The sequence below is a fragment of the Histidinibacterium aquaticum genome (assembly GCF_008710275.1).
Taxonomy (GTDB): domain Bacteria; phylum Pseudomonadota; class Alphaproteobacteria; order Rhodobacterales; family Rhodobacteraceae; genus Oceanicola; species Oceanicola aquaticus.
Window position 1 is genome coordinate 282591 of sequence record NZ_VYQE01000004.1, and the last position, 110648, is coordinate 393238.

General features: G+C 67.8%; 110 protein-coding genes (1 of these 110 only partly in view). 71 read left to right on the top strand and 39 right to left on the bottom strand.

Annotation, left to right across the window (positions count from 1 at the left end; translation table 11 throughout):
• Window positions 1–73 precede the first annotated feature (73 nt).
• Complete coding sequence (locus F3S47_RS14015) at window positions 74–1021, top strand: DMT family transporter (protein ID WP_223877831.1); 948 nt, start codon at window positions 74–76, stop codon at window positions 1019–1021.
• Window positions 1022–1076: 55 nt separating this feature from the next.
• On the opposite strand, the gene msrA is transcribed toward F3S47_RS14015, so the two are convergent.
• Entirely contained in the window at window positions 1077–1757 is a 681-nt protein-coding gene (msrA, locus tag F3S47_RS14020) for a peptide-methionine (S)-S-oxide reductase MsrA (RefSeq protein ID WP_150445903.1), read from the bottom strand.
• 123 nt (window positions 1758–1880) lie between these two features.
• Between msrA and F3S47_RS14025 the strand changes: the two genes are divergently transcribed.
• The 3 genes from F3S47_RS14025 (at window position 1881) to F3S47_RS14035 (ending at window position 3997) form a co-directional block, all read left to right on the top strand.
• The gene (locus F3S47_RS14025; protein ID WP_150445904.1) at window positions 1881–2777 is read left to right on the top strand and encodes a D-amino acid aminotransferase; all 897 of its coding nucleotides are present in this window, start codon (window positions 1881–1883) and stop codon (window positions 2775–2777) included.
• Complete coding sequence (locus F3S47_RS14030; protein ID WP_150445905.1) at window positions 2774–3472, top strand: sulfotransferase-like domain-containing protein; 699 nt, start codon at window positions 2774–2776, stop codon at window positions 3470–3472. The genes F3S47_RS14025 and F3S47_RS14030 overlap by 4 nt, the downstream gene beginning before the upstream one ends.
• A gap of 105 nt (window positions 3473–3577) precedes the next feature.
• Window positions 3578–3997, top strand: coding sequence for a DUF7282 domain-containing protein (locus tag F3S47_RS14035; protein ID WP_150445906.1), 420 nt, complete (start codon window positions 3578–3580; stop codon window positions 3995–3997).
• Window positions 3998–4153: 156 nt separating this feature from the next.
• Here F3S47_RS14035 and F3S47_RS14040 read toward each other — a convergent pair whose 3' ends face one another.
• Window positions 4154–5377 (bottom strand): argininosuccinate synthase, encoded by a 1224-nt coding sequence (locus F3S47_RS14040; protein ID WP_150445907.1) that lies wholly within the window; start codon window positions 5375–5377, stop codon window positions 4154–4156.
• Between the two features lie 121 nt (window positions 5378–5498).
• Between F3S47_RS14040 and F3S47_RS14045 the strand changes: the two genes are divergently transcribed.
• Window positions 5499–6305 (top strand): hypothetical protein, encoded by an 807-nt coding sequence (locus F3S47_RS14045; RefSeq protein ID WP_150445908.1) that lies wholly within the window; start codon window positions 5499–5501, stop codon window positions 6303–6305.
• Here F3S47_RS14045 and F3S47_RS14050 read toward each other — a convergent pair.
• A complete protein-coding gene (locus F3S47_RS14050) occupies window positions 6266–6733 on the bottom strand; it encodes an NUDIX hydrolase (protein ID WP_150445909.1) in 468 nt (155 codons plus the stop codon). The genes F3S47_RS14045 and F3S47_RS14050 overlap by 40 nt on opposite strands.
• A 70-nt stretch (window positions 6734–6803) precedes the next feature.
• On the opposite strand from F3S47_RS14050, the gene hslO reads away from it, so the two are divergent.
• From hslO to F3S47_RS14090, 8 genes are all read left to right on the top strand, one after another.
• Window positions 6804–7790: an Hsp33 family molecular chaperone HslO gene (gene hslO / locus F3S47_RS14055; protein ID WP_150445910.1), complete on the top strand. Its 987-nt coding sequence runs from the start codon at window positions 6804–6806 to the stop codon at window positions 7788–7790.
• Window positions 7787–8374: an NUDIX hydrolase gene (locus F3S47_RS14060; RefSeq protein WP_150445911.1), complete on the top strand. Its 588-nt coding sequence runs from the start codon at window positions 7787–7789 to the stop codon at window positions 8372–8374. Before hslO ends, F3S47_RS14060 begins: the two co-directional genes overlap by 4 nt.
• Window positions 8365–9507, top strand: a complete 1143-nt coding sequence (locus tag F3S47_RS14065) for a CCA tRNA nucleotidyltransferase (RefSeq protein ID WP_150445912.1) — start codon at window positions 8365–8367, stop codon at window positions 9505–9507. The genes F3S47_RS14060 and F3S47_RS14065 overlap by 10 nt, the downstream gene beginning before the upstream one ends.
• A complete protein-coding gene (locus F3S47_RS14070; protein ID WP_191090196.1) occupies window positions 9504–10076 on the top strand; it encodes a LysE family translocator in 573 nt (190 codons plus the stop codon). The genes F3S47_RS14065 and F3S47_RS14070 overlap by 4 nt, the downstream gene beginning before the upstream one ends.
• Before the next feature lie 66 nt (window positions 10077–10142).
• Window positions 10143–11993 carry an ABC transporter ATP-binding protein gene (locus F3S47_RS14075; protein WP_150445913.1) on the top strand — a complete coding sequence of 617 codons (1851 nt, stop codon included), beginning with the start codon at window positions 10143–10145 and terminating at the stop codon, window positions 11991–11993.
• Window positions 11990–13843 carry an ABC transporter ATP-binding protein gene (locus F3S47_RS14080; RefSeq protein WP_150445914.1) on the top strand — a complete coding sequence of 618 codons (1854 nt, stop codon included), beginning with the start codon at window positions 11990–11992 and terminating at the stop codon, window positions 13841–13843. The genes F3S47_RS14075 and F3S47_RS14080 overlap by 4 nt, the downstream gene beginning before the upstream one ends.
• The gene (locus F3S47_RS14085; protein ID WP_223877832.1) at window positions 13840–15039 is read left to right on the top strand and encodes a class I SAM-dependent RNA methyltransferase; all 1200 of its coding nucleotides are present in this window, start codon (window positions 13840–13842) and stop codon (window positions 15037–15039) included. The genes F3S47_RS14080 and F3S47_RS14085 overlap by 4 nt, the downstream gene beginning before the upstream one ends.
• A gap of 76 nt (window positions 15040–15115) precedes the next feature.
• Complete coding sequence (locus F3S47_RS14090) at window positions 15116–15610, top strand: L,D-transpeptidase family protein (RefSeq protein ID WP_150445915.1); 495 nt, start codon at window positions 15116–15118, stop codon at window positions 15608–15610.
• Here F3S47_RS14090 and F3S47_RS14095 read toward each other — a convergent pair.
• Window positions 15607–16203: a CAP domain-containing protein gene (locus tag F3S47_RS14095; RefSeq protein ID WP_150445916.1), complete on the bottom strand. Its 597-nt coding sequence runs from the start codon at window positions 16201–16203 to the stop codon at window positions 15607–15609. The genes F3S47_RS14090 and F3S47_RS14095 overlap by 4 nt on opposite strands.
• Window positions 16204–16367: 164 nt before the next feature.
• On the opposite strand from F3S47_RS14095, the gene F3S47_RS14100 reads away from it, so the two are divergent.
• Together F3S47_RS14100 and F3S47_RS14105 are read left to right on the top strand one after the other, a co-directional pair.
• Window positions 16368–16946, top strand: coding sequence for a L,D-transpeptidase (locus tag F3S47_RS14100; RefSeq protein ID WP_150445917.1), 579 nt, complete (start codon window positions 16368–16370; stop codon window positions 16944–16946).
• 45 nt (window positions 16947–16991) lie between these two features.
• On the top strand, window positions 16992–17234 hold the full coding sequence (locus F3S47_RS14105) for a hypothetical protein (protein WP_150445918.1): 243 nt from the start codon (window positions 16992–16994) through the stop codon (window positions 17232–17234).
• On the opposite strand, the gene hemH is transcribed toward F3S47_RS14105, so the two are convergent.
• Together hemH and F3S47_RS14115 are read right to left on the bottom strand one after the other, a co-directional pair.
• Complete coding sequence (hemH, locus tag F3S47_RS14110) at window positions 17235–18308, bottom strand: ferrochelatase (protein WP_150445919.1); 1074 nt, start codon at window positions 18306–18308, stop codon at window positions 17235–17237. It abuts the gene before it with no gap.
• A gap of 64 nt (window positions 18309–18372) precedes the next feature.
• A complete protein-coding gene (locus F3S47_RS14115; protein WP_150445920.1) occupies window positions 18373–19206 on the bottom strand; it encodes a methyltransferase domain-containing protein in 834 nt (277 codons plus the stop codon).
• Window positions 19207–19235: 29 nt separating this feature from the next.
• Between F3S47_RS14115 and F3S47_RS14120 the strand changes: the two genes are divergently transcribed.
• The 5 genes from F3S47_RS14120 (at window position 19236) to F3S47_RS14140 (ending at window position 22361) form a co-directional block, all read left to right on the top strand.
• Complete coding sequence (locus tag F3S47_RS14120; protein ID WP_150445921.1) at window positions 19236–19946, top strand: double zinc ribbon domain-containing protein; 711 nt, start codon at window positions 19236–19238, stop codon at window positions 19944–19946.
• Window positions 19947–19973: 27 nt separating this feature from the next.
• On the top strand, window positions 19974–20231 hold the full coding sequence (grxC, locus tag F3S47_RS14125) for a glutaredoxin 3 (RefSeq protein WP_150445922.1): 258 nt from the start codon (window positions 19974–19976) through the stop codon (window positions 20229–20231).
• Complete coding sequence (locus tag F3S47_RS14130) at window positions 20228–21058, top strand: carbon-nitrogen hydrolase family protein (RefSeq protein ID WP_150445923.1); 831 nt, start codon at window positions 20228–20230, stop codon at window positions 21056–21058. Before grxC ends, F3S47_RS14130 begins: the two co-directional genes overlap by 4 nt.
• Complete coding sequence (locus F3S47_RS14135; protein WP_150445924.1) at window positions 21055–21498, top strand: MarR family winged helix-turn-helix transcriptional regulator; 444 nt, start codon at window positions 21055–21057, stop codon at window positions 21496–21498. Before F3S47_RS14130 ends, F3S47_RS14135 begins: the two co-directional genes overlap by 4 nt.
• Window positions 21499–21560: 62 nt before the next feature.
• Entirely contained in the window at window positions 21561–22361 is an 801-nt protein-coding gene (locus tag F3S47_RS14140; RefSeq protein WP_150445925.1) for a GNAT family N-acetyltransferase, read from the top strand.
• A gap of 12 nt (window positions 22362–22373) precedes the next feature.
• Here the strand turns inward: F3S47_RS14140 and ubiG are convergent, their stop codons facing one another.
• A complete protein-coding gene (gene ubiG / locus F3S47_RS14145; RefSeq protein ID WP_150445926.1) occupies window positions 22374–23123 on the bottom strand; it encodes a bifunctional 2-polyprenyl-6-hydroxyphenol methylase/3-demethylubiquinol 3-O-methyltransferase UbiG in 750 nt (249 codons plus the stop codon).
• Between the two features lie 89 nt (window positions 23124–23212).
• Here ubiG and pip point away from each other — a divergent pair, with 89 nt between their 5' ends.
• The 6 genes from pip to infB all read left to right on the top strand — a co-directional run bounded on the left by pip (window position 23213) and on the right by infB (window position 30462).
• Window positions 23213–24199, top strand: coding sequence for a prolyl aminopeptidase (gene pip, locus F3S47_RS14150; RefSeq protein ID WP_150445927.1), 987 nt, complete (start codon window positions 23213–23215; stop codon window positions 24197–24199).
• Window positions 24199–24972: an ABC transporter substrate-binding protein gene (locus tag F3S47_RS14155; RefSeq protein ID WP_150445928.1), complete on the top strand. Its 774-nt coding sequence runs from the start codon at window positions 24199–24201 to the stop codon at window positions 24970–24972. The genes pip and F3S47_RS14155 overlap by 1 nt, the downstream gene beginning before the upstream one ends.
• A 136-nt stretch (window positions 24973–25108) precedes the next feature.
• Window positions 25109–25699, top strand: coding sequence for a ribosome maturation factor RimP (gene rimP, locus F3S47_RS14160; RefSeq protein ID WP_150445929.1), 591 nt, complete (start codon window positions 25109–25111; stop codon window positions 25697–25699).
• A gap of 2 nt (window positions 25700–25701) precedes the next feature.
• Entirely contained in the window at window positions 25702–27318 is a 1617-nt protein-coding gene (gene nusA / locus F3S47_RS14165) for a transcription termination factor NusA (RefSeq protein ID WP_150445930.1), read from the top strand.
• A 22-nt stretch (window positions 27319–27340) separates the two neighbouring features.
• Window positions 27341–27970, top strand: a complete 630-nt coding sequence (locus F3S47_RS14170) for an RNA-binding protein (RefSeq protein ID WP_150445931.1) — start codon at window positions 27341–27343, stop codon at window positions 27968–27970.
• Window positions 27967–30462 carry a translation initiation factor IF-2 gene (gene infB / locus F3S47_RS14175; protein ID WP_150445932.1) on the top strand — a complete coding sequence of 832 codons (2496 nt, stop codon included), beginning with the start codon at window positions 27967–27969 and terminating at the stop codon, window positions 30460–30462. Before F3S47_RS14170 ends, infB begins: the two co-directional genes overlap by 4 nt.
• Before the next feature lie 59 nt (window positions 30463–30521).
• Here the strand turns inward: infB and F3S47_RS19445 are convergent, their stop codons facing one another.
• The 4 genes from F3S47_RS19445 to F3S47_RS14190 form a co-directional block, all read right to left on the bottom strand.
• Complete coding sequence (locus tag F3S47_RS19445) at window positions 30522–30668, bottom strand: hypothetical protein (protein ID WP_191090197.1); 147 nt, start codon at window positions 30666–30668, stop codon at window positions 30522–30524.
• Between the two features lie 65 nt (window positions 30669–30733).
• Window positions 30734–31132, bottom strand: coding sequence for a (deoxy)nucleoside triphosphate pyrophosphohydrolase (locus F3S47_RS14180; protein ID WP_150445933.1), 399 nt, complete (start codon window positions 31130–31132; stop codon window positions 30734–30736).
• Between the two features lie 33 nt (window positions 31133–31165).
• A complete protein-coding gene (gene argJ, locus F3S47_RS14185; protein ID WP_150445934.1) occupies window positions 31166–32380 on the bottom strand; it encodes a bifunctional glutamate N-acetyltransferase/amino-acid acetyltransferase ArgJ in 1215 nt (404 codons plus the stop codon).
• Between the two features lie 4 nt (window positions 32381–32384).
• Window positions 32385–33224 carry a peptidylprolyl isomerase gene (locus F3S47_RS14190; protein WP_150445935.1) on the bottom strand — a complete coding sequence of 280 codons (840 nt, stop codon included), beginning with the start codon at window positions 33222–33224 and terminating at the stop codon, window positions 32385–32387.
• A gap of 185 nt (window positions 33225–33409) precedes the next feature.
• Here F3S47_RS14190 and secA point away from each other — a divergent pair, with 185 nt between their 5' ends.
• From secA to F3S47_RS14205, 3 genes are all read left to right on the top strand, one after another.
• Window positions 33410–36115 carry a preprotein translocase subunit SecA gene (secA, locus tag F3S47_RS14195; protein ID WP_396280057.1) on the top strand — a complete coding sequence of 902 codons (2706 nt, stop codon included), beginning with the start codon at window positions 33410–33412 and terminating at the stop codon, window positions 36113–36115.
• A 144-nt stretch (window positions 36116–36259) separates the two neighbouring features.
• Entirely contained in the window at window positions 36260–37486 is a 1227-nt protein-coding gene (locus F3S47_RS14200; protein ID WP_150445937.1) for a translocase, read from the top strand.
• A 50-nt stretch (window positions 37487–37536) separates the two neighbouring features.
• Window positions 37537–39072 carry a substrate-binding domain-containing protein gene (locus F3S47_RS14205; RefSeq protein ID WP_223877833.1) on the top strand — a complete coding sequence of 512 codons (1536 nt, stop codon included), beginning with the start codon at window positions 37537–37539 and terminating at the stop codon, window positions 39070–39072.
• On the opposite strand, the gene radC is transcribed toward F3S47_RS14205, so the two are convergent.
• From radC to dnaK, 3 genes are all read right to left on the bottom strand, one after another.
• Window positions 39069–39809, bottom strand: coding sequence for a RadC family protein (radC, locus tag F3S47_RS14210; protein ID WP_150445938.1), 741 nt, complete (start codon window positions 39807–39809; stop codon window positions 39069–39071). The genes F3S47_RS14205 and radC overlap by 4 nt on opposite strands.
• 71 nt (window positions 39810–39880) lie before the next feature.
• The gene (gene dnaJ, locus F3S47_RS14215) at window positions 39881–41029 is read right to left on the bottom strand and encodes a molecular chaperone DnaJ (protein WP_150445939.1); all 1149 of its coding nucleotides are present in this window, start codon (window positions 41027–41029) and stop codon (window positions 39881–39883) included.
• A 76-nt stretch (window positions 41030–41105) separates the two neighbouring features.
• The gene (gene dnaK, locus F3S47_RS14220; protein ID WP_150445940.1) at window positions 41106–43025 is read right to left on the bottom strand and encodes a molecular chaperone DnaK; all 1920 of its coding nucleotides are present in this window, start codon (window positions 43023–43025) and stop codon (window positions 41106–41108) included.
• Between the two features lie 187 nt (window positions 43026–43212).
• Between dnaK and F3S47_RS14225 the strand changes: the two genes are divergently transcribed.
• The gene (locus F3S47_RS14225) at window positions 43213–43830 is read left to right on the top strand and encodes an alpha-ketoglutarate-dependent dioxygenase AlkB family protein (RefSeq protein ID WP_150445941.1); all 618 of its coding nucleotides are present in this window, start codon (window positions 43213–43215) and stop codon (window positions 43828–43830) included.
• Here the strand turns inward: F3S47_RS14225 and F3S47_RS14230 are convergent.
• Both F3S47_RS14230 and F3S47_RS14235 read right to left on the bottom strand, forming a co-directional pair.
• Complete coding sequence (locus tag F3S47_RS14230; RefSeq protein ID WP_150445942.1) at window positions 43827–44444, bottom strand: SH3 domain-containing protein; 618 nt, start codon at window positions 44442–44444, stop codon at window positions 43827–43829. The genes F3S47_RS14225 and F3S47_RS14230 overlap by 4 nt on opposite strands.
• Window positions 44441–45262 (bottom strand): ABC transporter permease, encoded by an 822-nt coding sequence (locus tag F3S47_RS14235; protein ID WP_150445943.1) that lies wholly within the window; start codon window positions 45260–45262, stop codon window positions 44441–44443. The genes F3S47_RS14230 and F3S47_RS14235 overlap by 4 nt, the downstream gene beginning before the upstream one ends.
• 134 nt (window positions 45263–45396) lie before the next feature.
• Between F3S47_RS14235 and cysQ the strand changes: the two genes are divergently transcribed.
• From cysQ to F3S47_RS14280, 9 genes are all read left to right on the top strand, one after another.
• Window positions 45397–46194, top strand: a complete 798-nt coding sequence (cysQ, locus tag F3S47_RS14240; RefSeq protein WP_150445944.1) for a 3'(2'),5'-bisphosphate nucleotidase CysQ — start codon at window positions 45397–45399, stop codon at window positions 46192–46194.
• A 1-nt stretch (window position 46195) separates the two neighbouring features.
• Window positions 46196–46996 carry a 3-deoxy-manno-octulosonate cytidylyltransferase gene (locus tag F3S47_RS14245; protein ID WP_150445945.1) on the top strand — a complete coding sequence of 267 codons (801 nt, stop codon included), beginning with the start codon at window positions 46196–46198 and terminating at the stop codon, window positions 46994–46996.
• Complete coding sequence (locus F3S47_RS14250) at window positions 46993–48249, top strand: glycosyltransferase family 2 protein (RefSeq protein WP_191090198.1); 1257 nt, start codon at window positions 46993–46995, stop codon at window positions 48247–48249. Before F3S47_RS14245 ends, F3S47_RS14250 begins: the two co-directional genes overlap by 4 nt.
• Window positions 48250–48377: 128 nt before the next feature.
• Complete coding sequence (gene galU / locus F3S47_RS14255) at window positions 48378–49271, top strand: UTP--glucose-1-phosphate uridylyltransferase GalU (protein WP_150445947.1); 894 nt, start codon at window positions 48378–48380, stop codon at window positions 49269–49271.
• A 6-nt stretch (window positions 49272–49277) separates the two neighbouring features.
• Window positions 49278–50267, top strand: coding sequence for a UDP-glucose 4-epimerase GalE (gene galE, locus F3S47_RS14260; RefSeq protein ID WP_150445948.1), 990 nt, complete (start codon window positions 49278–49280; stop codon window positions 50265–50267).
• 328 nt (window positions 50268–50595) lie between these two features.
• Complete coding sequence (locus F3S47_RS19610; protein ID WP_396280061.1) at window positions 50596–51438, top strand: glycosyltransferase family 4 protein; 843 nt, start codon at window positions 50596–50598, stop codon at window positions 51436–51438.
• Between the two features lie 64 nt (window positions 51439–51502).
• Window positions 51503–52489, top strand: coding sequence for a glycosyltransferase family 2 protein (locus tag F3S47_RS14270; protein WP_191090211.1), 987 nt, complete (start codon window positions 51503–51505; stop codon window positions 52487–52489).
• On the top strand, window positions 52486–54186 hold the full coding sequence (locus tag F3S47_RS14275) for a DUF5927 domain-containing protein (RefSeq protein WP_150445950.1): 1701 nt from the start codon (window positions 52486–52488) through the stop codon (window positions 54184–54186). Before F3S47_RS14270 ends, F3S47_RS14275 begins: the two co-directional genes overlap by 4 nt.
• Window positions 54187–54189: 3 nt before the next feature.
• Complete coding sequence (locus F3S47_RS14280) at window positions 54190–55608, top strand: sulfotransferase family 2 domain-containing protein (protein ID WP_396280062.1); 1419 nt, start codon at window positions 54190–54192, stop codon at window positions 55606–55608.
• A 4-nt stretch (window positions 55609–55612) separates the two neighbouring features.
• Here the strand turns inward: F3S47_RS14280 and ptsN are convergent, their stop codons facing one another.
• The 9 genes from ptsN to F3S47_RS14325 all read right to left on the bottom strand — a co-directional run bounded on the left by ptsN (window position 55613) and on the right by F3S47_RS14325 (window position 62038).
• Window positions 55613–56077 carry a PTS IIA-like nitrogen regulatory protein PtsN gene (gene ptsN, locus F3S47_RS14285; RefSeq protein ID WP_150445952.1) on the bottom strand — a complete coding sequence of 155 codons (465 nt, stop codon included), beginning with the start codon at window positions 56075–56077 and terminating at the stop codon, window positions 55613–55615.
• Between the two features lie 35 nt (window positions 56078–56112).
• Window positions 56113–56691, bottom strand: coding sequence for a ribosome hibernation-promoting factor, HPF/YfiA family (hpf, locus tag F3S47_RS14290; RefSeq protein ID WP_150445953.1), 579 nt, complete (start codon window positions 56689–56691; stop codon window positions 56113–56115).
• Between the two features lie 218 nt (window positions 56692–56909).
• On the bottom strand, window positions 56910–57659 hold the full coding sequence (gene lptB / locus F3S47_RS14295) for an LPS export ABC transporter ATP-binding protein (RefSeq protein ID WP_150445954.1): 750 nt from the start codon (window positions 57657–57659) through the stop codon (window positions 56910–56912).
• Between the two features lies 1 nt (window position 57660).
• Window positions 57661–58137: a lipopolysaccharide transport periplasmic protein LptA gene (gene lptA, locus F3S47_RS14300; RefSeq protein WP_150445955.1), complete on the bottom strand. Its 477-nt coding sequence runs from the start codon at window positions 58135–58137 to the stop codon at window positions 57661–57663.
• Window positions 58134–58739, bottom strand: coding sequence for a hypothetical protein (locus tag F3S47_RS14305; protein ID WP_150445956.1), 606 nt, complete (start codon window positions 58737–58739; stop codon window positions 58134–58136). Before F3S47_RS14305 ends, lptA begins: the two co-directional genes overlap by 4 nt.
• Window positions 58740–58748: 9 nt before the next feature.
• Complete coding sequence (locus tag F3S47_RS14310; RefSeq protein ID WP_150445957.1) at window positions 58749–59720, bottom strand: KpsF/GutQ family sugar-phosphate isomerase; 972 nt, start codon at window positions 59718–59720, stop codon at window positions 58749–58751.
• The gene (locus tag F3S47_RS14315; RefSeq protein ID WP_150445958.1) at window positions 59717–60328 is read right to left on the bottom strand and encodes a ribonuclease D; all 612 of its coding nucleotides are present in this window, start codon (window positions 60326–60328) and stop codon (window positions 59717–59719) included. Before F3S47_RS14315 ends, F3S47_RS14310 begins: the two co-directional genes overlap by 4 nt.
• A 35-nt stretch (window positions 60329–60363) precedes the next feature.
• A complete protein-coding gene (locus F3S47_RS14320) occupies window positions 60364–61572 on the bottom strand; it encodes a sensor histidine kinase (RefSeq protein WP_223877844.1) in 1209 nt (402 codons plus the stop codon).
• Window positions 61505–62038, bottom strand: a complete 534-nt coding sequence (locus tag F3S47_RS14325; protein ID WP_223877835.1) for a methanogen output domain 1-containing protein — start codon at window positions 62036–62038, stop codon at window positions 61505–61507. Before F3S47_RS14325 ends, F3S47_RS14320 begins: the two co-directional genes overlap by 68 nt.
• 129 nt (window positions 62039–62167) lie before the next feature.
• Here F3S47_RS14325 and F3S47_RS14330 point away from each other — a divergent pair, with 129 nt between their 5' ends.
• From F3S47_RS14330 to F3S47_RS14390, 13 genes are all read left to right on the top strand, one after another.
• Window positions 62168–62554: a SpoIIAA family protein gene (locus F3S47_RS14330; RefSeq protein ID WP_191090200.1), complete on the top strand. Its 387-nt coding sequence runs from the start codon at window positions 62168–62170 to the stop codon at window positions 62552–62554.
• A gap of 11 nt (window positions 62555–62565) precedes the next feature.
• Entirely contained in the window at window positions 62566–63414 is an 849-nt protein-coding gene (locus tag F3S47_RS14335; RefSeq protein ID WP_150445961.1) for an SDR family oxidoreductase, read from the top strand.
• On the top strand, window positions 63404–64966 hold the full coding sequence (locus tag F3S47_RS14340) for an alpha-amylase family glycosyl hydrolase (protein ID WP_191090201.1): 1563 nt from the start codon (window positions 63404–63406) through the stop codon (window positions 64964–64966). Before F3S47_RS14335 ends, F3S47_RS14340 begins: the two co-directional genes overlap by 11 nt.
• A gap of 152 nt (window positions 64967–65118) precedes the next feature.
• A complete protein-coding gene (locus F3S47_RS14345) occupies window positions 65119–65862 on the top strand; it encodes a gluconate 2-dehydrogenase subunit 3 family protein (RefSeq protein WP_150445963.1) in 744 nt (247 codons plus the stop codon).
• 1 nt (window position 65863) lies between these two features.
• Window positions 65864–67645, top strand: coding sequence for a GMC family oxidoreductase (locus F3S47_RS14350; RefSeq protein ID WP_150445964.1), 1782 nt, complete (start codon window positions 65864–65866; stop codon window positions 67643–67645).
• Window positions 67646–67658: 13 nt separating this feature from the next.
• Window positions 67659–68513 (top strand): c-type cytochrome, encoded by an 855-nt coding sequence (locus tag F3S47_RS14355; RefSeq protein WP_150445965.1) that lies wholly within the window; start codon window positions 67659–67661, stop codon window positions 68511–68513.
• A gap of 6 nt (window positions 68514–68519) precedes the next feature.
• On the top strand, window positions 68520–69020 hold the full coding sequence (locus tag F3S47_RS14360; protein ID WP_150445966.1) for a c-type cytochrome: 501 nt from the start codon (window positions 68520–68522) through the stop codon (window positions 69018–69020).
• On the top strand, window positions 69017–69949 hold the full coding sequence (gene coxB / locus F3S47_RS14365; protein WP_150445967.1) for a cytochrome c oxidase subunit II: 933 nt from the start codon (window positions 69017–69019) through the stop codon (window positions 69947–69949). Before F3S47_RS14360 ends, coxB begins: the two co-directional genes overlap by 4 nt.
• On the top strand, window positions 69946–72465 hold the full coding sequence (gene ctaD, locus F3S47_RS14370; protein WP_150445968.1) for a cytochrome c oxidase subunit I: 2520 nt from the start codon (window positions 69946–69948) through the stop codon (window positions 72463–72465). The genes coxB and ctaD overlap by 4 nt, the downstream gene beginning before the upstream one ends.
• Window positions 72462–72776: a hypothetical protein gene (locus F3S47_RS14375; RefSeq protein WP_150445969.1), complete on the top strand. Its 315-nt coding sequence runs from the start codon at window positions 72462–72464 to the stop codon at window positions 72774–72776. Before ctaD ends, F3S47_RS14375 begins: the two co-directional genes overlap by 4 nt.
• Before the next feature lies 1 nt (window position 72777).
• A complete protein-coding gene (locus F3S47_RS14380) occupies window positions 72778–73482 on the top strand; it encodes a cytochrome c oxidase assembly protein (RefSeq protein ID WP_150445970.1) in 705 nt (234 codons plus the stop codon).
• 122 nt (window positions 73483–73604) lie between these two features.
• The gene (locus tag F3S47_RS14385) at window positions 73605–74303 is read left to right on the top strand and encodes a hypothetical protein (RefSeq protein WP_150445971.1); all 699 of its coding nucleotides are present in this window, start codon (window positions 73605–73607) and stop codon (window positions 74301–74303) included.
• Between the two features lie 70 nt (window positions 74304–74373).
• Complete coding sequence (locus tag F3S47_RS14390) at window positions 74374–75156, top strand: SDR family NAD(P)-dependent oxidoreductase (protein WP_150445972.1); 783 nt, start codon at window positions 74374–74376, stop codon at window positions 75154–75156.
• Here the strand turns inward: F3S47_RS14390 and F3S47_RS14395 are convergent.
• Together F3S47_RS14395 and F3S47_RS14400 are read right to left on the bottom strand one after the other, a co-directional pair.
• Complete coding sequence (locus F3S47_RS14395) at window positions 75147–76271, bottom strand: mechanosensitive ion channel family protein (protein ID WP_223877836.1); 1125 nt, start codon at window positions 76269–76271, stop codon at window positions 75147–75149. The genes F3S47_RS14390 and F3S47_RS14395 overlap by 10 nt on opposite strands.
• Before the next feature lie 3 nt (window positions 76272–76274).
• Window positions 76275–77879: a sodium:solute symporter gene (locus F3S47_RS14400; protein ID WP_150445973.1), complete on the bottom strand. Its 1605-nt coding sequence runs from the start codon at window positions 77877–77879 to the stop codon at window positions 76275–76277.
• A 216-nt stretch (window positions 77880–78095) separates the two neighbouring features.
• On the opposite strand from F3S47_RS14400, the gene F3S47_RS14405 reads away from it, so the two are divergent.
• Together F3S47_RS14405 and F3S47_RS19450 are read left to right on the top strand one after the other, a co-directional pair.
• Window positions 78096–79445 carry a TrkH family potassium uptake protein gene (locus F3S47_RS14405; RefSeq protein WP_150445974.1) on the top strand — a complete coding sequence of 450 codons (1350 nt, stop codon included), beginning with the start codon at window positions 78096–78098 and terminating at the stop codon, window positions 79443–79445.
• Between the two features lie 4 nt (window positions 79446–79449).
• On the top strand, window positions 79450–80121 hold the full coding sequence (locus F3S47_RS19450; RefSeq protein ID WP_191090202.1) for a potassium channel family protein: 672 nt from the start codon (window positions 79450–79452) through the stop codon (window positions 80119–80121).
• 86 nt (window positions 80122–80207) lie between these two features.
• Here F3S47_RS19450 and F3S47_RS14415 read toward each other — a convergent pair whose 3' ends face one another.
• Window positions 80208–81641, bottom strand: a complete 1434-nt coding sequence (locus F3S47_RS14415) for an alpha/beta hydrolase (RefSeq protein WP_150445975.1) — start codon at window positions 81639–81641, stop codon at window positions 80208–80210.
• A 116-nt stretch (window positions 81642–81757) separates the two neighbouring features.
• On the opposite strand from F3S47_RS14415, the gene glpD reads away from it, so the two are divergent.
• Window positions 81758–83326 carry a glycerol-3-phosphate dehydrogenase gene (gene glpD / locus F3S47_RS14420; protein ID WP_150445976.1) on the top strand — a complete coding sequence of 523 codons (1569 nt, stop codon included), beginning with the start codon at window positions 81758–81760 and terminating at the stop codon, window positions 83324–83326.
• Here the strand turns inward: glpD and trhO are convergent.
• Window positions 83323–84222 (bottom strand): oxygen-dependent tRNA uridine(34) hydroxylase TrhO, encoded by a 900-nt coding sequence (gene trhO / locus F3S47_RS14425; protein WP_150445977.1) that lies wholly within the window; start codon window positions 84220–84222, stop codon window positions 83323–83325. The genes glpD and trhO overlap by 4 nt on opposite strands.
• A 103-nt stretch (window positions 84223–84325) precedes the next feature.
• Here trhO and F3S47_RS14430 point away from each other — a divergent pair, with 103 nt between their 5' ends.
• Complete coding sequence (locus F3S47_RS14430) at window positions 84326–84508, top strand: hypothetical protein (RefSeq protein ID WP_150445978.1); 183 nt, start codon at window positions 84326–84328, stop codon at window positions 84506–84508.
• Here the strand turns inward: F3S47_RS14430 and F3S47_RS14435 are convergent.
• Complete coding sequence (locus F3S47_RS14435) at window positions 84505–85275, bottom strand: SDR family oxidoreductase (RefSeq protein ID WP_150445979.1); 771 nt, start codon at window positions 85273–85275, stop codon at window positions 84505–84507. The two genes, F3S47_RS14430 and F3S47_RS14435, sit on opposite strands and share 4 nt — an antisense overlap.
• A 96-nt stretch (window positions 85276–85371) precedes the next feature.
• On the opposite strand from F3S47_RS14435, the gene F3S47_RS14440 reads away from it, so the two are divergent.
• Window positions 85372–86625, top strand: coding sequence for a PAS domain-containing protein (locus F3S47_RS14440; protein WP_150445980.1), 1254 nt, complete (start codon window positions 85372–85374; stop codon window positions 86623–86625).
• Between the two features lie 55 nt (window positions 86626–86680).
• Here the strand turns inward: F3S47_RS14440 and F3S47_RS14445 are convergent, their stop codons facing one another.
• Window positions 86681–87550: a branched-chain amino acid aminotransferase gene (locus F3S47_RS14445; protein WP_150445981.1), complete on the bottom strand. Its 870-nt coding sequence runs from the start codon at window positions 87548–87550 to the stop codon at window positions 86681–86683.
• A 199-nt stretch (window positions 87551–87749) separates the two neighbouring features.
• Between F3S47_RS14445 and F3S47_RS14450 the strand changes: the two genes are divergently transcribed.
• The 7 genes from F3S47_RS14450 to pncB all read left to right on the top strand — a co-directional run bounded on the left by F3S47_RS14450 (window position 87750) and on the right by pncB (window position 94630).
• Window positions 87750–88262 carry a MarR family winged helix-turn-helix transcriptional regulator gene (locus tag F3S47_RS14450; protein WP_150445982.1) on the top strand — a complete coding sequence of 171 codons (513 nt, stop codon included), beginning with the start codon at window positions 87750–87752 and terminating at the stop codon, window positions 88260–88262.
• 2 nt (window positions 88263–88264) lie between these two features.
• The gene (locus F3S47_RS14455) at window positions 88265–88960 is read left to right on the top strand and encodes a response regulator (protein WP_150446178.1); all 696 of its coding nucleotides are present in this window, start codon (window positions 88265–88267) and stop codon (window positions 88958–88960) included.
• A gap of 279 nt (window positions 88961–89239) precedes the next feature.
• Window positions 89240–90166: a histone deacetylase family protein gene (locus F3S47_RS14460; RefSeq protein WP_150445983.1), complete on the top strand. Its 927-nt coding sequence runs from the start codon at window positions 89240–89242 to the stop codon at window positions 90164–90166.
• Window positions 90163–90402 (top strand): exodeoxyribonuclease VII small subunit, encoded by a 240-nt coding sequence (locus F3S47_RS14465; protein WP_150445984.1) that lies wholly within the window; start codon window positions 90163–90165, stop codon window positions 90400–90402. The genes F3S47_RS14460 and F3S47_RS14465 overlap by 4 nt, the downstream gene beginning before the upstream one ends.
• Window positions 90395–91288 (top strand): polyprenyl synthetase family protein, encoded by an 894-nt coding sequence (locus tag F3S47_RS14470; RefSeq protein ID WP_150445985.1) that lies wholly within the window; start codon window positions 90395–90397, stop codon window positions 91286–91288. Before F3S47_RS14465 ends, F3S47_RS14470 begins: the two co-directional genes overlap by 8 nt.
• A gap of 38 nt (window positions 91289–91326) precedes the next feature.
• The gene (gene dxs / locus F3S47_RS14475) at window positions 91327–93240 is read left to right on the top strand and encodes a 1-deoxy-D-xylulose-5-phosphate synthase (RefSeq protein ID WP_150445986.1); all 1914 of its coding nucleotides are present in this window, start codon (window positions 91327–91329) and stop codon (window positions 93238–93240) included.
• A 97-nt stretch (window positions 93241–93337) separates the two neighbouring features.
• The gene (gene pncB / locus F3S47_RS14480; RefSeq protein WP_150445987.1) at window positions 93338–94630 is read left to right on the top strand and encodes a nicotinate phosphoribosyltransferase; all 1293 of its coding nucleotides are present in this window, start codon (window positions 93338–93340) and stop codon (window positions 94628–94630) included.
• A 144-nt stretch (window positions 94631–94774) separates the two neighbouring features.
• Here the strand turns inward: pncB and F3S47_RS14485 are convergent, their stop codons facing one another.
• Entirely contained in the window at window positions 94775–94936 is a 162-nt protein-coding gene (locus F3S47_RS14485) for a nicotinate phosphoribosyltransferase (RefSeq protein WP_150445988.1), read from the bottom strand.
• A 98-nt stretch (window positions 94937–95034) separates the two neighbouring features.
• Between F3S47_RS14485 and F3S47_RS14490 the strand changes: the two genes are divergently transcribed.
• Window positions 95035–95469: a phosphate-starvation-inducible PsiE family protein gene (locus F3S47_RS14490; protein WP_150445989.1), complete on the top strand. Its 435-nt coding sequence runs from the start codon at window positions 95035–95037 to the stop codon at window positions 95467–95469.
• A 149-nt stretch (window positions 95470–95618) separates the two neighbouring features.
• Window positions 95619–96614 (top strand): serine hydrolase domain-containing protein, encoded by a 996-nt coding sequence (locus F3S47_RS14495; protein ID WP_150445990.1) that lies wholly within the window; start codon window positions 95619–95621, stop codon window positions 96612–96614.
• Here the strand turns inward: F3S47_RS14495 and F3S47_RS14500 are convergent.
• The 7 genes from F3S47_RS14500 to F3S47_RS14530 form a co-directional block, all read right to left on the bottom strand.
• Window positions 96611–97540, bottom strand: coding sequence for an L-lactate dehydrogenase (locus tag F3S47_RS14500; RefSeq protein ID WP_150445991.1), 930 nt, complete (start codon window positions 97538–97540; stop codon window positions 96611–96613). The two genes, F3S47_RS14495 and F3S47_RS14500, sit on opposite strands and share 4 nt — an antisense overlap.
• A gap of 40 nt (window positions 97541–97580) precedes the next feature.
• Complete coding sequence (gene arfB / locus F3S47_RS14505; protein ID WP_150445992.1) at window positions 97581–98000, bottom strand: alternative ribosome rescue aminoacyl-tRNA hydrolase ArfB; 420 nt, start codon at window positions 97998–98000, stop codon at window positions 97581–97583.
• A 396-nt stretch (window positions 98001–98396) separates the two neighbouring features.
• Window positions 98397–99023 carry a queuosine precursor transporter gene (locus F3S47_RS14510; RefSeq protein WP_150445993.1) on the bottom strand — a complete coding sequence of 209 codons (627 nt, stop codon included), beginning with the start codon at window positions 99021–99023 and terminating at the stop codon, window positions 98397–98399.
• Between the two features lie 93 nt (window positions 99024–99116).
• A complete protein-coding gene (locus F3S47_RS14515; RefSeq protein ID WP_150445994.1) occupies window positions 99117–99935 on the bottom strand; it encodes an esterase-like activity of phytase family protein in 819 nt (272 codons plus the stop codon).
• 4 nt (window positions 99936–99939) lie between these two features.
• Window positions 99940–100878 (bottom strand): penicillin-insensitive murein endopeptidase, encoded by a 939-nt coding sequence (mepA, locus tag F3S47_RS14520; protein ID WP_150445995.1) that lies wholly within the window; start codon window positions 100876–100878, stop codon window positions 99940–99942.
• Window positions 100848–102242, bottom strand: coding sequence for an MFS transporter (locus F3S47_RS14525; protein ID WP_150445996.1), 1395 nt, complete (start codon window positions 102240–102242; stop codon window positions 100848–100850). The genes mepA and F3S47_RS14525 overlap by 31 nt, the downstream gene beginning before the upstream one ends.
• A gap of 54 nt (window positions 102243–102296) precedes the next feature.
• On the bottom strand, window positions 102297–102854 hold the full coding sequence (locus tag F3S47_RS14530; RefSeq protein ID WP_150445997.1) for an acyl-CoA thioesterase: 558 nt from the start codon (window positions 102852–102854) through the stop codon (window positions 102297–102299).
• Window positions 102855–102988: 134 nt separating this feature from the next.
• Here F3S47_RS14530 and F3S47_RS14535 point away from each other — a divergent pair, with 134 nt between their 5' ends.
• The 5 genes from F3S47_RS14535 to F3S47_RS14555 all read left to right on the top strand — a co-directional run.
• Window positions 102989–103276, top strand: a complete 288-nt coding sequence (locus F3S47_RS14535; protein ID WP_150445998.1) for a YggT family protein — start codon at window positions 102989–102991, stop codon at window positions 103274–103276.
• A gap of 117 nt (window positions 103277–103393) precedes the next feature.
• Window positions 103394–105430 (top strand): DNA helicase RecQ, encoded by a 2037-nt coding sequence (recQ, locus tag F3S47_RS14540; protein WP_150445999.1) that lies wholly within the window; start codon window positions 103394–103396, stop codon window positions 105428–105430.
• Window positions 105431–105466: 36 nt separating this feature from the next.
• Window positions 105467–105700, top strand: a complete 234-nt coding sequence (locus tag F3S47_RS14545) for a DUF1413 domain-containing protein (RefSeq protein WP_150446000.1) — start codon at window positions 105467–105469, stop codon at window positions 105698–105700.
• Between the two features lie 51 nt (window positions 105701–105751).
• Entirely contained in the window at window positions 105752–106525 is a 774-nt protein-coding gene (gene yaaA, locus F3S47_RS14550; RefSeq protein WP_150446001.1) for a peroxide stress protein YaaA, read from the top strand.
• A gap of 205 nt (window positions 106526–106730) precedes the next feature.
• Window positions 106731–110648 carry the 5' portion of an alpha-2-macroglobulin family protein gene (locus tag F3S47_RS14555; protein WP_150446002.1) on the top strand. It continues 1509 nt past the right edge of the window, so 3918 of the gene's 5427 nt are visible here — the first part of the coding sequence; the start codon lies at window positions 106731–106733; the stop codon falls past the right edge of the window.

The window sequence follows — 110648 nt, forward strand, 5'->3', positions numbered from 1 at the left end:
TCGCCGCATTTCCGTCCTGCACGCCCGGACGCCCCCGCGACCGCGAGGGGACAGATCGTCACGAGGTGATGCCATGAGCCAGCCCACCGATACCCGCCCCGTTTCGGCGCTCGCCGCGAACGCGGGGCTGATCTGCATGATCGTCGCCATGCTGCTGCTGCCGGTGGGCGATACCTTCGCCAAGGCCCTCACCGGCGCCATCGGTCCGGTCGAGGTCACCATGTGGCGGTTGCTGGCCCAGGCGGTCTGCCTCGTCCTCGTAGGGCTTCTCCTGCGGCACCGGCTCCAGGGCCCGATGTTCTCGCCGGTGGTGGCCCTTTCGGGCGGGCTCATCATGATCACGCTCACCAGCCTGATCGGTGCCTTCGCGGTCATGCCCATCGCGACGGCCATCGCCATCTTCTTCGCCGAGCCGCTGATCCTTACGTTGCTCGCCGTGCCCCTGCTGGGCGAGCGGATCGGTCCGAGGAGGCTTGTCGCCGTCGGCGTCGGGCTCTTTGGCGCAATGGTGGTGATCCGGCCCGGCTTCTCGACCTACGGCTGGGCGACGCTGCTGCCCCTGCTGGCCGCGACGACCTATGCGCTGAACATGATCGTGCTGCGCTACGCCAGCCGCGAGCGGTCGGGCCTGACGATCCAGTGCGGCGCAACGCTCTACGCCGCGGGTGGCATGGTGGTCGTCGTGGCGGCCTGCGGCGCGCTGGGCCTGATCGAGGTCACGCCGCTGAACCGTCCCGCCTGGACCTGGGGCGCGATCGCCGGGGCCGGCGTCTTTGCCGCGGCGAGCTTCGTACTCATCGCCGAGGCCTTCCGCCGGGCCGAGGCCGGGCTGCTCGCGCCTTTCCAGTACCTGGAGATCCTCGGCGCGACGGCGCTTGGCTACTTCGTGTTCGGAGACTTTCCGGACCTGCTGACCTGGGTCGGTATCGCCATCATCCTGGCATCGGGGCTCTACGTCTTCCACCGCGAGCGGCAGCCGGGCGCAGATCGCCCCCCGCGCCGGCGACGCGGGGGGCGTTAACTCTTTTAGCGTTCCATTTCAGGGACATGACCCCACGTCCAAATTTGGACGGTCCTCACGCCTGCGAGGGCAGGAAGGGCGCGTCGTCGCCCCAGAGCTCCCGGATGCGCTCGTCGCGGCGGCAGGCCTCGCGGTAGAAATCATAGGCGTTGGCCTTCGACTTCGGGCCCCGCCGGGTGAGGATGATCTCGTCCTTCTTGTAGTAGTCCTGGTGGTACTCGTCGACGAGGTAGAAGGGCGCTTCGTCGTAGATCGGGGTGACGATCTCCTGGCCGAGTTCCTCCTCGGCCGCCGCCTTCGCCGCCTCGGCGATCTCGCGTTCCTCCGCGTCGTCGACCCAGATGCCGGTACGATAGCTCGGGCCGCGGTCGCAGAACTGGCCGCCGTCGTCGGTGGGGTCGATGGAGCGGAAGAACAGGTCGTAGAGCTGTCGGCGATCGACCACGTCGGGGTCGAACGGGATTTCGACCGCCTCGTAATGGCCGGTGCCTCCGCCGGTCACCTGCCGGTAGGTCGGGTTCTCCACGTCGCCGCCCGTGAAGCCGGAGACGACGTCGCCGACGCCCTCGACCTTCTCAAAATCGGCCTCGACGCACCAGAAACAGCCGCCCGCCACGGTGATCGTCGCCGGGTACTGCTCGTCCTGGGCGCGGGCCTTGTCCGCATTCAGCCAGCTGCCCGCCGCGATTCCCGCGATCAGAAGGCCGCTCTTCAGACAGGATTTCATCGTCGCCATGGGCTATCCTCCTTGCTTGCCGGAACGGTGTGCCCAAGACACGGGTCCGTCCAGTCACCCGGGCGTGACGTCACGGGCGTTTTACTCCTTGGAACAATCGGATCGCCCCCGTAGCGTTCCGCCATGACAGAGGTAAGCACCCACGCCAGCGTCGAGGATGTCCGGAACGAGCAGGTTCTCGTCTGGGTCAACGGCGTGCTGAAGCCGCGGCCCGAGGCGGTCGTCAACGTCTACGATTCCGGCTTCATGCTGGGCGACGGCATCTGGGAGGGGCTGCGCCTCTACGACGGGCGCTGGGCCTTCATGGACGACCACCTCGACCGCCTGTTCGAGGCGGCGAAGGCCATCGACCTCGAGTTGCCGCTCGACCGCGAGGGGATCGCCGACGCGCTGGAAGAGACCCGCGCCGCGAACGGGATGGAGACCGACGCCCATGCCCGCCTGATGGTAACGCGCGGGATCAAGCACCGGCCGTTCCAGCACCCGTCGCTATCGCGCCAGGGGCCGACGATGGTCATCATCATGGAGCATTCGACCCCGTCGATCCCGCGCCCTATCCGGCTGGCGACGGTGCCGCACCAGCGTGGCCTGCCGATGACGCAGGACCCGAAGCTCAACTCGCATTCCAAGCTGAACTGCATCCTCGCCTGCATCGCCGCCGAGAAGGCCGGGGCCGACGAAGCACTGATGCTCGACGTGCATGGCTTTGTGAACACCACCAACGCCTGCAATTTCTTCATCGTCCGCAAGGGCGAGGTTTGGACCTCTACCGGCGACTACTGCATGAACGGGATAACGCGGCGGAAGGTGATCGACCTCTGCCGTGCGAACGGCATCCCGGTCTTCGAGAGGAACTTCTCGCTGGTGGACACCTACTCTGCCGAGGAGGCCTTCCTCACCGGGACTTTCGGAGCGCAGACCCCGGTGGGCGAGATCGACGGGCGGCGTATCGGCGAGGGCCGCCTCGGCCCGGTGACGGAGCGGATCCGGGGACTCTACAAGGAGCTGATCGCGGCATGAAGATCGCCTGCTGGTCCGGCCCGCGGAACCTCTCGACCGCGATGATGTACGCCTTCGCGGCCCGCGGCGACTGCGCCGTCTGGGACGAGCCATTCTATGCGCCCTACCTCGTGCGGACGGGCCGCGCCGACCCGATGCGGGACGAGATCATCGCGAGCCACGAGACCGACCCGAACCTCGTCGGCGCAATGTGCGGCGGCTCGATCCCCGAGGGAAAAAGCCACTACTACATGAAGCATATGGCCCTCCACATGCTGCCGGACTTCCCGCTGGACTGGGCCGAGAGCTGCACGCATGTTCACCTCCTGCGCCACCCCGCGCGGGTGATCGCAAGCTACTCGGACAAGCGGGACGAGGTGACGGCCGACGACATCGGCTTCCACCAGCAGGCCGAGATCTTCGACAAGGTCGGAGGAGTCGTCGTCGACAGCGCCGACATTCGCGCCGATCCGGGCGCCACGCTGCGGCGGCTCTGCGAGGCGATCGGGCTGGACTACCGGCCGGAGATGCTGCGCTGGCCCGAGGGCGGTCACCGGTCCGACGGCGTCTGGGCGGCGCACTGGTACGAGGCGATCCACCGCAGCACCGGCTTTGCCGGCGCCGAGGGCGACCTGCCGGAGCTCACCGGACGCGACGCGGCCTTGGCCGAAGAGGCCATGCCGCACTACGAAAAACTGCTCTCCCTCAAGATCTGACGCTCGAAGAAAAAATGCTGCAGGCCCCGAAACTCTTCCGGGCTGCTCTCCGTGTCTTGAACCGACGCCTCGAAATCGGGGCGCGGTAACATGGAGATATGAACAATGCTTCGCACTTTTCTGACCGTCGGCCTCTATGCCACCTCCGCCACCATCGCGCTTGCCGCGGGACACGAGGAGATGGCTCCTGCCGTGACCGCCAGCGACCAGGACGTCTCGGGCGGCACCGTGACCGCCGAGTCGATCACCGCCGCTGAGAATGGCTGGCTGGTCGTGCACCGCACCGACGAGGAAATGGCCCCGGGCCCTGTCGTGGGTTACGCCCCGCTCAAGATGGGCGAGAACATGGACGTCAGCGCCATCCTTCAGGAAGACGTCGCCTCGGGCGATATGCTGATGCTCATGGTCCACTCCGAGGCCGGCGGCAACGAGACGGGTGTCTTCGAGTACACGCTCGGCGCGACCGAGGACGGCCCGATCCGCATCGAGGACGAACTGGTGATGACCACGATCACCGCCCAGTAAGTCAGGAATCCGGCTCGCGCGTCTGTCAGTTCCGCGCGGGTCGGTTCACGGGGAACCGGTCGCTGAATCCCTCGTCGGCCGGTTCTTCGCGACCGGGGCCATACCTGTCCCCGGTCACCCGCTCCCGGGCGGAGTCCATCGCCCGTACCGGGAGCGTCACTTGATCCGCTTGTTCCGCGCGGCGAGCAGCTTCAGCCGAAGGGCGTTCAGCTGGATGAAGCCGGCGGCGTCCTTCTGGTCGTATGCGCCGAGGTCGTCCTCGAAGGTGACGTGCGCCTCGGAATAGAGCGAGTTCTCCGACCAGCGGGCGACGGTGCGGGCCGACCCCTTGTACAGCTTCAGCCGGACGGTGCCCGAGACGGGCTCCTGGCTCTTGTCGATCGCCGCCTGGAGCATCTCGCGCTCGGGCGAGAACCAGAAGCCGTTGTAGATGAGCTCCGCGTAGCGGGGCATCAGCGAGTCCTTGAGGTGCCCCGAGCCGCTGTCGAGGGTGATCTGCTCGATCCCGCGGTGCGCCTCGATCAGGATCGTACCGCCGGGCGTCTCGTAGATGCCGCGGGACTTCATGCCGACGAAACGGTTCTCGACGAGGTCGAGCCGGCCGATGCCGTGCAGCTTGCCCAGTTCGTTGAGCTTGGTGAGGATCGTGGCCGGCGACATGGCCTCGCCGTCGATTGCGACGGCGTCGCCCTTCTCGAAGGTGATCTCGACCATCTCCGGCGTATCGGGCGCCGTCTCGGGGTCGTCGGTGCGCTGGTAGACGTAGTCGGGGGCCTCCTGGCCCGGGTCTTCCAGCACCTTGCCCTCGGACGAGGTGTGCAGGAGGTTCGCATCGACCGAGAAGGGCGCCTCGCCCCGCTTGTCCTTGGCGATCGGGATCTGGTTCTTTTCGGCAAACTCCAGGAGCTTCGTCCGCGAGGTCAGGTCCCACTCGCGCCAGGGCGCGATGACCTTGATCTCGGGGTCGAGCGCATAGGCGGCGAGTTCGAACCGGACCTGGTCGTTGCCCTTGCCGGTTGCGCCGTGGGAGACGGCGTCGGCGCCGGTCCCGGCCGCGATCTCGACCAGACGCTTGGAGATCAGCGGGCGCGCGATGGAGGTGCCCAGCAGGTACAGCCCCTCGTAGAGCGCATTCGCGCGGAACATCGGAAAGACGAAGTCGCGCACGAACTCCTCTCGGAGGTCCTCAATGTAGATGTTCTCGGGCTTGATACCGAGCATCTCCGCCTTCTTGCGGGCGGGATCGAGCTCTTCTCCCTGGCCGAGATCGGCGGTGAAGGTCACGACCTCGCAGCCGTATTCGGTCTGGAGCCACTTGAGGATGATCGAGGTGTCCAGGCCGCCGGAATAGGCGAGGACGACTTTCTTCGGCGCGGGCATGGGTTCTCCGTCTTCTGACGGAGGCAGGGGGTAGCGGGAAACGCCCCTGACGGCAAGCTGGCGCCTTGACCGCTGACGGGGCGCGGGCCACGGTCCCGGCGACCCGGACAAGGAGACGGCGATGGCGGTCCAGATCCTCAGGCACGCGATCCTGATGGTGCTCAACAACCTCGGCGACGCGCTGAAGGCCACGCTGGCGCCGCTGGTCGCTGGAGCGGTCGCCGTGATGCTGCTCTTCGCCGTACTGGGAATCGACGTCGAGGCGCTTTCCGCGCTCTCCGGTCCCGGGGGCGACCCCCTGGCGCAGGAAGACCTGCCGCCCGAGGCATTGCAGAACGTCGGGTCGCTGATGATCTTCCTGCTTCTGGCGGCGCTGATCTCGATCCTCTGTTTCAGCTGGGCCGCCGTGGTGTGGCATCGATTCATCCTGCTCGAGGAATATCCCCCCGCGCTTCCCAGCCCGTCCGGGAAACCGGTCGGCGCCTATCTATGGCGGTCGCTCCTGGTGGCGATCCTGCTCATTGTCGTGATGATCCCGGTTTCGCTGATCGGCGGGCTGCTGCTGGGGCCCCTGCTGGCCGGTTCGCCGGTTCTCGCCACCGCCGTCTTCAGCACCGTCTTCGGCGTGCTCGCGAGCTACCTCTGGCTGCGCTGGGCGATGGTCCTGCCGGCAGTGGCCGTCGGCCGGGGCCTGACGATCCGCGATAGCTGGAAGGCGACAGGGCGGCTCGGGTCGACGATCCTGGGCGTGAGCGTGCTCACGATCCTGCTGAACCTCGTCCTTGGGCTCCTTGCCGTACCCTTTGGCGCCTCGTTCGTGGCCCTGCTGGTCAACATCGTCGTCAGCTGGTTCACCGCGCTGGTGGGTCTGTCGATCCTCACGACCCTCTACGGCCACCTGATCGAAGATCGGCCCCTGGTCGAATAGAGGCGCTTCAGCGCCTCCCGCTCGCCGTCGTTGGCGACGGCTTCCAGTGCTTCCTCCGGCGTGAGCCAGAGCGCGGTATGTCCCGGTTCGGTCGGCGGCCCGAGACGGCGGACGGGGACGGCCACGTAAAGGTGGGCGATCTTCTCGGCCCACTTGTCGTATTCCGGCATGTAGGCGAAGCGGCGATAGGCTCCGATCCGGCGCGGCCGGGCGATCAGCCAGCCGGTCTCCTCGTAGACCTCCCGGTGCAACGCGCGGACAGGTCCTTCGCCCGGGTCGATCCCGCCGCCGGGGCACTGGAACTCGGGTTCCGGTTCGGCCTGGAAGGTGACCAGCAACTTGCCGCCGCGCGGCAGGATCGCGTAGGCCCCCGGGCGCGGGCGGTAGCGGATGCCGGGGCGGACCGGTTCGCCGTAGCGGGGGATCATGGGGTTTCACCTTGCGTTGCCGCGATTATATGGACGCGGTATGCCAAGCCCCGACAAGATGGGAAAGACCATGACCCTCGGCTCTCAGATCGCCTGGGACGACACCGTGCTGCCGTTCCAGCTCGACCGCTCGGACATCCGCGGCCGCGTGGCGCGGCTCGACGGTGTGCTGGACCGGGTGCTCGAGCAGCATGACTACCCTGCGCCGATCGAATCGCTGGTGGCGGAGATGGCTCTGCTGACCGCGATGATCGGCCAGACGATCAAGCTTCGCTGGAAGCTCTCGCTGCAGGTGCGAGGCGACGGCCCCGCGCGGTTGATCGCGACGGACTATTACGCGCCGCCCTCCGAAGGCGAGCCCGCGCATGTGCGTGCCTATGCTTCCTACGACGCGGACCGGCTGCACGAAAGCGCCGAGCCCTTCGGCCTGATCGGCAAGGGCTACTTCGCCATCCTCATCGACCAGGGCGAGGGGACGACACCGTACCAGGGGATCACGCCGATCGCCGGCGGGTCGCTCTCGGCCTGTGCGGAGACCTATTTCGCGCAGTCCGAGCAGCTGCCGACGCGCTTTGCCCTCAGCTACGGCCGCTCGTCCTCGCCCGGCACGGGCGAGACCTGGCGCGCAGGCGGCGTGATGCTGCAGGTGATGCCCGCCGCCTCTCCTTTTGCCGGTGGTGGTGGCTCGGGGGAAGAGGGGCTGATGGAGCCCTCGGACATTCTCGAAGGCGACGAGGAAGAGAACTGGGGCCGCGCGAACATGCTGCTCGACACGGTCGAGGAACTGGAGCTGATCGGACCCTCGGTGCAGCCGACGGAACTGCTCGTCCGGCTCTTCCACGAGGAGGGACCGCGCGTCTTCGACCCGCAGCCCGTGGCCTTCGGGTGTTCCTGTTCGCCCGAGAAGGTGCGGCAGACCCTGTCGATCTACTCGGCCAAGGACATCCGCCACATGACGACCGACGACGGCATCGTCACGGCGGACTGCCAGTTCTGCGGGGCGCACTACGAGTTCGATCCCGAAACGCTGGGATTCGAAGCGACGAAGGATCCGTGAGCGGGCTGCGCGAGCGTTTGACGGCGGCCCTTTCGGCCGCCGGTGAAGGGTCCTCCGACCACGACTTGAACGCCGACGTCCACCTGCCGCCGGGCCGCATCCTGCGTCCGGCGGCGGTCCTCGTCGGCGTGACCGAGGCGGGGCGGGTCGTCCTGACCCAAAGATCCTCGCTTCTGAAGCATCACCCGGGCCAGATCGCCTTTCCGGGAGGAAAGGTGGAAGATGACGAGACGCCGGAGCAGGCGGCTCTCCGCGAGGCGCGCGAGGAGATCGGGCTCGATCCGGCCTCCGTCGAGCTTCTCGGCACCCTGCCGCCGCACGAGACGGTGACGGGTTTCACGATCACGCCTTACATGGCCCTGATCCACGGAACATTCGACCCGGTGCCCGAGGCCGGGGAAGTCGCCGAGGTCTTCGAAGTGCCGCTCGGCCATGTCACCGACGCGGCCCGCTTCCGGATCGAGGGTCGGCTCTGGCAGGGCCGGGTCAGACACTATTACACCGTGCCGTGGGGCCCCTATTACATCTGGGGCGCGACGGCGCGGATCCTGCGCGGACTGGCGGGGCGGATGTCATGCGAATGATCGAGGCCGACTGGCTGCAGAACCCCCAGGCCCAGAAGGTCTGCGCGATGCTCACCGATGCCGGTCACCAGGCCTGGTTCGTCGGGGGCTGCGTGCGCAATGCGCTGATCGATATGCCGGCGACGGATCTCGACATTGCCACCGAGGCCCACCCCGAGCGCGTCATCGAGCTGGCCGAGGCCGCCGGGCTGAAGCCGGTTCCGACGGGGATCGACCACGGGACGGTGACGGTCGTCGCCGAGGGCCGGCCCTTCGAGGTCACGACCTTCCGCCGGGACGTGGAGACGGACGGTCGGCGCGCCGTGGTGGTCTTCGCCGACTCGCTGGAAGAGGACGCGCGGCGTCGGGACTTCACAATGAACGCGCTCTACGCGGCGCCGGACGGGCGGGTTACGGATCCGGTCGGGGGGCTGCCCGACCTCGAAGCGCGGCGGCTACGCTTCATCGGCGATCCGCATGACCGCATCCGCGAGGACTATCTTCGCATCCTCCGTTTCTTCCGATTCCACGCCTGGTACGGAGAGGACCTCGACGAGGAGGGGCTCGCCGCCTGCGCCTCCGAGGCGGATGGCATCGAAGGCCTCTCGCGGGAACGGATCGGCCACGAGATGCGCAAACTGCTTGCCGCGCCCGACCCGGCCCCCGCGACTGCGGCGATGGAGCAGGCCGGTGTGCTCTGGCGCGTCCTGCCCGGGACCTCGTCCGCCGGACTCGCGCCGCTCGTGCATCTCGAAGGGATGGTGGGCCTGGCGGCAAACTGGCCACGGCGACTGGCGGTCCTTGGCGGTGACGGGCAGGACGAGCTGTTGCGGCTTTCGAGAGCGGAGGCCCGGCAGGTGAGAGCCCTCCAGGAGGCGGCGAGCGGCAGCGCGCCTGCGGCCGAGCTCGGGTACCGGATGGGCGCGGACGCCGGGCTGGACGCGCTGCTCGTGCGAGGGGCGCTTCAGGGCGGCTTTTTCGACCCGAACCTCGCCGAGGACGTTCGGCGCGGGGCGCGCCAGAATTTCCCCATCAGCTCTGCTGACCTGGCCGAGCGATACCAGGGGCCGGCCCTTGGGAGGGCGCTCCGGGAGACCGAGCAGCGATGGATCGATAGCGATTTCCGCCTGAACAGAGACGAGTTGCTGAAGTGATCGGTCCGCTCGCGGGGTTCGTTTTCCTGGGCCTTTTCTCGCCCGGTCCCAACGTGATCTTGCTGACGGCCTCCGGCGCGAGGTTCGGATTCCGCCGGACGGTGCCGCACTTGCTGGGGGTCGCCCTCGGCGTCGGCGTCACCAGCTTCGTGACCGGGCTTGGTGTCGGGTCGCTGCTGCTGGCCCGGCCCGGGCTCACGCTCGCCCTCAAGATCGTTGCCTGTCTCTGGATCCTCTGGATGGCGGTGCAGCTCTGGCGCTCGGACCCGGTGCGCCGCGAGGCGGAGCGGCCCTTCACCCTGACCAAGGCAGTGCTGTTCCAGTGGGTGAACCCCAAGGTCTGGGCGGTGGCTCTGGCGGCGACGGCCTTCGTGGCCGAGCTCGGGCCCCTGGGTCAGGCGGCGACACTCGGGCTGACATTCTCGGTCATCAACCTGGGCGTCTGCCTGTTCTGGACCTCCGCCGGCAGCCTGCTCTCGCGCCTGCTCTCGGACCCAGCCAAATGGCGGCTCTTCATGCGGGGGATGGCGGTTGCCCTCGCGGCGTTCGCGGGGCTGGTTTTCCTCTGACGGAAGACGGTCTATATCCCGCAGGCACGCGGGTGGCCGGTGGCCGCCCGTCTCCCGAGAGGCCCGATGTTCCGATGGTTCGAAAGCCTCGTCGATCCCTATACCGCGTATCAGGAGACCGACGCCCCCCCGACCCGGTTGGTGCCGTACCTGCGGTCCTTCTCCGGGCCGTTTCGGCGTGTCTTCGCGGCGACGGCCTTCATCACGGCTCTCGTGGCGATCACCGAGGTCTGGATGATCTGGTACCTCGGCGAGCTGACCGACCTGCTGTCCGGCGGCGTGCCGGCGGAGATCTGGGCTGAGAACTGGCCAGAGTTCATCGCGGTCGCCGTCTTCATCCTTCTGATCCGGCCGGCGGTGCAGGTCCTGAACGAGCTGATCCTGAACCACGGCGTCGGCGTAAGTTGGGGGACCCTGATCCGCTGGCGCGTGCACCGGCACGTCATGCGCCAGTCGGTCGGCTGGTTCGAGAACGACTTTGCCGGGCGCGTCGCGAACCGGGTGATGCAGACGCCCTCCGCCGCGAACGAGGTCGCCTTCCAGGTCTTCGATGCGGTTGCCTACGCCGTGACCTACGCCATCGGCGCTGCGGTCCTGCTCTCCGGCGCCGATCCGCGGCTGCTCTTGCCCCTGCTGATCTGGCTCGCGCTCTACGCCGCGCTGATGGTCTGGGCGGTGCGCAACGTGGCGCCTCGGTCCAAGGCCTCGTCCGAGGCGCGGTCGCAGCTCAACGGGCGGCTGGTGGATGGGTATACGAACATCCACTCGGTGAAGATGTTCGCGCACCACGACCGGGAGATCGAGTACGGCCGCGAAGCGATCGAGGAGGTCCGCCGCACCTTCGGGCGCGAGATGCAGGTCTACTCGCTGATGAACGGGATGCTCGTGTTCCTGAACGGCGTCCTGATCGTCGGCGTCGTCGGCTGGGCGATGGGCCTGTTCTTCACCGGTCAGGCGAGTCTCGGGATCGTCGTCGCGGCCTCCGCGCTGGTGCTGCGTCTCAACGGGATGACCGGCTGGATCATGTGGGCTGTCACCAATCTGTTCCAGCAGCTCGGCATCGTCGCCGAGGGAATGCAGACGACGAGCGCGCCCGTGACGCTCAAGGATGCGCCTGGCGCGCAGGACCTCGAGGTCACCGAGGGCCGGATCGAAATCGAGCACCTCTCGCATCACTACGGCCGCGAGGTCGGCGGACTCGACGACGTCGACCTCACCGTCTCACCCGGTGAAAAGGTGGGTCTCGTCGGACCTTCGGGTGCGGGCAAATCGACCCTGGTGAAGCTGCTTCTCCGGTTTTATGACGCCGAGTCCGGGCAGATCCTCATCGATGGACAGGACATCTCCTCGGTCACGCAGGAGAGCCTCCGCCGCTCCATCGGCATGGTGCAGCAGGACAGCTCCCTCCTGCACCGGTCCGTGCGTGAGAACATCCTCTACGGTCGTCCCGAGGCAAGCGAGGACGAGGTGCTCGCCGCCGCGCGTCAGGCCGAGGCGAATGACTTCATCGTCGATCTCGAGGACCGGCACGGGAACCGCGGATACGATGCGCAGGTTGGCGAGCGCGGCGTGAAGCTCTCGGGCGGGCAGCGGCAACGGATCGCGCTGGCCCGGGTGATGCTGAAGGACGCGCCGATCCTTGTGCTGGACGAAGCGACGAGCGCGCTCGACAGCGAGGTCGAGGCGGCGATCCAGGAGACGCTCTATGGCCTGATGGAAGGCAAGACGGTGATCGCCATCGCGCACCGGCTGTCGACCATCGCGCGGATGGACCGGATCGTGGTGATGCAGGACGGACGCGTGATCGAGGACGGCCCGCACGAGGCGCTGCTTGCGCAGGGCGGGCTCTACGCCCGGCTCTGGGCGCGGCAGTCGGGCGGGTTCCTCGGCGAGACGGAGACGGAGGCGGCGGAATGATAAGACGACTATACGATCGCTGGATCCACTGGGCCGCGAACCTGATCCAGAGCGTTCAGCCCGCCGACGGACCGCCGCCGCGGACGCTCTGGCGCTTCATCGCCTGGTGCCTGAAGGGCGCCTGGCCGATCCTCGCGCTCGCGACCTTCATCTCGGCCTTCACCGGCGCCTCCGAGGTTCTGACCATGTGGCTGCTGGGCGAGGCGGTGGACGCCGCCGCCACCGGCTGGGCGCAGTTCTGGGCGGACTACTGGTGGCTCGTCGTTCTTTCGGCGGTGACCCTGCTGATCCTCCGTCCCCTTTTCTTCGGCGCCTCGGCGACGTTCCAGGCAGTCGTCATCAACCCTTCCGTCTTCACGCTCACGCTCTCGCGGCTGCATCGCTGGACGCTGGGCCACGCGGTGACGTTCTTTGACAACGATTTCGCCGGGCGCCTGGCACAGAAGCAGATGCAGGCGGCGCGGTCGCTGACAGAGGCCGTGGTCGAAACGGTCAACGCGATCCTCTTCGGGCTCGCCTCGGTGATCGGCGCGCTGATCCTCGTCGGGGCGGTCAACCTCTGGCTGATGCCCATCGTGATCGTCTGGTTCGCCGCCTACGCCTTCTTCCTGCGGGTTTTCCTGCCGCGCATCCGCGTGCGCTCCAAGGCGCGGGCCGCTGCACGGGCCATGGTGACGGGCCAGGTCGTGGACACGATCACCAACATCAAGACGGTGAAGCTCTTTGCCCGGGCGGATCACGAGGATGAGGCGGCCCTCGAGGAAATGGCGAACTTCGAGAAGCGCTCGGTCGAGTTCGGCCGGGTTTCGGCCCTGTTCCGGCTCGGTCTCGTCTTTCTCGCGGGCACCTTGCCGATCGCGCTCGTGGGGGCGGGCATCTGGATGGGTGAGGCCGGTGGCGTGACCCCGGGCGACATCGCCGCCATGGGCTCCGTCGCCATCCGGCTCGCGCAGATGACCGGTTGGATCAGCTTCACCCTACTCGCCATCTACGGCCACATCGGCGAGGTCGAGGACGGGATGCACACGCTGACCCCGCCTCACACGCTCGTCGACGCGCCCGACGCCACCGAACTGAAGGTGGATAAAGGCGAGATCGTCTTCGAGGACGTGACCTTCGGCTACGGCCGCGACGTGGGTGGCGTCGAGGGCATCCGCCTTACGGTGAAGCCCGGCGAGAAACTCGGGATCGTCGGTGCCTCCGGCGCGGGCAAGTCCACTCTGCTGTCGCTACTCCTGCGGCTCTACGACCCCGAGAAGGGACGGGTGACCATCGACGGGCAGGATATCTCGAAGGTCACGCAGGAGAGCCTTCGCGCGGCCATCGGGATGGTCACGCAGGAGACTGCCATGTTCAATCGGACCGCGCGGGACAACATCGTCTACGGCCGACCGGAGGCGACGGAGGACGAGCTGATCTCGGCGGCGGAAAAGGCCGAGGCGCACGAGTTCATTCTCGACATGGAGGATCACAAGGGTCGCCAGGGCTACGAGGCGCATCTCGGCGAGCGGGGCGTGAAGCTCTCCGGCGGTCAGCGGCAGCGCATCGCGCTCGCCCGGGCGATGATCAAGGATGCCCCGATCCTCGTGCTGGACGAGGCCACATCGGCGCTCGACTCCGAGGTCGAGGCGGCAATCCAGGAGGCGCTGGAGCGGGCGATGGAAGGCAAGACCGTCATCGCCATCGCGCACCGGCTTTCGACGATTTCCGACATGGACCGGATCATCGTTCTGGATCATGGCCGCATCGCCGAGGAAGGCACCCACGACGAGCTGATCGCCCGCGCCGGCCTCTATGCCCGGTTCTGGGATCGGCAGTCCGGAGGCTTCGCACGCGAGGCGGCGGAGTGACGGACACCGCGCTCGCCATCGAGGGGCTGGCACCCTCGGGCCTCGGCCGGGCCGAGGATGGCTCGCTGGTGCCCTTTGCCCTGCCCGGCGACGCCGTGACGGCGGGCGGCAAGGTAATCGAGCGCGCGGCGGAGCATGCCGCGCCGCCCTGTCCGCATTTCGCGCGTTGTGGGGGCTGCGTCATCCAGCATGCGAGCGATGCCTTCGTCGCCGATTGGAAGGCCGGGATGGTGCGCGACGCCCTGACCCGGAACGGTCTCTCAGCCGAGATCGCGGGCGTCGAGACTTCTCCGCCCGCCACGCGCCGCCGGGCCAAGATCGCCGGGCGCAGGACCAAGTCCGGGGCGCTCGTCGGTTTTCATGAACGGCGGACTCACCAGATCGTGCCGATCCCCTCGTGCAAGGTTCTCCGCCCCGCCCTGGTCGAGCTCTTGCCCGCGCTCGAGACCCTGACGCGTCGCATCGCGAGCCGGAAGGGCGAGGTGGCCTACACCGTCACCGAGACCGAGACGGGACCCGATCTGCTGATCTCGGGCGGCAAGGCGCTCGACGGGGCGCTGCGGATGGAGCTGGCGGCTTTCGCGCAGGAACAGTCCCTCTCGCGCCTCGTCTGGGAAGACGAGCCAATCGTCACGCGCACGCCACCCTTCCACCGGATGGGCCGCGCGGAGGTCGCTCCGCCTCCGGGCGCGTTCTTGCAGGCGACGCGGGAGGGCGAGCAGGCCCTCGTGTCGCGTGTCACCGAGGCCGTCGGAGACGCGAGGCGGGTGATCGACCTTTTCAGCGGTTGCGGGACCTTCTCGCTCCCACTGGCGGAGCGGGCGGAGGTCCATGCCGTCGAGGTCTTCGGACCGATGCTCAAGTCGCTCGACCACGGATGGCGGCATGCGAAGGGGCTGAAGCGGGTCACGACCGAGACCCGCGATCTTTTCCGGGAGCCGGTGCGCGCCGATGAGCTCTCGCGTTTCGAGGCCGCCGTTCTGGACCCGCCCCGGAAAGGCGCCCGCGCGCAGGTCGCGCAGGTTGCTGCCTCGTCGCTCGGACGGGTCGTGATGGTTTCCTGCAACCCGGCGACCTTCGCACAGGATGCCCGCGTTCTAGTCGAGGCCGGCTTCGAGATGGGACCGATCACCGTCGTGGACCAGTTTCGCTGGTCCGCGCATGTCGAGCTGGTTTCCGCCTTCACGCGTCTGTGACCGCCTGGGGAGCTACACCGGACGTAGCGTCTCGTGTAAACACTTCGAAAAAGCGCTTGGGCAGAGGGGCAGTTTCATGCGCGTTCGGATATTTGTACTGCTTGCGGTGCTCGTCGGCTTGGCTGCCTGCGCGCCGCCGTCGAAGTTCCTGACCTACAACGGCCCGGCCGTGACCCAGGTCCTGCTCTTCAAGGAGCAGCGCCGTCTCTACCTGATGCACCACGATCAGACGCTCGAGAGCTACGAGTTCGAACTCGGCTTCGCGCCCACAGGGCACAAGACCTTCGAGGGCGACGGGCGCACGCCCGAGGGCCACTACTTCATCGATCGGCGGAACCCGAACAGCGAATATCACCTCTCCGTCGGAATCTCCTATCCTGACGCCGAGGACGTGGCCCGCGCGCTCGAGATGGAGCTCGAGCCCGGCGGCGACATCTTCATCCATGGAACGCCCAGTCTCTTCGCGGACCGCGACGACTGGACCGCGGGCTGTATCGCCGTCTCGAACGAGGCCATCGAGAAGATCTACGCGATGGTCCCGAACGGAACGCCGATCACGATCTACCCCTAGGCGCCCGGCCGCAGCGGCGGGGCGACGGCGGGCTGAGCGGAGGCCTCGGGCGTCGGGGCGGGACGTGGTGCCTGGATCGCTTCTGTACCCATGACCAGAGTCCACCACAGCTTGCCCGCGGGCTCCTGGTACCAGGCGAAGCCCAGCTGTCGGGCGCGAGGGTCCATGATGACCTCCCGCGTGTCCGGCTGCTCCATCCAGGCGCCTAGCGTCTCGATCTCGGACTCGTAGCTCTCGGAGATCGTCTCTCCAAGGATCAAGCCGCCGTAGCCGACGCGTCGCGCGCGATCGAGCGGCGACGAGCCGTCCGACCCGAAGTGCCAGGGCCGGTTCTGCACGGCCATGTCGCGGGCGTGCGTCGCGGCGGCCGAGTTCAGGCGGGGATCGTAGCGGACCGGCGTAAGACCCTGGGCCTGCCGCAGGGTGTTCACGCTGTCGAGCAGGCGGATCTGCACGGCGTCCGCCTCTTCCGGTGCGATGCGGTAGATCTGGGGCAGGGGCAGGCCGTCCGGCCCGATGGCCACCTGCGGGCCGCGCCCGCCACATGCCGCAAGCGCCAGCAGGGCCGCGCCGAGTACCAGAGTCCGCTTCATCGCCTACCTCAGTGTGACGTTTCGGACGGCGGCTTACTCCCTCCGGCGTGGCCTTTCAAACCCAGATGGGCGGGAAGGTGCCGGTCGCACGGGCCCGTGAATTGCGGCGTCCCTCGCGTGAGCCTAAGCCATTCTCGTTCGAGCAGTTAACCGGAGGCAGGAACATGTCCCGACACCTCACGCGCCGCGGTTTCATCGCGACATCCGCGGCCGCCCTGGGCACCGGCGCGCTCGCGCAGGAGAACTCGACGGAGATCGAGGCCGACATCTCGCGCGCCACGCCCCGCAACGTATCGTCCTTCCGCTCCCTGGACTGGCGGCCCTATTTCGAGAGTCTCGCGGGCGGTGCGATCCTCTGTGACATCCGGTCCCGCGCGCTGCACTTCTGGTCGGAAGACCAGAGCATCTACAAGCTCTACCCGACCTCCGTCCCGCTGACCGAGGACCTGACCCGGCGCGGCCGGACCGAAGTGATCCGCAAGGTCGAGGGCCCGGACTGGCGCCCGACTCCCGAGATGCAGCAGCGGAATCCCGAGTGGCCAGACTACGTACCGCCGGGGCCGAACAACCCGCTCGGCACCCACGCGCTCTACCTGTCCTGGCAGTATTACCGCATCCACGGGACACACGACACGCGGAAGATCGGCCGGCGCAGCTCGAACGGCTGCATCGGGCTCTACAACGAGCACATCTCCGAACTCTTCAGCCTGACCGGTGTCGGGACCCAGGTGCTCTTGATCTGACGAAGCTGCCGGGCGAAGGTTCAGGAAGACCGACCGGAGGGCCCCATGACGCGCAAGATACTCGCCGCTACCCTCGCCGCCAGCCTGGCGGCGACGTCCCTCCACGCGGACCAGCACGAGCCCGCGCCGCAGCCGACGATGGAGGGCATCGAGCAGCGCACGATGGGCGGCTCGTTCCCCGTCGAGACGGTCGTCACCTTCGTGCTGCTTGGGATCATCGCGGCCGCGATCAGCGCCAACAACAGTAGCGGTGGTGGCGCATCGGTCGGCGCGGGGGCCGGTCGCTGATCAGTCGACCCAGCCGGAGAGGTTCTCGTCGATCACGTTGACCAGCGCATCGATGTGCGCCGGATCGTCGTTGAGGCAGGGGATGTAGGTGAATTCCTCTCCCCCGGCTTCCTCGAAGCTCTCGCGGATCTCCTCGTTGATCTCCTCGAGCGTCTCGATGCAATCGGCGGAGAATGCCGGTGCACAGACCGCGATCCGCTTCTTGCCGCGTTCGGCGAGGCGGGCGACCTCCTCAACGGTGTAGGGCTGCAGCCACTCCTCGGGACCGAAGCGCGACTGGAAGGTCGTCGTGATCTTGGTGTCGTCCCAACCGAGCCTCTCCTTCAACAGGCGCGTCGTCTTCTGGCACTGGCAGTGGTAGGGGTCGCCCTCTTCAAGGTAGCGCTTCGGCACGCCGTGGTAGGAGCAGACGAGGATGTCGGGACGGTTTTCCAGCTCGGCGTACTTGCGCTCGATCGACTGGGCGAGCGCCTCGATGTAATCGGGCCGGTCGTAATACGGATCGACGATCCGCGCCGTCGGCTGCCAGGTCTCCTTCATCAGCGCGCGGAAGAACTGGTCATTCGCCGTTGCCGAGGTCGCGCCGGCGTAGTGCGGATAGAGCGGGAAGAAGAGGATCTTTCGGCACCCGGCCTCGACCATTTCCCGCACCTTGGACTCGGTCGAGGGATTGCCGTAGCGCATGCAGAAATCGACGCGGACCTCGCTGCCGTGGCGCTTCTTCAACTCGGCGGCGATGGAAGCGGTCTGCGACTTGGTGATCGTCATCAAGGGGGACTCGTTCGCCTCCTCGTTCCAGATCGAGCGGTAGGCCGCGCCGCTGGAAAAGGGCCGCTTGCTCAGGATCACGAGCTGCAGGAGCGGCTGCCAGATCCAGGGGGAATAGTCGATCACCCGACGGTCAGAGAGGAACTCGCCCAGGTAACGCCGCATCGACCAGTAGTCGGTGGCATCGGGCGTGCCGAGATTGGCGAGAAGAATGCCGACCCGGGCCGGCTTGATGGCGGGATGATCCTCGGGAGCATGGGCCGGGCGCGCAGCAGTCGCGGATCCGTCCGATTTCACATCAAACATGGGCGTCGCCTCGTCCATCATCGTCCTGGGTCTTCCCGGCCAGATAAGACTCGCGCTGATAGCGTCAATCTGGTCCGGGGTCGAGTTTGCGCTCCTCGGTTCCCAGGGCGTCGGCCAGCCGCTGGGCGGCGGAGCCGGGGCGCATCGGCTTCTGCTGGCTCTCGTCCGGGGCCCAGCCCGTCAGCGTAACAATCTCGAAGGTGGCGGGGATCCGGCCGTCGGGTCCTGCGAAGCGCTCCTGGTAGAGCCGCATCGCCTCCATCATGACGGCGCGCCGCGTGGGGCGGCGGAGGCGAGAGGCGAGGGCATTCTGCTCGCCCATCGCGCGCAGGTCGCGCATGAGGTGCAGCGGGCTCTCGTAAGTGGCTGTCAGGCTGAAGGAATCCGCCACCGGGAGCCCAAAACCGGCGCGCCCGAGCAGGCCTCCCAGGTCCCGGATTTCACCCATCGGAACGACCCGGGGGGAGAGGCCTCCGGTCACCTGCGCCTCGGCCTCGGCAAGGCAGGCGCGCAGCTCGTGGAGGGTCTGCCCACCGAAGAGCGCTGCCAGCAGGAGCCCGTCGGCGCGAAGCGCCCTGCGGCACTGCACGAGCTGTCCGACCGGATCGTCGGCCCAATGCAGGGCGAGGGCATGGACCACGAGATCGAGCGAGCCCGGCTCCAGATCCAGCGTCTCAGTGTCGCAGGCGATGCGCGCCTCCGGCATCGCGGTGCGCCATGGCTCGGGCCAGCCGGTGACGACGGCGCGGTCGCTAAAGCTCCTGTTAATATCCGCGAGTCTATCCTGAGCCTCGTCGAGAACGGCCTCGTGCAGAAAGAGGGCCGGATCGGCGCGGCGGGCCCGGGCGCGGTGGTGCTCGAGGGCGGCGCGATCGGTCAGTTGGGGCGTGGATGTCATGCAGGCTCATCTAAGAGGATGAGCTCCCGATGCAAAGCGCACTTCGCCTGCTTTACCCCGCCCAGTGCCTGATGTGTGAGGAGCGCACGGCGATTGAGTTCGCCCTCTGCGGCACCTGCTGGGCCGAGACGCCTTTCATCACCGGCCTCTCCTGCGACCAGTGCGGTGCGGCTCTGCCGGGCGAGGCGGATGGCGCATCCGTCCTTTGCGACGATTGCCTGACCATCGCCCGTCCGTGGGAGCGGGGGCGGGCGGCGCTGTCCTACCGCGACTTGGGTCGGCGAATCGTTCTCGCTCTCAAGCACGGCGACCGGACCGACCTCGCGCGCCCGGCCGCGACCTGGATGGCCGGCGCGGCGGGCCCCCTGCTGAGGGAGGAATCTGTCATCGTCCCCGTCCCGCTGCATTGGACCCGCCTCGTGAAGCGGCGCTACAATCAGGCCGCTCTGCTCGCCAACGCGCTGGGCCGCGAGACGGGCCGCCGTGTCATCCCTGATCTCCTGGCCCGCCGGCTGCGGACCCAGCCGCTGGGCGGAAAGAGCCGGGACGCTCGTTTCGCTGCACTGGCCGAGGCCATCGTCCCACGGGGACGCGGCCGGTTGGACGGAGAACCGGTGCTTCTGGTCGACGACGTGATGACCTCCGGCGCCACGCTCGCGGCGGCGGCGGAGGCCGCAGGAACCGCCGGAGCCGGATCGATTGACGTGCTGACACTGGCCCGAGCGGAGAAAGACCCTTAGATCATGGTGAAACCGGAAGGGATCACCATGAAACCTGTCGAAATCTACACCACCCCGATCTGCGGCTTCTGCCATGCCGCCAAACGCCTTCTCACCCAGAAGGGCGTGAGCTTCACCGAGATCGACGTGCTCACCGACCCCTCTCGGAAGGGCGAGATGATCGAACGCGCGAACGGAAAGCGGACCGTGCCCCAGATCTTCGTGGGCGAGACGCATGTCGGCGGGTGCGACGAGCTCTACGCTCTCGACCGCGCGGGCAAGCTCGACCCGCTGCTCGCGGCGTGAGGGCCGCCCTCCTCCAGCTGACCAGTTCGGACGATCCCGGCGAGAACCGCGAGACCGTCCGCTCGCTGCTGCGCGAGGCGGCGGCAGAGGGGGCACAGATCGTCTGCACGCCCGAGGTAACCAACTGCGTCAGCCAGAGCCGCACCAGGCAGAAGGAGGTTCTCTCGCACGAGGACGACGACATCGTGCTCGCCATGGTGCGCGAGGAAGCGGCCAGGGCGGGGGTCTGGGTCTCCCTGGGCTCCATCGCGGTGAAGACGGGCGATGCCGACGGCAGGTTCGCCAACCGCTCGCTGCTTGTGACCCCGGACGGAGAGATCGCGGCGCGCTACGACAAGGCGCATATGTTCGACGTGGAGGTCTCCGAGACCGAGACATACCGGGAGAGTGCGGGCTACCGGCCGGGTACTCGGCTTGCTCTGGCGGAGACGCCGATCGGGCCGGTCGGCCTTTCGGTCTGTTACGACCTGCGGTTTCCCTATCTCTACCGGCGGCTCGCGCATGCGGGGGCGGAGGTTCTCCTCGTTCCTTCCGCCTTCTCGCCCGTCACGGGGGCGGCGCACTGGGAGCCGTTGCTCCGGGCACGGGCCATCGAGTGCGGCGCCTGGGTCCTGGCCGCGGCCCAGACCGGCGGGCACCGGGCCGAGCGGGGAAAGGCGCGCCGGACCTACGGGCACGCCATGGCTGTCTCGCCCTGGGGCGAGGTGGTGCTCGACATGGGGACCGAACCGGGCATCGGCTACGTCGAGATCGACCGGGGGGCCGTCGCGGAAGCGCGGCGGAAGGTACCGTCCCTGACCCATGACAAGGAGCTTTCGGGACCGTGAGCGATGCGACCGACAGTCTCGCGGTCTCGCTCTTTTCCGAGATCATCACGGTGGAGCAGCTCGCCCGGACCAGCGTCGCGCGGATTCTGCCCAAGGGGATGGAGCTGAGCCAGTTCGCGGTCCTCAACCACCTTGCCCATACCGGGCTGGAGCGGAGCCCGGCGCAGCTGGCGCGGAGCTTTCACCTGACCCGGGGGGCGATGACCAATACCCTGAGAAAGCTCGAATGGGCGGGATGGGTTCACGTCAGGCCCGACTGGGACGACGCTCGGCGCAAGATGGTCTCGATCTCGCCGGCCGGGCTGAAGGCTCGGAATGCCGCGCTGGAGGCGATCACGCCTCTGATCGCCGAGGTCACGCGAAAGGTGGGACCCGAGAAGGTCCGTGCGGCGTTGCCGGTGCTGAGAGAGCTCAGGCTGAGGCTTCTGGCCGACGACTGAGGCGTCCAAATTTGGACGCATGACTAAATTACTGTTCTGTAATCAAAAAAGGGTTAACGGGCGTGACGCTCACCTTTGGACTCAAGTCGCTCGGACTGGCGACCGACCTGCTCGCGATGACGGGCCTTTCTGATATCGAGAGCCTCGAGGACCGGATCGTCGTCCGGACACCCGGCGAACCGGACTACTGGTTCGGCAACACCGTGATTTTCCGGGACGACCGGATCGATCCGCGGCCGCAGGTCGAGATCTTCAACGAGCATTTCCCCGATGCCCGGCACATCGTCATCCAGTGGGATTCGCCCGGCCTGACCGCACCGCCCGAGCATCCCGATCTGGAGGCGCTGAAGCTGGAGCTAGAGTATTCCGATGTCCTGACACTCGATGGCGTTCCAGAGGACGCGGAGCCGCCGGAGGGGATCGACCTGAGACGTATCGGCACGGACGAGGAATGGGGCCAGGTCGTTACGCTCCAGAACGAGATGGGCCTGGAGGACGGCTACGATCCCAACGCGCACCCCGCCTATATCGAACAGCGCTTTGCCGCGGTTCGTCGGCAGATCGAGGGCGGTCTCGGCGCCTGGTTCGGGGCTTTCGACGGCGATCGGCTGGTCGGGGACATGGGCGTCCTGCACGACGACAAGGTCGCCCGGTTCCGCAGCGTGGAGACGGCCGCGAGCCACCGGCGGCGAGGCATCTGCTCGGCCCTGCTCTCCAAGACCGGGCGCTGGGTCCGGGAGCGAGCGCCGGAGGCCACGCTGGTGATCGTGGCCGATTCGGACGGCTCCGCCGGACGGCTCTACCAAGCGGCCGGTTTCCGGATGACCGAACGGATGATCGCGGCGGTGCGGCCTGGGTACTGAGCCGCTCGGTCGTCAGTCCGTCGGGGCAAGGGCCGCGGTGACGTAGTTCACCGACAGGTCGCGATCCGAGAGGCGCCAGCTCCAGGTCACCGGGTTGAAGACGAAGCCCTTGCGGTCCACCGGGTCGAGCCCGGCCTCGCGCATCAGGTCGAAGAGCTCGTCGGGCGTGATGAACTTGCGCCACTCGTGGGTGCCCTTCGGCAACCAGCGCATGACGTATTCGGCCCCGACGATGGCCATGGCGAAGCTCTTAGGATTGCGGTTGAGCGTGGAGCAGATGTGCAACCCGCCCGGCTTCAGGAGTTGCCGGCAGGCCGTGAGGTAGGCCAGCGGATCGGACACATGTTCGACCACTTCCATGTTGAGCACGACATCGAACGTCTCGCCGTTCTCGGCCAGCGCCTCGGCGGAGGTGTGACGGTAGTCGATCTCGAGGCCGGACTGCTCGGCGTGCAGGCGGGCGACGGGGATGTTGCGCTCCGCCGCGTCGGCGCCGACGACAGTCGCGCCGAGGCGCGCCATGGGCTCGCACAGAAGTCCGCCACCGCAGCCGATATCGAGGATACGCAGGTCCTTGAACGGGGCGTCGGCAGAGAGGTCGCGGCCGAACTCTCCGGCGATCTGCGCCGTGATGTAGTCCAGCCGGCAGGGGTTGAGCATGTGCAGCGGCTTGAACTTGCCCTCCGGGTCCCACCATTCCTCGGCCATGGCCTGGAACTTGGCGACCTCGGCGTCGTCGATGGTGCTGGCGCCGGTTTGCATGGGTCCCCTCCGTCGTGTCATTTCAGCAGGACGTGATCGCGGCCGCATTGGCGGATGCAATCCGTCATTCGCGCCTATATAGGTCAGGCATGGACAAGGTCTCCGGACAAAAGCGCGCGGCGGCGCACCTTTACCCGCCCATCGACCCCTTCGATCAGCGGATGATCGACGTGGGCGACCGGCACCGGATCTACGTGGAGCAGTGCGGCAACCCGAAGGGCATTCCGGTCGTCGTTCTGCACGGCGGGCCCGGCGGCGGCTGCTCGCCCGCGATGCGCCGCTACTTCGATCCCGACCTCTACCGGATCGTGCTGTTCGACCAGCGCGGCTGCGGACGGTCGCGGCCCCATGCCAGCGTCGAGAACAACACCACCTGGCACCTCGTCGACGATATCGAGCGGATCCGGCGCGAGCTGGGCATCGAGCGCTGGATCGTCTTCGGCGGGTCCTGGGGCGCGACCCTGGCGCTGGTCTACGCGCAGGAACATCCCGAGCGCGCCGCGGCCTTGGCGCTGCGCGGCGTGTTCCTGATGACGCCGCCCGAGCTCGACTGGTTCTACGGCGGCGGCGCCGGCCGATTCTTCCCGGAGCTCTGGGAGAAGTTCAGCGGACTGGTTCCCGAGGACGAGCGCGACAACCTGATCGCGGCCTACCATCGGCGGCTTTTCTGCGGCGACGTGATGACCGAGACCCGTTACGCGCGGGCCTGGGCCTCCTGGGAAAACGCTCTGGCCTCGATTCACAACGAGGGGATGGGCGGCGAATCGCCGGCCGATTACGCCCGTGCCTTCGCCCGGCTCGAGAACCACTACTTCACCCATGGCGGCTTTCTCGGGGAGAAGCGGATCCTCGACCGGGTCGACCGGCTCGAGAAGGTGCCGGGAGTCATCGTGCAGGGCCGCTACGACATGATCTGCCCGCCCTACTCGGCCTACCGGCTGTCGGAGGCCTGGCCCAAGTCTCGGCTGAAGATGATCGGGCGGGCGGGCCATGCGTTGTCCGAGCCCGGGATTTCGGCCGAGCTGGTGCGGGTCATGGACAACTTCGCCGCACGGCGCGAACGGCTGGAGGTGTGATGAGCGGACGGGCCGACCGGCGTGCTCTCCTGGCCTCGGGTCTCGCCGCGGCGGTCTTCGCCGCGTCGGGGATGCCCGTGCGCGCAGGGGCCGGACGCGGTGGCGTCCTGCGGGCCGCGGTTCCTCTCGCGGGCCTTTCGGATGCGCGCGACGGGCTGATCTACGAGACGCTGACCGAGCTGGCGCCCGACGGGACGCTGCGCGGGGCGCTGGCGACCGACTGGGAGCCAGTGGATGGTGCCCGTGCCTGGGCCCTGACCCTGCGGCCGGACGTGCGCTTTCACGACGGCCCCGCCTTCGGTGCCGACGATGTGGTCCGGACGCTCGAGGGTGCCGTCGTCGAGGGGCCGCTGCGGGTGCGGGTGACGCTGCCCGACGCCGATCCCGACTTTCCGCTCAAGCTCGCGGTCCCCGCGCTGGCGATTCGCCGGGGTGAGCTGGGGACGGGCGCCTACGCGACGGTCGCCGAGGGCGGCGCGCGGTTCACCGCGCGGCGGCTGGAAAGCCATTGGCGCGACGGCACGGCAGGGTGGTTCGACCGGGTCGAGCTGATCGGCCTGGACCCGGGCGAGGCGCGTCTCTCGGCATTGCGCACGGGACGGGTCGATGCGGCCAGCGGGCTCGGGCTCCACGCCGAGGGTCGGCTGCGTGCGGGCGGCGATCACGAGGTCGTGCCCGGAGCGGCGGATCTCGAGGCCGTGTCCCACCGGATCGGGCGGGGCGGTGTGCCAATGAGCCATCCGCGCTTCGCGCTTCATTGGTGGGCGGCCTGAGGCCCCTTGCAATTGCGAGCCGCGGGGCGTATCTGCCCTGACAACAGCGGAGCGCTGGGGTCCAAACCCGGTGCCCCACCGATGAAGTGATGCGGGCCGCTGGCCCGCTTTTTTGTTTCTGGGACCGAGAAGAGACATGTCCGACATGATCGCCAAGACGGCGATGGACCGCAGGATCGCCGAGATCGTCACCCCCGTCATCGAGGACATGGGGTACGAGCTGGTGCGCGTGCGTCTGATGAGCGGCAAGACCTCGACATTGCAGATCATGGCGCAGAAGCCCGATGGAACGATCGAGGTGGACGACTGCGCCGAGATCTCGACCGCCGTGAGCGCGGTGCTGGACGTGGAGGACCCGATCCTCGACGCCTACACGCTGGAGGTCTCCAGCCCGGGGATCGACCGGCCGCTGACGCGGCTGAAGGATTTCGACCCCTGGGAAGGCTACGTCGCCAAGCTGGAGACGGACGAGCTGATCGACGGACGTCGACGCTTCAAGGGCGTGCTCGGGGGCACCGAGGGCTCCGAGGTACTGATCGAGATCGAGGAACACGGGGAGCCGGTGACCATCGGCCTCCAGTTCGACTGGCTGAGCGATGCGAAGCTGGTCCTGACGGACGAACTGATCCGCGACGTTCTCAAGGGCCGCAAGGATGCGGGCCAGATCGACGAGACGGAATACGACGAGGTGGAGACCGTGCTGGACGGTCCGGATGAGGAGAGCTGAGCATGGCGATTACGTCTGCCAACCAGTTGGAACTGCTGCAGACCGCTGAAGCGGTCGCGCGTGAGAAGCTGATCGACCCCGCGCTGGTCGTCGAGGCGATGGAAGAGAGCCTCGCCCGGGCCGCGAAGAGCCGCTACGGCTCCGAGATGGACATCCGCGTGTCGATCGACCGCAAGACCGGCCGCGCGACCTTCACCCGCGTCCGCACGGTGGTGGATCCCGAAGAGCTCGAGAACTACCAGGCCGAAATGACGCCGGATCAGGCGAAGCAGTATCTCGAGAATCCGCAGATCGGCGACACCTACGTCGAGGAGATCCCGCCGGTGGAGATGGGCCGCATCGCCGCCCAGTCCGCCAAGCAGGTGATCCTGCAGAAGGTCCGCGAGGCCGAGCGCGAGAAGCAGTACGAGGAGTTCAAGGACCGTATCGGCACGATCCTGAACGTCCAAGTGAAGCGCGAGGAATACGGCAACGTCATCGTCGACCTGAACGCCGGCGAGGGCGTGCTGCGCCGGAACGAGAAGATCGGCCGCGAGAGCTATCGCCCGAACGACCGGATCCGCGTCTACATCAAGGACGTGCGCCGCGAGCCGCGCGGGCCGCAGGTCTTCCTGTCGCGCACCGCGCCGGAGTTCATGGCCGAGCTCTTCAAGATGGAAGTGCCCGAGATCTACGAGGGCATCATCGAGATCAAGGCCGTGGCCCGCGACCCCGGCTCGCGCGCCAAGATCGCGGTCATCTCCTATGATTCGAGCATCGACCCCGTCGGCGCCTGCGTCGGTATGCGCGGCAGCCGCGTGCAGGCCGTCGTGAACGAGCTGCAGGGCGAGAAGATCGACATCATTCCGTGGAACGAGGACCTGCCGACCTTCCTCGTGAACGCGCTGCAGCCCGCCGAGGTCAGCAAGGTGGTTCTCGACGAGGACGCCGAGCGGATCGAGGTGGTCGTGCCCGAGGAGCAGCTGAGCCTCGCCATCGGCCGCCGCGGCCAGAACGTGCGCCTGGCTTCGCAGCTGACCGGTCTCGATATCGACATCATGACCGAGGAAGAGGAATCGGCGCGTCGCCAGAAGGAATTCGAAGCGCGGACCAAGCTCTTCATGGACACGCTGGACCTGGACGAGTTCTTCGCCCAGCTGCTGGTCTCCGAGGGCTTCACCAACCTCGAAGAGGTCGCCTACGTCGAGCAGGACGAGCTGCTCGTGATCGACGGCGTGGACGAGGACACCGCGCAGGAGCTTCAGACCCGCGCCCGGGAATACCTCGACGCGCAGAACGCGAAGGCGCTCGAGCGCGCCCGCGAACTCGGTGTGGACGACAGCCTGATCAACTTCGAGGGCCTGTCGCCCGCGATGGTCCTGGCGCTCGCGCTCGACGACGTGAAGACGCTCGAGGACTTCGCCACCCTGGCCGACTGGGAAATCGCCGGCGGCTGGACCACCGTGGACGGCCAGCGCGTGAAGGACGATGGCATCCTCGAGAAGTTCGACGTCGGCCTCGAAGAGGCGCAGGACATGGTCATGACCGCCCGCGTCCTGCTGGGCTGGGTCGACCCGGACGATCTGATCGCCGAGACCGAAGAGGGCGAGGAAGCCACCGAAGAGGAGGCGGAGGCCTGATGGGCCTCCGGGGACCGGAGCGATGTCGCGAGGCGGCAAAACCAAGGATCGGAGCGTCTCGGAACGGCGCTGCATCGTCACTGGCGAGGTTCAGCCTCGCCAGGGCTTGATCCGTTTCGTTTCGTCCCCAGATAACCTCGTTGTGCCCGATGTGCTGGAAAAGCTCCCCGGGCGCGGCATGTGGGTTACGGCCGACCGCGCCGTGCTGGACAGCGCAAAGGATGGGCAGTTCAGCCGGGCCGCAAAGGCCAAGGTCCACGTTCCCGATGATCTGGCCGACGAAGTGGAACGCCAGGTCACCCGCAGGGTCATCGATCTCATCTCTCTCGCGCGGAAGGCCGGTCTGGCCGTCGCGGGCTTCGAGAAGGTAAAGTCGTGGCTCGCTGACAAGCCGGTTCGCGTGCTGCTCCAGGCGAGCGACGGGTCGGTTCGCGGAAAGGCCAAGCTCTGGACCCCGACCGGCGCCCGCTACTTCGATTGTCTCACGCAATCGGAACTCGGGATGGCCTACGGACGGGAAAGTGTGATACATGGCGCGCTCGCTACTGGCGGACTCAGCGACCGTGTTGTAGAGGAAGCCGCAAGACTTAAGGGCTTGCGCGACAGTGGCGGCGGCCAGGGGGCCGCCCGGAAGGAACAGACATCTCTATGAGTGATACCGACGGCAAGAAAACACTTGGTCTCCGTGGTTCCCGGTCGGGGAACGTGAAGCAGAGCTTCAGCCACGGGCGCACCAAGAACGTCGTGGTGGAAACCAAACGGAAGCGGGTGGTCTCGAAACCGGGCGCCGGAGCGGGCAAATCCGCTGCGCCGCAGGGTGGGGGCGATCCGTCCAAGCGGCCTGCCGGCATCTCCGAGGCCGAACTCGAGCGCCGGATGAAGGCGCTTGCCCTCGCCAAGGCGCGCGAGTCCGAGGACGCGGAGAAGCGCGCCGCCGAGGAGAAGGCCCGCGAGGAAGAGCGCCAGCGCCGCCGCGACGAGGCCGAGGCCAAGGAGCGCGAACAGCGCGAGGCCGAGGAGCGTGCGAAGGCGCGCGCCGAAGAGGAAGAGCGCAAGAAGCGCGAAGCCGAAGAGGCCAAGGCCCGCAAGGACGCTGAGAAGAATGCGCCCGCCGCAGATCCGGCCGCCGCACAAGCGGCCGAGGCCGCTGGTGCCGCACGTCCGGCCAAGAAGGACCGTGAGCGCGACAACAAGGGCGGCGCCGACCGCGCGCCCAAGAAGGGTCGCGCCGACGACGGCGGCAACCGCCGCTCCGGGAAGCTGACTCTGAACCAGGCGCTCGCCGGTGGCGAAGGCGGCCGGCAGAAGTCGATGGCCGCTATGAAGCGCAAGCAGGAGCGCGCCCGCCAGAAGGCGATGGGCGGTCCTGTCGAGCGCGAGAAGGTCACCCGCGAGGTCCAGCTGCCCGAGGCCATCATGGTCTCCGAGCTGGCCAACCGGATGTCCGAGCGTGTGGCAGATGTCGTCAAGGCGCTGATGCAGAACGGCATCATGGCGACCCAGACGCAGACGATCGACGCCGACACCGCCGAGCTCATCATCGAGGAATTCGGTCACAAGGTGCGCCGTGTGTCCGACGCCGACGTCGAGGATGTCATCCACATCGAGGACGACAAGCCCGAAGAGCTGAAGGCTCGCCCGCCGGTCATCACCGTCATGGGCCACGTCGACCACGGCAAGACCTCGATCCTCGACGCGATCCGCAAGGCGCGCGTCGTGCAGGGCGAGGCCGGTGGCATCACGCAGCACATCGGTGCCTACCAGGTTGAGACCGACAGCGGTTCGACGCTGACCTTCCTCGACACGCCGGGCCACGCGGCCTTCACCTCCATGCGGGCCCGTGGCGCGCAGGTGACGGACATCGTGGTGCTGGTCGTGGCCGCGGACGACGCGGTGATGCCGCAGACCATCGAGGCCATCAATCACGCGAAGGCCGCGAAGGTCCCGATGATCATCGCGATCAACAAGTGCGACAAGCCGGAAGCGAACCCGGACAAGGTCCGGACCGACCTTCTGCAGCACGAAGTCATCGTCGAGAAGCTCTCGGGCGACGTGCAGGACGTGGAAGTCTCCGCGACCACCGGCGCGGGCCTGGACGAGCTGCTCGAGGCGATCGCGCTGCAGTCCGAGGTCCTCGAGCTCAAGGCCAACCCCGACCGCTCCGCCGAGGGCGCCGTCATCGAGGCGCAGCTCGACGTGGGCCGTGGCCCCGTGGCGACCGTGCTCGTGCAGCGCGGCACGCTGAAGCAGGGCGACATCTTCGTCGTCGGCGAGCAGTGGGGCAAGGTTCGCGCCATGGAGAACGACCAGGGCAACCGGGTGAAGGAAGCCGGTCCGTCGGTGCCCGTCGAGGTCCTGGGTCTCAACGGCACGCCCGAGGCCGGCGACGTCCTGAACGTCGTCGAGACCGAGGCGCAGGCCCGCGAGATCGCCGAGTACCGCCAGAACGCCGCGAAGGAAAAGCGCGCGATGGCCGGGGCCGCGACGACTCTCGAGGCGATGATGGCCAAGGCCAAGGCCGACGAGAACGTCGAGGAACTGCCGATCCTGGTGAAGGCCGACGTGCAGGGTTCCGCCGAGGCGATCGTCCAGGCGATGGAGAAGATCGGCAACGAGGAGGTGCGCGTCCGCGTGCTGCACTCGGGCGTCGGCGCCATCACCGAGACGGACGTGGGTCTCGCGGAGGCTTCCGGAGCGCCGATCATGGGCTTCAACGTCCGGGCCAACGCGTCGGCCCGCAACACGGCGAACCAGAAGGGCGTGGAGATCCGGTACTACTCGGTGATCTACGACCTGGTGGACGACGTGAAGGCGGCCGCCTCCGGTCTCCTCAGTGCCGAGGTTCGCGAGAACTTCATCGGCTATGCCGAGATCAAGGAGGTCTTCAAGGTCTCCAACGTCGGCAAGGTTGCTGGCTGTCTCGTTACCGAGGGCATCGCTCGTCGCTCGGCCGGCGTCCGCCTGCTGCGCGACAACGTGGTGATCCACGAAGGCACGCTGAAGACGCTGAAGCGCTTCAAGGACGAGGTGGCGGAAGTGATCTCTGGCCAGGAATGCGGCATGGCCTTCCAGAACTACGAGGACATCCGTCCCGGCGACATCATCGAGATCTTCGAGCGCGAAGAGATCGAACGCTCGCTCTGAGCCACGGATAAACAAGCGAAAAAGGGGCGTGGCCGCATGGCCGCGCCCCTTTTTCCTTCTCATGCCTCGGGTTTTCGCCACCGCTCCACCAGCCGGCCGGTGAACCGTTTCGCGCCGATCCGGACGACGGCATGACCGTTGTCGAGCCTGCGTTCGAGCACGCCCTGAATGGATACGCCTGTTCCGATGAGGATGGTCTTGAGCATGGCAGCCTCCGCGCAAGAGCTGCCGCGCAGACTACCGTCCAGGTATTAACGCTTTGCTCGCGCGATCAGAGCCAGTCGCGGAGGATGGGAATCAGCGGAAGATCGGCCGGGGGCATGGGGTAGTCGCGCATGTCACGTGGGCGGACCCACTTGAGCGTCTGGCCCTCCTGCGCCTGCGGGATCCCCTCCCACTTGCGGCAGGCAAAGAGCGGCATGACGAGGTGAAAGTCCTCGTAGCCATGCGAGGCGAACGTGAGCGGCGCGAGGCAGCTCTCCCAGGTGTCGATCCCGAGCTCTTCGTGCAGTTCGCGGATCAGCGCGGACTCGGGCGACTCGCCCTTCTCCACCTTGCCGCCCGGGAATTCCCAGAGCCCGGCCATGGACTTGCCCTCGGGCCGCTGCGCGAGGAGCACGCGACCGTCCGGGTCGATCAGGGCGACGGCTGAGACGAGGACGACCTTCATGCGGGCTCCGGGGCAATGGGGTCGAAGCGCACCCTACGACCTGTAGTCGGCGTTGATGTCGATGTAGGCGTGGGTCAGGTCGCAGGTCCACATGGTCGCCATGCCACCGGCTAGGCCGAGGTCCACGGCGATCGTCAGGTCCTCGCCCCTCATGTAGCTGGCGCCCTGTTCCTCGGAGTATCCGGGAGAGACCCAGCCCTGTTCCGCGACGAGGATATCGCCGAAGCGGATCGACAGGCGGTCCCGGTCGGCCTCGGCGCCGGACTTGCCGACGGCCATGACGATGCGGCCCCAGTTCGGATCTTCCCCGGCGATGGCCGTCTTGACCAGCGGCGAATTGGCGATGGCGGAGGCCACACGCCGGGCGTCGGCATTGGTGCGCGCACCGGTGACCCGGACGGTCACGAACTTGGTCGCCCCCTCGCCGTCGCGAACGACCTGGTGCGCGAGATCGAGCATCACGCCGTGCAGGGCCTCGTTGAAAGTCACGCTGTCCGTGACATCGACGCCGGAGGCACCGGTCGCAGCCATCAGCAGTGTGTCGGAGGTCGAGGTGTCGCTGTCCACGGTGATGCAGTTGAAGGTGAGATCCGACTGGCATTTCACCAGCGTCTGCAGTGCTGGCTGGCCGATCAGGGCGTCCGTGAAGATATAGACGAGCATCGTCGCCATGTCGGGCGCGATCATGCCCGAGCCCTTGGCGATCCCGGCGATGCGCACCGGCTCTCCGCCGATCTCGACCTCGACGAATGCGCCCTTGGCGTAGGTGTCGGTGGTCATGATCGCGCGGGCGGCGGGCTCGATGCCGCCTTCGTCGAGACTGCTGGCCAATTCATCCAGCTTCGCCTCGATGCGGTCGTAGGGCAGGGGCTCGCCGATGACGCCGGTGGAGGAGGTGAAGACCCGATCCTTTGAGCAGCCGAGCTTTTCGGCCACGCGGGCGGTCAGGCTTTCCACCGCTTCGACACCGGCCTGGCCGGTGAAGGCATTGGAATTGCCCGAGTTTACCAGGATCGCGGCGGGCCCCGTGGAGGGGCCCGCGATCTTGGCCTGGCAATCGAGCACCGGGGCCGAGCGGGTGGCGGAGGTCGTGAAGACGCCCGCCATCACGGTGTCCGGCGCGAGCTCGGCCAGCATCACGTCGGTGCGGCCGGGATAGCGTACCCCGGCCGCTGAAGTCGAAAACCGCACGCCCGCGATGGGCGGAATGCTTGGAAACCCGGCCGGGGCGAGCGGCGAGACCTTCATGCGATCACTCTTCCAGGAGGGAGAGGTCGCCGAGGGTGGCCGGATCGATCTCGCCCTCTTCGGGGCGGCTGATCTCGGCGGCTTCCTCGAGACGGGTCAGCTCCTGCTCGACCGCGTCCTGCTGGATCTGCTGCGTGAGCTCACCGCGGACCTCGTCCAGGGACGGGGCTTCCTGCATGCGGGTCTCGTTCAGCTTGATGACGTGCCAGCCGAACTGGGTCTGGACCGGCTCGGAGATTTCACCGGCCTCCATCTCGGAGACGGCGTTCTGGAAGGGCTCGACCATGGAGCCGGGGCCGAACCAGCCGAGTTCACCGCCGGCCTCGGCGGAGGGGCCCGTCGAGTTCTCCTGCGCCAGCTGGGCGAAGTCGGCGCCTTCGGCGCGCGCCTGCTCGACGAGGGCCTGCGCCTCTTCCTCGGTCTCCACGAGGATGTGCGACGCGTTGTACTCGGTCGTCGGCTCGGCGTCGGCGAAGCGGGCCTCGTAGGCCTCCTGCAGGGCTTCGTCGGTGACGGCCTGCTGGCTGAGCGTGTTGACGTATTCGCCGGCGCGCAGGCTGCGCTCTTCGTTGGCGAGCGCGATGCCGATGCGGGCGGGCGCGTTCTCCAGCTCGTCGGACAACAGCTGCTGCTGGATGAGCTGCTGCAGCAGACCGTCGAAGACGACCTCGGGCGGCAGCTGCGAGTACTGCTGCGGCAGCTGGGTGCGGGCGATGATCATCTCGCCCAGGGTGATCTCCGTACCGTTCACGGTCGCGACCACGTCGGAGGCCTCCTGGGCCTGCGCTGCGCCGGCGCTCAGGGCGAGCGTCGAGGCGGCGAGAAGCGTCTTGATGCGGGTCATGAAGCGTCCTTGATCTGCCGCGGGGGCGCGGCGTTGACAGTGTGTTTGGGCACCCTTACCTACCCTTTCAGGCTCCGAGGGGGCCGGTTCTTGGCCTTCTTCTATGGGCCGTGCCCACGATGGGCAATGGGGGCCTCCTCTCACGAGATTGACAGCCTCGGCTGCCGCCAGGCGCAGGAGAGATGATGCTCGGATCTATCGCGAAGAAGGTGTTCGGGACGCCGAACGACCGCAAGGTTAAGGCCGTCCGGCCGCTGATCGAAAAGATCAACGCGCTGGAGCCCGAGTTCCAGAAGCTTCCGGACCAGGCGCTCAAGGACAAGACCGAAGAGCTCGCCAAGCGGGCGAGGGACGGCGAGAGCCTGGACGACCTTTTGCCCGAAGCCTTCGCCAACTGCCGAGAGGCGGCGCGGCGGGCGCTCGGTCTCCGGGCTTTCGATGTGCAGCTCATGGGCGGCATCTTCCTGCATCAGGGCAACATCTCCGAGATGAAGACCGGCGAGGGCAAGACGCTGGTCGCGACCTTCCCCGCGTATCTCAATGCGCTGACCGGCAAGGGGGTCCACATCGTCACGGTGAACGACTACCTCGCCCGCCGCGACGCCGAGTGGATGGGCAAGGTCTATGGTGCGCTGGGTCTGACGACCGGCGTGGTCGTGCCCCAGCAGCCCGACGCGGAGAAGCGCGCGGCCTACCAGTGCGACGTCATCTACGCGACGAACAACGAGCTCGGCTTCGATTACCTCCGCGACAACATGAAGTCCGAGCTGAGCCAGATGGCCCAGCGGGAGCACTACTACGCCATCGTCGACGAGGTGGACTCGATCCTGATCGACGAGGCGCGGACGCCGCTGATCATCTCTGGTCCCTCGCAGGACCGGTCGGAGCTCTACAAGACGATCGACACCCTGATCCCCGAACTCAAGGAAGAGCACTACGAGATCGACGAGAAGAGCCGCAACGTCACCTTCACCGACGAGGGCAACGAGTTCCTCGAGGAGAAGCTGCGCGCGGCCGAGCTGCTGCCCGAGGGGCAGACGCTCTACGACCCCGAGAGCACGACGGTGGTGCACCACGTCAACCAGGGGCTCCGGGCGCACAAGCTCTTCAATAAGGACAAGGACTACATCGTCCGCGACGGCAGCGTCGTCCTGATCGACGAGTTCACCGGCCGCATGATGACCGGCCGCCGCCTGTCCGACGGCTTGCACCAGGCGATCGAGGCGAAGGAGGGCTGCGACATCCAGCCCGAGAACGTGACCCTCGCGAGCGTCACCTTCCAGAACTACTTCCGCCTCTACGACAAGCTGGCCGGGATGACCGGTACCGCCTCGACCGAGGCAGAAGAATTCATGTCGATCTACGGGCTCGGCGTGGTCGAGGTGCCGACGAACAAGCCCATCGCGCGCCAGGACGAGGACGATCAGGTCTACCGGACCGCGACGGAGAAGTACCAGGGCATCGTCCGGTCGATCCGCGAGGCGCACGAGAAGGACCAGCCGATCCTCGTCGGTACGACCTCCATCGAGAAGTCCGAGCTTCTGTCGCAGCTGCTTCAGCAGGAGAACATCCCGCACAACGTCCTGAACGCGCGCCAGCACGAGAAGGAAGCCCAGATCGTGGCCGAGGCGGGTAAGCCCGGCGCGGTGACCATTGCCACGAACATGGCGGGCCGCGGCACCGACATCCAGCTGGGCGGCAACGTCGACATGAAGGTGATGGAGGCGCTGGACGCCGATCCCGAGGCCGACCCCGACGCGCTCCGCAAGAAGATCGAGTCGGAGCACGAGGAAGACAAGAAGCGCGTCCTCGAGGCCGGCGGTCTATTCGTGCTGGCGACCGAGCGGCACGAAAGCCGCCGGATCGACAACCAGCTGCGCGGCCGCTCCGGCCGCCAGGGCGACCCCGGCCGGTCGAGCTTCTTCCTGTCGCTCGAGGACGACCTCATGCGGATCTTCGGGTCCGAGCGCCTGGACAAGGTGCTGTCGTCGCTCGGCATGAAGGAAGGCGAGGCGATCGTGCACCCCTGGGTGAACAAGTCGCTCGAGCGCGCCCAGGCCAAGGTCGAGGGCCGCAACTTCGACATCCGCAAGCAGCTGCTCAAGTTCGACGACGTGATGAACGACCAGCGGAAGGTGATCTTCGGCCAGCGGCGCGAGATCATGGAAGCGCAGGACGTCAGCGAGATCACGCGTGATATGCGCCACCAGGTGATCGAGGACATCGTCGCCGAGCGGATGCCCGAGCGGTCCTACGCCGAGGACTGGGACACCGAAGGCCTGAACGACGACGTGAAGAAGTACCTCGGTCTTGAGCTGCCGGTCGTCGCCAAGGCGCAGGAAGACGGCGTCGACGACGACACCATGCGCGAGTGGCTCGAAGAGCAGTCCGACAAGTACATGGAGGACAAGACAGCCTCCTTCGGCGAAGAGACCATGCGCAACGTCGAGAAGCAGATCCTGCTTCAGACCATCGACGCCAAGTGGCGCGACCACCTTCTCACGTTGGAGCATCTCCGGTCCGTCGTCGGCTTCCGCGGCTACGCGCAGCGCGATCCGCTCAACGAGTACAAGACCGAGGCCTTCCAGCTCTTCGAGAGCCTGCTCGATTCCCTCCGCGCAGAGGTCACCGAGAAGCTCAGCCAGATTCGCCCGATGACCGACGAGGAGCAGAAGGCGATGATGGACCGGCTGATGGCCCAGCAGAAGAAGATGCAGGCGCCTGCCAAACAGCCGACCCCGGTCCCTGCTGGGGCCGACGACGTGGCCGCCGACGGCGCCTCTCCTGCATTCGACGAGAACGATCCGGCGACCTGGGGCAACCCAGGCCGGAACGATCCCTGCCCCTGCGGGTCCGGCGCCAAGTTCAAGCATTGCCACGGGCGTCTGTGACGCCAGACGCGGGCCGGTGACGGTCCGCGCCGGCTACATCTTTCCGCCCCATTTCCGTCCCCCTCTTTCCGCAGCCGGGCCCCGCTGAGGTCAAAGGACTTTCGTTAGGTCGCTCCGGGACCTTGCTGTGGGACGGAGACCTTCATGTCCAAGCTTCGGAAGATCGCGATCGCGGGCGGCACCTTCGGCGTCGCTCTCTCCATCGGATTCGTGATGCAGAACGAGGACGTGATGGCGGCGCGGTTCGGCACCGATATTCCCGAGCTGGAGGGCGGTGTCTACGACGAGCCGATCCTGCCCCCGCCCGGGCCGGACGCCCTGGCCAACGGACCCGTTCCGCAACAGCAGACGCCGCCCGCATCGGAAGACCTTGCAGGGTCGCCGATGCCCGAGGGAGCGCCCGCGCAGACAGCTGACGCGGCGCCGGAGGCCGAGCAAGAGGGGCCCGGACCGGCAATCGTATTCCACCAGGCGCCCGAGCGAGCCGAGGAGGACACTGCCGAGGCTGCCCCCGTCGTGCTGGCCGCCGCGCCGGCGATCGACGCGAGCCTCCTGCCCGCCCGCGACGTGGTGACCCTGGCGGCCGCCTTCGAGAACGATCAGCCGCGGGTCCCCGCCTCGCCGCGCGGGCTGACCGCGCCGGATGGGCAGATCAGCCGGGCCTCCGCGCCTTCGGACCCGGAAAACGGAGCCTGCCGTACGACGCTGACCGCTGAACCGGCCGAGGCTGCCATGGTGGATCTGACGCTCGAATCGCCCTGCATGGCCGAGGAGCAGGCCACGATCCATCACCAGGGCATGCTTTTCACGATGCTGACCGACGAAGCGGGGACGGCACGGGCCTCGGTGCCGGCGTTGTCGGAAGCCGCAGTCTTTATCGCGTCCTTCGAATCCGGCGACGGGGCCGTCGCCACGGCGCGGGTTCCCTCGCTCCCGGATTTCGACCGCGCTGTGCTCCAGTGGGAGGGCGAGACGGGCCTGCAGCTTCATGCCCGGGAATTCGGTGCCGCCTACGGCAGCGAGGGCCACGTCTGGCAGGCCGCGGCGCGCGGGCCGGAAGTGGCCGCGACCGGCGAAGGCGGGTTCCTCGTGCGGCTCGGCGACGGCGCGGGAGTCTCGCCGCTCTTTGCCGAGGTCTACACCTTTCCGACCGCGGCCAGCCCGGTTTCCGGCGACATCTTCCTGTCGGTCGAAGCCGAGATCACCGAAGAGAGCTGCGGCGAGGAAATTGCGGCACAGTCGATCCAGGTGAAAGCCGACGGCGCGGCGGATGCGCTCGATCTCACGCTGGCAATGCCGGGTTGTGATGCGGTCGGTGAGTTTCTCGTATTGAAAAACATGCTGGCGGACCTGACACTCGCCGCACGATGAGGCGATCGACCGGACTGTGTCTTAATAGAGTGGTGCGATGTGCGGCGGGGATGCTCGCCGCACTTTCACTTTGTGCGGGCGCGCTCGCGGCGCAGGAGGTGACAGTCTCGGCCCGCGAGGGCGCGATGACGGTGAGCGGGCGCGTGCTCGGTTTCGATGGCCGGTACCTGCGGTTGGGCACGGAGTCCGGAGAGGTCACCCTCGACTACGCCGCGGTGACCTGCGAGGGCGAGGCCTGTCCAGACCCCGAGACCTTCGTCCCGGAACTGCGGCTCTCCGGCGCCCCGCGGCTGGGCGAGGTGCTTCTCCCCGCCCTGATCGAAGGCTTCGCTTTCGCCGAGGGCTATGCCGTCAGCCGGGACGAGGAAGGACCGGGGCGGTTCACCTACGTCCTGTCCGAGACTCCCGAGGGACCGCCCGTTCAGCGGTTCTCGTTCAGGTTGACGACGACGGACGAGGGTCTGGAAGACCTTCTCACCGAAAAGGCGGATGTGCTGCTGGCAGTCCGGGAACTCCGGGCAGACGAACAGGAGGCCGCACAGGTCGCTGGGCTCGGCGACCTCGGCGCGCCGGAGCAGGCGCGCATCGTCGCGCTGGACGGGCTGGTGCCCATCGTTTCGCCCGGGCGCGAGCGTGAAGCCATCGACCTGACCGACCTCGCCCGCGTCTTCGGCGGCGAGATCGACGATTGGTCCGACCTGGGGGATGCGCCGGGACCGGTCCGGCTGCACCTCGGGGACCCGATGGGCGGTGAAATGCAAGGCTTCGCGGAGAGGGTCGTGCGGGCCGCGGGGTTAGAGCTTTCGGCTGACATCGTGGTTCACCCATCGCCGAGAAGCGTCGCGGCGGCCGTCGCAGCGGATCCGGCGGCGCTGGGGATCGTGCCTTACCAGAGCTACGGCAACGCGCGGCCGCTCGCCGTTTCGGGACGATGTGGGCGGCAGGCAGAGGCCGACCTGCTGTCGTTGAAGACCGAGGACTATCCCCTCACGCTGCCGCTGTTTCTCTACCTGCCGCGCCGGCGCCTGCCGGACGTGACCACCGAGTTCCTGGCCTGGCTGCGCACGGAACGGGCGCAGTTCGTTGTCCGTCGGGCCGGGTTCGTGGACCTCGGAGCCGAGCCGATCGGGATCGACGCGCAGGGTCAGCGCCTCGCGGCGGCGATCCTTGAGGCTGGGGAGGAAGTGTCGCTCGGCACGCTGCAGGCCATGGTCCGGCGGTTGGCGGGGCGGGATCGTCTCTCGACCACCTTCCGGTTCGAGGAAGGCGAGACGCGGCTCGATGCGCAGTCCCGGTCGAACGTCTACCAGCTCGCCCGGGGGATCCGGGACGGTCGGCACGACGGCAAGGTCCTGCTGCTTGCGGGCTTCTCGGACGGGAGGGGGCCGGCACTGGCGAACCGCGCGCTGGCGGCGGCCCGGGCCGAGGCCGTCCAGCAGGAGCTGGTGACGGCCCTCGGTGGCTCACTGCCCGAGGGGGTGCGCGTGCGAACGGTGGCCTTCGGCGAGGCGCTGCCCATGGGCTGCGACGACACCGGCTGGGGGCGGCAGATCAACCGCCGCGTCGAGCTCTGGGTCGAACGCTAGAGCAGGCCCTGCGAGCGAAAGCTCAGCTCCCGCGATCTTCCGATGACCAGGTGGTCGTGCAGCACGATGCCCAGGGCGTCGGCCGCCCCGGCGATCTGGCCCGTCATGTCGATGTCGGCGGGGCTCGGCGTCGGGTCGCCGGAGGGATGGTTGTGTACGAGGATCAGGGCGGAGGCATTGAGTTCCAGCGCCCGCTTCACGACCTCTCTCGGGTAGACGGGCACGTGGTCAACGGTGCCCTTCGCCTGTTCCTCGTCCGCGATGAGCGCGTTCTTGCGGTCGAGGTAGAGGACGCGGAAATGCTCGGTGTCCCGGTGGGCCAGCACGGTGTGGCAATAGTCGAGAAGGGCATCCCAGGAGGAAATGACCTGTCGGCGGAGGATGCGTGCGCGGGAAAGGCGGTGGGCCGCCGCCTCGACGATCTTCAGTTCGCAGATCACCGCATCGCCCACGCCGGCGGTCTCGGCCAGCCGGGCCGCCGGAGCCGAGAGCACGGCGTTGAAATCCCCGAACCGGTCGAGGAGGTTGCGTGCCAACGGCTTCACGTCCTGCCGGGGGATGGCGCGAAACAGGACCAGTTCGAGCAGCTCGTAGTCCGGCACCGCGTCCGGACCGCCCGCGAGAAAGCGTTCGCGCAGGCGCCTCCGGTGGTCGCGGATGTAGGAAGGGAGCTTGCCCCCGGTTTCGGGCTGACCCGGGAAGAGGGGGAGGGGAGCTTCGGACAGGTCGCGCGCCATGGCGGGACCATGGCGCACCGAAGGTTATTAAAGGCTTAAGCGCTCCTCCGCCCGGCGGGCGGCGTCGCGTGTCAGCCCTTCATCCCGTCCCAGAAGCTCTTCACGGCGGAAAAGAAGGACGAGCTCTGCGGGTTGTTGCTTTCCGACAGCTTGTCGAACTCCTTCAGCAGCTCTTTCTGGCGGGGCGTCAGGTTGACCGGCGTTTCGGCCTGGAGCTCGATGAACATGTCGCCGTGCCCGCCGCCACGCAGGCCGGGCATGCCCTTGCCGCGCAGGCGCATCTGCCGACCGGTCTGGCTGCCTTCGGGGATCTTCACCCGGCTACGGCCACCGTCGATGGTGGGCACCTCGAGATCTCCGCCGAGCGCGGCCGTCGTCATGCTGACCGGAACGCGGCAGTGCAGGTGCTGGCCGTCGCGGCTGAAGAGCTCGTGCTCCTTCAACTCGATGAAGATGTAGAGGTCGCCTGCCGGGCCACCGCGGAGGCCGGCCTCGCCCTCTCCGGCGAGGCGGATGCGGGTGCCGGTCTCGACGCCAGCGGGAATGTTGATCGAGAGGGCGCGCTCCTTCTCGACACGGCCCGCTCCATGGCAGCTGTGGCAGGGATTCTTGATCGTCTGGCCGACGCCGTTACAGGTCGGGCAGGTCCGCTCGACCGTGAAGAAGCCCTGCTGCGCGCGCACCTTGCCCATGCCGGAGCAGGTCGGGCAGGTCTGCGGTTCGGCACCGCCCTCGGCACCCGTGCCGTTGCAGGTGTCGCAGGGGACGGCGGTGGGGACGGTGATCGTCTTCTGCAGGCCGTTGTAGGCCTCCTCCAGGGTCACCCGGAGATTGTAGCGGAGGTCGTTGCCGCGGGTCGCGCGGGAGCGGCCGCCACCGCGGGCGCCGCGGAAGTCGCCGAAGAGATCGTCGAAGATGTCGGAGAAGGCCGAGGCGAAGTCCCCCTGGCCGCCGAATCCGCCGCCGGGATGGCCGCCGCCTCCGCCCATGCCGCCCTCGAAGGCCGCGTGACCGTAGCGGTCGTAGGCCGCCTTCTTGTCGGGATCCTTCAGCGCCTCGTAGGCCTCGTTCACTTCCTTGAACTGGGCCTCGGCGTTCGGGTTGTCGGCGTTGCGGTCCGGATGAAGCTCCTTCGCCTTGCGGCGATAGGCTTTCTTGATGTCGTCGGAGCTGGCGCCTTTCGTGACACCCAGAACGTCGTAGAAGTCGCGTTTCGCCATGTTCTCGTTATCCCCTTCGGGAACGCAAAGACCGGCCCGGGCCATGCCGGGCCGGTCTGGTACGCATCACTCGTCGTTACGAACGCTTGTTGTCATCAAGGTCCTCGAAGTCGGCGTCGACGATGTCGTCGTCGGAGGAGCCGGAAGAGGACTCGCCCTCGCCTTCGCCGGAGCTCTCGCCGCTGTCGGCCTGGGCCTTGTAGATCGCTTCGCCGAGCTTCATCGCGGATTCGCGGACGTTCTGGATGCCGGACTTGATCTTGTCCGGATCCTCGCCCTCGAGATCGTCCTTGAGCGCGGAGATCGCGAGCTCGATCGCCTCGATGGTGGTCGGGTCGACCTTGTCGCCATGCTCTTCCATCGACTTTTCGGTCGAGTGGATCAGGCTCTCCGCCTCGTTCTTGGACTCGACCAGCGCGCGGCGCTGCTTGTCCGCGTCGGCGTTGGCCTCGGCATCCTTCACCATCTTCTCGATGTCCTCGTCGGAGAGACCGCCCGAGGCCTGGATCGTGATCTTCTGCTCCTTGTTCGTGCCCTTGTCCTTGGCGGACACGGAGACGATGCCGTTGGCGTCGATGTCGAAGGTCACCTCGATCTGCGGCATGCCGCGCGGCGCCGGCGGAATGTCCTCGAGGTTGAACTGGCCGAGCATCTTGTTGTCGGAGGCCATCTCGCGCTCACCCTGGAAGACGCGGATCGTCACGGCGCTCTGGTTGTCCTCGGCGGTCGAGAAGATCTGCGACTTCTTCGTCGGGATCGTGGTGTTGCGGTCGATCAGGCGGGTGAAGACACCGCCCAGCGTCTCGATGCCGAGGCTCAGCGGGGTCACGTCAAGCAGGACGACGTCCTTGACGTCACCCTGCAGCACGCCCGCCTGAATGGCGGCGCCGGCCGCGACGACCTCGTCGGGGTTCACGCCCTTGTGGGGCTCTTTCCCGAAGAACTTGGTCACTTCCTCGACGACCTTCGGCATCCGGGTCTGACCGCCGACGAGCACGACTTCGTCGATGTCGTTGGCTGTGAGACCGGCGTCCTTGAGGGCCGCCTGGCAGGGCTTGATCGAATTCTTGATCAGGTCGCTGACGAGGCTTTCCAGTTTCGCGCGGGTCAGCTTCATCACCATGTGGAGCGGCTGGCCGGTGGCGCTGTCCATCGAGATGAACGGCTGGTTGATCTCGGTCTGGCTGGAGCTCGACAGCTCGATCTTGGCCTTCTCGGCCGCCTCCTTGAGGCGCTGGAGGGCCATCTTGTCTTTCGTCAGATCGACGCCGTGTTCCTTTTTGAACTCGTCGGCGAGGTAGTTGACGATGCGCATGTCGAAGTCTTCACCGCCGAGGAACGTGTCGCCGTTCGTCGACTTCACTTCGAAGAGGCCGTCGTCGATCTCGAGGATGGTGATGTCGAAGGTGCCGCCGCCGAGGTCGTAGACCGCGATCGTCTTGCTGTCCTTCTTGTCGAGACCGTAGGCCAGAGCGGCCGCCGTCGGCTCGTTGATGATGCGCAGGACTTCGAGGCCGGCGATCTTGCCGGCGTCCTTCGTAGCCTGACGCTGCTGGTCGTTGAAGTAGGCGGGGACCGTGATGACGGCCTGCGTCACCTCTTCGCCGAGGTAGGACTCGGCGGTTTCCTTCATCTTCTGCAGCGTGAAGGCGGAAATCTGGGAGGGCGAATACTTCTCGCCGCGGGCGCGCACCCAGGCATCGCCGTTGCCGCCGTCGATGATCTCGTACGGCGTGTTCTTCTTGTCCTTCGCGAGATCGGGGTCGTCGAACCGACGGCCGATCAGGCGCTTGACGCCGAAGATGGTGTTCTCGGGGTTCGTGACCGCCTGGCGCTTGGCCGGCTGGCCGACGAGGCGTTCGTTTTCGGTGAAGGCGACGATCGAGGGCGTCGTGCGGGCGCCTTCAGAGTTCTCGATCACGCGGGGCTGCGAGCCGTCCATGATGGCGACGCAGGAGTTGGTGGTCCCCAGGTCGATCCCGATGACTTTGGCCATATTGTCAAATCCCTTTGCAGTCAGGCGGTTTGAACGGCCGGGCCCGTGAAGGCACCCGAGGCCGTGGAGATGTCGGCAAGGGCGGCCCTTGCCGGTCAACGGGCTATATAGGGAGGGGGTCTCGGGGCTGCAACGGGCCCGCCGGGGCTCGCTGTGACATTTCTGCATTGGCCAAGACGGAGGACCGATGACCGACCCGAAACCCGACCTGACCATACGCGGCGTCAAGGTTTTCGAGGGCTTGCTGGATGCCCCGGCACAGGAGGCCATGGTGGCCGATCTGAGGAAGGTTGTGGCCCGCGCGCCGCTGTTCTCTCCGATGACGCCCTACGGCAAACCGATGCGCGTGCGCATGACCTCTGCCGGGCGCTATGGTTGGTTCTCGGATCGGAAGGGCTACCGCTACGAGCCGCGCCACCCGTCGGGCGTGGACTGGCCGCCGATCCCGGAGAGCGTTTTGCGGGTCTGGGCGGCTGTGTCGGGCACGCACCGCGAACCGGACTGCTGTCTCGTGAACTATTACACTGACGGCGCGAAGATGGGGATGCACCAGGACAAGGACGAGGCCGACTTCGGTTACCCGGTCGTCTCGGTCTCGCTCGGGGACGAAGCGCTCTTCCGGATCGGCAACCTGACGCGCGGCGGCAAGACCGAGAGCGTCTGGCTCCGCTCGGGGGACGTGCTGGTGATGGGGGACGAGGCCCGGCTGGTCTACCACGGCATCGACCGGGTGAAGCCCGATACCTCGACGCTGCTGGACGGCGGCGGTCGTATCAACCTGACGCTGCGGGTGGTCGACCCCTAGTCGACGGCGACCGTGCAGCACCCCTTCCAGTATTGTGTCCCGTTTCCGGGCAGGCGCGTCACCATGTCGGCGTTGAGGCCGTACTGCTGATCCGACATTCCGTCGGAGCAGGCGCCCGCCGTCACGACGAGCGTGGCGAAACCGCCGCCCGGCACCTCGACCGCAGTCGCGATCCCGGGGCCGGAGAGGCTTTGCACGAAGGGCTCGGCGGGGGCGGAGAAGACAGGCTCGCCGAGGTTCTCCAGCACGAATTGGCGGTCGGACGTCGTCCTGGCGGACCAGAAGGGCTCGGTCCCGAAGCAGCTGCTGACCGTGGACATCGTGCTGTTCCAGCCGACCTGCTGTAGCGGCATCATGTAGTGCATGGAGACCCATCCGGCCTGGCCGTTGACGTTGACCTGCCCCCAGTCGCCATCGGCGCTGAGCCGCACGACCTCGATGCCGGTGCGGTCGGGCGTAAACTCTCCGATGATGGCGTTGTCCACGCCCGGCCCGGTGCGGACATTCAGCGTGTCGTCGGCGGCGACCCCGCTGACCGAATAGCGGGCCGGAAACTCCTGCGCGGCCAGGGTGGCCGGAACGAGCAGGAGAATGAGCATCAGCAGGTGTTTCATCTTGCAGCTCCCCAGGAAACAGACGCGCGTTTACGAGTATAACTCTCGCCGATCATGCCGAGCATCAGGAGAACCAGGCTCACGACGAGTGGGTAGGTGGTGCTGGAAAAATGCGGGTTGTAGTTGATGAAGGTGAAGCCCCGCGCCTGGTCGATGATGTGGAACAGGGGGTTCCAGTCGAACCAGGCGAGCATGAAGCCGGGCAGCGTGTTCGCCAGGAACATCTTGCCGGAGGCGATCATGTTGGCCCGCGCCCAGACCTGCGAGGCGATGGCCACGAACCCGGGAAACCAGGGCTTGATCGCCAGCAGCACCATGCCGACGGCACAGCCCGAGAACCACGCCAGCAACATCATGCCCATCGCGCCCACCGGTTGGTAGATCTCGATGGGCGTGATGATGGCATGGTAGAGGAAGAGCACCACGAAGAGCGACAGGACCTGGATGTAGAGCGCTGAGAGGGCGCTCGCGACGACGGCGATGACGGTGTTCATCGGCGCATGCTTCATCATTGCCGAGGTCGGCCCCTCGGAGTTCAGCACCGCGCCCATCGACTTGGTGTGGCAGACGAACATGAAGATGCCCGACATGACGTAGAGCAGGAAATCGCCCCGAACCGCCGAGCCGCGCAGCCCGAGAACGGCGAACATGAAGTAGAAGGCGATCACCAGGATCAGCGTCTGCATGATGTTCTGCATGAGGCCCATCAGCGCGTGCCTGTGGGACTTGCGGACATTGCGGACGATCGTGTGGTAGATCAGCTCCAGGATCGTGACGAACCCCTGGGTGCGCGTGGTCGCTCTGCGTGCCTGAAACATCTATACCGTTTCCGTCTCGCGCCCCCGCGCGGAGCGGGCGGCCGCAGCCCTTGCCCATCTCCATTGGCGTCACCATAAGGGTCGCGGGGCAGCAATTCAATCGACGGTCCGAATGCGGGCCCGCAAGGTGGCATATGGACTACGACAGGATCACGCAGGCGTTCCGCAGGCTCGCGCTCGAGGCCGGGGACCGGATCATGGAGATCTACGAGGGTCCCGATTTCGAGGTCTCGGTGAAGAGCGACAGCTCGCCCGTCACCGCCGCCGACGAGGCCGCCGACGCGCATATCTCCGACGGGCTGCGCGCCGCCTTTCCCGATCTGCCGCTGGTGACCGAGGAGCAGGCCGACAGCCACGACGTGAGCGCCGCGACCTTCCTGATCGTCGACCCGCTGGACGGGACCAAGGAGTTCATCAACCGGCGCGGCGACTTCACGGTCAACATCGCGCTCGTCGAGGACGGGGTACCGACCCGCGGCGTGGTCTACGCCCCGGCGAAGGGCCGTCTCTTCTACACCCTGCCCGACGGCAGCTCGGTCGAGGAGATGGGCGCCCTCCACAAGGAGACGGTGGGCGAGACGGTGCCCGTCCGCGTGTCAGAGCCGGACAACGACTCCCTCATGGTCGTCGCCTCCAAGTCGCACCGTGACCAGGCCACCGACGACTACATCGGCAAGTACGCCGTGCGCGACATGACATCGGCCGGGTCGTCGCTGAAGTTCTGCCTCGTGGCGACCGGGGAGGCGGACCTCTACCCGCGCCTGGGCCGCACGATGGAGTGGGACACCGCCGCGGGCCACGCCGTGCTCTCCGGGGCCGGCGGGCAGGTGGTCCGCTTCGACGATCTCTCGCCGCTGGTCTACGGCAAGGAGGGGTTCGCCAACCCTTTCTTAATCGCCTACGCCCCCGGCGTGGAGCTCAAGCCCGCCTGACATGGCGGTCCTCGTCGTCATCCCGGCGCGCTATGCCTCCCAGCGCTATCCCGGCAAGCCGCTCGTGCAGCTGCGCGGGGCTACCGGCGAGGCCCGGACCCTGGTCCGGCGTTCCTGGGAGGCGGCCCGAGCCGCCGAGGGTGTGGACCGGGTCGTCGTGGCGACGGACGACACGCGCATCCTGGAGGAGGCGCAGGGCTTCGGGGCCGAGGTCGCCATGACTTCGGAGACCTGCCGCAACGGGACCGAGCGCTGTGCCGAGACGCTGGAGGCGCTGGGCGGCGGTTACGATATCGTCGTGAACCTGCAGGGCGACGCGCCCCTCACGCCGCCCTGGTACGTCGAGGCGCTGATCGCCGGGCTCGAGGCCGATCCCAAGGCCGACATCGCGACCCCCGTTCTGCGCTGCGACGGGCGGTCGCTTCGCGGCTTCCGGGAGGATCGGATGGCCGGTCGCGTCGGGGGGACGACAGCGGTCTTCGGGGAGGACCGCTCGGCGCTCTACTTCTCCAAGGAAGTGATCCCCTTTACCGGGGGCGATTATCCTGACGACGCTCCGACTCCCGTCTTCCACCATGTCGGGGTCTACGCCTACCGTCCGGATGCGCTCCGCGCCTACCCCGGGCTCGTGCCGGGGCCGCTGGAGCAGCTGGAGGGGCTGGAGCAGCTGCGCTTTCTCGAACACGGCCGCCGCGTCGCCTGCGAGGAGGTCGAGGCGCGGGGCCGTCCCTTCTGGGAACTCAACAATCCCGAGGATGTCCCGAAGATCGAGGAGATGCTCCGCGAGGCGGGTATCGCGTGAGCGACGGGCCCTCCGTCAGCGTGGTGGTCGTCAGCCACGGACGGCCCGATAGCCTGACGCTCTGCCTTCGCGCCCTGGTCCAGCAGGTCTACGACCCCTTCGAGATCGTCGTTGTCGCCTGCAAGGCCGGCCGCCGCCGGATCGATACACGGCCCGAGCTATACAACCGGGTCAAGGTCGTGGCGTTCGACGAGCGCAACATCTCGCAGGGCCGCAACCTCGGCATTGCCGAGGCGGCAGGCGAGGTCGTGGCCTTCATCGACGATGACGCCATGGCCGAGCCGCTCTGGCTGCACCACCTCGCGCCCGTGTTCCTCGACGACCGCGTCGGCGCGGCGACGGGGTACGTGCGCGGCCGGAACGGGATCAGCTTCCAGCACAGGCTTACCGACGTCGGTCCCGAGGCGGACAGCCGACCCGTCCGGGTCAAGGGAGACGAACCCCGGCTGATCGCCCCACCGGACGGGCGCGGGATCAAGACCGAGGGCACGAATATGGCGTTCAGGAGGGATCTTCTGCTCGAACTGCAGGGCTTCGATCCGGCCTACCGCTTCTATCTCGACGAGACCGACCTGAACCTGCGCCTCGCGGAGCAGGGCATTCTGAGCGCCGTGGCGCCGTTGGCGCAGGTCCACCACGGTGTTGCCTCGAGCCCGCGCCGCCGCACCGACCGGGTGCCGGAGAGCCTGTTCGACGTGGGCGCGAGCCTCGCCTACTTCCTGCGTCGGCACAGCCTCGCGGAAGACTACTCGCCTGCTGGCCGGGCCGAGCGGCGGCGGCGGCAGCGATCGTTGATCGGGCACATGATCGACGGACGGATCGAACCGAGGGACGTGAACCGCATCCTCGCGACCTTCGACGAAGGGTGGGCCGAGGGGATGGGGCGGGAGATGCTGCCGCTTCCCGGCATCGAGCCGTCGGGCGCCGAGTTCCTGGCTTACCGAGCCGATCTGCCGCGTCTCGGTCACGCGGTCGTCGCCGGACGCACCTGGCAAGCGCGGTCCCGCAGGGCCGAGGCGCTGCGGCTCTCCGAAGCGGGGTACCACGTCACGGCCATGCTCCTCTCCCCGACCGCCCGGTACCACCGCGCCTGGTTCGACGCGGAGGGCTACTGGGTGCAGCGGGGCGGGCTTTTCGGGCGCTCCGTGCGGCAGGCACCCCTGATCCGGATCCAGTCCTTCGGCAAGCGGGTCCGGGCCGAGGTCCGCAGGCTCTCATCTGTGCGCGGACCGGCCCGGAACGGGCCCGTCTAGATGGACATGACCCGACGTTTCGTGGCAATCACGGGAACGATCGCGCGAGACCGGAGTCTCGTGGGTGAATGCGAGACGTTGAGCAGCGGCTGGCAGTCGCGTGCATTTCAATCCAAGGGAATTCGAGTATGGCGAAACGGGTGACGAAGGCGATCTTTCCGGTTGCGGGCATGGGGACGCGGTTCCTGCCGGCTACGAAGTCGGTGCCGAAAGAGATCATGACCCTCGTCGACCGGCCCCTGATCCAGTACGCGATCGACGAAGCGCGCGCCGCCGGCATCACGGACTTCATCTTCGTCACGGCGCGCGGCAAGTCGGCCCTGGAAGACTACTTCGACACCGCTCCCGAACTGGAGTCGGCGCTGGAGAAGAAGGGCAAGACGGATCTCCTCGAGACTCTCCAGTCGACCAACATGGAATCCGGCGGCATCGCCTACATCCGGCAAAACGAGGCACGCGGGCTTGGCCACGCGGTCTGGTGTGCCCGGAAGCTCGTGGGCGACGAGCCCTTCGCCGTGATCCTGCCCGACGACGTCATTGCGGCCGAGACGCCTTGCCTGCAGCAGATGGTCGAGGCTCACGAGGAGACCGGCGGCTCCATGGTCGCCGCGATGGAAGTCCCGCAGGACAAGACGTCGTCCTACGGCATCCTCGACTGCGAGTCCGAGAGCGGTGCGCTGGTGAAGGTCAAGGGCATGGTCGAGAAGCCCAAGCCCGCCGAGGCGCCGTCGAACCTCGCCGTCATCGGGCGCTACATCCTCTCGCCCCAGGTAATGAAGAACCTCGGCGATATCGGGGAGGGTGCCGGTGGAGAGATCCAGCTGACCGACGCGATCGCGCGCGAGATCGGCACCGAGGAGGGCGTGCACGGCCTTCGTTTCCGGGGCGAGCGGTTCGACTGCGGCTCCAAGTCTGGCTTCCTGCAGGCCACCGTGGCCTTCGGCCTGGCACGGGACGACCTGAGGGGCGAGCTTCAGCAATACCTCGACGAGCTTGCAGCGACGCGTAACGCGGCCCAGTAAGGCCGCATGACCAATATTCTCGTCACCGGCGGCGCCGGCTACATCGGAAGCCACGCCTGCAAGGTCCTGGCCGCGGCGGGCTACACGCCCGTCACCTACGATAACCTCGCGACCGGGTGGCGCGATGCGGTGAAATACGGGCCGCTGGAAGTGGGCGAACTGACGGACCGCGATCGCCTCGACGAGGTTTTCGCAGCTTATCGTCCGGCTGCCGTGATGCACTTCGCAGCGCTCTCCCTCGTCGGGGAAAGCATGGCGGACCCGGGGAAGTACTGGCGCAACAACGTCCAGGGCTCCCTGGCGCTGATCGAGGCGGCTATCGCGGCGCAGTGCCTCGACTTCGTCTTCTCCTCGACCTGCGCGGTCTACGGCGATCATGACGGCGTGGTCCTCGACGAGAACAGCCCCCAGGCGCCCCTGAACTCCTACGGCGCGAGCAAGCGGGCGATCGAGGACATGCTCGGCAACTTCGGCCAGAGCCACGGTCTGAACTCGGTGATCTTTCGCTACTTCAACGTGGCCGGGGCGGACCCGGACGGTGAGATCGGGGAATTCCACCAGCCGGAGACGCACCTTATCCCGCTGATGCTCGACGCGATCGACGGCAAGCGAGACGCGCTGACGGTTTTCGGCACGGACTACGACACGCCGGACGGCACCTGCATCCGGGACTACGTTCACGTCATGGACCTGGTCGATGCGCATGTCCTCGGCGTGAAGTGGCTCGAAGAGGGCAAGGGCAGCCGCGTCTTCTGCCTCGGGACCGGCACGGGCTTCTCGGTCCGGGAGGTCATCGAGCAGTCCGGCAAGGTGACCAATCGGGAAGTTCCGGTCGTCGAGGGTGACCGGCGGCCCGGCGATGCCGTGAAGCTGGTCTCCGGGAGCCGCCGCGCCCGCGAGGAACTGGGTTGGGAGCCGAAGCGCTCGGTCATGCAGACGATGGTCGCTGACGCCTGGCGCTGGCATCAGAACGATGGCGCTCACTACAGCGCATGAGCCGCCCGCGCGGCTGATCGATCTGACACGGCTCGCGTCGCGCGCGGGCCGCCGGATGACCGGCATCGACCGGGTCGAACGCGCCTATCTCGGGGAGCTTCTCGACCGTCAGACGCCGCTCTTCGCGCTGATGCGGACACCCTACGGATATTTGCTTCTGGACCGATCTGGCGCGCAGGATTTCTGCAGCAGACTTGATACCTGCGAGTTTGGCGCTCCGGATGGTTTAGCACGTCTCGGCCGCAGACGCCCGGAGCCTGTCCGGGCCTTGGAGTCGCGAGCCAGGGAGCGCGCCCTTGCAAGATGCCTTCGAAGCGGCCTCGGGAGGATGCTCCGCCGCTCCATTCCGGCGGGGGCAGCCTATCTCAACCTCGGGCATTCCAATTTGACGCCTAGGACCCTCGGAGCGGTGCGCTCGGTGCAAAATTCGCGTCTTGCAGTCTTCATCCACGACACGATTCCGCTCGATTTCCCTCAGTACCAGCGCGAGGGCAGCGTGGAGCGCTTCCGACAACATCTCGATCTCGCCGGACAGGCGGACATCATCCTGACCTCTTCCGACGCGGCTGCCCAGGGCATCTCCCGTCACCTGTCCGATCCGCCGCCGATCCATGCCGCGCCGCTCGGCGTCGACCTCAAGACGCCTGACCGCTCGGCGCTTCCCGGAGGTATCGAAACGGACCGCCCCTACTTCGTGGTCCTCGGCACGCTCGAGCCCCGCAAGAACATCGGACTGCTGCTCGACGTCTGGGAGCGCCTCGGGGCCGAGCCGCCGCTCCTTTACCTCGTCGGCCGCCGCGGCTGGAACAATGAAGAGGTCTTCGCCCGCCTCGACGCCGGAGTGCCCGGCGTGACGGAATTGCCTGACCTGTCGGACGGCGCCGTCGCAGCCCTGCTGAGCGGTGCACGCGCTCTGCTCTTCCCCTCGGAAGCCGAGGGTTTCGGCCTGCCGCTGGCAGAGGCGGCGGCGCTTGGCACCCCAGTGGTTTGTGGCGATTTGGCCATCTGCCGGGAGGTGCTCGGAGAGGTCGGCATTTACCTGCCGACGAGCGACCCCTATCCTTGGGAAAACACGGTAAGAACTCTGACAGAGCAGACTCCGCCGGACCCGCCCTCCTACGCGGCGCCCACCTGGGCCGATCATTTCGCGGTCGCCCTGAGCGTGACGTGAGAGGGACCGGCGGGTCTTGTCGTCGGGACGAGGGGACGGGTTGGGCGCCTGGCAATCATATCGGCTGAGGCTGCAGCGCAAGCGCTGGCGCGTCCGGGCATTTCGCAAGCGGCGGGAGTTGAAGCCGGTCGTGAACAGGACACAGGAGATCCGGCCCTCCGACATCCTGGTCTTTTCCACCTTCCGGAACGAATACCCCCGGCTGCCGTACTTCCTGAAGTACTACCGCGACATGGGTGTCGACCGCTTTCTCATGGTCGACAACGACAGCGACGACGGCGGGCGGGAGTACCTCGCAGGGCAGCCGGACGTCTCTCTCTGGACCGCGTCCGCCAGCTACAAGCGCGCCCGTTTCGGGGTCGACTGGCTGAACTGGCTTCAGCTCAAGTATGGCCACGGCCACTGGACGCTCGTCGTCGATCCGGACGAGCTCTTTGTCTACCCGTTCTGCGACACGCGGCCGGTCCGGGCCTTGACCGACTGGCTCGACGCCAGCTCGATCAAGTCCTTCTCGGCGATGCTGCTGGACATGTACCCAAAGGGTGGCATCCGCGACGTGCCATACGCGCCCGGGCAGGACCCGCTGGAGATCGCGAGCTGGTTCGATGCGGGCAACTACTCGATCTACCGGAACCACCGGTACGGCAATCTCTGGATTCAGGGAGGGCCCCGTATGCGGGCCTTCTTCGCCGAGGAGCCGCACCGGGCGCCCGCGCTGAACAAGATCCCGCTCGTGAAATGGGACCGGCGCTACGCCTACCACAGCTCGACCCATACGCTCCTGCCGCGCGGGCTGAACCTCACCTACGACGAGTGGGGCGGCGAGAAAGCCAGCGGCATCCTGCTGCACACCAAGTTCCTCTCGAGCTTCGCCGACAAGGCGAAGGAAGAGCTCGGGCGTGGCCAGCACTATGCCGCCAGCCGGGAGTACCGCGCCTACGCCGAGGGCGTTACCGAGAACCCCGACCTCTGGTGCAAGTGGTCCGAGAAATACATCAACTGGCGCCAGCTCGAGATCCTCGGCCTCATGTCCAAGGGGAACTGGGCATGAGCCTCGGCGTCGTGATGCTGGTCCACACGGCCTTCGACCGGGCCGAGCAGGTGATCCGCCACTGGGTCGCGGGCGGCTGCCCCGTTGTGGTCCACGTCGACAAGACGGTGGACCGGGCCGAGAACGACCGCTTCCGTCACCGCCTGTCCGACCTCGTGGACCGGGTGAAGTTCTCTCGCCGCCACAGGTGCGAGTGGGGCACCTGGGGCATCGTCGCGGCGAGCCAGTCGGCGTCGGAACTGATGCTGTCGAGCTTTCCCGAGGTGCGGCACGTCTACCTCGCCTCGGGGTCCTGCCTGCCGCTCCGGCCGGTACGCGAGCTGGTCGCCTACCTGGCCGAGCGCCCGGAGCGGGACTTCATCGAGAGCGCGACCACCAAGGATGTGCCCTGGACGGTCGGCGGACTGGACGAAGAGCGCTTCGAGCTGCGCTTCCCCTTCTCCTGGAAGCGCCAGAGATTTCTGTTTGACGCCTGGGTGGAGGTGCAGCGCGCCTTGCGGCTACAACGCCAGATACCGGGCGGGCTCGTCCCCCACATGGGGTCCCAATGGTGGTGCCTGACGCGTGAGACTCTCAGCGGCATTCTGACGGACCCGAACCGGCCCGAGTACGAAGCATATTTCCGGCAGGTGTGGATCCCGGACGAAAGCTATTTCCAGACCCTCGTCAGGCTCTATTCGCGCCAGGTCGAGAGCCGCTCGCTGACGCTCTCGAAGTTTGATTTCCAGGGCAAGCCGCACATCTTCTACGACGATCACCTGCAGCTCCTGCGCCGGTCCGACTGCTTCGTCGCGCGCAAGATCTGGCCCCATGCCGAACGTCTTTACGAAGCGTTCCTCGACCCGGCTGAACAGGCGATGAAGGGCGCGGAGCCCAACCCCGGCAAGATCGACCGCATCTTCGCGAAGGCCGTGGAACGGCGGACGCGGGGCCGCCCCGGGCTCTATATGCAGTCGCGCCTGCCCAACGATAACTGGGAGAACGGCTTCACCTCTGCGCCTTATTCCGTCTTCGAGGGTTTCTCGGACCTCTTCGAGGATTTCGAGACCTGGCTCGCCCGGACTACCGGCGCCCGCGTGCACGGGCATCTCTTCGCGAAGACGGGTGCGGAGTTCGAGGGCCGGCAGAAGAGCTTCGCCGGGGCACTCAGCGACTCGCCGAAGATCCGCGACTACAATGCGCGCCGCTTTCTCACCTCGCTCATCTGGAACACGCGTGGCGAGCGGCAGTGCTTCCAGTTCGGCCCCTCGGACAGCCAGATCATCACCCACGACCTGGCGCACGATCCCAATGCGCAGATCAGCGTCATCTCGGGGGCCTGGGCCGTCCCGCTTTTTCAGACCGGTGGCGACTTTGCCGAGCTTCGCACCGAGGCGGCCCGCCTTCAGAAGATCGAGGCGGAGCATCTCCGGGCGCTGCGGTCGCCGCACGCCAAGGCGCGCATTCGGATCTGGACCATGGCGGAGTTCGTGGAGTCGCCGAAGGACTGCTTGCAGGAGGTGATTGGAGAGTTCGCGGGGACCGAGCAGAGGCGGCTGACCGAGGCCCCCCGGATGGTCGATCTCACCGGCTTCGGGCGCTTCCTTCAGAACCTCAAGAACGAGGGGATGCATCCCTACCTCATGGGGGATTTCCCTGTAGAACGTCAGCCCCGGCCGGTCGAACCCGTCCGGCGCAAGAGATATCTGGTCAGGTAGATCATGCCCGCCTTCGATTCCTTCGTCGTCTTCGCAGAGATGCGGACCGGCTCGAACTTCCTCGAGGCGAACCTGAACGCCATCCCGGGCGTCAGTTGCCACGGCGAGGCGTTCAACCCGCACTTTATCGGCTACCCCAATCGAGATGAGCTGCTCGGGCTCACGCAAGAGGAGCGGGAGGCCGACCCCGGCGCGTTGCTCGACCGGATCAGGGCCGTCGAGGGACTGGGCGGCTTCCGCTTCTTCAACGATCACGATCCGCGTGTGCTCGACCAGGTGCTGTTCGACCCGCGGTGCGCCAAGATCGTTCTCACGCGGAACCCGCTCGACAGCTACGTCAGTTGGAAGATCGCGCAGGAGACCGGGCAATGGAAACTGACCAACGTCAAGCATGCCCGCTCCGGCCAGGTCAGCTTCGACGCGGCTGAGTTCGAAGCCCACGTCGAGGCGCTTCAGGCCTTCCAGGTGCGCCTGCTCAACGGGCTCCAGAAGTCCGGGCAGACAGCCTTCTACGTCGCCTACGAAGATTTGCAGGACGTCGAGGTGATGAACGGCCTGGCCGCCTGGCTCGGTGTCGATGGGCGGATCGAGGCGCTCGACCGGAAGCTGAAGAAGCAGAACCCCGAGCCGATGGAGAGCAAGGTCAACAACTTCGAGGAGATGGAGCGCAGCCTTGCCCGTCTCGACCGCTTCAACCTGACGCGCACCCCGAACTTCGAGCCGCGTCGCGGGGCGATGGTCCCGTCCTACGTCGCGGCCGCCAGGAGCCCGCTGCTCTACATGCCGGTTCTGGGCGGTCCGACTGCAGCCGCGCGCGGCTGGCTTGCCGGACTGGACGGCGTCGGGGAAGACGAGCTCATCGAAGGCTTCACTCAGAAGACGTTGCGCCAATGGAAGCGCGGCGCGCCGGGGCACCGGTCGTTCACCGTCCTCCGCCACCCGGTCGCGAGGGCCCATGCGGCCTTCTGCGAGAAGCTGCTGTTCCCGGGTCCGGGTACCTTCATGGAGATCCGGAAGACACTGAAGCAGGTCTTCAAGGTCCCGCTGCCCGGGCAGGGCTCCGCGGAGTCGCACGATGCCGAGGCGCATCGAGTGGCCTTCAAGGGCTTCCTGGCGTTCCTGAAGGCGAACCTGCGCGGACAGACCTCCGTCCGGGTCGATCCCTGGTGGGCCAGCCAGGCCGAAGTCCTCAAGGGCATGAGCAACTTCGCGGTGCCGGACATGGTGCTGCGCGAGGAGCAGATCGGGACCGGCCTCGAACAGCTCACACGGCAGATCGGACGCGAACCGCTGGCCGTGCCTGCGGAGACCGATCCGCACCGGCCGCGACTCGTGGAGATTTACGACGAGGAGATCGAAGCCGCGCTGAGGGACATCTACCAGCGCGACTACGTGACTTTCGGGTTCGGGACCTGGGCCTGAGCGCTCAGGCCGCCTGAGAGGCGTTCGCTTCCGAAAGGATCATATGGAGCGTGGCTGGATCGCTGTTGGCGCGCAGCTTCGCGCAGGTCGCCGGATCGCGCAGGGTGCGGGACACCATGGCGAGGGCCTTCAGGTGCTCCACCCCGGCGGTTTCCGGCGCGAGCAGGGCGAAGACGAGGTCGACGGGCTGGCGGTCCACCGCATCGAAGTTGATCGGCTTCTCTAGCCGCAGGAAGAGCCCGCGCACCCGGTCGAGATCGTCGAGACGAGCGTGGGGGAGGGCGACGCCGCCCCCGACGCCCGTGGGGCCGAGCGCCTCGCGTTCCATCAGCGCCTCGACCACCTCGTTGGCGGGAAGGCCGAGCGTCGACTCGGCCATCTCACCAAGGTCGTGGAAGAGCCTCTTCTTGCTGCTGCAGGAAGAGAGGCGCTTGATGGACTCCGGCGTCAGAATCTCATCGAACTGCATTCAACGTCCAATTCTAGGCGCGCCCCGCGTGACGCTTAACTGCTCGTGTTTCGCGGATCGATCCAGCCGATATTCCCGTCTTCCCGGCGATAGACCACATTTATACCGCTATGACCCTCGTTCCGGAAAACCAGTACGGAAGCATGGTCGAGTTCCATTTGCATGACGGCCTCGCCAACGGAGAGGGACGGGATTCTCGTCTCCATCTCGGCGATGATCATTGAACTGACGTCGCCGTCCGGCTCGTTCTCCTCAGCTTCCGACGACGCGAGGATATAAGAGGGCGCACTTGAGAGTTCAACAGGCTGCGAGCGATCGCGGTGGTGATCCTTGAGACGCCGCTTATAGCGTCTCAATTGCTTGTCCATTTTCTCGCAGGCGCTGTCGAACGCGCTATAGATTTCGGTCGCGGTCCCTTTCGCCTGACAGGTCAGGCCTGTGGATAAATGAACCACTGCCTCACAATTGTATTCGTGGCCGGACTTGGAAAAGATCACAGTGGCGTCAGTGGGGCGGCCCGCGTATTTTTCGACCGTGTTGCCCAGTTCCGTCTCGACATGGGTCTGCAAGGCCGCACCGATATCAATCTGCTTGCCGCTGATCTGGTAACGCATGGGATCTCCTTCCTGATCTTCGAACCCGGGGGACACCAGGCACCGTCGTGCTGGTCAACCTGCGGGCTCGGGGACGATGACATGAGCCGTCCTTCGGGTCGTCCGAGGCCGGTTCGGCCTCGTCTCCGTCGCACTCGATTCGGTGGGACCGCGCGCTGTCATCCCCTGCATTTGGCGCTAGGCCGCCGCGATCTGTCAACGACGAAAGGTCGCCTTGGTTAGGTGCGGAAGCCCTGGCCCAGGTAGACGCGCCGAACGTTCTCATCCCGCACGACCTCCTCCGCCGTTCCACTCATGATGACGTGCCCATCGTGCAGGATGAAGGCGCGATCCACGATCTCCAGCGTCTCCCGCACGTTGTGGTCGGTGATCAGGACGCCGATCCCGCGCGTCTTGAGTTGCGCCACGAGGCTCCGGATATCGCCTACCGCGATAGGGTCGACGCCGGCGAAAGGTTCGTCGAGCAGGACATACTTCGGTCCGGCAGCGAGGCAGCGCGCGATCTCGCAGCGCCGCCGCTCACCCCCCGACAGCGCGAGTGCCGGCGCACGGCGCAGGTGCTCGATCGAGAACTCGGACAGCAGCTCTTCGAGTTTTTCCCGTCTCGATGTCCGGTCGGGCTCCGCGATCTCGAGAATGGCGAGGATGTTGTCTTCGACGCTCAGGCCGCGGAAGATCGACATCTCCTGCGGCAGGTATCCCACCCCCAGCTTGGCGCGCCGGTACATCGGCAGGGTGGTCACGTCCCGCCCGTCGATGGTCACCACCCCGCCCTCAGGCTGGATGAGCCCGGCGATGCAGTAGAAGCAGGTCGTCTTGCCCGAGCCGTTGGGCCCGAGCAGGGCCACGACCTCGCCCCGCCCCAGGTCGAGGCTCACGTCGCGCAGGACCGGCCTCCGGCGATAACTCTTGCGCAGGTGCTCGATGCGCAGGCCCGCGCCGCCCTCGGTCACCGAGAGCGCGGCCATCTTACTCACCGTCCTGCTGGAAGACGGTGCGCACGCGGCCCTGCATCTGGGCCATCCCGGTTTCGACGTTGACGGTCATGGTTTCTGCAGAAAGCGCGCTCTGGCCCTGGGTCAATAGCACGTCACCGGAGAGTGAAAGCTCGCCGGTCGTGAGATCGTAGGTGGCTTCCTCTGCCTCGGCTTCCTCGGTCTCCGTCACCAGGGTCACGCCGCCTGAGGCCGCGAACCGCGCGATGTCTCCGGTCTCCTCGTCGTAGACCACTTCGACTTCTGCGGCGGCAAGCCGCAGGGAGCCCTGGCCGACGACCACGTTGCCGGTGAAGACGGCGGTGCCGCTGTCCCGGTCGACGTTGAGGGTGTCCGCCGTCACTTCGACCGGCGCGTCGGGCTCGGCGGAGAGGCCGCCGAGGTCGATGTTCGTCTGTGCCGCGGCGGGCAGGGCCAGCAGCGAGAACGCGAGTGCAGCGAAAAATCTCATTCGGGAGCGCCTTCCTGTGTCGGGGGGCGGTATAGCAGCCGGACGCCCTCTTGGAACACCATGCTCTGTCCCCCCTCCTCCGAGGTCTCGACCGTCAGCCGACCGGCGGTCAGCTCGCCGAAGGGCGCATGCGCCTCCAGAGGGCCGTCGGTCTCGATGCGGCCGCTCTCGAGGTCTGCGGTGAGCGCGGAGGTCTCGACCTCGTAGCCGTTCGAGGTCTCGATCCGGGCCAGCCCACTCAGCCGGGCTGTCCCCGCGTCGGTGTCGATGTAGCCTTCCCCCGCCCGCAACTCGAGCAACGGCCCCCCGGGAGATGTGACGGTGCCGCGAATGCGGGAGACGGACATGGCCTCGGTACCCTCGCCCTCGGGCCGCGCGCTGTCCGCCTCGATCTCGATGATCGAACCGTCGTCCGCGACGCCGGAGAAGGCCGGCGCCGAGACCTGTTGCTCGCGGGCCAGGGCTTCGAGGTCGGCGAAGGGGATGTCGGCGTCGCTCACCCTGGGCGACCGGGCAAAGAGGAACATCGTCGACAGCAGCACGAGCGCGGCCAGCGGGAGCAGGGTCTTGGCCCATGCGACGTATGTGGAATGGGTATCCACCGCGCGGCCTCAGACGATGCCGGCGCGCAGGCAGTCATGAACGTGGATGAGCCCCGAGAGGCGCGGCGGCCCGTCGGGCTCCACCACGAACAGGCAGGTGATCTTGCGGTCGTTCATGAGCGCCACGGCCTCCTCGGCGAGGGCGTCGGGACCGATGGTGCCGGGATCTCGGGTCATCACGTCGCCGGCGGTCCGGTCCAGGAGCCCGTCCATGTGACGGCGCAGGTCGCCGTCGGTGATGATGCCTACCAGATGGTCTTCCGGTCCGAGAACGCCAAGGACACCGAAGCCCTTCTGGCTGATCGTCAGCAGCGCCTCGCTCATCGGCGTCTCGAGCCGGGCGGTGGGCAAGGCCTCTCCGCCGTGCATCAGGTCGCTGACCTTGGCGAGGCGGGCGCCCAGCCGTCCGCCGGGGTGGAAGGCGCGGAACATCTCGGCCGTGAACTCCCGGTGCTCCATCAGCGCCACCGCCAGGGCATCGCCCAACGCCAGCGTCATCGCGGTGGAGCTCGTGGGCACGACACCGGTGCCGCAGGCCTCCTCGGCCAATGGCAGCAGGATCTTTACGTCGGAGCGGCGCATCAGGGCGCTCTCTTCCCGCGTCGCCACGCCGATGAGCGGGATGCGGAAGCGCCGGGTGTAAGCGACAAGATCGGCGAGCTCGGGCGTCTCCCCGGAGTTCGACAGGACCAGCACGACGTCGCCACGGGTCATCATGCCGAGGTCGCCGTGGCTGGCCTCGGCAGGATGGACGAAATGCGCCGGGGTGCCCGTCGAGGCCAGGGTCGCCGCGACCTTCCGCGCGATATGGCCGGATTTCCCCATCCCCGAGACGATGACGCGCCCCGTGGCACCGAGGATCAGGTCGACCGCTTCGGCGAAGCTCTCACCGACGGCGCCCTCGAGCAGGCGCAGCGCCTCGGCCTCCGTCGCGATGACCCGGCGCGCGGTGGCCAGGACCGTGTCGCGCTGGGCGCTCAATGGGCGAAGATGTCCTGCTCGGGCCAGCCGGCGAGATCGAGCTGGGCCCGCGTCGGAAGGAAGTCGAAGCAGGACTGCGCGATGAGCGTCCGCCCTTCCCGTGCCAGCATGACGTCGAGCTTTTCCTTGAGCCGGTGCAGGTGAAGCACGTCGGACGCGGCGTAGTCGAGCTGGGCTTCGCTCAGCGTCTCCGCGCCCCAGTCGCTTTGCTGCTGGTGCTTCGAGATATCGACGGCCACGAGCTCTTGCAGTAGGTTTTTCAGGCCGTGGCGATCGGTGAAGGTCCGGACAAGCTTTGACGCGATCTTGGTGCAGTAGACGGGCGCTGTCATGGCCCCGAAGGCATGCAGCAGTACGGCGATGTCGAAACGTCCGAAATGAAAGAGCTTCAGCACCTCGGGGTTTTCGAGCATCGCCTTGAGGTTCGGCGCCTCGGTCTGGCCTTTGGAGACCTGGACCAGGTGGGCGTGCCCGTCGCCGCCGGACATCTGGACGACGCAGAGCCGGTCGCGATGCGGATTGAGTCCCATCGTCTCGCAGTCGATGGCGACGACCGGGCCGAGATCGAGCCCGTCCGGCAGATCGTTCTGGTAGAGGTGATTGGCCATCCGCACCGCTCCGGTCACCGTGGAGTGACACGCGATTAGTCCATGGGGCCAGGCGTTGCAACTGATGGGACAACCGGAACGCGCAGGTTGCCCACCGTGAAGATCGCGCCTTCTCCGGGCCGGCCCTCCGCCTCGATGGTCCAACCGTGCCGGTCGCAGATGCGGCGGCAGGTTGCGAGGCCGATCCCGCTGCCCTCGATCCCCGATGAAACGGTCAGCCGCGCGAAGGGCTCGAACAGGCTGTCCGCGCGCTCGGGTTCGAACCCTCGGCCGTTGTCGCGAATGATGAGGGTCTGATGGGTGCGGTCGATCCGGATTTCGGGCGGTCGGTCGGGATGGCGGTACTTGATGGCGTTCCCGATCAGGTTCTGCAGGAGCTGTCCGAGCATGGTGCGGTCGGCTTCGACCTCGCCCAGGGTCTCGCCGACGATGATCGTGCCGCCTGTTTCCTCGAGCAGGAGGTCGAGGTCGGCGCGGACGGCCGCGACCGCCGTATCCAGGCACTCCGCCCCGAGCTTCGGCGCGACGTCGCCTGAGCGGGCATGTTCAAGGAGCGCGGCGATCAACGACTGGAGCCGCCGTGCGCCCTCGCTCGCCTTCGAGAGGTAGTCCAGCGCCTCGTCATCGAGACGCTTGCCGTAGTCCTCCGCCAGCAGGTCGAGCACGCTGGAGATGTTGCGTAGAGGCGCCTTCAGGTCGTGCGCCGCGGCGTGGCTGAAGTTTTCCAGCGCGCGGTTGTGCCGCTTCAGCTCGAGCTTCGCCCGGCGTTCGTGAGCGGCGCGGGCGTTCGCCTCGCGCAACTGGTCGCTCATGTCGGCGATGGTTTTCCAAGGGGCCGGCTCCGGTGTCTGGATCAGCACGAACCCCTTCACGAGCGCGTCTTCGCGGATAGGGGAGACGCGGAAGCCGAATGGCGTGCGCCTGGCCGCGCCGGCTGCCAGGAGCGTGAGGCGTGACCCGGAGGCCGCGGCGACGATGTCTCCCAGCAGTTGGTCGCGCGGGCCTTTGAACAGGCGTTCGATGGGGAGGGGCAGGGCGTCCGGTTCGAGGCTGAGCACCCTCCGGGCCGCGCGGTTCGCGACAAGGACGTTCCCGGCGGGATCGACGACAAGGGCGGCCCGGTCCATGTGATCGAAAGCCAAACTAGCATCCAGGGGCAGCGCGGCCTGGGAAACGTCAGGAATAATATTCACGGCCGCCTTCACCTTCCTTGAGATGGACGACCACGCGGCACCCGCCGTCACCAGCCGCAATCGTTTCTTCGAGCACGACCCGGGCGTATCCGAGGTTTGCCGCCGCGATGCGTCCGAAGACGCTCGACGTCATCATGCAGAGAGAGTGTCGCCCTTCCACGTAGGCGCCGAACGGGCAGCGGGTGTTGTGCAGGAAGATCGCCATAGGCGTGATCCGCTCGATCTCGAACCCGCCTTCGATCCGTGCCTTGAGGTCGACGAGGACCCGCGCGACCTGCTCGATCGCAAGCTCGTCCTCCTGCATGGCGCGACGATAGTCCGCGTCCATCATTCGGCCGATCCGGTTCCCGACGGTGGAAATGAACCCCTCCGCCTCCTCTAGGCCAACCGTGTCCTCGAGGACGATCGCGAGCTCTCTCACCAGTTCACGCAGGAACTGGTCCCGGTCGCGGGTGATGCCCGCGGCGGGGATCGTCGGGGCCGTGCTGGCCGCTTGCGAGTTGCGCTGGGTCGTCACCGGTTGCCTTTCCGTCCGTAGTTCTTCGCGTCGGCTTACCGGGTTTTCCCCAACCGGCGGTTAATGGGCCCCGGCCACGGGAACAGCTGGCGGAGCCCGGCGTTCGGCATGGCAACCAAGGAGCGCGCCATGTTTCAGTCGAATGCCGTGACCGAGATCGAGACCGGCCTCACCGCGACCTACGGCTTCCGGATCGTGCGGCGCGTGACGCGCGAGGACATGACCGAGATGTCCGACTACATGATCGACCGGTTCGCCCGCCACGACGAGGTCGACATGCTGCTCGTCTTCGACACCCCGGAGACCTCCGAGCCCGGCGCCTCGCTCAGCCGCGAGGCGATCGAAGCCCGGTTCAAGTCGCTGCGCCACGTGCGGAACTACGTGGTCGCCGGCGCCCCCGACGCCGCCGAGTCCATGATCGAGACCATGGGCAAGCTCCTGCCGGTCAACGCGAAGACCTTCGACACCGAGGCCGAGGCGCTCGACTGGCTGCGCGCCCAGCCCTCCCTTTCCTGACGGAGACCAAGATGGCCGACGACAATCATCCCGAACAGTACCAGGACCCCATGCCCGCCGCGGAGCATCGCATGGAGCCCAAGCCCGATTTCGAGCCGCGCCACCCCGGCACCGGCAAGCTCAAGGACAAGGTCGCCCTGATCACCGGCGGCGACAGCGGAATCGGTCGCGCGACGGCCGTGCTCTTTGCCCGCGAAGGCGCCAAGGTGGCCATCGCATACCTCGACGAGGACACCGATGCCGAAGAGACCCAGCGTCTGGTGGAGCGCGAGGGCAGCGAGGCCCTGCTTCTGCGCGGAGACCTCGGCGACAAGTCCACCGCGACCGACACCGTGAAGCGCACGGTGGACCATTTCGGTCAGCTCGACGTGCTCATCATCAACGCGGCACAGCAGTACCTCGATCAGGGGCTCGAGGACCTGTCCGAGGACACGTTGCGCCGGACGATGGACAGCAACGTCATGGCGCCCATCTTCGTCACGCAGGCGGCGCTCCCGCACCTGAAGCCCGGCGCTTCGGTGGTCTACACCTCTTCGGTCAACGCCTTCAAAGGCAACGACAGTCTCGTGGCCTATTCGACCTCGCGCGGCGCGACGCTGGCGCTCGCCCGGTCGATGGCCAACGCGCTGACGCCGAAGGGAATTCGGGTGAACTCCGTCGCTCCGGGACCGATCTGGACCCCCTTCATCCCAGGCACGATGGAGACCTCGGTCGACGAATTCGGCGCGGGCACCCCGATGGGCCGCTGCGGTCAGCCTTGGGAAGTCGCGACCTGCTTCCTGTTCCTGGCGTCCGACGACGGCAACTACCTCAGCGGCCAGACCCTGCACCCGAACGGCGGCGTTGTCGTTGCTGCCTGACGACCCGGTCATCTACCAGATCTACCCTCGCTCGTTCCGGGACACGACCGGCTCGGGCGAGGGCGATCTCCAGGGTATCCTCGACCGGCTCGAGTATGTCGCCTCGCTGGGCGTCGACGGCATCTGGCTTTCGCCGTTCTACTGCACGGACTTCGACGACGGCGGCTACGACGTCTGCGATCACCGGGCGGTGGACCCGCGCTTTGGCACCATCGAGGACTTCGACGCGATCGTCGCTAAGGCGCACGAGCTGGGCCTTGGCGTCATGATCGACCAGGTGCTCAATCACGTCAGCCACAAGCACGTGAACTTCGAGGCTGCGCTCGAGGGCAACGAGAAGATGGCGCAGTGGTTCGTGTTCCGCGATCCGAACCCGGACGGGACCGCGCCGAACAACTGGCTCTCGCAATTCGGTCCGCCGGCATGGACCTGGTCGCACGAACGTAGGCAGTACTACCTGCACCAGTTTCTCGACTGCCAGCCGAACCTCGACATGCGTCACCCGGACGTTCAGGACGACCACCGCAAGACCCTGCGCTTCTGGCTCGACCGCGGCGTCGATGCCTTCCGCCTGGACGCGGTGACGAGCTACCTCCACGACGAGAACCTGCGCGACAACCCGCCCGCCAGTTTCGAGGTGCACGACAAGGTCAGCGGCCCGAACCACAACCCCTACACCTACCAGGATCATCGGCACGACATGATCCCCGGGGACGGCGCCGCCTACATGGAGAAGATCAAGCAGTGGGGCGGCGAGGCCTGCTTCCTGTTGGGCGAGAGCACCTCCGGCAACAAGTCGGTTCAGCTCGCACTCGATTTCACCGAGCCGGGACGGCTGGACTCGGTCTACACGACCGACCTCCCCGAGGCCGCCACCGACCCGGGGAAGATCGCCGATGCCTTGATGGCGGCACAGGGCCGCTGGGGCAGGCTGACGTGGTGGCTCTCGTCTCACGACCAGCCCCGGTCGAACTCGGCCCATGGGGACGGCTCCTGGGCCTCTGCGCGGTTCTACCAGTTGCTCCTGTCTCTGCTCCCCGGCCCCCTGCTCATCTACCAGGGTCAGGAACTGGGCCTGCCCCAGCCGGAACTGCGGCAGGAAGAAGTGACAGACCCCTTCGACCTGCTCTACTGGCCAGAGGGACCGGGGCGGGAGGGCGCACGCGTCCCGATCCCTTGGACTTCGCAGGGGCCAGGATGGGGCTTCACGAGCGGCACGCCATGGCTCCCGATGCGCTGGGCGGAACACGACAGCGTCGAACACCAGGAAGCCGCCGCGGAAAGCCCGCTTCAGTTCACGCGCCGGTCGATCGCCTTCCGTCGCAAAGAGCGGCTGTCGCGGCCCGACACCTTCGCAGCGCTGTCGGAGAACGATGTCCTGCGGCTGGACATCCTCTTGGATGGCCGGGGGTGGCGCGCGCTGTTCAATTTCTCGGACACGGTCCCGGTCGATGGCGACTACGGCGAACCCGCGCTGTCCAGCGGGCCACTGGAGAACGGCAAGCTTCCGCCCCAGACGGCAGCGGTCTGGGGATACGAGCGGAAGCCCTGATCGGATCACCTCGAGCTCAAGAAAATTTGAGATAAATTATTTATTTAATTCAGCGGGTTATCCCTCCGGCCCCAGCGTCAAGCTGAATTGACAGCGGAACCTGTCGCTTGGGGGCCTGTTCCAGAGTCGTGTCCGACATGCTGGAGTAGCCGATGCCTGCATCGTTTTCCCGCCGCGCAGTTCTCCTTGGTCTTGGCGCCTCGGGTCTTGCCGCAGGCGCGCCGGGGCGCGCCGCCGCGCAGAATGCCTATGCCAATCTCGAAGGCACCCCCTGGTTCTATCTCACCGACGCCGAGGCCCGGTTCCTCGCCGCAGCCGGGGACGTCCTGATTCCAGAGGATGATTACCCGTCCGCCAGCCAGGTCGGCGTCGTCGACTTCATCGACCTCCAGCTCGCCTCTCCCTGGGGTAAGGGCGACGGGCTCTACCTCAAGGGCCCCTTCCCGGACGGCGCGACGAACTCGCAGGGCTACCAGATGCCATACACGCCGGCGGAGCTCTTCCGCACCGCGATCTCGCGCATCGAAGAGGCCGAGGGCACGGCGCTCGCCGACCTCGACGCTGCCGGGCGCGAGGACCTGATCACCCGTCTCTCTGAAGGCGAGATGGACCTCGGCGAAGACATCGGCGCCGCCGCCTTCTTCCAGGAGCTCCATTCGATCGTGAACGAGGGCTTCTTCGCCGACCCGATCTACGGCGGGAACAAGGACTACGCCGCCTGGGACATGATCGGCTTCCCCGGTGCGCACGCCTATTACCTCTCGTTCGTGGACCAGAACGTCCCCTACGAGAAGCCGCCCATGGGCATCGCCCACATCCCCGGGACCCGCCGCTCCGCCTCGCTCGGGGCGAGCGCCGGCGCCGCCCGCCCCGCCAACCGTACCGAGGAGGGCTGAGATGGCTGCCAGGACGCTTCCCAAGACCGACGTGGTCATCGTCGGCGCCGGCTGGACCGGCCTCGCCGTGGCCAAGGAGCTCTCGGCCGAAGGCCAGCGCTGCGTGATCCTCGAACGCGGGGACTACCGCCACGATGCCGAGAATTTCGGCGGCCCCGAAGAGCATGACGAGCTCAAGTACGCCCGTCACAAGGGCCACATGATCGACACGCCGACCAAGACGCTGTCGTTCCGCAACAACACGTCAGAAACGGCGCTGCCGATGCGGCGGCTCGGCTCCTTCCTTCCCGGCAAGGGGCTCGGCGGCGCGGGCATCCACTGGAACGGTCAGCTCTGGCGGCCCCTGCCCTCCGACCTGAACATGCGCACGCACTACACCGAGCGCTACGGGGCCGAGATCCTCGACGGCATGCAGGTGCAGGACTACGGCGTGAGTTACGAGGAACTCGAGCCGCACTTCGACTTCTTTGAGCGCGTCTGCGGCACCGCCGGTCAGGCCGGCAACGTGAACGGCGAGCAGAACGATGCCGGCAATATCTTCGAGGGCCCGCGGTCGTCGGAGTACCCCAATCCGCCGATGAAGCATTCGCCGCCGCAGAAAATCTTCCGCGATACCGCGGCGAGCATGGGCTACCACCCGTTCCCGATGCCCTCGGCCAACGTGACCGCGCCTTACGAGAACCCCTACGGCGCACAGCTGCATCCCTGCACCTACTGCGGCTTCTGCGAGCGCTTCGGTTGCGGCTACTTCGCCAAGGCCGATCCGATCATCTGCATCTACGACACCTTCGCCGAGGAGGACCCGATCGAGATCCGCTACCGCTCCCACGTCCTGCGCGTGGAAAAGAGCGAGGACGGACAGACAGCGACGGGCGTGACTTACCTCGATCAGAACGGCGAGGAGGTCTTCCAGCCCGCCGACACGGTCTGCCTGAATTCCTACGCCCTCTGGAACGTGCACCTGATGCTCGTTTCGGGCCTCGGGACGCCCTACGACCCGGAGACGGGCGAAGGCACGGTCGGGCGCAACTACGCCTACCAGACCATCGCGGCGGCGGGCGTCTTCTTCAACGACGAGGTCTGGTCCAACCCCTTCATGGGCGCCGGCGCGATGGGCATGACCATCGACGACTTCAACGGCGACAACTTCGACCACACCGACCTCGGCTTCGTCGGTGGCGGCTACATCTCGGCCAACCAGACGAACGGCCGTCCGATCAACTACCAGCCGACGCCGCCGGGCACCCCCTCCTGGGGCGCGGAGTGGAAGCAGGCCGTGCGCGAGAACTACCTGCACCACATCGGGATCGTCTGCCACGGCTCGTCGATGCCGGTTCAGGGCAACTACCTCGACCTCGACCCGACCTATACCGACGACTACGGCCAGCCGCTCCTGCGGATGACCTTCAACTTCCCCGAGAACGACCGGCGCATGTCCGAGTACCTTGTCGGCAAGGCCGAGGAGATCGCGCGGAACATGGACAATGTCCGCGCCGTCTCGACGGTCAACCGCGCCGCCGAGGGCGACAACTACTCGATCGTGCCCTACCAGACGACGCACAACACGGGCGGCGCGGTCATGGGCACCGATCCCTCGACCAGCGTGGTGAACCGCTACGGCCAGATGTGGGACCACCACAACGTCTTCGTCTTCGGCGCCTGCCTCTTCCCGCAGAACCTCGGCTACAACCCGACGGGTCCGCTCATGGGGCTCGCCTACTGGACCATCGACGCGCTCAAGAACGACTACCTGCAGAACCCCCGCCCGCTGATGGACGCGTGAGAAGGGAAAGCCCATGCGACTGACCACCAAATCCGTACTTCTCGGTCTGCCCGTCCTCTTCGGTGCGGCCCTCGCCGCCCCGGCCCAGGACATGTCCGAGGCCCCCCGCGTCAACGAACTGGAGGCCCGGCTCAACGTCGACAGCACCCTGTTCAACGCGACCATCGACGAGGAACCCTCGGACGACATGCTCGAACTCGGGCGTCTCGTGGCCATGGGGGGCGCCGAGAACGGCGGCTCCGGAATGGCCTGCGTGACCTGCCACGGCGCCAACGGACAGGGCGACGGCGCGGGGGTCTTCCCGCGGCTCGCCGGTCTTCCGGGCTGGTACATGTACAAGCAGCTCGAGGACTACGCCGAGGGCACGCGCCCGAACCGGATCATGACCGGCATCGCCCAGCGCCTCACCGAGGACGAACGCGAGGCGGTCGCGTCCTATTACGCCGTGGTCGAAGCCCCCTGGCCCGGCCCGCAGGCCGCGGCCCCGATCAGTGGCGATCAGCTCCAGTGGGGCGGCCAGCTGGCGGCGGTGGGCTCTGCCGAGCAAGGCATCCCGGGCTGCGTCAACTGCCACGGGCCGAACGGTACCGGCAATCCGCCCTCCGTGCCCTACCTCGCCGGACAATACGCGGAGTACATGAGCCACCAGCTCCAGCTTTGGCGGGAAGGCACGCGCCAGAACGACGCCATGGGCGTGATGGAGACCATCGCCTCCAAGATGACCGACGAGGACATGCGCGCCGTCTCCGCCTACTACGCGCGGGTTCGGCCCGGTCTCGAAAGCGTCACGCCGCCTGCGCCGATGGACGATGGCGAGGTTGCCGAGATCGAGACGGAAACCAGCGACCTGCTCTCCGACGTCGATTAAGGAATGATGCGGCGACTGGGGATCTTTCTGGCTCTGATCTTTGCCTTCGGCGCATCGGTCGCGGTGGCCCACTGGGCCGTCGCCCGGCCGGGGCACGAGGATCCGGTCGGCGAGATTTTCGCGGACTGGAACGACCGGCTCGCCGCGTTCAACGATTGGCGGCGGGCTCAGTCCGATAACAGGCCGGACTGGCAGGACGCCCGGCACCAGGTGCTGAATGGCGACGCAGAAACGGGTGCCCGGCTCATCGCGGATTACGGCTGCGGCGCCTGCCACACGATCCCAGGCATCGCATGGGCGAACGGGAGCGTTGGCCCGCGTCTCGCGGGCTTCGCGGACCGGGCCTACGTCGGTGGCGTGCTTCCCAACGAGCCCGGAGACCTTGTCCGCTGGCTCATCGATCCGACGATCTACGCGCCCGACACCGCCATGCCCGACCTCGGTGTGACCGAGCCGGAGGCCGAACACATGGCCGCCTATCTCTATACCCTGGGGACTGATCGATGAACTCCGAGCTCGGCGAATTCGGCGCCCAGTCGGCCCTCGTCGCTGCCGGCCAGAACGCCGAGTGGGCGCTCTGGCTTACGGTCCTGATGACCATAGCCGGCGGCGTCATCTTCCTTTTCGTCCTCTGGGCCATCGCGTCGGCCTGGCGCAGCGACGGCGGTGGCCGGACGTGGTGGATCGTGGGCGGCGGCGTGATCTTCCCGATCGTGACGCTCGCCGTGCTCTTCGCCCTCTCGACCTTCGCCCTGCGCGCCATCGCCGGACCCCAGGACGAGGAGCTGGTCATCGAGGTGACCGGCCACCAGTACTGGTGGGACGTGGTCTACGACCCCGAGGGCGTCGCCCTGCGTGACGCCAACGAGGTCTTCCTGCCCGTGGGGCGGCCCGTCACCCTGCGGCTCAAGTCCGATGACGTGATCCACTCCTTCTGGGTGCCCTCGATCGCCGGCAAGATGGACATGATCCCGGGCCGGGTGAACGAGCTCACTGTCACCGCTACCGAGGTCGGCCGCTATCGCGGCCAGTGCGCCGAGTTCTGCGGCCTCTCGCACCCGCTGATGTCCTTCGAGGCCGTGGCGCTGGAGCCCGAGGCCTTCGCGACCTTCCTCGGCAACCTGCAGGGCGAGGCGCGCGATCCGGTTCGCCCGCAGGAACGGCAGGGGCAGGAGGTCTTCGTCGAGGCGGGATGCCCCGCCTGCCATACCATTCGCGGCGTCGCCGAGGGGGCGCAGATCGGCCCCGACCTCACGCGCGTCGGCGGCCGGGCGAGCCTCGGGGCCGGGATGTGGGAGATGAACCTCGGGAACCTCGCGGGCTGGATCTCCGACGTTCAGGATATGAAGCCCGGCGCCGAGATGCCCTCCTACAACCACCTCAGCGGTCCGGATCTTCGGGCCGTCGCAGCCTACCTGGAGAGCCTGTCGCAATGACTGTCCTCGACGAAATGCGGGACTATCCCGGCGCACGCAAGGGAGAGCCCCACAAGAGCTTCGAGGAGGTCTGGGCGCAGCCGCCGGGACTCAAGGTGCTGTCCTCCGTCAGTCACCGGGTCGTCGGCAAGCGCTTCATCGCGACCGGTTTCATCTTCTTCCTGATCGCCGGGTTCCTCGCGCTTCTCGTGCGGACCCAGCTCATCGTGCCGGGCAACACCTTCCTAGATGCCGAGACCTACAACCAGGTCTTCACGATGCACGGGTCGCTGATGATGTTCCTCTTCGCGATCCCGATCCTGGAGGGCTTCGCGGTCTACCTCATCCCGCTGATGCTGGGCGCACGGGACCTGATCTTCCCGCGTCTCGGGCAGTTCGGGTACTACTGCTACCTGCTGGGTGGCATTATCGTCCTGTCGTCGTTCATCTTCGACGCGGCGCCGGCGGGCGGCTGGTTCATGTACACGCCGCTGTCGACCTCCGAGTACACGCCCGGGCTCTCCGCCGACTTCTGGCTGATCGGGATCACCTTCGCCGAGATCGCCTCGGTCACCGCGGCGGTCGAGCTCATCGCCGCGATCCTCTGCGCCCGCGCGCCGGGGATGTCGCTGACCAAGATGCCGGTCTTCGCCTGGTACATCCTGATCACCGCCTTCATGATCGCCATCGGCTTCCCGCCTCTGATCATGGGCTCGATCCTGCTGGAGACGCAGCGCCTGCTCGGCCTGCCGTTCTTCGACCCCGCGCTGGGCGGCGACCCGCTTCTCTGGCAGCATCTCTTCTGGCTCTTCGGTCACCCCGAGGTCTACATCATCTTCCTGCCGGCGGCCGGCATGGTCTCGACCATTCTGCCGACCTTCGTCGGCAAGCCGCTCTTCGGCTACGGTTTCGTCGTCGCGGCCGTCGTCTCGATGGGCTTCATTTCCTTCGGCCTCTGGGCACACCACATGTTCGCGACGGGCTTGCCCATCCTGTCGCTCTCGCTCTTCTCGGCGGCCTCGACCATGGTCGCGGTGCCCACCGGCATCCAGATCTTCGCCTGGATCGCCACCTTGGCGCAGGGACGACCCCGACTGACCGTCCCCATGCTCTTCGTTCTGGGCTTTCTCTTCATCTTCGTGTTGGGCGGCCTGACAGGGGTCATGCTCGCCTCGGTGCCATTCAACTGGCAGGCCCACGACAGCTACTTCGTCGTCGCGCACCTGCACTACGTGCTGATCGGCGGCATGGTCTTCCCGCTCTTCGGGGCCTTCTACTACTGGGCGCCGCACTTCACCGGGCGGATGATGTCGGAGACCCTCGGCAAGTGGGTCTTCTGGCTGATGTTCATCGGCTTCAACGTGACCTTCTTCACGATGCACCTGACGGGGCTCAGGGGGATGCCGCGGCGCATCTCGACCTACCCGGAGGGCATCGGCTGGGACCGGCTGAACCTGATCTCAACGCTGGGCAGTTACGTCCTCGCCGCCGGGGTGCTGCTCTTCATCGTCGACTTCCTGCGGCACCGCCGGAGCGGCCCGCCGGCCGGGCGGAACCCCTGGGGCGCGGGCACGCTCGAGTGGCTCTATCCGACCGTGACACCGGGCTTCAATTTCCACGCGATCCCGCCGGTGACGAGCCGCGAGCCGCTCTGGGACCAGCCCGAGCTCAACGATCGGGAGGCGCCCACCGTGGAGGGCATCCTGAACGTGATGACCGACGGCCGGCGCGAGACGGTCGGCTGCGACCCGGTGACCGGGGAACCGATCCAGATTCTGCGCCTGCCGCACCCGACATGGATCCCGATGTTCTCGGCGGTGATGGTCGCGATCCTCTTCGGCGCAACCCTCGCCTCCGCCTACTGGCTCTGCGCCGTCGGGGCGGTAGGGGCGCTCCTCGGCTTCGCGCTCTGGGGGTGGGAGCCCTCGGACAGCGGCGTCACCCGGTTCGCCGGACTGGGCCACAGGCTCCCGGTGAATGCCATCGACCGCAGGAGCCATATGCACGTCGGCCTCATCGGCACCCTGCTGATCCTCTTCGCCCTCTTCGGGTCGGTGGTCTTCGGGGGACTTTTCCTCTGGAACACGCAGCCCGAGTTCGCTGACGCCACGGCCCGCCCGGTCCAGCTCTGGGCCGCACTGACCGGGGCAGGGGGGCTGCTCGTCGCGCTCTTCGCAGTGGCCGCGCGGAACGCCGCCATGGCGAGCCGTTTTGCCGGGGCGGCGGGTCTCGGCGTCCTGACCGCCGCTTTCGCTGCCGCGACCGCCTGGGGTTTCTGGCTGACGCTCCTGCCGGTCGACCCCTGGGGAACGGCGCTCGGGGCCGTGCTCTGGGCGATGTCCGGTTTCGTCGCGGCCTTGCTCGGGACCGTCGTGTTCTGGGCGCTCTTCAACGTGGCACGCAAGCTCGCCAGTGCGGTGCAGCCCGGTCAGGCCATGGCGGATTTCCAGCTTGCCGGGTTCGCCAAGGGCACGGGTCTCATGACCATCGCCGCGGCAGGGCTGCTGCTGGCCTGCGCCCTGGGAGGTGTCGGATGAACGGACGCCGGACACAGCTCCTCGCAATCGCCGGACCGCCTACGGCCTGGGCGATCCACTTCGTGCTGATTTATTCGGTCATCTCCGCCCAGTGCGCGCCGCGGGCGCTGCTGGATCCGGCAAGCTCCTGGATCATCGCCGGGGTGGGCACGGCGATCCTCGTGCTGGCCGCGATCCTGCCCGCGTTCTTCCTCCGGCGGATCCCCGAGCGCCCTCTCGTGCCCGCCACGATCTGGCTCGCCGTGATCTCGGTCGTGGCGATACTGTTCGATACCGCCTTTCTCTTCACCTTCCCCACCTGCGGAGGCTGACATGGAGTACGTTCCCTTCTGCGGCACGCCGCCGGCACCCGTCGAGCTCCTGACCCGCTGGACCTTCGATCCGGCCCTGCTCCTCGGCCTCGCGGCTTTCCTGGTCGTCGGGCTCTGGACCGCCCACCGGCGCGGCCGGTTCCTGGTCGGCTGGGGATTGACCGTGCTGCTCTTCGTCTCGCCGCTCTGCGCCCTGTCGATGGCCCTGTTCTCGGCACGGGTGGGCCAGCATCTCCTGCTGACGCTGGTGGTGGCGCCGCTCATCGCCTCCTCGGTTCCCCTCCCCCGGCTCACGCCGCTGGTCACGGCCGCCTTCTTCGCCGCGCTCTTCTGGGTCTGGCACGCGCCCGCGCCCTACGCGGGAACCCTGGCCTCCGATCTGACGTACTGGAGCATGCACCTCAGCCTCTTCATCTCTTCGGTGCTCTTCTGGCGCTCGCTGGGGGCCGACCGTCCCTTCGAGAGCTTCCTCGCCGCGGCCTTCACCGCCGCGCAGATGACGGCCTATTCGGTGCTGCTGGTCCTCTCGCCCGAGCCTTGGCACGCCTGGCACGAACTCACCACGGCGCCCTACGGGATGAGCGCGCTGGGCGACCAGGCGCTGGCCGGAGGACTCATGTGGGTCGTCGGCGGACTGCTCTTCGTCGGGACGATCGGGCTCGCCGTGGCTCGGTACGCCAACAGGCAGACGCCCGTCGGGTCCTGAACTGACAAGGCTGGCTGATGTCATCCGACACGGCCAGTGGAACTCGGGCCGGCCGGGGCTGTTCGGCCCCTGCACCGCGGCAACGCGGTCGTGTCCGAGTGAAATGAACAGGTGGGGCCAAAATGCTCGAGTGGATCTCGAACAACTCCGGACCGCTGACGCTGATCGTGCAGGTCCTGACGGCGCTCGTCTGGATCGCCTACCTGCAGATCTTCATCACCAGCTTCCGGCGGCAGCGGAAGTCGAACATCCTCATCAACCGGGTGGCCGGCAACCGTGACCGGGCTCATCTGCTCGTCGGCAACATGGGGGCCGAGCCGATCAACGTCTGCGCCTTCATGGCGGACCTGTGCTTCAACGACGGATCGGAGAAACGGGCGATCATCACCGAGGGTCTGCAGGACGAGAGCGACGAGGAGGACAAGGGTGTCAAGCAGACCCGGCAGGGCCCGCTCAAGACGGCGGAGTACCGGGACCTCGGCGCCATGGGTCGCCTGCTCGACCGCGCCCTGGATGAAGTCGGTCTGCCCGGCCGGTCCGACGACGTGGATACCGTCACCTTCACGCTGGCGGCGGAGGGCAGCCATGACGGCTACCTCGTGGCGGGCAAGCAGACCTTCTGGGTCAGACGCGTCGACGGAGACCGCGCGTTTCTGCCGCAGGAGACCAACACGATCCAGATCCGCAAGCGCAAGGACCGCAAGGCGCTGAGCAAGCGCCTGGACCAGAGTCTGAAGGACGAGGCCGAACAGATCAGCAATCGGGCGACGCGCGCCGTGAAGGGCGCCGCCGAGGGCGCGCGGGCTCGGACCAGCTTCTGAGCCGCGTGCCGGCGCGGAACCCGCCGGTACGCCGCCTGTTGAGCCGCGACACCAGATGACGGAGTGGCTCATGGAGCTTGGATTGAACGGAAAGAGCGCCCTGATCACGGGCGCCGGCGGCGGCATCGGTCGGTGCACCGCCCGGCTGTTGGCCGCCGAAGGCGCGCGGCTCACCCTCACCGACAAGGACGACGAGACGCTGGCCGAGGTCTCCAAGGAGCTCGACGCAACCTGCGTGGCGGCGGACCTCTCCTCGACGAAGGGGGCCGAGACGCTGATCGGCAAGGTCGGGCATGACTTCGACATTTTCGTCCACGCCGCCGGGGTGACCGGCGCAAAGGGCGACCCGATCAAGATGTCCGACGAGGACTGGGACCACGCCTGGCATACCGACTTCATGTCGGCCGTCCGGCTGACCCGGCTCGTTGCCCCGGGCATGATCTCGCGCGGCTGGGGCCGGATGGTCTTCGTCACCTCCGAGAACGCCGCCCAGCCCTACCCGGACGAGACGGTCTACAACGTCGCCAAGACAGGGCTCCTGTCCTTCGCCAAGTCCGTCGCGATGGCGCACTCGGGCAAGGGGCTGCTGGTGAACTGCGTGGCACCGGCCTTCATCGAGACGCCGATGACCGACTACATGATGGACACCAAGGCCGAGGCCGAGGGCACGTCCCGAGACGAGGCGATCGAGGGATTTCTCGAGAGCGACCGGCCCTACCTTGCCCTCAAGCGCCGCGGCAAGCCCGAGGAAGTGGCCCCGGCCATCGCGCTTCTCTGCTCGGAGCGGGCCTCCTTCGTCACCGGATCCAACTGGCGGGTCGACGGCGGTTCCGTGGGCTCGATTCAGCTCTGACGTGATTTTGCCGGCGGGCGGTCCTTCGGATTGCCCGCCATGCCCGTGGCCTCGACCGTGAGCTCCCCGCGCAGGCGGGGGAGCGCCTCGGGGTGGGTCTTCTGCATCCAGTCGATCATCTTCTCCCGGATCTCGCAGCGCATGTCCCAATTGAGCGGCGCGGTGCGCGAGGACATCAGCGCCCGCAGGTGCATCGTGTCCTTGTCGGTGTCGACCACCTGCAGCACCTTCGCCTGCCCGTCCCAGTAGGGGCTCTCGGCGATGAACTCGTCGAGCTTCTCGCGCATCTCGTCGACCGGCATCGTGTAGTCCAGGTACCAGTAGACCGAGCCCAGGATAGAGGACCCCTCGCGCGTCCAGTTCTGGAACGGCTCCTCGATGAAATAGCTGATCGGCACGACCATGCGACGCCAGTCCCAGAGGCGGACGACCACGTAAGTTGCGAAGATTTCCTCGATCCACCCCCATTCGCCTTCGACGATCACCACGTCTTCCAGCCGGATCGGCTGGGTCAGGGCGATCTGGATGCCCGCGATGAGGTTCGACAGCACCGGACGCGCCGCAAGGCCCAGGATCAGGCCCGCCGCACCGGCGGAGGCGAGCAGCGAGACACCGTAGCGGCGCACGCTCTCGAAAGTCAGCAGGGCGGCGGCGACGGTCACGAGGACCGCGATGATCTGCACCGCCCGCTTTAGGATCCGCAGCTGTGTGAGATATTTGCGGGCGGCGAGGTTGTCCTCGGTGTCGATCCTGTAGCGCCGGACCGAGCGGGCCGCGAAATGGTCGGTCAGGAGGATCACGGTCCAGCCGACCACGATGATGCTCAGGATCGTCGCCACCCTGCCGATGACCCTCTCGAACCCGCCGGGCAGTTGGATTTGCGGGACGATGACGGCGAGGGCGATGAGCACGGCGACCAGCCGAAGCGGACGACGGCTGCGCCGGATCAGCCCGGCGAGCAGCGTTTCATGGTCGCGCAGCCACCGCTCCGTGACCATGAAGAGCGCCCGGTGGATGATCAGCGCGGCCAGGATCGCCAGGCCGATAGCCAGCAGAGGCTCGACGATCCTGGGCAGCCCGCTCCATCCGGATTGGAGGACGTTCAGCTGCTCCACGGGCTACCAGAACCAGATCAGGAAGCCGACTGTAGCCACGGTGAGGGCGCCGGCCCAGAGCGTCCGGTCGGTGTAGATCGGCCGCTCCAGCGTCGTGAAGATTTCCTTCGCTTCGGAGGCCTTCCAGACCAGCTCGTCGATCTCTTCCTTTTCCTTCCGGCGGGTCATCGCGGATATGCCCAAGTGCAGCACGATGCCGATGAACATCATGATCGTGGACATGATCGTGTAGTGAATCGCCGGCAGCCCCCAGCTCTCCCAGATACCGGTCACCTCCTTGAGGAGGAACAGCGGGATGCCGATGACCAGCCCGAGCAGGATCGTGACGAATGCACCGTTGCCGTTCAGCCAAGGCACGAAGATGCCGAGTACGTAGACCACCACGATGGGCGGGATGATGTAGCTCAGCGAGGACTGGAAGTAGGAGAACAGGCTCTCGAACGACCCGATGAAGGGTGAGTAGACCGCGCCGAAGACCATGACGAGGCCGGTCACGATGCGGCCGAGCCAGACCAGGCGCTCTTCCTTGAGCTCCGGCTTGAACGGCTGGACGAAGTCCTTGACCACGAGGGTCGAGGCCGAGTTCAGCGCGGAGTCGAGCGAGGACATGATCGCCGCGATCAGCGCCGCCATGATGAGACCGCGCACGCCGATGGGCATCAGCTCGAAGGCCAGCGTCGGGAAGGCGAGGTCCGGCGTCTCGAGGTCGGGGTAGAGCTTGAGGGCGATGAGGCCGGGCAGCACCATGAGAAAGATGTTGGGCAGCTTCAGGAAGCCCGCGAAGAAGGCCCCGACCTGTCCCTCGCGCAGGGACTTCGCGCCGAGCGTGCGCTGCACCACGAATTGGTTGATCGTCCAGTAGTAGAAGCCGAGCAGCACCACGCCCCAAAGGCCGGTCCAGGGAAGGAAGTCGTCGTCGGCCGGCAGGATGAGCCGCGTCTTGCTTTCATCCACGCCGACGAAAAGCTCCTGCCAGCCGCCGATCTCGTTCAGGCCGAGCCAGAATAGGACCGCAGCGCCGCCGATCAGCAGGATCGCCTGTACTGTGTCGGTGACGACGACCGCGGAAAGGCCGCCGAGAATGGTGTAAAGACCCGCGACCAGCGCCAGGACCGCGATGGCGGACCACAGGTTGAGCGCACCGATCGTGTTCGAGATGACGAGGCCCCCGGCGTAGAGGGCGCCCGCGGTGTCGATGAACATGATGGCCAGGATGGTGAAGAGCGAGAAGGCGCGCCGCGAACGTACGTCGTAGCGATGCTCGAGATACTCGGGGACGGTCGAGACCTTGGCGCGCAGGTAGGAGGGCAGAATGAAGATAGCGAAGATGATGAGGACGAGCGTCGCCGTCCACTCGTAGTTGAAGATCACCACGCCGTTTGAATAGGCGCCGCCCATCAGGCCGACGAAGCTCGACCCGCTCATGTTGGAGGCGAAGAGGGAGAAGCCGATCAGGTACCAGGGCAGGCTGCGGCCCGCGAGGAAGTAGTCGTCAGAGCCGCCCTTCTGCTTTCGAGAGACGTAGACGCCGTGCGCAACGATCCCAGCAAAATAAACCAGCACAATGACGTAGTCGATGACGGCGAGATCGAACTGCGCGTTTCCCAAACCGAGGGCTCCTCTCCTAGAACAGCCCCTCGTCCCCAACCGCAACCCGGGGTGGAGAGGCGAGTTCCTTGCCGTATCGGAACTCGGTGTGTCGAATGAGGTTGGGAAAGGTAGCTGAGAGGTGCCGAACTGCCCGCCCGATCCGGACAAGCAAGTGTCACCTGGCGGGCCCGCCCCTGGGCCGTGGGACGGGGGCTGCTGTCACAGGCGCACGTGATGGGAGCGGTGCCGGCGGTGCCACTTGGCGTCGCCATCGCCGAACAGTCTTGGGACATGACGGTCGCGCTCGGCGCGCCCACTCTGCTGGCGATCCTGGCAATCATCGCGACCCGGTGGATCGGGCCGCCCCCCGACCTGAGGGGGATCGAGGCGGTCGCCACGTTGTCCTTCATGTTCCTGATCGTCGCCGGGGCCCTCGCGCCCGCCTACATGGTGCTTGGGATGCCCTGGGTGGATGCGGCCTTCGAGAGCGTCTCGGCCATCACCTCCACCGGCCTGACGGTCGCGAACGACCCGATGGACTGGCCCTTCGCGGGTCATGTCCTTCGGGCCTGGATGCAATGGGCGGGCGGTTTCGCCATCGCTGTCGCCGGCGTCGCGCTCATCCTCGGGCCGGGCCGGCCGAGCCAGCGCATGGGCAGCGCCGGCATCGAGCAGAAGGACCTCCTGACCTCGACCCGGCTCCAGGCCCGCAGCCTGCTTACGGCCTACATCGTGTTGACCGTCATCTCCTGCGGCATCCTCATCCTGCTTCTGCCCACTTGGTGGGAGGGCCTCGTGGTCGGCCTGACGGCCGTCTCGACGGGCGGGTTCACGCCCCGGCCGGACTCGCTGGCCTCCTATTCGCGGGCTGCCCAGATCGCGACCATGCTCATCTGCCTGTCCACGGCCGTCTCTCTCATGGCCTATGTCGTGGCGAAACGAAGTGGGCCCATGGCGGCACTGAGGCAGACGAATGCCCTCTCCGTCATCCTGTTCTCGCTCGGCGGAGCCTGCGTGGCGGCCGTGCTCGCCTGGCCGGAGGGTATCGTCCTCGATGCCGTCCTCAACTTCGTCAGCGGCGCGACGACCGCCGGGTTCTCCGTCGCGACCGTGTCGCAAGCGCCGCCCGTCGTGGCGCTCATCCTCGCGGGCATGGTGGTCGGCGGCGGCATCGGCTCCACCGCCGGCGGCCTGAAGCTGGATCGGGTGCTCATCCTTCTGCGGACGGTCCAGTTCTCCCTCCGCCGCCTGCGCGCGCCCGAACGGGCGGTGACGACCATGCGCATCAGCGGTCGCACGATCACCGAACGGCAGGTCATCGTCCTCTCGGCGACAATCTTCCTCTACACGGTCACCGCCTTCTGCTGCTGGCTCGCCTTTCTCATCGGCGGCGTCGCGCCCCTGTCGGCCCTCTTCGACGTGACCTCCGCCCTTTCGACGGTCGGCCTCTCCTCCGGTGTGACCGGTCCCGATCTCTCCGGCCCGCTCAAGGCCGTTCTCATCGCCGCCATGCTGCTCGGGCGGCTCGAATTTCTCGCGCTGATCGCGGCGCTCTCCCCCGGAACCTGGTTCAGAAGGAGTTGATACCATGCGCATCGTCATCGTCGGCGCGTCGCGGTTCGGCGTCGCCACCGCAGAGCAACTGACCGGAACCGGTCACGAGGTCGTCCTGGTCGACACCGACGGGGATCGGCTCAAGGAGCTCTCCGAGACGCTCGATTGCGGTTTCATAGAGGGCGACGGCTCGCTGCCGACGGTGCAGCGCGATGCCTTCGCCGATCACGCGGACGCGCTGGTCCTGCTGACCAACGAGGACGACGTGAACATCCTCGCCGCACTCGTCGGCAAGTCGGTCGGCTTCGAGCGCGTCGTCCCCCAGATCGTCCGGCGGGAACTGATGTCGGTCTGCGAGGAACTGGGGCTCGCCGATCTCATCACGCCGCACGCCACGGTGGCCCGCTCCATCGTGCGGGCGCTGGAGGACCACGACGACCCTTCGCTTGACCTTCGCGTGCACAAGGACTTCGACGTGCTGGGCTATCACGTCTGCGCCCGTCACGTGGACCAGACCGTCGGCGAGCTCGACCTGCCGTCCAACACCCGCATCATCGCCGTCACGCGCGGGGAGGACGATCTCCTCGTCACCGAGGAGACCAAGTTGAAGAAGGGCGACCGGCTCATCGTGGCGGTCGGGACGGATGCCGAGGATCGGATGGACCAGATCTTCGAGCCCGACGACCAGGACGAAAGACAGGACTGAACGCGCCTCCGGCGCCGAGCCTGGCTCCGATGCCGACTGGAGGAGCGGGAGACGAAGTTCGAGCCTATCCTCGCCCATCGGAAGCCCTAGGCGTTGAAGAGCGGAAAGCTCACGCCGAGGGACCAGGCCAGCACGAGTGCGAGGGCGACGCCCGGTGCCAGAGGGCCGGAGCGGCGGGAGGCCTGCCGCCCCATCGTCCCGAAGACGAGGAAGAAGAGCAGGATGACCGGCGCGATCAGCGCCAGGAAGAAGAGCTCTTCCGGGTTCAGTGCCACGGCTACCCCGAGCGAGGCCAGGAAGCCGCCACGCAGAGCTGAGCGTCGCCAGACAGATGCGCCATGACCCAGCCGGGCGTCCGCCAGCATGAAGGGCAGCGTCCCCGGCAGCAGGGCGGCGATGATCCAGAGCCGCTCCATCGTGGGAAGAAAGTTCGCGGCATAGCGGTCGAGCGCCAGGCCGAAGAGTGCGGACCACGCCAGCAACAGTCCTAGCGCAGCAGGATCGAACGGGCCCAGGCGCACGCGCCAAAGCCGGAGCAGCAGAAGTTGCGCGAGCCCAAATACCGCAAGGTGCAGGGCGAGGTAATCGGCCACGAGCACCGGCAGCAGTCCCGGGTCGAGCGGAACCGCGACGGCGGGGGCTAGAAGGGCCGGGGCAATCGCGGCGACCGCGACCTGCCGACGGCTCAGTCCGGCCGTTGCGACGGGGCGCTCCGGAAGCCTCCGGACGGCGCTGGGGAACAGCATCACGATCCCCGCGAGAAGGCCGAGAATGGCCCAGCCCGTCGGCCGGATCGTCACCGCGGAATCCCGCCCGTAGGCCGCGTCCAGCCAGCTCACGGCCTCCCGTCGCCCGACCCGGCTGTGAAGCACCGAGACGTGTTCGGAGAAGGGCGCCGCCACGGCCCGCCGCACCACATCTCCGCTCCGCGCGGTTTCGCCTTCCTCCGCCTCGGGATCTACCTGCTGCAGTACCTCGAGCGCGAAGTCCCGCAGCCCGACCTCCCAGGCGCCGGTGACGAGCAGAAGTCTCTGCGGGGTTTCGGGCGTGACCGCGTCCGAGTAGGCGGAGACCAGCACGACCGGGCCGATATCCCCCCGTTGCGCGGCGAGGCGAGCCAGGACGTCGGTCGCCATCGAATGCCCCAGCAGGGCGACCGGCCGCCCGGCTCCGAGCGCATCGATCACGCGGCCGGTCTGGTCGATGAGCCGCCGCGTGGTGCCGTTGATCGCGGTCACGTCGCCCGACATCGGAACCGGGTTTCTCCCGTGACCCTCGAAGTCGAAGACGTGGACGCGGTACCCGGCCCGCGCGAGGGGCAGGGCATAGCCCTGCATCATCTGCCGCGACCCGGCGAAGCCGTGTGCCACGACGACATGGGGGCCCTCGGCGTCCGGCTCGGCCCAGGTCGTCACAGGCGTCTCTCCGACCTGCCAGCGCTCTTGCACCACGCCGTGACGCGCGGATTCGAGCACCAGCAGCGACAGGAGGATCGCGAGAAGGGCGAGGGCGGGGCGCATGACCCGCAGCAGGGCGCGCCCCGGCGGTCGAGGTCAAGTCCGCGCGTCATCCCGCCGCAAAGGCTTTAAGTCATGGTCCGGTCGGTCTAGGTCGGGACGCGAAACGAGGGGACGACATGGCTGAGGACATTCGGGACGTCTTCATCATCGGCGGCGGCATCAATGGCTGCGGTATCGCCCGAGATGCGGCGGGACGCGGGCTCACGGTCACCCTGGCCGAGATGAACGACCTCGGCTCGGCGACCTCTTCCGCCTCGACCAAGCTCTTCCACGGCGGGCTGCGCTACCTGGAGTACTTCGAGGTGGGGCTCGTCCGGAAAGCCCTGATCGAGCGCGAGACCCTTCTGCGTGCGATGCCGCATATCTCCTGGCCTCTTCGCTTCGTGCTGCCCTACCACGAGGATATGCGCTTCGAAGGTGCGACGCCGACCTCGAAGATCCTCAACACCGTCATGCCCTGGACCAAGGACAGGCGGCCCGCCTGGGTGATCCGGCTGGGTCTCTTCCTCTATGACAACCTCGGCGGGCGGGACATCCTCCCGGGCACGCGCACCGTCGACCTGCGGAACGCGCCGGAGGGCGCTCCCCTCAAGGACAAGTTCGAACGCGCCTACGAGTACAGCGACTGCTGGGTCGAGGACTCGCGGCTCGTCGTCCTGAACGCCCGCGATGCCGAGGACCACGGCGCGCAGGTCCTGACCCGGACCCGCGTGGACGAGGCGCGGCGCGAGGAGGGTGTCTGGCACGTGACCGTCACCGACACCGATACCGGAGAGACGCGCACGCACCGCGCCCGACTTCTGGTGAACGCGGGCGGGCCCTGGGTCGGCGAGATCATCCGGCAGACGGTGCACAGCAACTCGACGGAGGGCGTGCGGCTGGTCCGGGGGTCGCACATCGTCACGCGGCGCCTCTTCGACCACGACAAGTGCTATTTCTTCCAGGGCGAGGACGGGCGGATCATGTTCGCCATCCCCTACGAGGAGGATTTCACCCTCATCGGCACGACCGACCAAGAGCACGCCGACCCGGACACGCCGCCGGAATGCACCCCGGAAGAGCGGCGCTACATGCTCGACTTCGTCAACGCCTACCTGAGGACTCCGGTCACCGAGGAGGACATCGTCTGGAGCTATTCGGGCGTCCGCCCGCTCTACAACGACGGGGCGCAATCGGCGACGGCGACCACTCGGGACTACACGCTGAAGGTCGATAATACCGGCGGCGCTCCGCTGCTCAACGTCTTTGGCGGCAAGATCACCACCTACCGCAAGCTCGCCGAAGGGGCGCTGGCCAAGATGGCGCCGGCCTTTCCCGGTCTGTCCGGCGACTGGACCGCCGACCGTCCGCTGCCCGGCGGCGGGTTCGCCGTCGCCGACGTGGGCAAACTCATGGACCGGCTGCAGAAAGAGTTTCCGTTCCTCTCGCCCTATGCCTGCCGCCGCATGATCCGCGCCTATGGCACCCACGCCTGGAAGGTGCTGGAGGGTGTCCGCACGGAAGAGGACATGGGCGAGGATTTCGGCGGGACGCTCACCGCGCAGGAAGTCGCCTGGCTCATGGACCGGGAGTTCGCCCGGACCGCCGACGACGTGGTATGGCGCCGGTCCAAGCTGGGTTTGCGGATGACGGACGCGCAGGTCGCGCGTCTCGACGCCTGGATGGCGGAGCGCCGGCGCGGCTAGCCCAGGTGCCGCGCGCCGCGGGCCTTCGCCAGCGCGATCTGCTTCTGCCTTTCGCGAAAGCGCTGCTTGTCCGCCTCGCTCGTCTCGCCCAGGCAGGCCGGGCAAGAGACGCCCTCCTCGTAGTCGGGGTCGTCGACCGTCTCGGGCGTGATCGGCCTCCGGCACGCCCGGCACAGCAGGTGCGGCCCCTCGCGCAGGCCGTGCCCGACCGAGACCCGCTCGTCGAAGACGAAGCAGTCGCCGTGCCAGAGGCTTTCATCCTCCGGCACGTCCTCCAGGTATTTCAGGATGCCGCCCTGAAGGTGATAGACCTCCTCCACCCCCTGCTGGATCAGCCAGTTGGTCGATTTCTCGCAGCGGATGCCCCCGGTGCAGAACATCGCGATCCGCTTTCCTTCGAACCGGTCTCGGTTGGCCTCCCACCAGTCCGGGAAGTCGCCGAAGGACTCGGTCTTCGGGTCGACTGCATTCTCGAAGCTGCCGATGGCGACCTCGTAGCCGTTGCGGGTGTCGATCACCGCGACGTCGGGCGCGGAGATCAACGCGTTCCACTCCCCCGGCGGAACGTACCGCCCGACGGCCCGGCGCGGATCGACCTCGGCCCGGCCCATCGTCACGATCTCCCGCTTCAGCCGGACCTTGAGCTTGCCGAAGGGCATGTCCCGCGCCGTGCTCTCTTTCCACTCGAGGTCGGCGCAGCCGGGCAGTTCCCGGATATGCGCAAGCACCCGGTCGATCCCCTCCCGCGTCCCCGCGATGGTGCCGTTGATCCCCTCCGGCGCCAGCAGCAGCGTGCCCTTGACCCCCGCCGCGCAGGCGCAGGCGGCCAGCGGGCCCTTGAGGGCGCCGGGATCGTCGAACGGCGTGAACCGATAGAGGGCGGCAACGGTGAACATGACGCGGCACCTAGGACAGTCCTGCGTCGCCCCGCAAGGTGGAACACCGTCGGCGACCGACGTGTTACACTATCGTGCAACCGGCAATTCGGGAGGATTCGCCATGACAAAGCACATCATCGACCAACCGAAAGACACGACCAACGGCCGCTTGGGCCGCTTTCTCAAGCTGGAACGCGCCGCACGCCCCGACGCCAAGACGGTGAACCTGCAACGCCGCAGCCGCGGCGACGGCGCCAGCCGTCTCAAGCGGTTCCTGCGGATCGACCGCGGGATGTCCGCCTAGAGCGTCACCGACATGCCTCCGTCGACGAAGAGCGTCTGTCCGTTCACGTAGGACGATGCATCGGAGGCCAGAAAGACACAGGCACCCCGAAGCTCGGGTAGCTGACCCCAGCGCCCGGCCGGGGTGCGCTTCTCGATCCAGCCCGTGAACTCGGGGTCCGCGACGAGCGCCGCGTTGAGCGGCGTATCGAAGTAGCCTGGCGCGATCGCATTGGCCTGGATCCCGTATCCCGCCCAGTCCGCGGCCATGCCCTTCGTCAGGTTCGACACCCCACCCTTCGACGCGGTGTAGGGGGCAATGGTCTTCCGCGCGAGAGCCGACTGGATGGAGGCGATGTTCACGATCTTGCCGCGACCCCGCGGGATCATGTGTCGCGCGACCGCCTGCGCGACCTGGAACACCGATGTCACGTTGGTCCGCATCAGCCTTTCGAAGGCCTCGGCGGGGAAGTCCTCGAGCGGCGCCCGGTGCTGCATGCCGGCGTTGTTCACGAGGATGTCGATCGGGCCGCTCTCCGCCTCGTAACCGTCGATCGCGGCGCGGACCGCCTCCGCGTCGGTCACGTCGAAGGACAGCAGATCCACCTCGTGTCCATCGGCCCGGAGGACCTCGGCGGCGGTCTCCAGCGCCTCCATCCGGCGGCCGTTCAGCACGACCCGGGCGCCGGCCTCCGCCAGCCCCCTGGCGAGTGATTCTCCGATCCCCTGCGAAGATCCGGTCACCAGCGCCGTCCGGCCCTGCAGCGAGAATATCGACTGTGCTGACATCTTTGATGGTCCTCCCGAGCCCGATTCTGCGCCGTCCTTCAGGAATTTGAAACCTCTTCGGGGGAGAGTGTCCGGGCTGCACAGGCGGAGCGGATCATGAACGACACAGGGGAAACCATCCTCGACCGGCCCCGGCTCGGAATTGAAGAGGTGCCCTTCGGGATCGATGAACTCTTCTTCTCCCGAACCGATGAACGGGGGGTGATCCAGGCCGGCAATACCGTCTTCGTCCGCGTCTCCGGCTTTCCGGAGGACGAGCTGATCGGCGCGCCGCACAAGCTGGTGCGCCACCCGGACATGCCCCGCGCTGTCTTCCAGTTCGCCTGGGACAGGCTGAAGGCGGGCGAACCTGTCGCCGCCTATGTCAAGAATCGCTCGAAGGACGGGCGCCACTACTGGGTCTTCGCGGTCATGACGCCGGTCGAGGGGGGCTATCTCTCCGTCCGCCTGAAGCCCAGCAGCCCGACACTCGCCCGGATCGAGAAGATCTACGCCGCCCAGCGGCAGCGCGAAACGGCGGACGGCATCGGCCCGGAGCAGAGCCGTGACGAACTCCTCGCCGCGATCCGCGACGCCGGCTTCAGCGGCTACGACTCCTTCGAGGCGGAGTCGCTGGCGGCAGAGCTCATCGCCCGCAGCGCCGAGCTGCGGCGGCCGAAGGACCTCCGACTTGAGCGGTTCCTTTCGATGTCCCGTGCCATCCACGAGGTGGAGATGGAGTCCGAGGCGATGATGACGGCCTTCGAGGCGATCCGGACCATTCCGCTCAACATGCGAATCCTGGCGTCGCGGCTCGAAGCCGCGGGCGGGCCGATCAGCGCGATCTCCGTCAACTACGGCTCCATGTCCGACGAGATGTCCGCGTGGGTCCGTACCTTCATCCACGGGCAAGACAGCGCCTTTTCCCGCATCCGCGATGCCATCGTCAGCGGACTTTTCCACTACGCCATCGCCGGCCTAATGTCGGAGATGCAGCAGAGCTATCTCGCCGAGGTCGAGGCCGTCGCGCAGGAAGGCGACGGATCCCGCCGTCGGCTCCTTGCCGATCAGAGCCGCGCCTATCAGCTTCGGTCGTCCGACGAACTCAAGCGCACGGGCTACGAGGCCGCCCGCCTGTCTCGCAGCGTTCTCGACATGAAGCGCTACATCACCGGCCTGAGCTCGACCCGAATGATGTGCAAGATCGAGAGCGCGACCCTGTCGAAGTCGGGCGAAACCCTCGTGGGAATCGTCGATCAACTGGACGCAAGCCAGGACGGCATCGAGGAGCGGCTGGCCCGGATCAGCGAACTCAACAGCCACGTCCAGGCCAGCACCGCGCTCTTGCGCAACGGTGCCGCCTCGGTTTGATCCGGACCTTGAGCTTTAGCCTTGGCGGCAGCGTCCAGTCGTTACCGCCGGACCCTCAGCTGCGAACGAGGCTCTCGTAGCTCTCGACCATTTCCCGGGCGAGCGCGCCGACCTCGAAGCCGTAGGGCCCGATCTCGCCGACCGGTGTCACTTCTGCGGCGGTGCCGGTCAGCCAGCACTGCTCGAAGCTCTCCAGCTCGCTTGGCTCGATGTGGCGCTCGTGCACCTTGATCTGGCGCTCGTGCAGCATGCCGATCACGGTCTGCCGCGTGATCCCGTTCAGGAAGCAGTCCGGCAGGGGCGTGTGCACTTCACCGTCTTTGACGAAGAAGATGTTCGCCCCGGTCGCCTCTGCCACGTAGCCCCGATAGTCGAACATCATGGCGTCGGAGAACCCTTTCGCCTCCGCCGCGTGCTTCGACATGGTGCAGATCATGTAGAGACCGGCCGCCTTGGCATGGCTCGGAATGGTCTCCGGCGACGGACGCTTCCACTTGGCGATATCGAGACGCGCGCCCCGGGTCTTGGCGTCGCCATAGTAGGCGCCCCATTCCCAGGCCGCGACAGCAAGCCGGACGGGGTTGCGCATGGAGCTCACGCCCATGTCCTCGCCCGCGCCGCGCCAGGCGACGGCACGAACGTAGGCGTCGGACAGCCCGTTGACCGAAAGGACCTGCTGCTTCGCGGCCTCGATCTCGTCGACGGTCCAGGGCAGGGGCATGTCGATCGCCGCGCCGGATGCCACGAGCCGCTCCGAGTGCTGTCGGCTGCGGAAGATCGAGCCACCGTAGGCCCGCTCGCCCTCGAAGACGGAACTGGCGTAATGCATGGCGTGGGTCAGGATGTGCACCTGCGCGTTGCGCCAGTCCACCAGCTCGCCGTCCATCCAGATCTTGCCGTCTCGATCGTCGTAGCCACCCGCCATCTTGGCCTCCCGGGTTTACGAATGTTTCTCAATCACGACTCCTGAAGACAGGAAGTTGCGATATTCGACTCGTTGCTATCGACGGCGCGACATAATGTCAATAAAGCTGACCTTATTTTCGGCGGACCAAGGGCGCGCTCTTGGCCTGTCAGCCGCCCTGACATAGTGTCCGGGCGATCCGGTCCGGTATGGTGAAAAGATGTCCGACTCCGCACGCGAGGGCGAAAGCCTGCTGTTTCTGACGGATGAGCAGCTGCGCAAGGGGATCGAGGCGATGTTTTTCGCCTATCGCGGTTTCACCTCGGACCCCGATCGCATCCTTGCCGAGCAAGGGCTTGGGCGCGCCCATCACCGGGCCCTGCACTTCATCCATCGCAGCCCCGGCACGACGGTGAACAATCTCCTCTCGATCCTTGGCGTTACGAAACAGTCGCTCAATCGTGTGTTGCGGACGCTGATCGAGGTGGGTCTCGTCGAAAGCAGGGTCGGCGACCGCGACCGGCGCGAGCGGCATCTCCGCCTGACCGAGGAGGGCGCGCGGCTCGAGGCGCGGCTCAGCCGGGTCCAGCGGGCGCGGATGCGCGCGGCCTACCGGGCCGCGGGGCCGGGGGCAGTCGCGGGATTCCGGCAGGTGCTGGAAGCGATGATGGACGAGGAGACGCGGCCGCATTACGAGGCGCTGCGGGACAAGGGGGACAGGGGAGGCCAGTGACGATGGACGATGCCCATGTCCTGATCGTCGACGACGACGAACGGATCCGCGGGCTCCTGCGGAAGTTCCTGCAGCGGCACGGTTTCCTGGTGAGCGCCGCGCGCGATGCCGCGCAGGCGCGGCGGGTGCTGGCCGGGCTCGAGTTCGACCTGATCGTGCTCGACGTCATGATGCCGGGCGAGGACGGGATCAGCCTGTGCGCCGACCTGAGGAGGGTGCTGGCGACGCCGATCCTGCTGCTGACCGCGAAGGGCGAGACGGGCGACCGGATCTCGGGGCTGGAGGCCGGGGCCGACGACTACCTGCCGAAGCCCTTCGAGCCCAAGGAGCTGCTTCTGCGGATCAACGCGATCCTGCGGCGCGTGCCCGCGGCGGAGCCTGCGCCGGTGCTGCCGAAGGTGCTGCACCTGGGTGCGTTCCGCTACGATATCGAGCGCGGCGAGATGTGGAACGGCGATGATCTCGTCCGGCTGACCGCGACCGAAAGCCACCTGATGCGGATCTTTTCCGGCAGGCCCGGCGAGCCTCTGTCGCGGATGACGCTGGTGGAGGAGCTTGGCCGGGCGGGCGGTCAGGCGCAGGAGCGGGCGGTGGACGTCCAGATCACGCGGCTCAGGCGCAAGCTGGAGGCCGACCCGAAGCAGCCGCGCTACCTTCAGACGGTGCGGGGCGCGGGCTACATGCTGGCGCCGGACTGAGCTGTCCAAGGTTGGTCAGGATGATAACGTTTTGAAACTGATGGATAATCAAGGTTAAGGGCCGCGCTGTTAACCTTTGCGATCCGGCGGCGTGCGCCCTGCGGGCGCACCCATGATAAGCCCGGTTTCGCCTGCGGCGAAGACCGGGCGGGGGCGGGGCTCTGCCCCGTCCGCGCGCGGGGCGCGCGCGGACTCCCCGGGATATTTCGGCCCAGAAGGGGGGCGGGGCGTGGCGCGGCGACTTGCACCCGGCGCGGCTTTCGCGTTTCCCTGCCGGCCATGCCCACCGCCCTTCTCACCCACCGCGATTGCGCGGGCCATATCACGCCTTCGGGGCACCCGGAGCAGGTGGCGCGGCTCGACGCCGTCCTAACGGGACTCGAAGGGCTCGACCTGACGCGGGTCTCCGCGCCCATGGCGGCGGAGGACGACATCCTGCGGGTGCATCCGCGGAGCTACCTGGAAGGCCTGCGCCGCTTCGCGCCGGAACGCGGGCTGCGGTCGCTCGACGCCGACACCCACATGTCGCCGGGTTCGCTCGCCGCGGCCTTCCGCGCGGCGGGGGCCGTGGTGCGGGCCGTCGACATGGTGCTGGGGGGCGAGGCGCCCAATGCCTTCTGCGCGGTACGGCCCCCGGGGCACCATGCCGAGCGCGAGACGGCCATGGGGTTCTGTCTCTTCGGGACGGTGGCCATCGGGGCCAAGCACGCGCTCGACCACCACGGGCTGGGGCGCGTCGCGATCGTCGACTTCGACGTTCACCACGGCAACGGCACCCAGGACCTCGTCGAGGACGACCCGCGGATCCTCTTCTGCTCGACCCACCAGATGCCGCTCTATCCCGGCACGGGCGCACCGGACGAGACAGGTCCGCACGACACGGTGCTGAACGTGCCGCTGCCTAGCGGCGCGGGCGGCGGGCAGTTCCAGGATGCCATGGAGACGCAGGTGCTGCCGCGCATCGAGGCCTTCGCGCCCGAGCTGATCCTGGTCTCGGCGGGCTTCGACGCCCATGCCGCCGACCCGCTGGCCGGGCTGCTGCTGACCGAGAACGATTTCACCTGGGTGACGCATCGTCTCTGCGATCTCGCGGACCGCCACTGCGGCGGCAAACTGGTCTCTTCGCTCGAGGGCGGTTACGATCTCGACGCGCTGGGGCATTCGGCCCGGGCGCATGTGGAAGTCCTGATGGAGCGCGGCGCATGACCGAGAAACCCGTGGCGGAAATGAGCTTCGAAGAGGCGATGGGGGAGCTCGAAACCCTCGTCGGCCAGCTCGAGCGCGGGGACGTGCCGCTGGACGAGTCGATCCGGCTCTACGAGCGGGGCGCGGCGCTGAAGGCGCGCTGCGAGCAGAAGCTCTCGGAGGCCGAGGAGAAGGTCGCCAAGCTCACCCTCGACGCCGAGGGCAACCCGACGGGCACCGCGCCGCTCGATGGTTGACGGAAGGCTCGCGGAGGCGGGCGCGCGGATCCGGGACCATCTGCGGGAGAGCGTGCCGCCGAGCGGCGTGGCGGAGGCCGACCTGCTGGGCGAGGCCGTCGCCTATGCTTCCGAGGGCGGCAAGGCGGTGCGCGGGGCGCTTGTCCTGGAAAGCTGTGCGATCTGCGGCGTCGACGCGGGCGCGGCGCTGAAGGCCGCCTCGGCCATCGAGGCGATCCACGCCTATTCGCTCGTTCACGACGACCTGCCCGCGATGGACGATGACGACATGCGCCGGGGACGGCCCACGCTGCACCGCGCCTACGGCGAGGCGCTCGCGATCCTGGCGGGCGACGCCCTGCAGAGCCTCGCCTTCGACCGGCTCGCCGCGATCACGGAGGCCCCGCCGGAGCGGGTGCTGGCGCTGGTGGGCGCGCTCGCGCGGGACGCGGGGCCGCGCGGCATGGTGGAGGGCCAGTGGCTCGACATGCGGGCCGAGAGCCATCCCCTGCCGGAGAGCGCCCCAATGGAGGACCGGCTCCGGCGGATCGAGGACATCCAGAGCCGCAAGACCGGCGCGCTGCTGCGCTGGTCCTGCGAGGCGGGGCCGATCCTCGGCGGGCAGGACCCGGCCCCCTTCCGGGCCTATGCCGATGCCGTGGGGCTCGCCTTCCAGGTCCGCGACGACCTCCTCGACGTGGAGGGCAGCGCCGAGGAGACCGGCAAGGCCGTGGGCAAGGACGCAGCTGCCGGGAAGGCGACCTTCGTCGGTCTGCTCGGCGTCGATGGCGCGCGGGCCAAGGCCGGGGCGCTGCTGGACGAGGCTCTCGCCGCGTTGGACCCGTTCGGCCCCTCGGCGGATTTCCTCCGTGAGCTCGCGCGCTTCATCGTGACGCGGGACCGATAGGCTGGTAGAGGCGCGCGGATGCCCCAGGTGACGAACCGATGACCGACAGACCGAAGACCCCGACCCTCGACAAGGTGCACCTGCCGTCCGACCTGCGGCGGCTGTCCGACGAGGATCTGCACCGCGTGGCGCAGGAGCTGCGGCAGGAGACCATCAGCGCCGTGAGCCAGACCGGCGGGCACCTCGGCGCAGGCCTCGGCGTCGTCGAGCTGACGGTGGCGATCCACTCGGTCTTCGAGACGCCGCGGGACAAGCTGATCTGGGACGTGAGCCACCAGTGCTACCCGCACAAGATCCTCACCGGCCGGCGCGAGCGCATCCGGACCCTGCGCCAGAAAGACGGGCTTTCGGGCTTCACCAAGCGGAGCGAGAGCCCCTACGACCCCTTCGGCGCGGCGCATTCCTCGACCTCGATGTCGGCGGGGCTGGGGTTCGCCGTGGCGCGGGACCTGGGCGGCGATCCGGGCGACGTGGTCTGCGTGATCGGCGACGGGGCGATGTCGGCTGGCATGGCCTACGAGGCGATGAACAACGCCGGGGCGCTGGGCAAGCGGCTGATCATCATTCTCAACGACAACGAGATGTCGATCGCGCCGCCGGTGGGGGCGATGTCCTCCTACCTCTCCCGGCTCTATGCCGGGGCGCCTTTCCAGGAGCTGAAGGCCGTGGCCAAGGGGGCGGTGAGCTTCCTGCCGCCGCCGCTGCAGGAAGGCGCGCGCCGGGCGAAGGACATGCTGAAGCATCTCGCGGTGGGCGGCACGCTCTTCGAGGAACTGGGGATCTCCTACTTGGGGCCGATCGACGGGCATGACCTCGACCAGCTGCTTGCGATCCTGCGCACGGTGCGGTCGCGGGCGGACGGGCCGATCCTGATCCACGCCATCACGCGCAAGGGCAAGGGATACGCCCCCGCCGAAGAGGCCGCCGACCGCGGCCACGGGGTGTCGAAGTTCGACATGGTCACCGGGGAGCAGAGCAAGGCGCCGTCGAACGCGCCCTCCTACACCAAGGTCTTCGCGCAGACGCTCTCCGATATCGCGGAGCGGGACGACAAGATCGTCGCGGTGACCGCCGCGATGCCGGACGGGACCGGGCTCAAGAGCTTCATGGAGCGTTTCTCGTCTCGGTGCTTCGACGTCGGGATCGCCGAGCAGCACGCGGTGACCTTCGCGGCGGGGCTCGCGGCCGGGGGGATGCGGCCCTTCGCGGCGATCTACTCGACCTTCCTGCAGCGGGGCTACGACCAGATCGTGCACGACGTGGCGATCCAGCGGCTGCCGGTGCGCTTCGCCATCGACCGGGCGGGGCTCGTGGGGGCGGACGGGGCGACCCATGCCGGCAGCTACGACATCGCCTATCTCGCGAACCTGCCGGGCTTCGTGGTCATGGCGGCCGCCGACGAGGCGGAGCTCGCGCGGATGGTGGCGACGGCGGCCGTCCACGACGAGGGGCCCATCGCCTTCCGCTTTCCGCGCGGCGAGGGCGTGGGGCTCGAGATGCCGAAGGTTCCGGAGCCGCTCGAGATCGGCAAGGGCCGGATCGTGCGGGAGGGCCGGCGGGTGGCGCTGCTCTCCTACGGGACGCGGCTGGCGGAGGCGGAGGTCGCCTGCGAGCGGCTGGCCGAGCGGAGAATCGAGCCGACGCTGGCCGACGCGCGTTTCGTCAAGCCGCTGGACCGCGAGTTGATCCTCAACCTTGCCCGCAACCACGAGGCGCTGATCACGCTGGAAGAGGGCGCGGTCGGCGGCTTCGGCAGCCATGTCGCGCAGCTCCTGGCCGAGGAGGGCGTCTTCGACCGGGGTCTCGCCTACCGCTCGATGGTGCTGCCGGACGTCTTCATCGACCAGGCCAGCCCGCGGGACATGTACGAAGTGGCGGGGCTCAACGCCGAGCACATCGAGGCCAAGGTGCTGGAGACCCTCGGCGTCGGCGTGATGTCCAAGCGGGCCTGAGGCGGGACGCGATCCGGCGGGGCGGCCGCCGCGGCGCCCCGCGTCTTGCGCCGCCCCCGGGCGGATGGTCTAGTCCGCCGCGGTCAGGGAGGCGCCGATGGTCGACATCGCCACACGAGTCTGGAACCACAAGTGGAAGATCGATCCGATCGTCCGCTCCCTCATCGATACCGATTTCTACAAGCTGCTGATGTGCCAGTCGGTGTTCCGCAACCACCCGGACACCACCGTCACCTTCAGCCTGATCAACCGCACGACGGACATCCGTCTCGCCAACCTGATCGACGAGGGCGAGCTCCGCGAACAGCTCGACCACATCCGCTCGCTCTCCCTCACCCGGGGCGAGAGCACCTGGATGCGGGGCAACACCTTCTACGGCAAGCGGCAGATGTTCACGCCTGAGTTCATGGACTGGTTCGAGAACCTGCGCCTGCCGCCCTACCAGCTCGACAAGCGCGACGGGCAGTACGAGCTCACCTTCGAGGGCAAGTGGCCCGAGGTCATGCTCTGGGAGATCCCAGCCCTCGCCGTCCTGATGGAACTGCGCGGCCGGGCCGTCCTCCGTGACATGGGACGGTTCGAGCTGCAGGTCCTCTACGCCCGCGCCATGACCAAGCTCTGGGAGAAGGTCGAGCGGCTCCGCACCCTGCCGGGCCTGAAGATCGCCGACTTCGGCACCCGCCGGCGGCACAGCTTCCTCTGGCAGGACTGGGCGGTGCAGGCCATGCTCGAGGGGCTGGGCGAGGCCTTCACCGGCACCTCCAACTGCCTGATCGCCAAGAACCGCGACCTCGAGGCCATCGGTACCAACGCCCACGAGCTGCCCATGGTCTACGCCGCGCTCGCCCGGGACGACGCCGAGCTCGCCGCCGCCCCCTACGACGTGCTCTCCGACTGGCACGAGGAGCACGAGGGCAACCTGCGCATCATCCTGCCCGACACCTTCGGCACCGGTCCCTTCCTCGCCAACGCCCCGGACTGGCTGACGAAATGGACCGGCATCCGCATCGATTCCGGCGACCCGGCGGAGGGGGCGGAGACCGCCATCCGCTGGTGGACCGACCGGGGGGAGGACCCCCGCGAGAAGCTGGTGATCTTCTCGGACGGGCTGGACGTGGAGAAGATCGAGGAGCTCCACGCCCGCTTCTCGGGCCGGGTGAAGGTGAGCTTCGGCTGGGGAACGCTACTGACCAACGACTTCCGCGGGTTGGCCGAGAACGACGCCCTGGCGCCCTTCAGCCTCGTCTGCAAGGCCGTCGCCGCCGAGGGCCGCCCCACCGTCAAGCTCTCCGACAACCCCCGCAAGGCCATGGGCCCGGCCTCCGAGATCGAACGGTACAAGCGGGTGTTCGGGGTGGGGGAGCAGGTGGAGCGGGAGGTTGTGGTTTAGGACCGTGCCGTAGGGTGGGGTTCGACCCCACCGCCGGCGTAGGATTCGTTACTTCGTATGCTCAGACCGCCGCGCGCCGTTCAGCGAAGGTATCCCCGCACTCGTCCATCGACCGCGTAGGCCGGGCTTCAGCCCGGCACCCCCTCACTCGATCGCTTCCTCCACCGTGTCGTTCATCCCGGCGTCGGTGGTCTCCTGCCGCCATTCGCCGAAGAGCAGCAGCCCCCCGATGATGAGGACGAACCCCACGGGGATGAGGACGAAGATCTTCGGGTGACGGGCCTCGGTCTTGGTGCGTTTCGCCATGTCGTGTCCTTTCCTGCCTTTCCGGCACAACACCCGCACTGCCGCAGGGTTCACCCCCGGCCCTACACGGCGGACCCGGCCGCCCTAGGTGACCGCCCATGTCGGACACGCTGAGGACCTTCTTCAACCTCTTCGAGAAGCTGGTGGCCGCGCTGCTCCTGCTCGGGATGGTCGTGGTGATCGGGCTCGCTGCCTGGGCCTTCCTGCGCACCGCCGGAGAGACCGCGATGAACCCGCAGGCCGACCTCGCCTATTCCACCTTCCAGCGCATGTTCGACCGGCTGCTCGCCGCCGTCATCGCACTGGAGCTCGCGCGGTCGGTGCTGCTGCTGGTCGAGGGGCACAGGGGGCTCGTGCAGGTGAGGATCATCCTCGTCATCGGCATCCTCGCCGTCGTGCGGAAGCTGATCCTGATCGAGCTGGAGACCGCCGAGGCGCCCATCCTCTTCGGCCTCGCTGCCGCGGTCATCGCCCTGGGCGTCGTCTTCGCGCTGCTAAACTGGCTCGAACCGGCGCGGGGGCCGGAGGACTGAAAGGTTAACGGGCCGGGGCTCCGGACGGATTTTCAAGCAATTCCAAAGGCTTGAGGTCCTGTCCAAATTTGGACGCCCCCACACCGCCCCGTGATTTGCCTCTCCCCGCCGGCCCGATACCTTCGACTGGACCCTGCCGGAGCCCGCCCATGCCGACCCGCCGCACGACCCTCGCCCTGCTCGCCGCCGCGCCGCTGGCCGCCCGGGCCCAGGACGCGCCCTCCGACTGGTCCGATCTCCCCGGCCGCGCCGCCGAGATGGACCAGTTCCACGCCATCGCCGTCTCCCACCGCGGCGAGATCGTGCTGGAGGAGGCCGTCCGCGGCCCCTCCCTCTCCACGCCCGCCAACATCAAGTCGGTCTCCAAGAGCGTCGTCGCGGCCCTCCTCGGCGCCGCGATCGAGGACGGCGCGGTGCCCTCGGTGGAGGCCACGCTCGGAGAGGTCGCGCCCGCGCTCATCCCCTCCGGAGCCGACCCCCGCGTCTCCGATCTCACGATGGAGGATCTCGTCACCCTCCGCGCCGGTCTCGAACGCACCTCCGGCCCGAATTACGGCGGCTGGGTGGCGAGCGGAAACTGGGTCGCCGACGCCCTCACCCGCCCCTTCGTCGCGGAACCCGGCGGCCGGATGCTCTATTCCACCGGCTCCTTCCACGTCCTCGGCGCCGCCCTGACCGAGGCGACGGGCGAAAGCCTGCTCGCCCTCGCGCGCCGCCAGCTGGGCGATCCCCTCGGCATCGAGATCCCGCCCTGGACCCGCGATCCGCAGGGCTACTACATGGGCGGCAACCAGATGGCCCTGACGCCCGCCGGGATGATCCGCTTCGGCGAGCTCTACCGCCTCGGCGGCGCCTGGGAGGGCGCGCGCGTCCTTCCCGCGCCCTACGTCGACGCCACCTTCGAGCCGGTGGCGACCTCGCCCTGGTCCGGTCTCGGCTACGGCTACGGCTGGTTCACCGGGCTGACGGGAGGCCGCCGCTTCGGGCTCGCCCGGGGTTACGGCGGGCAGATCGTCTTCGTGATGCCGGAGGCGGCGCTCACCATCGCCATCACCTCGGACCCGAACCGCCCGGCCCGCAGCGAGGGCTACTTCGGCGAGCTGATGGACTTCGTGACCGAACAGGTCGTGCCGCTGGCCACCTAGAGCGGCACGCTCTCCACGGTTTCCTTGAGCAGCTCGGCCGAGGCGCGCAGGCCGTCGCGCTCCTCGCTGGAAAGGTCCGGGACCAGCGCCGCCGTGACGCCCTCCGCCCCCACGACGCGCGGCACCGAGCAGGCGACATCCCGGACCCCCTCGACGTCCGAGACGGTGGAAACCGTGAGCACCGCCTGCTCGTCAGCGCCGATGGCCGAGACGATCCGGGCGAGGCCCGCGCCGATCCCGTACCAGGTGGCGCCCTTGCCCTCGATGATCGTGTAGGCCGCCCGCCGGACGCCCGTGTCGATCCGCTCGCGAACCTCGGAGGTCAGCGGCGCGCCCATCTGCTCGGCGAAGCTCTCGACCGAGACCGACCCCGCCCGCGCGGCCGACCAGGCGAGCACTTCGGAATCCCCGTGCTCGCCCAGCACGTAGGCATGAACCGAGCGCGGCGCGATGCCGAGCTGACGCCCCAGCAACCAGCGGAACCGCGCGGTATCCAGGATCGTCCCGGAGCCGATCACCCGCGCCGCCGGCAGGCCCGACAGGCGGGCGGTGATCTGGCCCATGATGTCGACGGGGTTCGAGGCCACCAGCAGGATGGCGTCGGGACAGACCCGCATGACCTCGCCCACGACCGACCGGAAGACCTCGGCGTTACGACCCAGAAGTTCCAGCCGGGTCTCGCCCGGCTTCTGGCCGACGCCGCAGGAGAGGATCACGACACGGCACCCCGCGAGGTCGTCGTAGCCGCCCGCCATGACCGAAACGGCGCCGCCGAAGGGCACGGCATGGGCGATGTCCTCGGCCTCCGCCCGCGCCCGGGCCGGGTCGATATCGACCAGGACCACGCGCGAGGCCGCGCCCCGCAGGACCAGCGCGAAGCCTGCCGCCGAACCGACCATGCCGGCGCCCACGATCCCGACCTTCATCCTGACACCTCCTAGCAGACAGCCCTCAGCCTAGCGTCCCTCAGGGATCCACGCGACCCCGCATGGACTTTACCTCGCCGCGCTTCTTCTTGGCGTCCAGCCGCTTGCGCTTCTGGTTCTGGGTGACGCGCGTGGGGATCCGGCGCTTCGGCTTCTCGCAGGCCTTGCGGATGAGCGCCACGAGACGCTCCCGAGCGATTTCGCGGTTACGGGCCTGCGAGCGTTCTTCGGACGCCCTGATCACCACCGCCCCCTCCTTCGTCCAGCGGCGGCCGGCCAGCCTGCGGAGGCGGTTCTTCACGGGGCCGGGGAGGGAGGGCGACCGCTCTGCCTCGAAGCGCAGCTCGACCGCCGAGGAAACCTTGTTCACGTTCTGCCCGCCGGGGCCGCCCGCGCGGGTGAACTGCTCGGTGATCTCCCAGTCTTCGATGCTCAGGGTGTCGGTGATGGCGATGCTCATGGGCCCGGGGATACCCCAGTCTTCATCTAGCCCCAAATACCTTGTTGCCCGCGCAGCGCAGCTCCGGCGTCGGGAAGGGCGCGCGCCGCCGGCCCTCCCGCGCCACCGCGACGCGCGAAGCGCGGCGCAACAGGGCCGGGCGCACCAGGCGGACCAAAGCAAAAGGGCCGCCCCGGCGATGGGGCGACCCTTCGAAAGTTTCGGAGGTGGGGTCGGTTAGGATCCCCAACACGGGGTTTGAAATCCCGAGGGCTGCCTCAGGAAATCGCCTCCCACGCTGTTCCGACACCTCTCTCCAATCTCTTTCTAGACACTGGATCACCTCCTTTCATTTGGTTTCGCCTGACCGGGAGCGTTGCACAGATCTGGTGTATGTCAAATGAATTTACGCAAGCCTTAGGCGGGCCGCGCACGGAGTTGCTCGGTGATGAGGCGGAACGGCACCAGGGCGATCAAGGCGACGGCGAGTTTGACCGCCCAATCCGCCACCGCGAGGCTGACCCAGAGGGGCGCAAACGGGCCGGTCAAGAGGAAGGGCACGGCCTCCTGCGCCCAGGCGATTTGGGCGTCCGCCGCGGCGCCGAAGCTCAGCACGCCGGCGAAGGCGACCGTGAAGAAGATCGCCGTGTCGACCGTGGAGCCAACGAGGGTGGAGACCAGCGGCGCGCGCCACCAGGCGCCTTCGCGGAACCGCGAGAAGATCGCGACGTCGAGCAGCTGCGCCAAGAGGAAGGCCGAGCCCGAGGCGACGGCGACCCGAAGCGGAACGGCGGGCCCGAACTCCAGCATGATCTGCGAGCCGATGAGCGAGCAGACGACGCCCACGGCGAAGCCCGCGAGCACGACCCGCCGCGCGGGACCGGCACCGTAGACCCGGTTCATCACGTCCGTGACGAGGAAGGCCACCGGGTAGGTGAAGGCGCCCCATGTCAGCAGTCCGTCGAGGATCAGGAACTGCACGAGGATGTTCGAGGCCACCACGACGGCGGCCATGGCAAGAATGCCGGGAAGGATGCGGGTCATTGAGGAGTCCGTTTTGGCAAGGGTGCGGCACTTGGCTCCCCTCCCGGTGCGTCCGGAGCGGGGAACGGGCGCGGCGTACGGCCCGGGTCCCGTTCAGTCAAGCCTGTATTCGGCGATCTCCGTGGGCAGGATCCGGCGGAAGTTGTCGTCGGCCACCATGGTCAGCCGGATCGAGCCCGCGCTGTCGCGCCAGACGGCGAGCCCCTCGAGGTTTCCGTGCCGCCCGCGCTGCGTGCGCAGCACCTCCTCGGCCTCTCCTGTCCGGACGTCGATTCTCGTGACGAGGCTGCGGACCGCGATCCCGTCGAAGTCGCGCTGCAGCAGGTAGAGCTTTCCGTCGGGCCCGAAGTCGGCGCCGACCATGCGGAACGCCTCGGTCGCGCCGAGCCGCATCCGGAGCCGCCAGCCATTCCTGTCGAACCGGTAGAGCGGGAAGTACCCGTCCCGCGGCTCCTCCGGCAGGGTCCAGAGCGCACCGGCCGCGTCGACCGCCAGCGCCTCGAGCCCGGCGTTGGAGCGGAACCGCGAGAACTCCCGGGGCGCGGGAAGGTCGCGGGGCCGTCCGGCCCTTGGCTGGAGCCTGACCCGGTTCGCGCCCTCGACAGAGAGGAAGAGCCTCCCGTCGGGGGCGAGGGCCAGCCCCTCGGTATCCCCCGCCGGAGCCAGCGGCGGCGGTCCCTCCAGCTCGCGGCGTTCGGTGGTGACGACCGTGAGGATGCCGCCCTCGCGGCGAAAGCGTCCCCGCAGGAGGGTGCCCCGGTCGGAGAGCGCGATGGCGGAGGTGCCATCTTCCGTCAGCTCCAGCGCCGAGACGCCGCCGGTTTCGGGCCAGATGCCCCGGGCCACGAGAGTGGCCTCGGCGCAGGCCACGGCGGGCCAGAGCGCCAGCGCGCAGAGCAGTCCGCGGATCACGCGATCAGTTCGCGGCGACGTCGTGGCACTGGGCCGGGAGCTGGGCCATCGTGACCGGCCCGCGCGGCGGAGCCGACGGGGCGTCCGGGTCCGGCGGCGGAGGGTTCAGGATCCGGTCGACCCAGCCCTGCGCCTCGTCGCAGCCGTCGCCCGGGGGCGGCGGCGCCTGGTCCTCGCATCCGGTGGCGCCGGGCGGGCAGGAGAGGCGGACGTGGAAGTGGTAGTGATGCCCCCACCAGGGGCGGATCTTGCGCAGCCAGTCGCGGTTGCCGGTCTCGTTCGCGCACATCCAGGTCTTGGCGCCCGGGAAGACGAAGATCCGCGCGACCCTCGGGTCGGAGGCGGCGGCCCGGAGCAGCGCCATGTGCTGCGGGGTCCAGTTGTCGTTGACGTAGGCGCCCTCGGCCCGGCGCATGGAGATCGAGGAGATCGACTCCCGCGCCTGCGGCGGCAGGTCCAGGCGCTCGGGCGCGCGCATCCAGATGTCGGCGTCGAGGCCGGTCTGGTGGCTCGCGTGACCCGAGAGCATCGGCCCCCCGCGCGGCTGGCTCATGTCGCCGACGTAGAGCCCGTTCCAGCCGGGCAGTGTGGCGGCGAAGCGGGAAAGGTCCTGCACGAAGTCCACGGTGACGGGCTGTGCCCAGTTGCGGTTGCGGCTGAGCCGCATCGCCTGCCAGGTGGGCCCGGTCTCGGGGAGCTGCACCGCGCCGGCCTGGCAGCCGCGCGAATATCCGCCGAAGCTCTCAGACGACTGCACCGAGGCGGTCGAAAGGTAGCCGAAGACCTCCTTGGCGACGCGTCCGTCGGAGGGATCCATCGCCGCCGCGGTGGCCGGCGGCGCACCCGGATTGGCGTTCTGCGCCGAGACGGTGGAGGTGGTCGTGCCGGTCTGACAGGCACTTAGGCCCAGGATCAGGCCGAAGAGGGCGAGGGTTCGGACCATGCTGCTCGGTCTCCGTTCTTGTTGACGAAGAGTAGCAGACAAAGACCCATCGCGAAAAGGAGAATGACGGGCGCGATACCGAGGCGGGGCGACTGGGTGATCGCCGTGAAGGTCCCGATCATCGCGGGCGCGAGGAAGGACGTGGCCTTGCCCGAGAGGGCGAAGAGCCCGAAGGCCTCGGTCGGGCGGTCGGGATGGGTATGCCGCACCATCATCGACCGGGAGGCCGCGTAGATCGCGCCGCCCGCCCCGCCGATCGCCGCGCCGCAGACGTAGAAGGTCACGTCCGGCACAGCCGATCCCGGCGCCAGCGGGATGCCCAGCAGGAACTCCCGGGTCATGCCGACGATCACGGTGCAGACGCCCGTCAGGATCAGGATGCAGGTGATGATCACCGGCCGGGGGCCGAAGCGCGCGTCGAAGAGCCCGCCGACGTAGGTGGCGATCCCCGCCGTGATGGCGCCGACGATGCCGAAGACGGCGATCTGCGTGAGCGACCAGTCGAGCACGAGAACGGCGTAGACCCCGCCGAAGCCGTAGAGCGCGTTGAGCGCGTCGCGGTAGAACATGGAGCTCAGCAGAAAGCCCTTGAGGCTGTCGCGGTGAGCGATGCCCCGGATGCTGGTCCAGAGGTCGGAGAGCGCCTCCCGCACGCCGCCCTGCTTCACTGCGGGGGCCGGTTCGCGAACCCAGGCGAAATAGGGGATCATGAAGATGACGAACCAGGCGGCGATGAAGGGCCCGACGATACGGGTGCCTTCGCGTGCCTCGGGGTCGAGCCCGAAGGCAGGCGGCGTGCCGAGCAGCGTTGTGCCCGCCTCTTCGTTCGCCTCGAAGAAGAAGACCAGCATGATCGCGAGCGAGGCGACCCCGCCCCAGTAGCCAAGGCTGGCGCCGGTGCCCGAGATCTTGCCGATGGCGGACTCCGCGCCGAGCGAGGGGAGCTGGGCGTTGACGAAGATCAGCGCGAACTCGGCGGCGACGAAGGCCAGCGCGAAGGACCACAGGCAGAACCAGAGCGCCGAGCCGTCCGGCACCATGAACCAGAGCGCCGCCGTGGTGGCCACGTAGATCGCCGAGAAGAGCAGGATCCAGGGCATCCGCCGTCCGGTGCTGTCGGCATAGGCGCCGAGGACCGGCCCCGCGGAGGCGATGAAGAGCCCGGCCACAGTCTGCGCCAGGGCCCAGACGGACTGCGCGCGGGCGTCGGCCGCCTCGGGGCTCAGTCCTTCACCGGCGAAGACCTCGGTCGCGACGGAGGCGAAGTAGGGCCCGAAGATGAAGGTGAGGCCCAGCGTGTAGAAGGGCTGGGCAGCCCAGTCGAAGGCCATCCAGCCCCAGATGCGTCTGCGCTCGCCCGTCATGCCGCTCTCCCTCGGCGGGGATCAAAGGGCAAAGCGCGCCCGGCGGCAAGCGTGTCAGGCCGAGGGGGCGCCCGCCGTCTCCTGCATCGGCGGCCAGGGGCGCTGCGCCTCCGCCTCGATCCAGGCCTCGATCCATGGGGCGGGCCGCATCGCCGGGCCCTCGTGGCCCATGGCGGCCATGACCTCGTTCGGATCGACGATGCCCGACTTGCCGACGAAGGCCGAGCGGATGAGGACATGGCTCGCGCAGTCGCCGTTGGTCTTCCACATGCTCTGTTCCATGTAGAAGAAGCGCTCGTCCCACCCGGCGACGCGGCTGCGCATGGTGATCCGGTCGAAGGCGCGGACCCTGCGACGGTAGCGCGTGGTCGAGCCCGCGACCGTCAGGCCCCAGCCGTTCTTCTTGAGCACGCCGATCATCCCGGCCCGCCGCGCCATGGGCAGCCGCCCGAGATCGTAGAGCGTGAGGGTCCGGCCGTTGTTCAGCTCCCACCAGATGTCGAGGTCCCAGGGCCAGCAGATGTGGCTGCTGACGTGCTCGTCCGTCAGGCTGATCGCCGGGGATTTGCGGTGCGAGAAGAACTGCCACCAGAGGCGCGGGATCGGGTACATGGGCGGACTCCTTTGGCCTCTCGGGTGGTCCCACCTGACGCAGGCGTCAACCCTGACGTGGTGTCGGGGGATTGCCCGTTGGTGTGCAAGTGCTTAGGTGGCCTCGGAACGGACGAGACCTGAAGGGACGGGACATGCAATCTCTCTACGAAATCCTGATGCTGCTGCTCGGCGTCGTCCGCTTCTTCATCATCGTGCATTTCATCATGTCCTGGCTGATTTCCTTCCAGGTCCTGAACGTCCGCCAGCAGCTCGTCGGCCAGATCTGGTACGGCCTCAACCGCCTGCTCGAGCCGATCTACGGCCCCATCCGGCGCGTCCTGCCCGACATGGGCGGGCTCGACCTCTCGCCCCTGGTGGCGCTTCTCGGGGTCTACGCGCTCGAGATCATCCTCAGGAACAACGTCGCGCTCTTCCTCTGAGTGCAGGAGAGGGCGCGGCATTCGGCCCGCCGCGCCCGGCCGGTCTTGCCCGGCCCCGCGGCCTATGGGAGTCTGCGATTAACGAGCAGAACACCCAGACCTGACAGGCTGCCCCCCATGAGTGCCGCGACGCTTCTCCGCGATGTCTTCGGATTCGACGCCTTCCGTCCCGGGCAGGCCGAGATCGTGGAGGCGGTAGCAGAGGGCCGCAATACGCTCGCGATCATGCCGACGGGCGGGGGCAAGTCTCTCTGCTACCAGTTGCCCGCACTGATGCGCGAGGGCGTGACGGTGGTGATCTCACCGCTCATCGCGCTCATGCGGGACCAGGTTCGCGGGCTGCGCGAGGCCGGGGTCGAGGCCGGCGCGCTGACCTCGGGCGATACCGACGAAGAGCGCGACGCGGTCTGGCAGTCGCTGGAGGACGGGCGGCTCAAGCTCCTCTACATGGCGCCCGAACGACTGGCCTCGGGCGCGGCCCAGCACATGCTGCGCCGGATCGGCGTGAGCCTGATCGCCGTGGACGAGGCGCATTGCGTCAGCCAGTGGGGCCACGACTTCCGCCCCGACTACCTGCGCATCGGTGACCTTCGGCGAGAGCTGGGCGTGCCGCTCGCCGCCTTCACCGCGACCGCGGATGCCGAGACCCGCGACGAGATCGTGGCCAAGCTCTTTGCCGGCGAGACGCCCGAGATGTTCCTGCGCGGCTTCGACCGGCCGAACATCCATCTCGCCTTCGCGGTGAAGGATCAGCCGCGTCGGCAGATCCTGGCCTTTGCCGCCGCCCGGAAGGGGCAGTCCGGCATCGTCTACTGCGGCACCCGGGCCAAGACCGAGAGCCTCGCCGGCGCGCTCCGCGAAGCCGGGCACGCCGCCTGTCATTACCACGGCGGGATGGAGGCCGATGACCGGCGCGAGGTCGAGCGCCGCTTCCAGCAGGAGGACGGGCTGATCGTCGTGGCGACGGTGGCCTTCGGCATGGGCATCGACAAGCCCGACATCCGCTGGGTCGCCCACGCCGACCTGCCCAAGTCGATCGAGGCCTACTACCAGGAGATCGGCCGCGCGGGCCGGGACGGGGCGGCGGCGGAGACGCTGACGCTCTTCGGACCCGAGGACATCCGCTACCGCCGCCAGCAGATCGACGAGGGTCTCGCCCCGCCCGAGCGCAAGCAGGCCGACCATGGGCGACTCAACGCCCTGCTGGGTCTTGCGGAGGCGCTGGAATGCCGGCGGACGACGCTGCTGTCCTACTTCGGCGAGAGCGTGGAAACCTGCGGCGGCTGCGATCTCTGCGACAGCCCGCCCGAGGTCTTCGACGCGACGACGCCGGTGCGGATGGCGCTCTCGGCGGCGCTACGGACAGGCGAAAATTTCGGCGCGGGCCATCTCATCGACATTGTCATGGGCAACGAGACCGAGAAGGTCCGGCAGCGCGGACACGACAGCCTGCCGACCTTCGGTGTCGGCACGGAGTATTCGAAGGGCGAATGGCAGGCCGTCTTCCGGCAGATGATGGGGCTCGACCTCATGCGCCCGGACCCCGAGCGGCACGGGGCCCTCAGGATGACCGAGAAGGCCCGGCCCATCCTGCGGGGAGAGCAGGAGGTCCGGCTGCGCCGCGACACCATCCGCGTCGCCAAGGCGGAGCGGCAGGTGAAGACGCTGGTCTCGGACGAGGACGCGCCGCTGCTCTCCGCGCTCAAGGCCAAGCGGCGGGCCCTGGCCGAGGCGCAGGGCGTGCCGGCCTACATCATCTTCAACGACCGTTCTCTGATCGAGATGGCCGAGACCCGGCCCGGCAGCCTCGACGAGATGGCGCGGATCGGGGGAGTCGGCGCGAAGAAGCTCGACAGCTACGGCCGCGCCTTCCTGGAGGTGATCGCGGGCGAGGCGGAGCAGATGCACCCGGCGCGCGCCCGGCTCGCCGGCCGGCGCGAGGGGACGCTCTACGACCGCCTGCTCGCGGTGCAGGCCGATCTCGCACGGGGCGAGGACGGGACGGAGAAGCCGCTCTCCTGCTCGGCCAAGGTCCTCGCCCGGGTCGCGCAGTCGAAGCCGCGGGACGAGGCCGCGCTCGAACGGCTGCTGGGACAGCGGCACGCGGAACGCTTCGGCCCGGCGTTCCTTGAGGTCCTGAGCGCTGCGGAGTGACCGGCGCCTCCCCATCGCTGTGATATGGGAACAGGCATGGACGAGCGGACGATCGAGAGGCTGCGCCGGGTGCTGGCCGGCCGCGCGGCCGGAGAGTTCCACTTTCCCGAGGTCTACGGACCGGAGTGGGAGCGCCTGCCCATCGGCGAGAAGGTGAAGCTCGGGCACCGCTTCCTGGACCTCGTCCGGGAGGGCACCTTCCGAGGGGTTTCCGACACGGGCCGCAAGGCCGGCGGCGGACGGGTCTACCGCAAGGCCGGGACGCGTTGACGCCATGGCCCCGAGCCGTAGGTATGCGGGACTGCCGTAAAGAGGGGAACCATGCTCGTCGTCATTTCGCCCGCCAAGTCCTTGAATGAAGAGCCCGTCGGCCTGCGCTCCACCAAGCCGCGGTTCGGCGACGAGGCGCTGCGGCTCGCCAAGCGGGCGCGCAACATGACGCTCAAGGAGCTCAAGTCGCTGATGTCGATCTCCGACGACCTCGCGAAGCTCAACCGCGACCGGTTCCGCGACTTCAAGGCCGAGCCCAGGGAGGGCGATGTGAAGCCGGCCGCCCTGATCTTCGCCGGCGACACCTACCAGGGGCTCGACGCAGGCAGCCTCGACGACGCGGGCATGGACTGGGCGCAGGACCACCTGCGGATCCTTTCCGGCCTCTACGGCCTGCTGCGCCCGAGGGACGGCATCCAGCCCTACCGGCTGGAGATGGGCTCGAGGCTCAAGACGCGGCGTGGCAAGGACCTCTATGCCTTCTGGGGTGACGAGATCGCCGAGGCGCTGAACACCCAGGCCGAGGCGCTCGGCTCCGACCTCCTGCTCAACTGCGCGAGCCAGGAATACTTCGGCGCCGCGGACCGCCCGGCGCTGAAGCTCCGGGTCGTGACGCCGCAGTTCCTGGAAGAGAAGGACGGCAAGCGTCAGACCGTGAGTTTCTACGCCAAGCGGGCGCGTGGGGCGATGGCGCGCTTCGTGATCGACCAGCGCGTGACCACCGAGGCGGGGCTCCGCGATTTCGACAGCGGCGGCTACCGCTACGATGGCGAGGCCAGCACGCCGGAGGCGCCGGTCTTCGTGCGGGACTATCCCTCGGCCTGAGCGATCCAGCGGCCTGCGCCTGCGGCGCAGTCATGATCTGCACGGCGCCGCCTGCGGCGGCCCCGTGCCGCCGGGGCGCTGCCCCGGACCCCGGGATATTTCCGCCCAGAAGATGAACGGGGGCGAAGCGCGGAGGGCGGGAATCGTTGCCAGCTCGTGGCGGCTCGTGGGATGATCGCCCAGTTGCTTGACGGGGGTGCCCGCGATGATCCGCAGTCTGGTCTTCTGTTTCGCCGCGATCCTTCCGCTCGCCGCAGCCGCGCAGGAGGCCATCCCGGACAAGCGGGTGGTGGTCTCCCGCAACCTGGACTTCTACGGCTCCGACCTCGCCAATATCTTCGACACGACGTTGGACGCCTGCCAGGCGGCCTGCCTCTCCGACGACCAGTGCGTGGCCTTCACCTACAACCAGCGCAGCGGATCGTGCTTTCCCAAGAGCGCGGTGACCGAGGTGCAGGGCTACGACGGGGCGGTGTCGGCGCGGATCTATCCCACCGACCCGGGCGTGCTCGCCGCGGCGGAGGCGAAGGTGCCGCGGCTCGACTTCCTGTGGCCCGCCGACCTCGAGCGGGCCCACGACCTTGCGCAGACCCTGGGGCGGCTGCATTCGACCGACGAGAACGGCCCGCAGGGGCTCCTCGCCGTGGCCTCCGAGCTGCGGCAGCGCGGCGATACGCTGGGCGCCCTCATGTTCACCGGTGCGGCGCTGGCGGTGCTCGACAGCGCCGAGCTCTGGACCGACTACGCCGAGCTGGCGCTTGGCGCGCAGGTGGAGAACGGGGCCGAGCGGCAGCGCATCCGGGATCGTGCGCTGCCCGCGGCGGTCAACGCCTACCTGCGGGCGCGCTCCGGCGCGCAGGAGCACACGGCGCTCGCCGTTCTGGCGGGGGCGCTGGAGGAGGACGGGCGCGGGCGGCAGATGATCGACGCCCTCAGGCTCGCCCAGGAGGCGCAGTTCCGCCGCGACACGGAGACCCGCCTGAACGAGGCCATCGGGCGCTACGGCTTCCGGGTGGTCGGTACCTCTGTCGAGAGCGACAGCGCGCGGCCGCGGATCTGCGCGGAGTTCTCGGAGGACCTGGCGGAGGCGGGTGTCGACTACGCGCCCTACGTCCAGCTGCCCGAGACGACGCTGACGGTCGAGGCACAGGGACAGCAGCTTTGCGTCGACGGGGTGGAGCACGGCGCCCGCTACCGGCTCGTCCTGCGGGAGGGGCTCCCGGCGGAGAGCGGCGAGAGCCTGATCCGGCCTGTGGAGCTGACGCTCTACGTCCGCGACCGCGCGCCCGGGGTGCGCTTCGCGGGCCGCGGCTACGTTTTGCCCCGGACCGGCGACGCGGCTCTGCCGGTTGAGACCGTGAACACCGGGGAGGTCGACCTGGAGCTGCACCGCGTGTCGGACCGCAACCTCGTGCGGACCATGCAGGAGGACCTCTTCGCCAGCCCGCTCTACGCCTACGAGGAAGGCTACTTCGAGGACCAGATCGGTGTACCGGTCTGGGAGGGCACCGCCGAGGTGCGGACGGAGGTCAACCGCGACATCACCACCCGCCTGCCGTTGGCCGAGGCCATCGAGGGGCAGGAGGCGGGCGTCTACGTGCTGCGGGCGCGGGTGCCGGGGAGCGATCCGAACGAGAGCCCGGCAGCGACGCAGTGGTTCGTGCTGACCGACCTCGGGCTCACGACCATGCAGGGCGCGGACGGGCTGACCGTGGTCGTGCGGCACCTGGGCGACGCCTCCGCCGCGGCGGGGATAGAGGTGCGGCTGGTGAACCGCGCGAACAGCGTTCTGGGCACCGTCGAGACCGACGCCGGGGGTATCGCGCGCTTCGAGCCGGGTCTCACACGCGGGACCGGTCCACAGGCGCCGGCACTGGTACTGGCCGAGGCCGAGGGGGACATGTCGTTCCTCTCCCTGACCGGGCCCGCCTTCGATCTGTCCGACCGCGGGGTGGAGGGGCGCGAACCCGCGCCGCCGGTGGACGTCTTCCTCGCGACGGATCGCGGGGCCTACCGGGCGGGCGAGACCATCCACGTCACCGGGCTGATGCGCGACGACGGGGCCCGGGCGGTCGAGGACGTGCCGCTGACGGCGGTGCTGACGCGGCCCGACGGGGTGGAGTACCTGCGCGAGGTGTCTCGTAGCGGCGCGGCGGGCGGGCATGTCTTCGCGCTGGAGGTGGGCCCGAGCGCGCCGCGCGGGGTCTGGTCCGTGGCGCTGCACGCGGATGCCGAGGCGCCGCCGCTCGCCAGCGAGCCGGTACTGGTCGAGGACTTCCTTCCGGAGCGGATCGATGTCGCGCTCGACCTGCCCGAGGAGGTGCGGCAGGGCGACCGGCCGCCCCTGGAGGTGCAGGCGGACTACCTCTTCGGCGCGCCGGCGGCGGGGCTGGAGGTCGAAGGCGAGGTTCTGCTCTCGGCGGCGGAGGGGCTGGCGGACTTTCCGGGGTTTGTTTTCGGTCTTCACGATGCGCCCTTCGATGCCGTGGCCGAGAGCATCGGCGAGGGCTGGACGACGGGAGAGGACGGCTCGGTCGTGATCGACCTGTCGATCCCGCAGGCTGAGGTGGGCGGGCGTCCCTTGGATCTGCGGGCGACCCTCCGGGTGCAGGAGCTCTCGGGCCGGCCGGTGGAGAGGGAGGCCGAGGCGCGCGTGCTGCCGGACGGCGAGTTGATCGGCATCCGGCCGGAGTTCGACGGCGTCCTCGGCGAAGGGCAGGAGGCGGCGTTCAGTCTCATCGGCCTCGACAGTTCGCTGGAGCCCGCGGAGATGGAGGTGACCTGGACGCTCAACCGCATCGAGACGCGTTACCAATGGTACAACGTCGAGGGGCGCTGGAACTGGGAGCCCATCACGTCGCGCGAGCGCATCGCGACGGGTGAGGCGGTGCTCGGCAACGGTCCGGTGAGCGTTTCGGCGCCGGTCGAGTGGGGCCAGTACGAACTGATCGTGGAGCGGACTGGAGGCGAATACCTGGCCTCCTCCGTCGATTTCTACGCCGGATGGTACGCCCCGGCGGACGCCTCCTCGACGCCGGACCTGCTGGAGACCTCCCTGGACGCGCCGCGCTATTCCGTCGGTGAGACCGCGACCCTTCGGATCGTGCCGCGCTACGCCGGGACCGCGCTGGTTTCGGTCCTGTCGAACCGGGTGATCTCCCTTCAAGCGGTCGAGGTCGAGGCCGGCGAGAACCGCATCTCGATCCCGGTGACCGAAGACTGGGGCACGGGCGCCTATGTCACCGCCTCGGTCCTGCGACCGATGGATGTGGAGCAGGACCGGAATCCGGCGCGCGCGCTCGGGCTCGCCCATGCCTCGGTCGATCCGGGCGACAAGGCGCTGGGCGTGAGCATCGAGGCACCAAACACCGCCAATCCGCGCGCGCCTCTTGACGTGAGTGTCGCGGTCGACGGCGTGGCGGCCGGAGAGGAGGCGTATGTGACGCTCGCCGCCGTGGACGTCGGCATCCTGAACCTCACCGGCTTCGAGAGCCCCGACCCATCGGACCACTACTTCGGCCAGCGCAAGCTCGGGATCGAGCTGCGCGACGTCTATGGCCGGCTGCTGGACGGGATGACGGGGGTGATGGGCGAGGTCCGGTCCGGCGGGGACGCGGGCGCGATCCAGTCGACCCGGTCGCCGCCGCCGACGGATGAGCTGCTGGCCTACTTCGAAGGGCCGGTGACGGTAGCGGAGGACGGGCGCGCGACGGTCTCCTTCGACCTCCCGGCGTTCAACGGGACGGTGCGGCTGATGGCGGTCGCCTGGTCGCCCTCCGGTGTGGGCGAGGCGGAGGCCGAGGTGCTGGTGCGCGACCCGGTCGTGGTCAACGCGACGGTACCGCGCTTCCTCGCGCCAGGTGACCGGAGCCGGATGCTCATCGAGGTGACCCATGCCTCGGGGCCGACCGGCCTCGTCACGCTCGACGTGGAGTCCGAGGGTCTCGAGGTCCCGATGCCCGCGACGCTCTTCGGCGGCGATGTGGCCGAAGGTGGCGCTTTCACCCGGTCCCTCCCGATCACGGCCGGAGACGAGGCAGGGACATACGAGATCGCGCTGACGGCGACGACGCCGGACGGGACGGAACTCGTGCAGGAGCTGACGCTGCCGGTCGTCGTGAAC

Bases quoted from the DNA above. Each gene is read 5' to 3' on its own strand.
- F3S47_RS14225 (WP_150445941.1), top strand. From the start codon at position 43,213: ATGACCGACCCGAAACCCGACCTGACCATACGCGGCGTCAAGGTTTTC.
- F3S47_RS14440 (WP_150445980.1), top strand. From the start codon at position 85,372: ATGAACGACACAGGGGAAACCATCCTCGACCGGCCCCGGCTCGGAATT.
- F3S47_RS14455 (WP_150446178.1), top strand. From the start codon at position 88,265: ATGGACGATGCCCATGTCCTGATCGTCGACGACGACGAACGGATCCGC.
- F3S47_RS14170 (WP_150445931.1), top strand. From the start codon at position 27,341: ATGTCGCGAGGCGGCAAAACCAAGGATCGGAGCGTCTCGGAACGGCGC.
- F3S47_RS14065 (WP_150445912.1), top strand. From the start codon at position 8,365: ATGCGAATGATCGAGGCCGACTGGCTGCAGAACCCCCAGGCCCAGAAG.
- cysQ (WP_150445944.1), top strand. From the start codon at position 45,397: ATGGACTACGACAGGATCACGCAGGCGTTCCGCAGGCTCGCGCTCGAG.
- F3S47_RS14315 (WP_150445958.1), bottom strand. From the start codon at position 60,328: ATGGCCAATCACCTCTACCAGAACGATCTGCCGGACGGGCTCGATCTC.
- F3S47_RS14090 (WP_150445915.1), top strand. From the start codon at position 15,116: ATGCGCGTTCGGATATTTGTACTGCTTGCGGTGCTCGTCGGCTTGGCT.
- dnaK (WP_150445940.1), bottom strand. From the start codon at position 43,025: ATGGCCAAAGTCATCGGGATCGACCTGGGGACCACCAACTCCTGCGTC.
- hslO (WP_150445910.1), top strand. From the start codon at position 6,804: ATGACCCTCGGCTCTCAGATCGCCTGGGACGACACCGTGCTGCCGTTC.
- pncB (WP_150445987.1), top strand. From the start codon at position 93,338: ATGGTCGACATCGCCACACGAGTCTGGAACCACAAGTGGAAGATCGAT.
- F3S47_RS14430 (WP_150445978.1), top strand. From the start codon at position 84,326: ATGACAAAGCACATCATCGACCAACCGAAAGACACGACCAACGGCCGC.
- infB (WP_150445932.1), top strand. From the start codon at position 27,967: ATGAGTGATACCGACGGCAAGAAAACACTTGGTCTCCGTGGTTCCCGG.
- coxB (WP_150445967.1), top strand. From the start codon at position 69,017: ATGAACTCCGAGCTCGGCGAATTCGGCGCCCAGTCGGCCCTCGTCGCT.
- F3S47_RS14190 (WP_150445935.1), bottom strand. From the start codon at position 33,224: ATGACCCGCATCAAGACGCTTCTCGCCGCCTCGACGCTCGCCCTGAGC.
- dxs (WP_150445986.1), top strand. From the start codon at position 91,327: ATGACCGACAGACCGAAGACCCCGACCCTCGACAAGGTGCACCTGCCG.
- F3S47_RS14095 (WP_150445916.1), bottom strand. From the start codon at position 16,203: ATGAAGCGGACTCTGGTACTCGGCGCGGCCCTGCTGGCGCTTGCGGCA.
- F3S47_RS14405 (WP_150445974.1), top strand. From the start codon at position 78,096: ATGGGAGCGGTGCCGGCGGTGCCACTTGGCGTCGCCATCGCCGAACAG.
- radC (WP_150445938.1), bottom strand. From the start codon at position 39,809: ATGGCGCGCGACCTGTCCGAAGCTCCCCTCCCCCTCTTCCCGGGTCAG.
- galU (WP_150445947.1), top strand. From the start codon at position 48,378: ATGGCGAAACGGGTGACGAAGGCGATCTTTCCGGTTGCGGGCATGGGG.
- F3S47_RS14280 (WP_396280062.1), top strand. From the start codon at position 54,190: ATGCCCGCCTTCGATTCCTTCGTCGTCTTCGCAGAGATGCGGACCGGC.
- galE (WP_150445948.1), top strand. From the start codon at position 49,278: ATGACCAATATTCTCGTCACCGGCGGCGCCGGCTACATCGGAAGCCAC.
- F3S47_RS14530 (WP_150445997.1), bottom strand. From the start codon at position 102,854: ATGTACCCGATCCCGCGCCTCTGGTGGCAGTTCTTCTCGCACCGCAAA.
- msrA (WP_150445903.1), bottom strand. From the start codon at position 1,757: ATGGCGACGATGAAATCCTGTCTGAAGAGCGGCCTTCTGATCGCGGGA.
- F3S47_RS14465 (WP_150445984.1), top strand. From the start codon at position 90,163: ATGACCGAGAAACCCGTGGCGGAAATGAGCTTCGAAGAGGCGATGGGG.
- hpf (WP_150445953.1), bottom strand. From the start codon at position 56,691: ATGCGTTACCAGATCAGCGGCAAGCAGATTGATATCGGTGCGGCCTTG.
- F3S47_RS14485 (WP_150445988.1), bottom strand. From the start codon at position 94,936: ATGGCGAAACGCACCAAGACCGAGGCCCGTCACCCGAAGATCTTCGTC.
- F3S47_RS14500 (WP_150445991.1), bottom strand. From the start codon at position 97,540: ATGAAGGTCGGGATCGTGGGCGCCGGCATGGTCGGTTCGGCGGCAGGC.
- F3S47_RS14200 (WP_150445937.1), top strand. From the start codon at position 36,260: ATGTCCAAGCTTCGGAAGATCGCGATCGCGGGCGGCACCTTCGGCGTC.
- F3S47_RS19445 (WP_191090197.1), bottom strand. From the start codon at position 30,668: ATGCTCAAGACCATCCTCATCGGAACAGGCGTATCCATTCAGGGCGTG.
- F3S47_RS14415 (WP_150445975.1), bottom strand. From the start codon at position 81,641: ATGCGCCCCGCCCTCGCCCTTCTCGCGATCCTCCTGTCGCTGCTGGTG.
- F3S47_RS19610 (WP_396280061.1), top strand. From the start codon at position 50,596: ATGCTCCGCCGCTCCATTCCGGCGGGGGCAGCCTATCTCAACCTCGGG.
- F3S47_RS14105 (WP_150445918.1), top strand. From the start codon at position 16,992: ATGACGCGCAAGATACTCGCCGCTACCCTCGCCGCCAGCCTGGCGGCG.
- F3S47_RS14355 (WP_150445965.1), top strand. From the start codon at position 67,659: ATGCGACTGACCACCAAATCCGTACTTCTCGGTCTGCCCGTCCTCTTC.
- dnaJ (WP_150445939.1), bottom strand. From the start codon at position 41,029: ATGGCGAAACGCGACTTCTACGACGTTCTGGGTGTCACGAAAGGCGCC.
- F3S47_RS14460 (WP_150445983.1), top strand. From the start codon at position 89,240: ATGCCCACCGCCCTTCTCACCCACCGCGATTGCGCGGGCCATATCACG.
- yaaA (WP_150446001.1), top strand. From the start codon at position 105,752: ATGCTCGTCGTCATTTCGCCCGCCAAGTCCTTGAATGAAGAGCCCGTC.
- F3S47_RS14525 (WP_150445996.1), bottom strand. From the start codon at position 102,242: ATGACGGGCGAGCGCAGACGCATCTGGGGCTGGATGGCCTTCGACTGG.
- ubiG (WP_150445926.1), bottom strand. From the start codon at position 23,123: ATGCAAACCGGCGCCAGCACCATCGACGACGCCGAGGTCGCCAAGTTC.
- F3S47_RS14335 (WP_150445961.1), top strand. From the start codon at position 62,566: ATGGCCGACGACAATCATCCCGAACAGTACCAGGACCCCATGCCCGCC.
- ctaD (WP_150445968.1), top strand. From the start codon at position 69,946: ATGACTGTCCTCGACGAAATGCGGGACTATCCCGGCGCACGCAAGGGA.
- recQ (WP_150445999.1), top strand. From the start codon at position 103,394: ATGAGTGCCGCGACGCTTCTCCGCGATGTCTTCGGATTCGACGCCTTC.
- F3S47_RS14075 (WP_150445913.1), top strand. From the start codon at position 10,143: ATGTTCCGATGGTTCGAAAGCCTCGTCGATCCCTATACCGCGTATCAG.
- F3S47_RS14155 (WP_150445928.1), top strand. From the start codon at position 24,199: ATGAGCGGACGGGCCGACCGGCGTGCTCTCCTGGCCTCGGGTCTCGCC.
- F3S47_RS14510 (WP_150445993.1), bottom strand. From the start codon at position 99,023: ATGACCCGCATCCTTCCCGGCATTCTTGCCATGGCCGCCGTCGTGGTG.
- F3S47_RS14350 (WP_150445964.1), top strand. From the start codon at position 65,864: ATGGCTGCCAGGACGCTTCCCAAGACCGACGTGGTCATCGTCGGCGCC.
- F3S47_RS14470 (WP_150445985.1), top strand. From the start codon at position 90,395: ATGGTTGACGGAAGGCTCGCGGAGGCGGGCGCGCGGATCCGGGACCAT.
- F3S47_RS14035 (WP_150445906.1), top strand. From the start codon at position 3,578: ATGCTTCGCACTTTTCTGACCGTCGGCCTCTATGCCACCTCCGCCACC.
- F3S47_RS14445 (WP_150445981.1), bottom strand. From the start codon at position 87,550: ATGGCGGGTGGCTACGACGATCGAGACGGCAAGATCTGGATGGACGGC.
- F3S47_RS14275 (WP_150445950.1), top strand. From the start codon at position 52,486: ATGAGCCTCGGCGTCGTGATGCTGGTCCACACGGCCTTCGACCGGGCC.
- F3S47_RS14245 (WP_150445945.1), top strand. From the start codon at position 46,196: ATGGCGGTCCTCGTCGTCATCCCGGCGCGCTATGCCTCCCAGCGCTAT.
- nusA (WP_150445930.1), top strand. From the start codon at position 25,702: ATGGCGATTACGTCTGCCAACCAGTTGGAACTGCTGCAGACCGCTGAA.
- F3S47_RS14015 (WP_223877831.1), top strand. From the start codon at position 74: ATGAGCCAGCCCACCGATACCCGCCCCGTTTCGGCGCTCGCCGCGAAC.
- F3S47_RS14100 (WP_150445917.1), top strand. From the start codon at position 16,368: ATGTCCCGACACCTCACGCGCCGCGGTTTCATCGCGACATCCGCGGCC.
- F3S47_RS14025 (WP_150445904.1), top strand. From the start codon at position 1,881: ATGACAGAGGTAAGCACCCACGCCAGCGTCGAGGATGTCCGGAACGAG.
- F3S47_RS14450 (WP_150445982.1), top strand. From the start codon at position 87,750: ATGTCCGACTCCGCACGCGAGGGCGAAAGCCTGCTGTTTCTGACGGAT.
- F3S47_RS14235 (WP_150445943.1), bottom strand. From the start codon at position 45,262: ATGTTTCAGGCACGCAGAGCGACCACGCGCACCCAGGGGTTCGTCACG.
- F3S47_RS14050 (WP_150445909.1), bottom strand. From the start codon at position 6,733: ATGATCCCCCGCTACGGCGAACCGGTCCGCCCCGGCATCCGCTACCGC.
- F3S47_RS19450 (WP_191090202.1), top strand. From the start codon at position 79,450: ATGCGCATCGTCATCGTCGGCGCGTCGCGGTTCGGCGTCGCCACCGCA.
- F3S47_RS14490 (WP_150445989.1), top strand. From the start codon at position 95,035: ATGTCGGACACGCTGAGGACCTTCTTCAACCTCTTCGAGAAGCTGGTG.
- argJ (WP_150445934.1), bottom strand. From the start codon at position 32,380: ATGAAGGTCTCGCCGCTCGCCCCGGCCGGGTTTCCAAGCATTCCGCCC.
- lptB (WP_150445954.1), bottom strand. From the start codon at position 57,659: ATGGCCGCGCTCTCGGTGACCGAGGGCGGCGCGGGCCTGCGCATCGAG.
- F3S47_RS14180 (WP_150445933.1), bottom strand. From the start codon at position 31,132: ATGAAGGTCGTCCTCGTCTCAGCCGTCGCCCTGATCGACCCGGACGGT.
- F3S47_RS14380 (WP_150445970.1), top strand. From the start codon at position 72,778: ATGGAGTACGTTCCCTTCTGCGGCACGCCGCCGGCACCCGTCGAGCTC.
- F3S47_RS14360 (WP_150445966.1), top strand. From the start codon at position 68,520: ATGCGGCGACTGGGGATCTTTCTGGCTCTGATCTTTGCCTTCGGCGCA.
- secA (WP_396280057.1), top strand. From the start codon at position 33,410: ATGCTCGGATCTATCGCGAAGAAGGTGTTCGGGACGCCGAACGACCGC.
- hemH (WP_150445919.1), bottom strand. From the start codon at position 18,308: ATGTTTGATGTGAAATCGGACGGATCCGCGACTGCTGCGCGCCCGGCC.
- glpD (WP_150445976.1), top strand. From the start codon at position 81,758: ATGGCTGAGGACATTCGGGACGTCTTCATCATCGGCGGCGGCATCAAT.
- F3S47_RS14385 (WP_150445971.1), top strand. From the start codon at position 73,605: ATGCTCGAGTGGATCTCGAACAACTCCGGACCGCTGACGCTGATCGTG.
- F3S47_RS14545 (WP_150446000.1), top strand. From the start codon at position 105,467: ATGGACGAGCGGACGATCGAGAGGCTGCGCCGGGTGCTGGCCGGCCGC.
- F3S47_RS14045 (WP_150445908.1), top strand. From the start codon at position 5,499: ATGGCGGTCCAGATCCTCAGGCACGCGATCCTGATGGTGCTCAACAAC.
- F3S47_RS14345 (WP_150445963.1), top strand. From the start codon at position 65,119: ATGCCTGCATCGTTTTCCCGCCGCGCAGTTCTCCTTGGTCTTGGCGCC.
- trhO (WP_150445977.1), bottom strand. From the start codon at position 84,222: ATGTTCACCGTTGCCGCCCTCTATCGGTTCACGCCGTTCGACGATCCC.
- F3S47_RS14435 (WP_150445979.1), bottom strand. From the start codon at position 85,275: ATGTCAGCACAGTCGATATTCTCGCTGCAGGGCCGGACGGCGCTGGTG.
- F3S47_RS14080 (WP_150445914.1), top strand. From the start codon at position 11,990: ATGATAAGACGACTATACGATCGCTGGATCCACTGGGCCGCGAACCTG.
- F3S47_RS14390 (WP_150445972.1), top strand. From the start codon at position 74,374: ATGGAGCTTGGATTGAACGGAAAGAGCGCCCTGATCACGGGCGCCGGC.
- F3S47_RS14495 (WP_150445990.1), top strand. From the start codon at position 95,619: ATGCCGACCCGCCGCACGACCCTCGCCCTGCTCGCCGCCGCGCCGCTG.
- F3S47_RS14535 (WP_150445998.1), top strand. From the start codon at position 102,989: ATGCAATCTCTCTACGAAATCCTGATGCTGCTGCTCGGCGTCGTCCGC.
- F3S47_RS14120 (WP_150445921.1), top strand. From the start codon at position 19,236: ATGCAAAGCGCACTTCGCCTGCTTTACCCCGCCCAGTGCCTGATGTGT.
- ptsN (WP_150445952.1), bottom strand. From the start codon at position 56,077: ATGCAGTTCGATGAGATTCTGACGCCGGAGTCCATCAAGCGCCTCTCT.
- pip (WP_150445927.1), top strand. From the start codon at position 23,213: ATGGACAAGGTCTCCGGACAAAAGCGCGCGGCGGCGCACCTTTACCCG.
- F3S47_RS14375 (WP_150445969.1), top strand. From the start codon at position 72,462: ATGAACGGACGCCGGACACAGCTCCTCGCAATCGCCGGACCGCCTACG.
- rimP (WP_150445929.1), top strand. From the start codon at position 25,109: ATGTCCGACATGATCGCCAAGACGGCGATGGACCGCAGGATCGCCGAG.
- F3S47_RS14330 (WP_191090200.1), top strand. From the start codon at position 62,168: ATGTTTCAGTCGAATGCCGTGACCGAGATCGAGACCGGCCTCACCGCG.
- grxC (WP_150445922.1), top strand. From the start codon at position 19,974: ATGAAACCTGTCGAAATCTACACCACCCCGATCTGCGGCTTCTGCCAT.
- lptA (WP_150445955.1), bottom strand. From the start codon at position 58,137: ATGAGATTTTTCGCTGCACTCGCGTTCTCGCTGCTGGCCCTGCCCGCC.
- mepA (WP_150445995.1), bottom strand. From the start codon at position 100,878: ATGGTCCGAACCCTCGCCCTCTTCGGCCTGATCCTGGGCCTAAGTGCC.
- F3S47_RS14230 (WP_150445942.1), bottom strand. From the start codon at position 44,444: ATGAAACACCTGCTGATGCTCATTCTCCTGCTCGTTCCGGCCACCCTG.
- F3S47_RS14040 (WP_150445907.1), bottom strand. From the start codon at position 5,377: ATGCCCGCGCCGAAGAAAGTCGTCCTCGCCTATTCCGGCGGCCTGGAC.
- F3S47_RS14115 (WP_150445920.1), bottom strand. From the start codon at position 19,206: ATGACATCCACGCCCCAACTGACCGATCGCGCCGCCCTCGAGCACCAC.
- arfB (WP_150445992.1), bottom strand. From the start codon at position 98,000: ATGAGCATCGCCATCACCGACACCCTGAGCATCGAAGACTGGGAGATC.
- F3S47_RS14205 (WP_223877833.1), top strand. From the start codon at position 37,537: ATGCTCGCCGCACTTTCACTTTGTGCGGGCGCGCTCGCGGCGCAGGAG.
- F3S47_RS14030 (WP_150445905.1), top strand. From the start codon at position 2,774: ATGAAGATCGCCTGCTGGTCCGGCCCGCGGAACCTCTCGACCGCGATG.